The organism is Thermophilibacter sp. ET337 (assembly GCF_024733715.1).
GTDB lineage: Bacteria > Actinomycetota > Coriobacteriia > Coriobacteriales > Atopobiaceae > Thermophilibacter.
Genome location: NZ_JANRHO010000001.1, coordinates 110,515 through 223,586 on the forward strand (window position 1 = coordinate 110,515; position 113,072 = coordinate 223,586).

Consider the following 113,072-nt stretch of genomic DNA (forward strand, 5'->3'; position numbering starts at 1 on the left):
GTGGGGCGCCAGCTCCAGCCGAGCGAGCTGCTCTGGTACCGCCGCTCCTTCGAGGCGCCGGCGCTCTCCGCCGACGAGCGGCTGCTGCTGCACTTCGAGGCCGTGGACTGGGCCTGCCAGGTCTTTGTCAACGGCGTGCCCGTCTGCGAGCACGTGGGCGGCTACCTGCCCTTCTGCGCCGACGTGACCAGCGCGCTGCGGGCGGGGGCCAACCAGCTCGCCCTCTGCGTCTTTGACCCGAGCGACGCCGGCGCGCAGCTGCGCGGCAAGCAGCGCCTGGAGCGCGGCGGCATCTGGTACACCGCCCAGAGCGGCATCTGGCAGGACGTGTGGTACGAGGTCGTCCCCGCGGCTCGCGTGAGCTCTCTGAGCCTGGACCCGCGCCCCGAGGAGGGCCGGCTCGTCCTGACCGTGGGCGTCGAGGGCGCGGGCGTGCTGGAGGCCCGGCTGCTCGACGAGGGTCGCATGGTTGCCCGCGCCACGGCGCGCGCCGTCCCGGGGCACGAGGCACGCCTTGTGCTCGCGGTGCCCGACCCGCACCTGTGGCGTCCCAGCGACCCGCACCTCTACGACGTCGAGCTCTCCTTTGGGGCGGACCGCGTGCGCAGCTACTGCGGCTTTCGCACCGTCGAGGTCGCCGCGGACGAGGCCGGCGTGCCGCGCGTGCGCCTCAACGGCAAGACGCTCTTCCTGCGCGGCGTGCTCGACCAGGGCTACTGGCCGGACGGCCTCATGACGGCGCCCTCCGAGGCCGCCTTCGCCCACGACATCCTCGCCGTCCGCGAGATGGGCTTCAACATGCTGCGCGCGCACGTCAAGGTGGAGTCGCGTCGCTTCTACGCGCTCTGCGACCGCCTGGGCATGCTCGTGTGGCAGGACATGGTCTCGGGCGGGGGCGCGTACGGCGCCTGGCAGACGAGCTACAAGCCCACGCTGCTGCGTGCGAGCTGGGGGCTCACGACCGACGAGGGCACCCGCGCCGCGCGCCGGCTCTCCGCCGACGACCCGGGCTATCGCCGCGAGTGGCGCGAGGCCTGCGCGGGGACGGTCGCGCTGCTGGGCGGCCATCCCTGCGTGGTGGGCTGGACGCTCTTCAACGAGGGCTGGGGCCAGTTCGACTCGCGCGCGGCCTGCGACGACGTGCGCGCGATGGACCCCACGCGGCTGGTCTGCGCGGCGAGCGGCTGGTACGACCGCTGCTGCGGCGACGTCCGCGGCGTGCACAACTACTTCCGGCCCCTCGAGGTCTGGCGCGACGTCGCGGCTCGGCCGCGTGCCTTCGTGATCTCCGAGTTTGGCGGCGTGAGCTGGTCGGTCCCGGACCACGTGAGCCTGCGGACCGCGTACGGCTACGACACGGCAAAGGACGGCGAGGCGTTCTCGCGCGAGGTGACGCGTCTTCTCGACCAGGCGCTCGCGCTGCGCGGGGCGGGCCTTGCCGGCTACGTCTACACGCAGCTCAGCGACGTCGAGGAGGAGACCAACGGGCTTCTCACCTACGACCGGCGCGTGAACAAGCTCGAGGCGGGCGGCCCCGAGCCCGCTTAGGGGCCCGTCACCATGGCCTGCGAGGCGGCGTGGCGTTCTCGTGGCGCGCCGCGGGAGGCGCTACCATGGAAGAGCTGGCGAACAATGAGAGGGGGCGCATGGGCGCGCGCGGGGTCTTCATCACGCTCGAGGGGGCGGACGGCTGCGGCAAGTCGACGCAGGCGGCGCTGCTCGAGGCGGCGCTTGCCGCAGGCGGCCGCGAGGTCGTGCGCCTGCGCGAGCCCGGCGGCACCCCCATCTCCGAGAAGATTCGCGCGCTGCTTCTGGACCCGTCCAACGCCGAGATGTCGGCGGAGTGCGAGCTTTTGCTCTACGAGGCCAGCCGCGCCCAGCTCGTGCGCCAGGTGATCGAGCCGGCGCTCGCGCGCGGGGCCGTGGTGCTGTGCGACCGCTACTTCGACTCCACCTACGCCTACCAGGCCGGCGGCCGCGCCCTGCCCGAGGGCCTCGTCCGCGCCGCCAACGAGCTCGGCAGCTGTGGGCTCGTCCCGGACCGCACGCTCGTGCTCGACCTCGATCCCGCCGTCGGCCACGCGCGCGCCACGGCCGGCGGGGCGGATCGGCTGGAGGCCGAGGGCCTGTCGTTCCAGGAGCGCGTGCGCGCGGCCTACCTGCGCCTTGCCGGCCAAGAGCCGCAGCGCGTGCGCGTGATCGACGCCTCGGGACAAAAGGACGAGGTCACCGCGCGGCTGCTCGCCGCGTGCGCGGACCTCTGGGACCCTCGGGGGTGAGCGCCGTGACCCGTCCCGACCGACCGGCCGGCGCCGTGACCCGCCCCGCCGCCCTCGACGCCCTGTCCGACCAGCCGCGCGTGCGCGACTTTCTCGCCCGCGCCCTGGCCGACGGCTGCCTCAGCCACGCCTACCTCTTCGTGGGGGCGCCCGGCTCGGGCAAGCACGAGGCCGCCGAGGCGCTGGCGAAGTGCGTCGTCTGCCCCCACGGTGGCGACGCCGTCTGCGACGAGTGCCGCCGCGTGGCGCACCGCACCCACCCGGACGTCCGCTGGCTCGAGCCGGGGAGCGCCACGGGCTACCTCGTGGCCCAGGTCCGCGAGCTCATCGACGACGCGAGCCTCGCGCCCACGCGCGCCAAGACCAAGGTCTACGTGCTCGAGCGCGCGGAGCTGCTCCGCGGCGCCGCGGCAAACGCCCTGCTCAAGACCCTTGAGGAGCCGCCCGCGGGCGTGATGTTTGTCCTGTGCGCCCGCACGACCGCCGCGATGCTGCCCACCATCGTCTCCCGCTGCCAGCAGGTGCCCTTCCGGGCCGTCTCGACCACGGGCGGCGTGGACGCCGTCCGCCGTGCGGTCCCGGCGAGTGAGACCGAGGCCCGCGTCGCCCTGGCGGTCGCGGGCACGCCGGCGCGCGCGGCTGAGTTTCTCCAGTCCACGAGCCGCCGTCAGGTCCGTCGCCTCGTGGTGGGCGCACTCGACGCGCTCGCGCGCGACGACTCCTGGGACGTTCTTCTCGCCGCGCGCGAGATCGTGGCCGCCGTGGCGGTGCCGCTGGCCGACGTCAAGCAGGCCCAGGAGGACGCGCTCAAGGAGACGCAGGACTTTCTCACCTCGGCAGCGCTCAAGCAGGTGGCCGACGCCAACAAGCGCGAGCTCACCGCTCGGGAGCGTTCGGGTATGATGGAAGCCCTGTCCGCCGCCGAGTCTCTCCTGCGCGACGCGCTCGTTCGCTGCGAGGGCGTGGGCGAGGACATCGTCAACGACGACGCGGCAGCCACCGTGGACCGCATCGCCGCCGCGAGCGACACCCCGGCCGTCCTGCGCGCGCTCGACGCCGTGTCGCGCGCGGCGGACGACCTTACGCACAACGTATCACCCCAGCTGACCGTCGAGGTCATGCTGCTTCGCATCAAGGAGGCACTCGCATGCCCGCCATCATCCCGGTGAGGTTTACCTACGCCGCCCGCGACCTGTGGTTCGACCCTGCGGGCACCGGCGCCCAGGAGGGCGACCACGTCATCTGCGTCACCGAGCGCGGCCAGGAGTTTGGCCTGGCCACCGGCGATGCCCGCGAGGTGAGCGACGAGGAGCTTGCCGAGACCATCGGCCACGCGCAGCTGCGCGACGTGCTGCGCATCGCCACCGACGACGACCTCGCCCGCGCCGAGGAGCTCGAGCGCCGCGGCGAGGAGGCCCTGCCGGCGTTCCGTCGCCACGTGGCGGAGTCCGGCCTGGACATGAAGCCGGTGGGCGTGGAGTACCTCTTCGACGGCGACAAGGCCGTGTGCTACTTCGCCGCGGAGGAGCGCGTCGACTTTCGCCAGCTCGTGCGCGACCTCGCGCGCGAGTTCCACGTGCGCATCGACATGCGCCAGATCGGCGTGCGCGAGGAGGCGGCCATCGTGGGCGGCTACGGCCACTGCGGCCAGGAGCTCTGCTGCCGCCGCTTTGCCATGGGCTTTGACCCGGTCTCCATCCGCATGGCCAAGGAGCAGGACCTGCCGCTCAACTCCACCAAGATCTCCGGCGCGTGCGGACGGCTCATGTGCTGCCTGCGCTACGAGTTCGAGGCCTACCGCGACTTCAAGGGTCGCGCGCCCAAGCGCAACGCCGTGATCGACACGCCGCTCGGCAAGGGCAAGATCATCGAGTACGACACGCCCAAGGAGCAGATCGTCCTGCGCCTGGAGAGCGGCAAGCAGATCCGCGTGGCGCTCGCCGACATGACGGCCTCCGAGGCCGCGCACAAGAAGTCCGAGGAGCTGGGCTGCCCGTGCCGCCCGGACACCGTGACGCGCGAGGTGCTCGACCGCTTGGAGTCCCCGGACGTGCAGATGGCCCTGGCCGAGCTCGACCGCAAGATGGGCGTGACCGCCGAGCCCGAGGTGGACGCCTCGGACCTCTTCGTGGACACGCGTCGCAAGCGTCGCCGCGCCTCTGGCGGGGCGGAAGCGCAGGGCGAGAAGGGCCGTGGAGCCGCGGAGCTATCTGCCGCGGGTGCGGACGAGGCTCCCACGCGTCGTCGTCGCAAGCGCCGTCCGGGCGACGGCGGGGCCGGCAACGCTGCCGCCCCGGCCGCGTCCGCCAAGGCCGACGCCGGCTCGCAGCCCGGGACGCGCCGTCGCCGTCACCACCAGGCCGGCGAGGGCGCCGCGGACGCGGGCGCGCAGGGCTCCGGTGCGGGTTCCGGCTCCGGCTCCGGCGCGCAGCCGGTCAAGCGGACGCGCCGCCCGGGCGACCGGGGCGGGCAGGCCGCTGCCGAGAAGGGCACCCAGCCGCGCGGGATGCAGCCGTCGCGCCGCAAGCGCGGGGCGCAGGCGTCCGGCTCCGGCGCGGGCCAGCAGGGCGGCGAGCAGGGCGGCCAGCGTCCGGCGCCCAAGCACATGCAGGGCGACGAGACCGCTCCCAAGGCGCGCCGCCGTCGTCGTCGCGGCGGCCGCGGCAAGGGCGGCGCCGGCTCCGAGGGCGGTGCCGGCGGCGGCGAGTAGGGACGTAAGGTTCTTTTCGGCCAGGTATTGACGAGTTTGCAGACCGTCCGGAATCCGCACCTCCTCTGGATGCGTGCGAGTTCCGGACGGTTTTGTCCGTCAGAACGTCCGGAATCCGCACGTACCCAGATCACGTGCGAGTTTCGGACGCCTTACGCTAGGGCGGCGAGGCGCAGCGCGAGCTCGACGGTCCCCACGGCGTACCCGCCGCGCGCGAACAGGCCCAGCGGCGCGCCGTCGCCGCGGCAGTCGAGCAGCACGGCGAGCGGCAGCAGCTCAGGGTTGGCAAACATACGGCGCGCGAGGCGCTCCGGCTGCTCGGAGAAGTCGTCGCGGGCGAGCGTCACGGAGGCGCCGGCGCCGCGCAGGGCCGTGAGGCAGCGCGCGAGCGTGGGGTCGGCCTCGGCCGCCGCAGCGTCCTCGCGCGTCACCAGCGTGAGCGCGATCTTCTCGGCGGCGAGTCTGTCCGCGGCGTCCGCGAGCTCGTTTTCCAGGTGCTCCGTGGGCTCCTCGGCGAGCTCCAGGAAGGCGAGAAGCGCCAGACCGTCCGTGGGCGCGAGCTTGCCGGCGGCGGGCAGGGGGATGCGCTGCAGCATCTCGCTTGCCTGCGGGCTGCGAAGGCGCAGGTCCAGCTGCGCCGGGGCTTCCGGTGCGACCTCGATCACGCGCTCGCACGCCTGCTGGTTGCCGTTGGGAAGGCGCACGGTTGTGGTGACGCGATACCGGCCCGCCGGCACCTCGAGGCGCTCGGGGTCCTGCCCCCAGAGGTCGAGCTCGTGAAAGCCGTACAGGAGCTGGCCGCTCACCTGCATCGAGGAGCCCAGCCTCGCGACGGTGAGGTCGGTGCCGTACGAGAGGGCGCGCCCGCTTGGGGGAGTGAGACGCAGCTCAAACGTCCGCTGCTCCTCGGGCGCCCCCTCCACGCAGACCCACGTGCCGAACCGCAGCACCTCAGCGCGCAGGTCGGCCGGGTTGAGACGCGCGGGGACGCCAAGGCTGCGGCAGGCGGCCACAAAGAGCGTCCGCCGCGTGATCTCGGAGGCCTCGCCCGAGGTCAGCGCGCCCACGGGGGTCCCCACGAGCTTGGCCATGTGCTCTTTGGGCGAGAAGGACAGGCGCCGCGCCAGCAGCTGCCACGCGGCCGCCGGGTCGCTCGCGATCAGCGCGCGGAGCTCGTCGTCGAGCATTCCGGGGAGCTGCGGGCGCCAGAAGCTCAGGTGCTCGAGGTGCACGCGCGGGCACAGGACGAAGCGCTCCCAGACCTCGCGGTCGAGCTCGGGGTCGCGCGCCGCCAGGGCCGCGCGGAGGTGTCCCTCCAGCACGCTGGCGGAGAGGTCGAGATAGTCCTTCTCCGACAGGGTCTCAAGAAGGGCCAGGCGCTCGGGCTCGGGCCCGGCGGTCAGAAACGAGAAGACCTCGTCGGCGTTGCCGAGCGCCCCGTCCAGGACGCGCGCGACCGCCGCCCCGTCATCGTCCGGGCGCAGCTCAGCCGCCCGCGCGGCGAGCTCTGCCGCGTGCGCACGCAGGGCGGCAACGCGCTCATGGCGCAGCTTGTCGGCCGCCGCCTTGCATTCGCGCCCACGCGCCTCGGCCTCGGGGGAGAGCGCCTGCGTGCGCGCGGGGTGATCCTCGGGCGCCCGGACGTCGAGCTCGCGCCAGTCGCCGGGCTCGGGCGCCGGCGCGAGCTCGAGCGCGACCTCGCAGGACCGCGCGAGGTCCACGTCCTTCTCGGCAAGGAGCTCTCCGGCAGAGGCGTGCACGCGCACCGTGCCTTTCCCGAGCGTCACCGCGCAGCTGCCGGTGACGTTTGTCGAAAGCGTCACGAGCGGACGCCAGCCCGCCATGTTGAGCACCTCGAGCGAGACCGCCGCTCCCTCGACGGGCGTGCCGGCAGCGTCCGTGACGCGCACCGTCAGCTGCGCGCAATCCGCGTAGGAGCTCGTGACGTTGACCACGTACGCGCAGCCGCTTCGCATGAGGACGTCCTCGGACGCGCAGCCAAAGTCTGAGAAGAGCCGCGTGCTCACCATGGGGGCGCGGCCCGAGGCGGCGGTGAACCAGCCGCGGTCGAGCGCCTCCTCCGGCTCGCAGGCGCCCAGGTAGTGCCAGGCGCCGTCCGCGTAGGCCTCGACCCAGGCGTGATTGTCGTCGCAGTGCGCCCACCAGGGCGTGTAGAGCTGGCGGGCCGGGATGCCCACGGCGCGCAGCGCGGTCACGAGCAGCGTGGACTCCTCGCCGCAGCGCCCGGCCGCCGCAGCGATCACGCCGCGCGCGCCGAGGGTGCGGCCGTCGGTGGTCTGATACGTCGCCATCTCGGCGCACCAGTAGTTGACCTCGATGACGGCGCGCTCGGCGGGAAGGCCCGCCACGCGCGGCGCGAGCTCCGCCCAGAGCGCGGGGCGCACGTCCTCGAGCGGCTCGTTGTTGATGCGCGGGCAGGCGACGTAGTGGATAAAGACGTCCTCGGGAAGCTCCGCGGCGGCCCCGGCGCGCAGCATGAGCGCGTGGCGCGCGAAGCCGAGCAGCGTCTCGAGCGGCGTGTCAAAGACGTCCGTCAGCGGCAGGGTTGCCACGAAGGAGCGGGTGAGCAGCGCCTCGTCGGCAGGCAGCGGGGCGAGAAGCTCCTCGACCTCGCGGTCCTTCTCGCCCAGCAGGGGACGGCGCTCGGCGTAGCGACGTGCGACGTGGCGGGCAAAGCTGCGGGAAAGCATGGCGTCTCCTTCGTGTCATGTCGTGCCCGCACATGGTACCCCAACGGCCGACCGTCGGCCCGCCTTTGACGTCTTTTAGGGTATGTACACCCGCCTTTGAGGGTATGTACGCCCCGTCAGGAGGCCCTTCTCGCATCTCCGCAGCTCAAAGGCTTAGCGAGAAGAACGCGCCGCCCGCACGACCGTACATACCCTCAGGGGCGGGCCCGCGGTCGGAACGTCGATTCGTCGTCCCGTTGTCGCCAATTTGTTCTTACGCCACGGGTACGCTCAGTTCGTACAGCTCGTGAGGAGCGACGTCTTGACCATGGGGCCACTCGATTCCCGTGCCGCCCTCCAGCATGCGGACGGCTCTGAAGTAGGAGGGGTTGAGCAGCTCTTCATACCAAGGTCCGCTCGTGTAGGGCGAGACGTCGAACTCCCTCTTCTCACCGGTTTCGTACTCAAGGAACAGCCGGCAGTTGTCGAGCGGCTCCACAAGCACCAGTCTAGGCTGCAGCATCCCTGACCTCCTTTGCTTTGCTTCAGTCTACCCATAGGGTGACGGATGGAATCCAGGAAGGTATGGGATGGGCGGCGCGTCCATCCCACACGCGCGCTTGCCCGTCTCGCGCTACGATAGTGTCTCGCCAAAGACCCGAAAGGACGCGCATGTACGGACTCAAGACCGAGGCCAGCTTCGACTCCGCCCACTTCCTCGCCGACTACCACGGCAAGTGCGAGAACCTCCACGGCCACCGCTGGCGCGTCGTGGCATACCTGCGCACGCCCGAGCTGGGGGCCGCCGGCACGGAGCGCGACATGGTCTGCGACTTCGGCGTCTTCAAGCGCGCCGTCCGGGAGCTCGCGGAGGAGTTCGACCACACCTTCCTGGTGGAGGAGGGGACGCTGCGCCCGGCCACGATCGAGGCCCTGGAGGGCGAGGGCTTCTCGCTCACGGTCCTGCCCTTCCGCACCACGGCCGAGAACCTCGCCCGCCACTTCTGCGAGCGCCTGCGCGAGCGCGGCCTGCCCTGCGCGCAGGTCGACGTCTACGAGACCCCGCTCAACTGCGCGACCTATCTCGCGGACTGAGCCTCGTCAAACGCGCCGCAGGTCGGCGCCCCCGCCGCCCACAGACGGCAGCGGGCCGTCGGCCATCTTGTCACGACCTTGAATGATTATTGAGGGGCCCCGGTGGCTATACTTGCCTCAGGGTGAGTTCGGGAGAGCGGAGGTGCGTCATGGGAAGCCATCCCCTGCATGGGGTCAACCTGACGGGTTGGCTGACGCTTGAGTCGTGGGTGACGCCCGAGCTCTTTGCCGAGGCCGGCGCGCTCGACGAGCAGTCCCTCGCAAACGCCCTCGGTCCCCGTCGCTACGCCGACCTCGTGCGCTCGCACCGCGCGGAGTTCGTCACGCGCGAGGACTTTGCCCGGATCGCCGCGCGTGGCTTCAACGCGGTGCGCCTTCCCGTGCCATGGTACGTCTACGGCGAGCAGGGCCCCGAGCCCGGGCCCTACGTGGGCTGCATCGAGTTGGTCGACCAGGCGCTCGAGTGGGCGGAGGAGATCGACCTCAAGGTCATCTTCGCGCTTGCGATAAACCCCGGCGCGCCCTGCCCCGACGAGGGCGTGGCGCCGGACAACGCCGACTGCCACGTGCCGCGCGAGCGCATACTCGACGTGGTCTACGCCCTCGCCAAGCGCTACGCCCTGCGCGCGGGCTTCTTTGGCATCGAGCTCGCCGACGACGCCGTCCCGCAGGTGCGCCGCGGCCTGGCGCTCACCGACGGCGTGCCCATCCATCGCCTGCGCAACTACTACCGCGAGGCCTACGAGCTCGTCCGCAGCGCTGCGGGCGAGGATCCCGTCGTCATCATCCCGGACGGCGGCATCCCGGGCGGCTGGGGCCGCTTCATGGCGCAGCGCCACTACGTCAACGTCTGGCTCGACAGCCATCTCGACCGTCCCGCCACGCGCGTGGACGTCTCCGGGCCCTCGGGCGTGCGCCGCCTCGTCGCCGCTCACGACCGCCACCTGCGCGAGGCGCGCCGCTGCGGCATGCCCGTCATGGTGGGCAAGTGGTCCTCGTCGCTTCCCGTCGCGGACGCCCAGATGACGCCGGAGGGCCGCATCGCCCTCGAGCGCGTCTACACCTCCGAGCAGCTGGGCACCTACGAGAAGTGCCCCGCGTGGTTCTTCAACACCTGGAAGACGAGCGGGCTTCTGGCGGGCTGGGACGCGCGCGTCGCCCTGGCGACCTTCGAGCGCGGGATGATCGTCTGATGGCGGTCGCCGCGCCCGCCGGCGTGCTCAGCGTCGTCGGCACCCCCATAGGAAACCTCGAGGACGCCTCGCCCCGCGTGATTCGCACGCTCGGCGAGGCGGACCTCGTGCTGTGCGAGGACACGCGCGTCACCGGACGCCTCATGTCCGCCTTTGGCCTGCACGTGCGCCTCGAGCGCTGCGACGAGAACGTCATGGCCGAGAAGGTCGCGGGCGTGCTCGACCGCCTGGCCGCCGGCGCGCGCGTGGCCTTCGTCTCCGACGCGGGTATGCCGGGCGTCTCCGACCCCGGGCAGCGCCTCGTCGACGCCGTGCTCGACGCGGGCCTGCGCGTGGAGGTGGTCCCGGGCCCGAGCGCGGTGACCTGCGCGCTGGTGGCGTCGGGGCTTGCGAGCGAGCACTTCTTCTTCGAGGGCTTCCTGCCGCGCCGCGCGGGCGCCCAGCGCTCGCGTCTCGAGGAGCTGGCAGTGGTCCCGGGCACGCTCGTGGTCTACGAGAGCCCGCGGCGCGCCGCCGAGACGCTTGCGCGCGTCGCCGAGGTCATGCCGGGGCGCCGCGTTGCCTTGGTGCGCGAGCTCACCAAGCTCCACGAGGAAGTCGTCCGCGGCGAGGCCGCCGAGCTCGCCGAGCTCGTGGCCGCCCGTGGGGAGCTGCGCGGCGAGTGCGTGATCGTGATCGCCGCGCCCGACGCGGGCGAGCTCGAGCGGCGCCGGGCGGCCGCGGGCGGCCCCGGAGGCACCCTCGAGGAGGAGATCGCCGCGGGCCTGGCCGCCGGCGAGCTCAAGAGCGCGCTGGCCAAGCGGCTGGCCAAGTCCTTCTCGCTTCCCCGCGCCGAGGTTTACGACAAGGTGCTCGCCGCCGCGCGGTAGCGCCCGTCCCGGCGGCAATGTGCGCACCCTCCGGCGATGTGCGCACTCCCCGGCAATGTGTACACGGCCTCAGAGGTCCTTCTCGGCAGATGCGCAGGTAGACGCGCTGCCGAGAAGTGCGCACAACGCCGTCCGGTGTACACAACGCGAACAAGTGCGCACAACGCCGAGAAGTGCGCACATCCCGGCGGGCGCGCCGCCCACCCCGCCCCGTCCGCGCCCCGCGCAAAGCCGCTCGCCGCCGCTTCGCTGCCGCTCGCGAAAGAGTACAATCGACTCCACATGCCAAAGTCCGTCATGAGGAGCACCTATGGCAGAGAAGCCGTCCTACTTCGTCACCACCCCCATCTACTACGTCAACGCCGCGCCGCACCTGGGCACCGCCTACTGCACCCTGCTCGCCGACGTCCAGGCGCGCTTCCGTCGCGCCGCCGGCTACGACGTCAAGTTCCTGACCGGCATGGACGAGCACGGCGAGAAGGTCGCCGAGGCCGCCGCCGAGCACGGCATGACCCCGCAGGAGTGGTGCGACTCCCAGGCCCCGCTCTTCAAGGACCTCTGGAGCGAAATCGAGGTCTCCAACGACGACTTCATCCGCACGACCGAGCCGCGCCAGCACCACGCGGTCCAGTACCTCTGGGACCGCATGCTCGAGTCCGGCTACCTCTACAAGGGCTCCTACGACGGCTGGTACTGCGTGCCCGAGGAGACCTACTTCACCGAGACCCAGGTCGAGAAGGCCGACGAGGAGCGCGGCACCAAGGGCCAGCACCTCTGCCCGGACTGCGGCCGCCCGCTCGAGCGCGTCCAGGAGGAGTCCTACTTCTTCAAGCTCTCCGCCTTCCAGGACCGTCTGCTCAAGCTCTACGACGAGCACCCCGACTTCGTCCAGCCGGACTTCCGCATGAACGAGGTCCGCAGCTTCGTCGAGGGCGGCCTGCAGGACACCTCGGTCTCCCGCACCACCTTCGACTGGGGCATCAAGGTGCCCTTTGACGACAAGCACGTCACCTACGTGTGGTTTGACGCCCTGCTCAACTACATGACCGCCGTGGGCTACAGCCTGGACGACCCGGCCTCCGCGGCCGAGTTCGCGCGCCGCTGGCCGGCCCAGTGCCACCTCATCGGCAAGGACATCATCCGCTTCCACTGCATCCTGTGGCCCGCCATGCTCATGGCCATCGGCGAGGCCCTGCCGGAGCACGTCTTTGTCCACGGCTTCCTCACGGTGCGCAACCCCGAGACCGGCCAGGCCGAGAAGATGTCCAAGTCCCGCGGTAACGCGATCGCCCCGCGCGACGTCATCGACCTTCTGGGCGTCGAGGGCTACCGCTACTACTTCATGACCGACGTCGTGCACGGCGACGACTCGGCCATCTCCTTCGAGCGCATGGAGCAGGTCTACAACGCCGACCTCGCCAACAGCTGGGGCAACCTCGTCTCCCGCGCGCTCAACATGAGCGCCAAGTACTTCGAGGGCGCCACGCCGGCGTGCCCGGAGGGCTGGGCCGAGAGAGACGGCGTGCTCAAGGGCGTCGCCGAGGGTATCTACGACGCTTATGCCGCGCGCATGGAGGTCTTTGACTACGCGGGCGCCAAGGACGTGGTCATGGAGCTCGTCCACGCCGCCAACCACTACATCGAGGACTCCGCGCCCTGGGCCGTGGCCAAGGACCCGGAGCGCGCCGGCGAGCTCGCGGACATCATCCGCGACCTGCTGGAGTCCATCCGCATCTGCGCGCACCTCTTCGCGCCGTTCATGCCCACGACCTCGGCCGAGGTCCTGCGCCGCATGTCGCTCGAGGCCGAGGCCGCGACGGACGACCTGCGCGCGGCCTGCGCCTGGGGCGGCCTTGCCGGCGGCGTGCCCGTGACCAAGGGAGACGCGCTCTTCCCGCGCCTCGACACGGCCAAGAAGTAGGCGGGCGTGGGCGGATCTCCTCTCGCAAGCCCCGGCGCCACGCGCGCCCTGCTCGAGGCGTACGGCCTCGCGACCAAGCACAGCCTGGGCCAGAACTTCCTGGTCAACAACCACGTGATCGAGAAGATCATGGACCTGGCGGAGCTTGGGCGAGAAGACCGCGTGCTCGAGGTGGGGCCTGGCATCGGCACGCTCACGCTGGCGCTTCTCGCCAAGGCGGGACGCGTGGTCTCGGTGGAGATGGACCGTGAGCTCGAGCCCGTGCTCTCGGCCCACGCCGCCGCGCACCCGAGCTTTGCCTACCTCATGGGGGACGCCCTGCGCGTCCCGGCGGAGAAGATCGTGGAGGCCGCGGGCGGCGAGCCCACGGCGCTGGTGTCCAACCTGCCCTACAACGTGGCGGCCACGATCATCCTGGCCTACCTGCAGGGCATGCCGAGCCTGCGCCGGCTCGTGGTGATGGTGCAGGCCGAGGTCGCCGACCGCATCTGCGCCGCCCCCGGCAGCCGCACCTACGGCGCCTACACGGCCAAACTCGCGCTACTCGGACAGGTGACCGGGCGCTTTGAGGTGGGTCCGGGCAACTTCATGCCACCGCCGCACGTGGACTCCGCCGTGGTGCGCATCGACCGCGCGCCGCTGGTGGCGCCCGAGCTCGTGGCGGGCGTGTCCGCCGTGATCGACGCCGCGTTCGCGCAGCGCCGCAAGACCATCCGCAACTCCATGTCCTCATCGGGATACGAGAAGGGCGCGCTCGACGCGGCGTTTGCCGCCTGCGGGATTGCGCCCACGTGCCGGGCCGAGACGCTCGCGCCCGAGGACTTTGTCCGCCTTCATCAGGAACTCTCGCAGACTCAGGGCCAGGTCCGGCCGATTGGCGGGACCCAGGACCAGGGATAGACCAAAAGGAGCTAGGAGCACACCATGTCCAACGTCATTGCGCTCGACGATCTCACGCTCGCGGACGGCGAGCTGTTCCACGACCACAAGGGGACGGCGGCCCCGATGCCCGTGCCGCTCGCGCCGCTGGCAGACACCCACGGTCACCTCACGAGCTTCCGCGAGCACGACCCGGCGATGGCGCTCGTGCGCGCCGCGCTCGCCGGCGTGCGCCTGCTCGTGGTCCCCATCGACCCCATCGACGACATCCCCCGCAGGTGGGAGAGCGTGCCCGCGCTGCTGAGCTGGCTTGACGAGCAGATCGAGACCGCGCGCGAGGCGCTCGCCGAGTGCGCCGAGCGCGGCTTTGTCCCGCCCGCCTTCGAGGGCTACGACGCGCCCGAGCTTCTCGACAACGTGCGCATCGTCGCCGGCGCGCACCCCTACGGCGCGGGCACCTTCGACGACGACGTCATGGCGCGCCTGCGCGAGCTGCTGGCGAGTCCCCGCTGCGTGGGCGTGGGCGAGTTCGGCCTCGACTACGGCCCCTCGAGCACGGTTCCCTATCCGGTGCAGGAGGAGGTCTTCCGCGCCCACCTGCGCCTCGCCAAGGAGCTGGGGATGCCCGTGCAGCTGCACATCCGCGACGCCGCCAACGACGTCCGCTGCGGCGCCCACCGCGACGCCGCGCGCATCCTCGAGGAGGAGGGCGTGCCCGAGGCCGGCTGCGACCTGCACTGCTTCACGAGTGGCGTCCGCGTGCTCGAGAGCTTCACGCGCCTGGACTGCCGCATCGCCTTTGGCGGCGCGCTGACGTTCATGCGCTCCGACGACATCCGCGAGGCTGCGACCATCTGCGCCGAGCGGTACCTGCTCACGGAGACGGACAGCCCGTACATGGCGCCGGTGCCGCTGCGCGGCGAGGAGTGCGAGCCCGCGATGGTCGCCTTCACCGCGGCGATGATCGCGGACGTCCGCGAGAAGGGCGGGCGCGGCTCGCGTCAGGAGACCTACGACGCGCTGTGGCACAACGCCTGCGCGCTCTTTGGGCGATAGGGGCCGTTCCCGAGGTTCTTCTCGTCTGGACCGTTCGGGCGGCGCACGTTCCCCGGGGAGGTGCGGCGCCCGGACGGTTTTGCGTCCCGGACCGTCCGGATCCCGCACGTGGCTGAAGCAGGTGCGGCGCCCGGACGGTTTTGCGTCCCGGACCGTCCGGATCCCGCACGTGGCTGAAGGAGGTGCGGCGCCCGGACGGTTTTTGGGCCCGGACCGTCCGGATCCCGCACGTTCCCAAGGAGGTGCGGCGTCAGGTCGCGTCGGCGGGGCGGGCGTCGAGGTCGGCGCCGTGCTCGCGCGCGAGGCGTCTCCACCGCGTCTCGGCGGCGAGCCGGTACGCCCAGCGCGGGACCCCCGGACGCGCCAGGCCCTCGCCCGCGTCCGATCCGGCGAGGACCGCCATGATGAGCCGGTCGATCGCCTCGGAGACGCCGCGACGCAGCATCCCCATGCGCGGGGATTTGGCGATGGCCCCCAGCATGCCGCCCGCGCCCACCGCGACGCCGCCCATCCACCGCGCGCCCGATCCCGCGCAGAAGTTCTCGATGACCGAGAAGGACGGAACGATCTGCTCGGCCTCGTAAAACCCCATGTTGGCCAGGGCGTAGACGCGAGTCCCCGGGGAGATGACGCCCCGGGAGCGCTCGAGGAGCTCCACGAGTCCTCCCGGCAGCGCGTCCACGTAGAGCGGATAGCCAATGAGCACCACGTCGCAGCCTTCGAGCAGCTCCGCGCGCGTCGCGCGCACGAGCTCGGGACGCCCCACGCCGGCCATCCGTGCGTAGACCGGCAGCGCCTCCGCAAAGTCCCCGAGCAGCTGCGCGGTCGCCGACCGGGCCCCGCGCGGGCTGCCGTTCACCAGCGCCACGCGGCGGGGGAGGGCGGGCGCGTGCGGCTGGGTGGCCGCCGCGGGCACGGCGGGCGCGTTCTTCTCGGCGCCTGCGCCCAGCTCGTCTGCGGGAAACCAGATGCCCGCGAGGCGCGCTCCCAGGTTGAGGGCGTTTGCGGAGGCGATGCGGCCAAAGCACGCGCGCTCCGCCTCCGTGGAGGGGCCGTAGAGCCAGCAGCTGATCGTCAGCTCGTGGTCGGGGTAGCGCAGGCGATGGTGCATCTGGGCGTTTGCCATGCGGAAGTTGGGGTGCAGGTAGCCGATGGAGCGGTCGAGCGCGCGCTTGACGAGCGGGGAGAACCCGCCAAAGGCGTTTTGGGAGAAGATCCAGAGCTCTTTGGTCCGGGCGATAAGAACGCCGAGGTCGCCCAGGGAGTCGCGGATGACGCAGACGCCCGGCGTGCGCACCCAGCACCCGAAGCAGCCCGCGCAGTCGTGCGCGGCGGCGAGGTCCTCCCGCGTGACGGCCGCGTCGAAGCGCGCGCCCGTGGCCTCGAGCTGCGCGCGCGTGAGGTCGCAGATGATGGTGCGCATGACGGCTCCTCCGGTCGACGTTGATGCCAGCGTACGCCAGGCGCGCCGCCGCGTGAAGGGGTCATCGACCCTTGACCGGAGGCGGAAGGATTACCTACTTCAAAACCAGTGGGTAACTGGCCCAAAAACGGAAAAGAGCCCCTCTTGAGGGCGGTTACCCACTGGTTTTGAAGTAGGTAACGGCTCGGCCCAAAGCGACCGGGACGAGAAGGACGTGGCGGGCGCGACAAAAACGGGGACGGAGCCCAGGCCGAGAAGTGCGACGGGCCGCAAACCTTAAGCACAGGACCTGCGCACGCCCCGCGTCCCTCGCGTGCTACACTACCGCCACCGAGGCGACCCCCATCCGCAGACGGAAGGGGGTCGCATGCGCATCGGGCGTCTTGCCACAAGGATGGGGGAGGGACTCGCGGAGGCCCTGTGGCCCACGCGCTGTGTGGGCTGCGACCAGCCCGGCGAGCTCATCTGCGACCGATGTCGCGCCGCGCTGCCGTGGATCGAGCAGCGCCTGGCGTGCCCCTCGTGCGGTGCGCCGTACGGGAAACTCACCTGCACGGAGTGCGACGGCACCTGGCCCGTGCGCGCCACGGTCGCCGCGTTTGGCTTCCACGGCACGCCGGCGCGCATGGTCACCTGCCTCAAGGACGGACATGAGCTGCGGCTCGCGCCGGTGATGGCGGCTGCCCTGCTCACGGCGCTCGAGGAGGCGTCCGCCTGGCCCGCGCCGGACGGGCGCCCGCGCTTCTCGCCCGACGAGGTGGACGGCGTCTGCTTCGTGCCCGCCACGTCCGCCGCCTTCGCGCGCCGCGGCTTCGACCACATGGCGCTGGTCGCCCGCGAGCTCTGCGGCTTCTCCGGCCTGGGGCTCGCCGACGTGCTCGTGCGACCGCAAGCCCGTGACCAGCGCATCCTTGGCCGAGAAGAACGCGCGGAAAACCTCGAGGGCACCATGTACGTCCGCGGGGACGTCTCGGGCGCGCGGCTGCTTCTGCTCGACGACGTCGCCACCACCGGCGCGTCGATTGCCGAGGCCTCGCGCGCCCTTCTCGCCCGGGGCGCGGCGTCGGTCACCGCCTGCGTCCTCGCCCGCGTGTGGTGAGCCCGGTGCCTGAGGGCCGCCCGCGCCCGCGCCTCGCCCGCTCCCCGCGCCCGCCCGCGACCCGCGCCCGGCAACATGATGAAACTTGCTTTAACACACCCGCCCCCTCCCCGAAGCGCCTCGCGGACGGGGTATACTGAGCAGACGTCTCGACCAGGTCTGTGGTTGCGGGCCCCGGCGCGTCCGGAGCCCAAGTCCATGTCAGACGAGGACAAAGGGATCCACGTAAGTCAGGGCGTGCGCGTCCTGACGATCATGGCTCGTCCTAGAGGTAAGTCGCACCGCCCGTCATACCTAAGAGGCATACGGCCTCGCGGGCGAGAGGGGCAAGAGTGGAGGCGCCGCGGCGCCGGAAGCGACGTCCCCGGTGCGCGGGTGTGGGGGCAAAGACCAGGTCAGCTGGGAGAGGCGTACGACCGCAATCGTAGACGGGAGTTGCCATGCCGCGCTCGCGCTTTCATAGCATCCTCGGGGTCGCCGCCGCGGCCCTCAGCGTCTCGCTCCTCGCCGGCTGCTCGGGGATCTCGGAGATCCCCTCGGGCGTCGGGAGCGTCGTCCAGAGCATCATCAAGGACGTGACCGACCCGGTCACCGTCGAGCAGGCCCGCGCCGCCCGCCGCGCCGAGCTGGTGCCCGCCGTGAGCGACGAGGACCTCGTCACCCCCGGCACCCTGACCGTCGGCGTACGGTCCACGGGCACAGCGCCGCTCGTCATGACCGGCTCGGACGGCTCCACGATGGGCATTGACGTCGACACCGCGTACGCCCTCGCGGACGAGCTGGGGCTCGCCCACGTCGAGTTCGTCTCCGTCACCAACGTGGCGGCGGGCCTCGCCTCCTGCGACGTCGTCATGAGCGTCGACGCCACCCAGGGCGACTGCACCGTCGTGGGCTCCTACGCCCAGAGCGCGCTCGGCGTCTTCGCCGCCGGCGACACGGTCGCGACCCCGATCGCCGCCACGGAGTTCTCCGGCAAGACGGTGGGCGTCCAGGAGAGCTCCGTCTCGCAGGCCTCCCTCGCCAAGCTGGGGCTCGGCAACTTCGAGGAGACCTTCTCCAACCTCAACGAGGCCTTCGACGCGCTCGCGGCCGGCTCGGTCGACTACGTGGTGTGCGACGCCTACGCCGGCGCCTACCTCGCCTGCACGCATGAGGGCATCTCCTTCGCCGGCACCATCGACACGCCCGTTCCCGTGGGCGTGGCCGTCTCGACCGACGCCACGTCCCTGCAGGCCAACGTCCAGGCCGCGCTCGACGCGATCCAGACCAACGGCGTCGCCGACATCGCCAAGTCCCGCTGGGTGGGGGAGTTCCCGGCCCTCACCGAGGCCACGGTGGTGACCGGCCTGCCGGAGCCGCAGGAGGAGCCGGTGGACGAGGGCGACGAGAACAGCGGCAACGCCGACGCCCAAAACGGTGACGAGGGCGAAGACGGCGTCTCCGGCAACGGCTACTCCGCCGACGACGCCGGCGCGGACGGCACCGACGCCGGGACCGATGACTCTGACGGCACCTACATCGGCTCCGCCTACGCGTTCGACTGACGCCGAGCCCGGCGCCCGGCGTCCGGCCCCGCGCTCCCGGCGCGGCAGCGAGCGCGCGTTCTTCTCGCCCGCCTTTGCGAACGCACGCCGAACAGACCATGCCGCTCAGGCAGTTGGTGGCCGCGAGAGGGGGGAATGGGCCGCTCGCATTTGGGTATCTATTGTCGTAGGAGCGGTCGCGCCCGTGTCGCGCCCGCCCATGGCAATCGTTAGGAGGTTCGCATGGTTGACATCAAGATCTCGGGCCGCAAGGTGGGAGTCTCCGACTCTCTTCGCGCACACGTCGAGGAGAAGGTCGGCAACGCGCTCAAGGTGTTCGATATCAAGCCCATGACCTGCGATGTCGTTCTGCGCGTCGACAAGAACCCCTCCAACCCCGAGCGCAAGACCTGCGAGGTCACGGTCTTTGTCCGTGACAACGTCGTCCGCGTGGTCGCGAGCTCCGACGACATGTTCGCCGCCATCGACGACGCCGCCGACAAGGTCACCCGTCAGCTCCGCAAGTACAAGACGCGCGTCATCGACCGCCGCCAGCGCGTCGCCGCCGCCAAGGCCGGCACCGTCACCCAGGAGGACCTCGCCACCCTCATCGAGCCCGGCCCGGACGAGACCGAGGACGACCAGCTCGTGCGCGAGAAGTACATCGACCTGTTCCCCATGACGGAGGAGGAGGCGCTCGTCCAGACCGACCTCATCGGCCACGACTTCTACGTCTTCACCAACGCCACCACCGGCCTGGTCAACGTCATCTACCACCGCAAGAACGGCGGGTACGGCATCATCAAGCCCAAGATCGAGGAAGAGAATGAGCAGTAGCGATACCAGCACCACCAGCACCACCGCAATCCAGGACGCGGCCTCCGAGCAGGGGCTCGCGTCAGAGACCAACGCCCAGGCGTCGCAGGAGGCTGCGCGCCTGGGCCGCGCGTATCACCGCGCGTCCAACGTGAGGATCATCGTCGACTCCTGCGCCGACTTCGCCCCCGGCGTCGCCGAGGCGCTCGGCGTCGAGGTCGTGCACTTCACCTACGTCATGGGCGGGGAGGAGCACGTCGACGACCTCTGGAAGTCCATGACCCCCAAGCAGTTCTACGACCGCATGCGCGCCGGCGAGACGGCCACCACCTCGGCCGTCACGCCGGGGCGCTACCTCGAGTTCTTCGAGCGCGCGGCGGAGGAGGGCACCCCGACGGTCTACCTGGCCTTCACCCGCGGCCTCTCCTCGAGCCTGGACGCCGCGCGCCAGGCTGCCGAGATGGTGCGCGAGAGCCATCCGGGCTTCGAGATCTACGTCGTGGACAACGTCTGCCCGTCCGCCGCGGCCGAGCTCCTGGCCCTCGAGGCCGTGAACCAGGCGACCAAGGGGCTCACCGCCAAGGAGCTCGTGGCCTGGGCCGAGGAGGCGCGCTACTACATCCACGGCTACTTCACGCTGGACTCCTTCGACGCCCTCGCGCGCGGCGGGCGCATCCCGCCTGCCGCGGCCACCGTGGGCGGCAAGCTCGACATCAAGCCCGAGCTCTCCTACGACACCAACGGCGCCCTCACGCTGCGCGGCATGTGCCGCGGCCGCAAGAAGGCCCTGCGCGCGATCCTGGCGGACTTCAAGGCCAACTACCTCGGCGCCGAGGGCGGGGACGAGAAGCTCCCCATGGCCATCGTCTCCGCGGACGCCGAGAAGGACGCCATGTGGCTTGCCGAGCAGGTCCGCAAGGAGCCGGGCTGCGCCGACGTCCCCATCATCTACAGCTCCGTGGGCCCGGTCATCGGCGCGCACGTGGGCCCGGGCATGGTGGCCCTGCTCTTCTGGGGCAAGGACCGTCGCGAGAGCCTCTCGTTCACCGACCGCATCGCCCGCCGCGTCAAGGGCGAGAAGTAGCAACTGTCTGACAACGGGGTGATGAGGAGGGACCGTCCCTTCTCATCACCCTGCCTGTGGAAAGGAACCACCTTGCAGATCAAGAAGATCGCCTTCATCGGGACCGGCATCATGGGCGCGCGCATCGCGGGCCACATCATGGACGCCGGCTACGAGCTCACCGTCCACAACCGCACGCGCGAGAAGGCCGAGGGGCTTCTCGCCCGCGGGGCGACGTGGGCGGAGAGCCCCGCCGAGGCCGCCGCGGACGCGGACGTGGTCTTCACCATGGTGGGCTACCCGAGCGACGTCGAGGACGTCTACCTCACGACCGACGGCCTCATCCGCGCGGCCAAGAAGGGCGCCTGGCTCATCGACCTCACCACGAGCTCCCCGCAGCTCGCGCGCGACATCCACGACGCCGCCGAGGTCGAGGACAAGCACGCCTTCGACTGCCCGGTGACGGGCGGCGAGCAGGGCGCGATCGACGGCACCCTCACCCTCATCGCCGGCATCACCGAGGCCGCGGCGGCGCCCGTGCTCCCGGTGCTCGAGTCCTTCTCGTCCAAGATCTTCTACTTCGACCAGCCCGGCGGCGGCCAGACCGCCAAGCTCTGCAACCAGGTCTCGCTGGCCTCCTGTATGGTGGGCTACGCCGACGCGCTGGCCCTCGCCGAGCAGTCCGGCATCGACGCCGAGCGCGTGCTCGAGGTCATGGCGAGCGGCACGGGCGGCTCCGGTGCGTCGCGCACCCTGGCGCCCAAGTCCCTCGCGGGCGACTACAAGCCGGGATTTCTCGCCGAGCACCTGCGCAAGGATATTGGCCTGGCGCTGCAGCGCTCCGAGGACCTCGACATCACGCTGCCGGGCGCCGAGACGGCGTTCACCCTCTTTGACATGCTCTGCCAGATCGGCGGCTCGCGCATGGGCACGCAGGCCCTCACGCTGCTCTACCAGGAGGAGGCCGCGTGCGTGGCGGCCGGCCTCGACTGGTCCCTGCTCGACCAGGGCGAGGACGACGAGCACGACCACGAGTGCTGCTGCGGTCACGACCACGGCGAGGACCACGAGTGCTGCGGCGGCCATGGGCACGGCCACGGCGACGGCCACGAGTGCCACTGCCACGACCACGATCACGAGCACTAGCCACGGGGCACGAGGGCTAGACGCGCCTCGCTAACATGTACAGCTCCGGTTTTGCCAAAAAAATACCTGCGGATATAGAATACGCAACGGAACTGTGTATGTTACGGTAGCCGGCCGGCGTCGACATCCTCGGCGCCGGCCGATCAGCGCCGCGCAAGACAAGGAGAACCACCCGCTTCATGAACGGAACCGACATCCCCCAGAGCCCGCAGAGCTCCATCGCGGTGCTCATCGACTTTGAGAACCTCGCCCTCGGCACGGGCAAGCGCAACCGCCGCGGGCACCAGGAGCCCGGCCCGCTCCCCGACGTCAAGCTCATCCTCGAGCGACTCGTCGACAAGGGCCGCATCACCGCCAAGCGCGCCTACTGCGACTGGCAGCGCTTCTCCGACGCCGTCACGCCCCTGCACGAGCTGGGCATCGAGCTCATCGAGATCCCGGACCGCGCCTACACCGGCAAGAACTCCGCCGACATCCGCCTTGCCGTGGACGCGATGGAGATTTGCCTCACGAAGGACCACATCGACACCTTTGCCATCCTCTCCGGCGACTCGGACTTCTCGCCGCTCGTCTCCAAGCTCAAGGAGTTTGGCAAGACGGTCATCGGCGTGGGCATGAAGGAGGCCACGAGCAGCCTGCTCGCGGAGGTCTGCGACGAGTTCATCTTCTACGAGGACATCACCCGCGGCGCGGGCATCCCGGACTTCTCCGGCAAGGTGCCGCGCGAGAAGCAGGACTGCTACCAGCTGCTCTTCGAGACCATCGACGCGCTGCAGCGCGAGAGCGACAGCTTCATCCTCGCCTCGCGCCTCAAGGACACGATGAAGCGCAAGCGCCCGCAGTTCTCGGAGGCCTCGTACGGCTACCGTTCTTTCACGGCGCTTCTGCGCGAGGCGTCCAAGCTCGGATTCATTGAGATTCACCAGGACCCCAAGAGCGGCACGGCCGTGGTCGACGGGTTCTGCGAGTAGGGAGGACAAGAACATGGCGGATATCGAAACCCCGGACATCTCGGGCCTGGTCGAGGAGCTCTCCGGCTCGAGCCGTCGCCGCCGCCAGGAGGTTGCCCACGCGATCGCCCAGGCCGCGCGCAGCAACCCCGACGTGGTGGCGCCCTTTGCCGACGACCTCATCGACGCGCTCTTCCGCCCGGAGGCGCAGACGCGCTGGGAGGTCCTCGACGCCCTCGGGGCCGTCGCGCAGACCGACGCCGAGCGCGTGGCGGGCGCCTTCGAGGGCGCCGAGGCGTCGCTGTTCGACGACGGCTCGGCCACGGTGCGCCTGGCGGCCTTCGAGTTTCTGTGTCGCCTCGGCGCGAGCTCGCCCGAGCGCTCCGACGAGGTCTGGCCGCTGCTCGACGAGGCGATCCAGTGCTATCACGGCGACGCCGAGTACCGTGACATGCTCACGGCGCTGCTGGGCCTCGCGCAGGGCGCTGCCTCCGAGCAGACGCGCGGCTCCCTGGCGGCTCGCGTGAAGTTTGACGCCGAGAACGGCACGGGCTACATCAAGTCCTTCTCGGCAGAGATCCTTCAAGCTCTCTCATAGGTTTGTGCAGGGGCGGGGGAGGTTGCTCCCCGTCGCCGTGCCGCGCCGTAGAATCAAGGCCTGAAAGCAAGATGGGCGCGCCCGTCGCGGCGCGCCGTGCGTGAGGGGAGACCCATGGCAGACGAGGACAAGATCGAGGACGTGGCCGAGAAGGACGCGGACTCGGTGAAGGAGAAGGACGTGGAGGCCAAGGCTGAGAAGGACGTCGAGCCCGAGGCTGCCGAGACCGAGAAGGGCGCCGGCGCGCCGCCCGCCCCGGGCGCCGCTGCCGCGGAGCCCGCCGACGCCCCCGCCGAGGCCGACGCCGCCGACGCCGATGCCCACGCGCACCGCGGCCCCTCCACGCCCGTGTGGGTCGCCATCTGCGTCTGCGCGCTCGTCGTGGGCGTGCTCGCCGGCTTCTTCCTGCTCGGCGGCGCGGGCGGCGGCTCCGTCGCGCTCGACGGCCGCACGACGCTCTCTGCCGACGAGCTCGACAGCACCATCGCCACCTACACCTTCGACGGCGTGCGCACCAACGTGACGGCGCGCGACGTGCTGACCTTCGGCGGCTCCTCGGTGGACACCGCCGTCAACGAGGACGGCACCTACAACGTGCCCGCCGCCACCAACGTGCTCGTGTACGCGCAGAACCGGATCATCCTGGACGACGCCGAGGCCCGCGGCCTCACGGCGAGCGACGAGGAGATCTCCGACTACAGCGAGAAGACGATGGGCACCTCCGACCTCGCCAGCATCGCCAGCTACTACGGCATGGACGAGCAGGCCGTGCGCGACACCTTCGCCCAGTCCGTCGTCATCGAGAAGCTGCGCGCTTCCGTGTGCGAGACGACCCTGCCCGAGCAGCCCACCGAGCCCACGGCCCCCGCCGACGGCGCCGAGGACACGCCCACGGCCGACTACGCGAGCTACATCATCGCCCTTCTCGGCGACGAGTGGGACTCCGAGGCCGGCACCTGGGCCCGCACCGACGGCGACTTCTACGCCACGCTCTCGACCTACGAGATCACCAACGACTCCGCGACCTACGCCGCCGCCGAGGCCGCCTACAACGTGGCCTACAGCGCCTACCAGGACGCCTACACCCAGATGAGCAACGAGTGGAGCGACTACACGAGGAACCTCCTCGCGGGCGCGACCATCCAGCTCGGCTCCCTGGCGACCTCCTGATGCGCGTCGCGATAAGCGCCTGCCTGCTTGGGGTTCCCGTCCGCTACGACGGGGGCTCCAAGCCCGTTTCCGAGGTGATGGAGCTGGCGGGCAAGGTCGACGTCACGCGCGTGTGCCCCGAGACCGCGAGCGGGCTTCCCGTGCCGCGGCCGCCGGCGGAGCAGCTCGGGGGGCGCGTCCTTCTCGCCGACGGGCGGGACGTGACCGCGGAGTTTGACCTCGGGGCGCGGCGGTGCCTCGACGCGGTGAGACGCTCGCCGGTCCGTTTGGCCGTCCTCAAGGCAAAGAGCCCCTCGTGCGGGGTGGGTCTGATCTACGATGGAACCTACTCTGGAAGGCTCGTTCCGGGCCAGGGCGTCTTTGCCCGCAGGCTCGAGGAGGAGGGGATCTGCGTGGTCACCGAGGATACCGTGAAGTCGTGCAAGCCGAGCGTGGAGCATCCCGTCGCCATCGTGCTGGGAAGCGGCCTGGGGCACCTGGGCTCGCTCGTGAGGCCGGTCCGCCGCATCGACTACCGTGACATCGAGGGATTTCCGCAGGACGCGCGCCCGGTGGCGGGTCACAGCTTCGAGGCCACCGTGGGCTCGATCGACGGCGTGCCGGTGGTGGTCTATCCCGGGCGCATCCATCTCTACCAGGGCTACTCCGCCGCCGAGGTCACGGCGCTCGTGCGCCACGCGCACCACCTGGGCTGCCGCGACGTCGTCTTTGCGTGCGCCACGGGCGCGGTGCCGGGCCAGGCGCACACGGGCCTGGGCATCCTCACGGACCAGATCAACCTCACGGGGCGCAACCCCCTTGCCGAGTGGGAGGGTCTGCGAGACGTGGAGAGCCCCTTCGTGGACATGAACGACGCCTACTCGCCCTACCTGCGCACGATCGCGCGCGGCGTGGCCGACGACCTGGGCATCGCCGTGGAGGAGGGCGTCTACGCGGGCGTGCTGGGCCCGTGCTTCGAGACGCCGGCCGAGGTGGCGGCGCTCTCGACGCTCGGGGTGTCCTACGTGGGCATGTCCACGGTGTGCGAGGTCGTCATGGCGCGGGCGCTGGGCATGAACGTGCTGGGGCTCACGCTGGCGGCCAACGAGTCCGGCGCGCCGGCGGTCAGCCACGAGACGGTGCTCGCCGAGGCCGAGAAGCACGCGGAGGACTTCGAGGCGCTCGTGCGCGGCGTGCTGCGGCTGCTGTAGCGGGCGCGGGCGGGTGCCTAACCATTCCGCCCCGGCGCACTTCTCAGCCGTCGCGCGCTTACTCTTTGCCGTGCATCGCACTGACCCCACGCCCCATCCGGGAAGCCCTCTCGGATGGGGCGTATTTTCTAAGCACGGCAACCTCTTGGCCCGCGATGCGCCCGGTTCCGTAAGCAGCCAGCCCGCCCAAAGCCGAGAAAAGCAAAGATCCGCGGCCGAGAAGAACTCCGCGCCTGCGACAACCCCGGTTTAGTAAGTGCTCAAATGCCCGTCCGTGCGATGCGTGGCAATCGGTAAGCACCTCCCGCGACCCGCGGAGCCACGCGCCGCAGCGGCAGAGAAAAACGTGCTTGCGCAGCGGCAGCGGTTCTCGTATAGTTGTTATTCGCTGACACGCCAGCTTAGCTCAGTTGGTAGAGCACCGCTCTCGTAAAGCGGGGGTCACCAGTTCGAGTCTGGTAGCTGGCTCCAGCCAAACGCACAGGTCAGAGGCTCATGGGTCTCTGACCTTTTTTCATATTTGATGCGTGTCCGCCCCTGGGGAAGGGGCGTGGAGATAGGGGGGTTATGTTGCAGAAAGTGTGTCCGCTGGGGTTTACCTCCTGAACCGTGTTGGCATGTGAAACTCACTCCAGTCGATGCCTGCTCCATATTCCTCTGGGGCTCCGTCCCCTCGTTTCGATTTCCTTTGAGCATTGGCAAAGGGGCCGTCCACCTCGGCATCCGTAGGCATGACGCGCAGCGCCTCTGAAGCGGGCATCGGCGCCTCTGTATGGAGATGGCACCACCAGAAAACAGCTTTGATGCGATGGAGCAAGGGCATCCCGCGATGGTTTCTCAGCATCTCGCGCAGGCGTGCGTTCACGCTTTCCAGGGCATTGTTGGTGGAGGGCCATGCCCCTCCGTAAAGCTCTTGCATCTCGACAAAGGTGAAGAGCGTCCCTTCCCGGACGAGCTTGTTGAGGGACTTCCTGGCACGTCGGAGCCTCTCGTGGGTGTAGATGCGCCTGCCCTCCCTGAGCGTGAACTCCTTCAGGAACGCCTCCCACCTCACGCACCAGGCGCTGTAGTCCGCAAGCCACCGGGCTGCCGACGCCGGATCACGGATGTGGGCGAGCCTGTTTGCGATCCCGAGCAGCTCAGCCCCTGCCTCCAGCTTCGGCCTGAGGGTCGTGTAGCGCCTGATCTGGCTGGCCACGTGGAAGACGCAGCGCTGTATGCGGGTGCCCTTCCATACTAGGGATGCCGCCTTGGCCAGGCCCGTGGAACCGTCGGAGACGGCCATCTTGGGCGCCGGGGTGCGCGCCATGAGGGCGGCCCACGCCAACGTGCACTCACTCTGGGCGAGATGCCAGGCCAGGACGTGTCCGTCCGCCCAGGCGATGAGCACCACGGCGTCTCGTCGCATCCAGATGCCGTCGAGGTGCACGACGTCATGGACCTCGCCGGTCGCGTGGGCTATGGGCCAGATTCCCCAGACCCAGGAGGTCCTTCTCCAGAAGCTGGTGCGGCTCCCCGGGAGCTCGGAGGTCGTGCGCTTCGAGAGCAGCCACCGCAGGAACGCTCCGAGCTCCTTGGCCCTGGTGTCGATCCTGCGCACGGAGGAGGCCCCGCACGCGGGGCAGCGCCAGCGCTGCGTGCCCGCCTTCGTCTTGCCGTTCCTCTTCATCGTGCCGCCGCACACGGCGCATTTCGGATTCGCCACAGGCCCATCCCGTCTCGAGGCAACTTCTCTCGCGGAAAAGGTTGCCTGAGCTGGGGTGTCAAGGGATGCCCGGACACACTTTCTGAAACACCGGGAAGTCGGGGCGAGCCAACTCGGGAGGGTGGTTTTCTGCGCCCTGACTGTGGGGACGGCGCCGTGGCAGACACACTTTCTGCAACATAACCCTTGTGGCGCTGTTTGCGGCGGTCGCATGCCTGCCCGTCACGGCGCTCGCCGACGAGGCGATTGAAGTCGTGTGCTACACGATCTTTGGCGGTGACGGCGTCGGCATCTGCACGTACCAGACCAAGGAGGAGGCAGAGCGCTACGGGGACATCGCGAACGAATACCCGGAGCTCACGATGCCTGAGGGAGGGCGCAGCCGCTATCTGAGGTATGAGTGCGGCGTTCCGATCGAGTTCGTCGGCGGCGAGGACGTCTTCAAGTACGGTCTGGCGAAGAACTGGAACTGGAACGCCCCCGACGTCACCGACGTCGACGGGTTCTACGTCTTTTCCGGAGACTCCTTCGGGCAGACCTCCGCAGGCCTGTTCCTTAACGGCGCCATGATCAGGATGGTCCCCGACTCTCAGCAGCCGGTCGAGAAGGCCGTCATCACCGTCACCGGGACAAACGCCGCAGGCCAGGTCACGGACTTCACGGTCGACCTCGTCTATGCCTCGGAGCAGAGCGGCCGTGACGTTGCCGTCTCCGGGGGCTCGGGCGTGGGCATGCGGCTGATGCCGAACGCCTGACTGAAGGAGGGCCTCGACTCTGGCACCGGGAACTTCAGCGCCACGGCCACGAGCCTCTCCGCCTCTGACCCCGCGGCCTCCGGGCTCGTCTCCGCCGTAAATGACGGCGAGGTCGTCGGCGTCTTTGACTTTGACCTGGTCGTCGGGTCGGTCGAGTGGTCGGATGACTTCGGCGTCGCGTGGGTCACCTTCCCGGTTGACGCCCGCCACAATGGCTCCTTCGTCGACGTCTGGACGTGGCGGGCGGACGTCATCGGCCTCAACCCCACGGAGCGCCATGCCGAGCTCAGGGGCACCCATCCCGTCAGCGGAGGCAAGGTGACCGTCCCGCTCTGCGACCTCACCCAGGTCGTCCTCTCCGTCCAGGACGAGGGCTCGACGATGTCGATGGCGCGTCTGTACAACCCCAACTCGGGAGAGCACTTCTACACGCTGTCCACGGCCGAGCGCGACATGCTCACCTCCGTGGGCTGGGTCTTTGAGGGCGTGGGCTGGACTGCCCCGGCGACCTCCGACAGGCCCGTCTACCGTCTCTACAACCCCGACGCCGGAGACCACCACTACACGCTGGACGCCTCCGAGCGCGACATGCTCGACTCCGTGGGCTGGGTCTTTGAGGGGATAGGCTGGTACTCTGCGGGGTCGGACGGCACCCCGCTCTACCGTCAGTACAACCCAAACGCGACGACCGGCACCCACAACTACACCATCGACGCCGCCGAGCGCGACATGCTCGTCGGACTCGGCTGGGTCGACGAGGGGATTGGCTAGTGGGGCGTATAGCCTCATTGAGGCCGATCGCGTCCGTGCTCCGCAGGCGCGGCTGGCGATAGGCGGATGCCACTTCCATCGGGACGCTCTCTCCCGGCCGGGGGAGGGCGTCCCGCTTTGACAGGTGCCCCGGACGCTCCTGCCCCGCAGTTCTTCTCGCCCGGTGTTTTGCTTTTGCCGGCCGGGGCACGGATTTGCTTTGGGGCGTTGCGCATTCCGGGACCATGGCACGGCGCCTAGGGCCACGCGCCGGCGTTGGGCGAGAAGAACGCGTCCGCGTCGCGCCCTGGCCCGCGATTCTGCAACATTCCCCCTGCGATAGAGGCCGCCTTGGCGCCCGTGGCCCGTTCAGCGCTGTACCTGCCTGCCACGTCCGTCATAATCGCAACGCCGAATCGCGCCGCCGTGCCATGGCCCCCAAACCCGCAACGCCCGCGCCGCTGGCCCGCCCCGGCCCTCTCCCCGCCGCCCCCTTTGCCCGCGGCGCTTAGCCGTCCTTGTGGATCGTACGGTCGTGCTTCTTGGCGCTTACTATTCGCTGGCCGTCGCATCCACGTTCTTCTCGGCGCTTAACCATTGCTGCCCATCGCAGCGGCCCGCTGCCGGAAGAGACCCGCCACGAGCGATGGGCGGCGTTCCGTAAGCAACCGCGCCTTGCTCCTTGCGACGCGCGGCAAAGTCTAAGCACCGAGAAGGGCGCCCCTGCGATGCGCGAGGATTGTTAAGCACGACGGCGCCGCCGCGCGCGATGGGCGGCGTTTTGTAAGCACCGGAGCCGCCGCACGTCGCCGTCGCGCGCTGCCGGGGAGCTTTCGCGCCGCTCCCCGGAACCTCCCGTCAATCTTCCGTTGAGCTGCTAGCATTTACCCAGCTAGAGGGGTGATGCGACATGGCGGCCAAGGCAAGGCGACGCGGCAGTTTCAAGGTTCTTCTCGCCATATTCCTGATCGCTGCCGCGCTGGGCTGCATCCCCTCGCGCTCCGAGGACGAGGCTCCCGCGGAGCCGACCCCCATCGAGCAGGAAGCTTCACGGGAGGCTGACGAGGAGCAGCCCGTCACCCTCTCGGCGGCGGAAGACGCGGACTCCGGGCCCGAGTCTGCGCCCGCGCCTGAACCCGAACCTGAACCTGCGCCGGCGCCCGAGCCCGAACCCGAGCCTGCCCAGGACCCGGTCCCCGCCGCTGCCCCGGAGCGCTCGACCTTCGACCTCTCCCAGGTCCCCGAGTACTCCGGCAGCCCCGTCGTCGCGGTCAACGGCAACGCCCCAACGCTCACCGTCGCCGACGCCGAGGGCCTCACGGAGCGCTACAGCCCGCTCGACTCCCTCGGCCGCTGCGGAGTGGTCATGGCGCTCGTGGGCCTCGAGACCATGCCCACCGAGGAGCGCGGCTCCATCGGCATGGTCAGGCCCTCCGGCTGGCACACCGTGCGCTACGACGACCTCGTGGACGGGAAGTACCTCTACAACCGCTGCCACCTCATCGCCTACCAGCTCACGGGCGAGAACGCCAACACGAGAGACCTTGTCACGGGCACGCGCTACATGAACATGGAGGGCATGCTCTCCTACGAGAACGACGTCGCCGACTACGTGGAGCGCACGGGCAGCCACGTGATCTTCCGCGCGGAGCCCGTGTTTTCGGGCGACGAGCTCGTGTGCCGCGGCGTGCACCTCGAGGCGATCTCCTACGAGGACGGGGGCGCCGGCCTCTCCTACAACGTCTTCTGCTACAACGTGCAGCCGGGCGTGGGGATCGACTACGCCACGGGCGACAGCTGGCGCACCGCCCCGGAGCCCGCACCGGAGCCGGAGTCCGAGCCCGTCGAGGACCCGGCGGCCTCCGCCGAGGTGACCTACATCCTGAACGTCAACACCGACAAGTTTCACCTGCCAGGGTGCTCCTCGGTGAAGCAGATGAGCGAGAAGAACAAGCGGGAGTTCACGGGCGCGCGCAAGGAGGCCATCGCCCAGGGCTTCGACCCCTGCAAGCGCTGCAATCCGTGACGCTGCCGGGGAGCTCCACGCCACCCACTCGGTAGCCACCGGTCAGCCCCGCAGCTGCCCCGCAGCCACCCGGCAGCCCGGCAGCCCCACGCCCGCTCCGCAGCCCCGCGCCAGCCATCCGGCAGCCCAATGTAAGGGCTTTGTAAGCAGCGGCGAGCGGCAGGACCGACCGTCCTTCTCGCCCTTGACGCGCCACGCTTTACGCTATCCTTATCAAGCATTTACAAAGATGTGACAATTGGCCGCGCGCGGCCGGTAAGGGAAGCGAGCGCACTTGATTAGCTTCGAACAGTTCCTGGGCGTCCTCTCCACCAACCCGTTCCTTGTGATCGTGATGCTCCTGGTCATGGGCACCATCTTCGTCAACGGGGCCACGGACGCCGCCAACGCCATCGCCGAGCCCGTCGGCACCCGCTCGATCGACGTGGACTCGGCGATTCTCATGTCCGTCATCTGCAACTTCGTGGGTCTCGTGGCGATGTCGTTCATCTCCACGGCCGTCGCCGACACCATCTCCGGCATGGTGGACTTTGGCGGAGACACCCACGCCGCGCTCATCGCGCTCGCGGCCGCCACGGTGGGCATCGTGGCCTGGGGCCTGGGCGCCTGGGCCTTTGGCATCCCCACCTCGGAGAGCCACGCCCTCATCGCCGGCCTCACCGGCGGCGCGCTCGCCGTGTCCGGCGGCCTCGACGGCGTCAACATGGGCGAGTGGGTCAAGGTCGTCTACGGCCTCGCGCTCTCCACGGTCCTGGGATTTCTCGCCGGCTGGATCATCTCCAAGGTCATCCCCATCGCCTGCAAGAACGCCGACCGCCGTACGGCCAACAACTTCTTTGGTCGCATGCAGGTCCTCGGCGCCGCCGGCGTGGCCCTCATGCACGGCGCGCAGGACGGTCAGAAGTTCATGTCCACCGCAATGCTCGCCATCGCGCTCTCGCTCAACCTGACGGTGGGCGAGATGGGCGGCTTCCCGCTCTGGATCATGGTGCTGTGCGCCGCGGTCATGGCCATCGGCACGGCCGTGGGCGGCAAGAAGATCATCAAGAAGGTGGGCATGGAGATGGTGCGCCTGGACAAGTACCAGGGCTTCGCCGCCTCCGTCAGCGCCACCGCGAGCCTGCTCATCGCCACGCTCACCGGCCTTCCCGTCTCCACCACCCACACCAAGACCGCCGCGATCATGGGCGCCGGCGCCGCCAAGGACCCCAAGTCCGTCAACTGGGGCGTCGCCAAGGAGATGGTCCTCACCTGGGTCTGCACGTTCCCGGGCTGCGGCATCATCGGCTACGTGCTCGCCAAGCTCTTCCTCGTGCTGTTCTAGTCCCGGGCACGCGCCCGGCCGCACGTTCTTCTCGACCGCCCTTATCGCCTCTTATCGCTCCCGTCCCCACGCAACCGAAGGAGTCCACATGCCCCGCATCAAGAAGGAAGACGAGTTCTACACCATGCTCAAGGAGTTCGCGGCCCTCATCGTCGAGGCGGCGGACGAGTACAACACCATCATCTGCAACTTCCCCGACTCGATGAGCTCCATCCCGCAGATGAAGGTCTACGAGTCCAAGGCCGACGAGCGCGTGAAGGCCATCATGGCCAAGCTCTACACCTCCTTCATCACGCCGATCGACCGCGAGGACATCTCCAGCCTCGCCCTCGCCCTGGACGACGTGGTTGACTCCATGTACGGCGTGGCGGTGCGCCTTGACCTCTTCAACATCGGCGACCTGCGCATCGAGGCCAAGCAGATCTCCGAGCTCACGGTCCACGCGGTCCACGAGATGCAGGAGATGATCAACCACCTGCCCGACTACAAGAAGGACCGCGTGGTCCTGGAGAAGGCCATCAGCGTGGGCACCGTCGAGGACGAGGGCGACACCGTCTACCAGCAGGCGCTGCGCCGTCTCTTCTCCGACGAGGAGGACGCCTCCGGCAAGTACGCGGTCACGTGGCTGCGCATCTTCGACCGCATGGAGCTCTGCCTCGACGCGTGCGACCGCGTCTCCGGCATCGTGCGCGACATCATCATGAAGGACGCGTAGGGCGAGAAGAACGTCCATCGCGCGCTTGCCGCCCCGCCGGCCCCTCTGACTTTCACGCGGAACTGCGCTTCGCGGAAGATTCCGCTTAGAAAGCCAGAGGGGCCGGCGGGGCGGTCGTCTCTGGGCGGGTTCTCTTACCGCTGTGGGGGGCGTGGCGTGATATAGTTGTTGTACGGTACAACGCTTCGAGGAGGTGGACCGTGGACGCGATGGTTACGGGGCGGATGTCTCAGGCAAAGAAGGAGCTGGGCAACCAGGTGCTCAGGGAGCTGGGGACCAATGCTTCTCAGGTGATCAATGAGCTGTATGACTATGTGATTTCCCGGCGCGCGCTGCCCTTCTCGGCTCCCGAGGAGGAGCGGGGAGAGCGGCTGCGTGCCGCAGTCGCGGCGGTGGACGCCGTGCCCAAGGTCGAGCTTGACGCGCGGTTTGCGGCAATGGACGTGAGACAGGCTCGGATGGAGCGGCTTTCCGACGACGGCCTGATGGGGGACGGTCGATGATTCGCGTGCTCGTGGACAGCAACGTGCTCGTTGACTTTCTCGCCCGACGCGGCGACTTCTATGGCCTTGCGCGGAAGCTCATGGTCTTTGCCGAGATGGGGGACTATGAGCTCTGGATGAGCTCATCGCAGGTGACCGACGTGTTCTACGTGCTGAGCAACGGCGGGCGCCCGTCGTGCGTGTCTGCGGCGCGAGATGCGCTGCGGGCACTGAGGCGCTTTGTGCGCGTGTGCGCCCCGGGAGAGCGCGAGGTCGACCGCGCGCTGGACTCCGACTGGCCCGACTTCGAGGACGCGCTGGTGTACCAGGTTGCCACGAGCATCGACGCGTCCGTCATCGTGACGAGGAACGCGCGCGACTTTGGGCGCTCGGCCATACCCGCGCGCACGCCCGAGGAGTTCTTCTCGTGGATGGAGCAGCGCAATCACCTCGCGTACGACGAGGTTGCGTTCTGAGCCGAGGCCTCAGCGCTGCGGTGGGAGCGGAGGGTTGACGGGGCGTGTCAAAATGCTTTGACATGCAGGTCAGCGGTGGTCTGCTACACTACTGCCACCAATCGTCCGTCTGCCCGACCGCCGACCTAAGGAGGCCGCGATGGCGCGTCCGGAGCGCATCGACGCCGTGCTCTTTGACTTTGACGGGACGCTCTGCGACACGGAGCGCCACAACCTCGTGCTCGTGCGGGAGGTGCTCGAGCAGCTGGACGTGCCCATCTCCGAGGAGGAGCTCCACGCGCTCTCCGGCGGGGACGACCGCGTGGTGGTGCCGCCGATCCTGGAGCGCCACGGCTCGCCGTACACGATCGACGACTACGAGCGCCTGCGCGACTACTGCTACCGCACCTACTCCGAGGCCGACCTCGAGCTGGAGCCGGGTGCGCGCGAGCTCATCGAGGGGCTGCGGGCGCGCGGGGTGGCCGTGGGCCTGGTCTCGACGACGATCGCCCGCTGCGTCCTCACGGCGCTCAACCGCCTGCGCGCGACCGACCTCTTTGACGTGATGGTCTTTGGGGACATGGTCGCGCGCTGCAAGCCGGACCCGGAGCCCTACCGGCGTGCGCTCGAGTTTCTGGGCGTGGACGCCGCGCATACGGTGGTCTTCGAGGACTCGTCGACGGGCGTCGCGGCGGGACAGGCGGCGGGCTGCCACACGTTTGGCTGCACGCGCTGCGCGATCGGGCAGGACCTGAGCGCCGCCGACGAGCTCATCGACACCTTCGTGGGCCTGCACCTGTAAGTTGGGGACAGCCCCCAATTCACAGAGTCGCGCGGCGGACCGCAAAAGTCGTCTTCGATCCATATTCGGCGCTTCGCCGGAACAAAACCCGCCTTCGATCCATGGAAAAATGGGCCTCTTGCCCGTTTCAAAGAGCGAGCGCGCGACGGTTTCCTGCGGAAACGTCGTCGCACGCCCTGTGGACGGGGGCTCAAGGCCCAAAAACTCATGGATCGAAGGCGGGTTTTGTTCCGCGCCGGCCTCAGATATGGATCGAAGGCCGGTTTTGCAGCCGCGTCGGCCGCGCCGGCCTCGTGACGCTAGGCCAGCGTCGCGGCGAGCGCCAGGAGCTCGTCCACGTCCGCGTCGCCCGTGGCCCAGGAGCAGACGAAGCGCGCGACCACCTGGCCGTCCGGCAACTCGTAGAAGGTCTCGCAGCCGCACGCCGCCTCGAAGGCGTCGCGCTGCGCCGGCGCCATCACGAAGAACTGCTGGTTGGACGCGGAGTCGCCGTACGGCTCGAAGCCCAGGGCAGTCATGCCGTCGCGCAGGTGCAGCGCGCACGCGTTGGCGTGGCGCGCGAGCCGCCAGTAGAGCGCCTCGCCGCCGTCCGCACTCGGCGCGAACGCCGCCTCGAACTGCACGCCGAGCAGGCGGCCCTTGGCGAGCAGGCCGCCGCGCTCCTTCTGCAAATACGGAAAGGCCTCGCGCAGGCGCGGGTCGGATATGACCATGGCCTCGCCCATGAGCATGCCGTTCTTGGTGCCGCCGAGGTAAAAGGCCCCGCAGCGCTCGGCGATGTGCTCCAGCGTGAGGCCGCCGGCGGCAGGCGAGGTGAGGCCGGAGCCCAAGCGCGCCCCGTCGAGGAAGACCGGCAGCCCGTGGCCGTCCGCCCAGTCGCAGATGGCGTCGAAGCGCGCGAGGTCCCACACGCCGCCGAGTTCGGTGGTGTTGGAGATGTAGACGCAGCCCGGGCGCGTCATGTGGCGGCCCGTCGAGGTCTGGAAGCGCCATACGCGCTCGGCGGCCTCGGGCGTGAGGAAGCCGTCGCGGTCGTCCGTGGGCAGCACGGTGCGCCCGCACGCGGCCACGGCGCCGGTCTCGTGCACGTTGATGTGGGCGTCCGGCGTGCAGACGGCGCCCTCCCAGTCGCGCAGCAGCCCCGTCACGCCGATGACGTTGGCCGAGGTGCCGCCGATGCAAAACTCCACGTCAACGTCGTCGCGGCCGCACGCCGAGCGGATGAGCTCGCGGGCCCGCTCGCAGTGGGCGTCGCCCTCGGTGTAGCCGACGGTCTGCTCGTCGTTGGTCGCCACGAGCGCGGCCATGATCTCGGGCGCCGCGCCCTCGGAGTAGTCGTTGCGGAACATGCGCATGGTGTGCCTCGGTTCCTCTCGGATCGTGCCTACGCCGCAATGTTACAACCTCCGCAACCGGGCGCGCCCCGCGCCCGGAAAGGGTTTATCGTCTTCGCAGCACATATCGCACGCGATCCCGGCAGGGAGGCAATCATGGCAGTGGAGAAGAAGGACATCGACTGGGGCAGCCTCGGCTTTGCCTACCAGCCCACGGACTACAGCTACGTCTGCAACTATCGCGACGGCGCCTGGGAGGAGGGCGGCCTCACCACCGACCACACCCTCACGCTCTCCGAGTGCGCGGGCATCTTCCACTATTGCCAGGAGGTCTTCGAGGGCCTCAAGGCCTACACCACCAAGACCGGCGACATCGTCTGCTTCCGCCCGGACCTCAACGCCTCCCGCATGGCCGACTCCGCGCGCCGCATCGTGATGCCGCCCTTCCCGGAGGACAAGTTCGTCGAGGCCGTCAAGATGGTCGTGCGCGCCAACGAGGCCTGGGTCCCGCCCTTTGGCTCCGGCGCCACGCTCTACGTGCGCCCGTTCATGGTGGCCACCGGCGAGGTCATCGGCGTCAAGCCCGCCGACGAGTACCAGTTCCGCATCCTCGTGACGCCCGTGGGCCCGTACTACTCGGGCGGCGTCAAGCCCGTTGCCGTGAAGGTCCCCGAGTACGACCGCGCCGCGCCCCACGGCACCGGCGCCATCAAGGCCGGTCTCAACTACGCCATGTCGCTCTACCCGAGCGTCCAGGCGCACGCCGAGGGCTTCGCGGACAACATGTTCCTCGACCCGCAGACCCACACCTTCGTGGAGGAGTCCGGTGGCGCCAACTTCCTGTTCGTCGACCGCGAGGGCACGCTCGTGGTGCCCCAGTCGGCCACGGACTCCATCCTGCCGTCCATCACGCGCCGCAGCCTCGTGCAGGTGGCGAGCGAGATGCTCGGCATGACCGTGGTGGAGCGCCCGGTCAAGTTCGAGGAGGTCGCCGCGGGCGAGTTCGTCGAGTGCGGCATGTGCGGCACCGCGGCCGTGATCTCTCCGGTGGGCAAGGTCGTGAACGGCGACACCGAGGTCATCTTCGGCGAGGGCGGCATGGAGCACGTGGGCCCCGTCATGTCCAAGCTGCGCGAGACCCTCACCGGCATCCAGGACGGCGAGATCGCCGGTCCCGAGGGCTGGGTCGTCAAGATCTGCTAGGCGAGAAGAACCTCTGATTCGGGGATGCCGCCCCGCCGGCCTCCGACCTTCACGCAGGACTGCGCTTCGCGAAAGCTCCTGCTCGGAAGGCCGGAGGCCGGCGGGGCGGTCGTCTCAGAGGGGATTCTCTTACCGGCTGGCTTGTGGTGCTCGGGCATCCTCCTCTTTGTGGCTTGAGTGGGCAAGTATAGGTACCCACTCAAGCGAGGGGGGAGAGAAGTACCTGCGAAAACGTTGCCCACGCAGGACGCGGCAGGGAAGATGGCCCGGGCATTTTGCCCACTCAAGACGGGGGCGCCTACGCAGGCCGGCAAGCGAGCCACGCGGGCCGGCGGGAGCGCCCATGCGGGCCGGCAAGCGGGCAGCACCGTGCCCGCGCCGCGCGACGGCTGGCGCGCGGCCGCTACTGGGCGGAGTACGACTGCACGGCGAGGTCGCGGAGCTGGGCGGTGGTCAGCTCGGGCGTCAGGATGAAGGTGGCGTCGGTCGCGAGCGCGCCCGGCTCGAGGAGCTCGAGCGCCTCGAAGTAGTCCAGCGTGGCGAGCAGGTCGCCTGCCTCGTTGCTCACGAGCAGAAGCCGCCAGTCAAAGACGTCCTCGTCGCTCACCTGGTACATCGTCTGCGGATGGCGGGGGAGCATCGTCTTTCGGTCCTCGTGCAGGAGGCACATCCCGATGACGTGGCCGTCGTCCTGGTCGCGATAGAAGCGCGGGGGCAGCTTGGCCGCGCCCTCCCAGACGTCCGGCTCCTTCTTGCCGCGCAGCCTGTCCAGCAGTCCCATCGTGCCTCCCTACCTCGGCGGACGCGAACAGCGTAGCACGCCGGGGCGCGTGCCTCAGCCGGAGAGCCGCAGTCGGGCGCACTTCTCGGCGTCGTGCGCGCCAAAGCGGGGTGCGCACGACGCGGGGAGGTGCGCGCAGCGGCGAGGCGTGGCGGCGCGCGTCGGCCGCGCGGTACCGGCGTGGCGGCAGCGCGGCCGCCCGCGCTATACTGGGAGGCTGGAAACCATGCGAGAAGGGACCCGCAGATGGGACAGAAGGTTCAGGGCACCGAGGACCTCTTCGGCAGCTACATGCGCGCCTGGCAGAGGATGCAGGACGTGGCGCGCGACCTGTTTGGCTCCTACGGCTTCGACATGATCGAGACGCCGGCGATCGAGCAGGTGGACACCTTCGTCCACGGCATCGGCGAGTCCACGGACGTGGTGCGCAAGGAGATGTTCCGCGTGGTCTCGGGCGCGCTCTTTGGCGATTTGCTCGAGAAGGGCACGGAGGCGGGCCTCAAGCCTCGCCAGCGCATGGCCATGCGCCCCGAGGGCACGGCGGGCGTAGTGCGCGCCGCGGTGGAGAACAACTTCGTGCCGCAGGGCGCGGCCCCGGCAAAGCTCTGGTACGCCGAGGCGATGTTCCGCGGCGAGCGCCCGCAGAAGGGGCGCCTGCGCCAGTTCCACCAGGTGGGCGTCGAGTGGCTGGGCGCCGCCGACCCCGCGGCCGACGCCGAGTGCATCATCATGCTCATGACCTACTTCGAGCGCCTGGGCTTTGCGCGCGAGGGCCTGCGCCTGGTCATCAACTCGATGGGCGACGCCGCGTGCCGCCCCGCCTACCGCGACAAGGTCCGCGCCTTCATCCTCGACCACGCGGACGAGATGTGCGAGGACTGCCTCGAGCGTGCGCAGATCAACCCCCTGCGCGCCTTCGACTGCAAGAACGACCACTGCCGCGAGGTCATGCAGGGCGCGCCGCTCGCACCGGACAACCTCTGCGAGGAGTGCGCCGCCCACTACGCCGCGGTCAAGCGCTACCTCGACGCCGCGGGCGTGACCTACGTGGAGGACCCCACGCTCGTGCGCGGGCTCGACTACTACACCCGCACGGTCTTTGAGGTGGAGGCCGTGGGCTCGGGCGTGGGCGCCATCGGCGGCGGCGGTCGCTACGACGGTCTCGTGGAGCTCGAGGGCGGCAAGCCCACGCCGGGCCTTGGCTTTGCGGTGGGCTTCGAGCGCATCGCGCTCGCGCTGGCGGCCGCCGGCGTGGAGATGGGCGGCGAGGAGCCGAGCTGCGTCTACGTGGCGTCGACCGGCGGGGCCGACGAGCGCGCCGCGGCCTTCGACGCATGCCTGGCGCTGCGCGGGGCCGGGGTGCGCACCGAGGCTGACTACCAGGGCCGCTCGCTCAAGAGCCAGTTCAAGCAGGCCGACAAGCTGCGTGCGCGCGTCTGCGTGGTGCTCGGGGCCGACGAGGTCGCCGCGGGCGCTGCCACGCTGCGCGACATGGAGAGCCACGAGCAGGTCCAGGTCCCGATGGCGGAGCTCGTGGATGCCGTGAGGGCGCGCCTGGACTAAGGCGGACGTCCTTCTCGCCCGGTCTTCTCGCCTGCCGTCGGCACGGCCGGCCCGCTTTTGAGGGTATGTACACCGCCCCGCGTGACGCCTTCCGCATCGCCGCAGGTCAGAGCCTTGCCGAGAAGAACGTGCCGCCTCGGCAGTGTACATACCCTCAGAGCGGACATGGCCCACCGCGCCTGCCTTCCTCCCCGCATTGTGTGGTTGCTGTGGGCGTTTGCCCCTTCGGCCTCGGTGAGCCCTCCATCAGGCATTTTTTGCACGGCCTTCCTGAGCAGGTACGCTTGCCGCCCCAGAAAGCCGGTCGTCAGCCCGTCGAAAGCGTGCCGTCAGCCAGGCGTCAGGGCCCTGCAAGTCCGCCCCGCTACCATGGGGCGCATGATTACGATCTGCGACATATCGGCACTTGCGCGCTGGGCGGAGCTCGGCCTTGCCGAGCGCCTGGGCGAGCCCTGCGACCCTCCGGCAAACGGGGCGTGGTCGCTTCCCGCCGCCGCGTGCCTCCCCGACATCGACCTCGCAGGAGCTCGCATCGAGGCTACCGCGGATCGTCCCCTCCACATCCTCGTTGCCTCTCCGACGGGACGCATACGCTCGCGGCGGCTGCGCTGCCACGTGTGGTCGACCGAGCTCCCGGAGGGCTCGCTCTACCAGCTCACCGATGAGATTCTCATTGCGTCGCCGCGCTTTTGCCTGCAGCAGATGGCAGCCGGGTCCAGCCCCGCGCGAGGCGCCGCCGTCGGCATGGAGATCTGCGGCGGGTACGCGCGCTCCCCGCGCGCGAAGAGCGGGTTTCACAACAGGCCTCCGCTCGCAAAGCTGGACGATCTCGTTGCCCACTTCGCGGATAACCACGGCTACGGGGCGCGTCGCGCGAGGGAGGCGCTTGCGTACGTGATCGAGGGCTCGCGCTCGCCGATGGAGACCGTCGTGGTCCTTCTCTTCACGCTTCCCGTCGAGCTTGGCGGATGCGGGCTGCCAATGCCTAGCCTCAACTGCCGTATCGACATTCCCCCATCCCTGCAGATTGCGCTCGGTAAGCCCTATCTCACAGTTGACCTGTGCTGGCCGGAGTGGGGGATTATCCTCGAGTACGACAGCTACCTCTGGCACCGCACCAAGGCAAAGATCGATGAGGACAACACGCGCAACGAGGGGCCGCGCGACCTGGGGTGGATGGTGCGCTCCGTCGCTGCGGGCATGCTTGCGAACGACCTGATGCTCGACGAGCTGGTGCGCAAGGTCATGGCAAAGGCGGGGCGGCAGGTGCCCGACGGCGAGGAGTATCGGCTGCGGCAGCGCGCCCTGGTCCGCGAGCTTCTCGCCCTTTAGCGTCCGAGGCTTCGTGCTTGGAGGGTATGTACGCCCCGCCGCTTGGTGCGGGCTGTAAACCCGCAGGTCAGAGCGCTGCTGAGAAGAACGTACGGCTGCGGCAGTGTACATACCCTCAACGGCGGGACGTGCGCCATCCATCCTGCGAGCTCAAGTAAATCTGATACCATATACGCTATCATATGAGTTGAGGAGATGCCATCAGTAGAGACCATCCTCGCGCTCATGAGGACAAACCCTCGCGGCGTGAGCTTCAGAGATGCCCTCCGCGTTGCAACGCATTTCTTTGGTCCGCCGCGAATCCGGGGGTCTCACCACTTCTTCTCGATGCCGTGGCAGGGTGACCCGCTTGTAAACCTCCAGGAGAGCGGTAAGCTCGCCAAGGCATACCAGGTCCGACAGCTGCTGTCTGCGATCGAGCGATTGGAGCGTGAGCGCCATGCATGACCCGCGCGCATACACGTACCGCGTCTTCCGGTCCGAAGCCGACGGATGCTTCGTTGCGTCGACGCTGGAGTTTCCAAGCCTCTCATGCCTGGGTGACACGCAGGACGAGGCGCTCCATGGCATGGTCGACGTCGTGCGGGAGGCGCTGGAGATCCTTGAGGGGGAGGGGAGGGAGGCGCCGCTTCCCATGGGATCCCGTCGCTACTCCGGGCACCTCTCTCTACGCATTCCGCCGGAGGAGCATCGACGCGTCGCAATGGAGGCGGCGGAGGCAGGCGTCTCCATCAACCAGCTGGTCGCAGCGCGCATCTAGCCTGCGCCGATCGAGAGTCTTGAGGGTGTGTACACCGCCCCGTGAGGGTATGTACACCCCGCCGCTTGGCGATGACTGCAAAACCGCAGGTCAGGGCGTTGCCGAGAAGAACGTGCGGCCGGGGCGGTGTACATACCCTCAGGGTGGGGCGTACATACCCTCGAAGGGGGCGGCCGGCGGGCGAGAAGGGCCCCACCGTCACTGATAGCGCAGCGACTCCACCGGGTCCATCTTGGCCGCGCGGCGCGCCGGGTACCAGCCAAAGACAACGCCGATCCCCACGCAGATGCCCGTCGCCATGGCAACCGTCGCCGGCGAGATCACGGGCACGATGGCCTCGCCCGCGCCCATCATCGACCCCAGCGCCGAGCCCGCCACGCTCGCGAGCAGCCACGCGCCCCCGTAGCCCACGCCAATCCCGAGCGCCCCGCCCACGATGCAGATGGTGACGCTCTCCAGCAGGAACTGCCCCGTGATGTCGCCGCGCCGCGCGCCCAGCGCCTTGCGCAGGCCGATCTCGCGGATGCGCTCGGTCACGTTGGTGAGCATCATGTTCATGATGCCGATGCCGCCCACCAGAAGCGAGATCCCGGCCACAGCCAGCGCCAGCATCCGGAAGGTCGCCGTGGTGGCGTCGAGCTGGTCGATGAGCTCCTGCGCGGTCTGCACGTAGACGTAGCCCTCGTCGCTCGAGAAGCTCGTCTGGTCCGGCTCGGGGTAGGGGATGTTGTAGCGGGTGTAGAGGTAGCTCTCGGTCTCCGCGGCCACGGCGTACATGTCCGAGCCCTCGCGCGCAAAGCCGATGATCTGCCAGCTCCCGTAGCCGCCCTGGCCGATGAGGCGCGTCACGGCGGTCTCGGATGGCATGTAGGCGGTGTCGTTGTCGTAGGTGAAGCCCTCGTCGACCACGCCCACCACGGTGTACTGCGACGAGCCGATGCGCACGGTCTGCCCCACGCAGTCGGCGTCGGGCGAGCCAAAGAGGTTCTTGACCGAGCTGCCGCCCAGCACCACGACCATCGCGCCGTCCTCGCAGTCCTCGGCGTCGAAGAGGCTGCCGCGCGCGGCCTCGTAGCCCATGGCCTGGAAGTACTCCGGCCGACACGCGTTGATGTTGAGGTAGTCGACCGAGGCGGTGCTCGAGGACGCCTGCGCGCTCGTGTACGTGAAGCCGGTCACGAACTCGTAGCTCCCGGCAAGCGCCTGACCGATCTCCTCGATGTCGTCCTGGTCGAGCGACTGGTTGCCCGGCGGCCAGCACGTGATGTTGACGGTGCGGGACATGTTGAGGCCGAGCTGCCCCACGAGCTGCGCCTTCACGCCGTCGATCAGCGCGGTCATGGCGATGACGGCACCAATGCCGATGACGATGCCCAGCACCGTGAGCAGCGTCCGCGCGCGGTTGGCGAGAAGGGCGGTGGAGGTCTCGTAGGCGAGGTCGCGTGCTCTCATAGGGCGGGCACCCCCAAAAGCAGCGCGCGACGGGCTGACGCGCCGGCGACAGCGGGCGTGCCGGGAGCTGCGTGTCCGCCGCTTGCCGCGGGCGTGCCGGGAGCTGCGTGTCCGCCGCCGGCAGCGGGCGAGAAGGACGCGGTCACCTCGGCGTCAGTTGCGCCGGCGCCCCCGGCCGCGCCGTCCTTCTCGGCCGCCGCATCCCGGGCGGCGAGCCCCGCCAGGTAGCGACGCTCCTCCTCGTCCGAGAAGAGCTTGCCGTCGCGGATGTGTACGGTGCGGTCCGCCCAGGCGGCGACCTCTGAGTCGTGCGTGATGAGCACGATGGTCTTGCCGCGGGCCTGCATGCGGCGGAAGGTGCGCATGACCATCTCGCCCGTGGCGGTGTCGAGGTTGCCGGTGGGCTCGTCGGCGAAGATGATCGCCGGGTCGTTGACCAGGGCGCGCGCGATGGCCACGCGCTGCATCTGCCCGCCGGAGAGCTCGTTGGAGCGGTGGAGGTAGTGCTCCTCGGGCAGACCCACGGAGCGCAGGGCCCGCCAGGCGGCGAGCTCGCGGTCGCGCGGGGGCAGGTCGGAGTAGACGAGCGGCAGCATCACGTTGCGCAGCACCGTGGCGCGCGGCAGCAGGTTGAACGACTGGAAGACAAAGCCCAGGCGGCTCGCGCGCACATGGGCGAGGTCGTCCTCGGAGAGCTCGGTGACGTCGATGCCCTCGAGCAGGTAGGTGCCCGCGGTGGGGCGGTCCAGGCAGCCGAGGATGTTCATGAGCGTGGACTTGCCGGAGCCGGACGGACCCATGATGGCGAGAAACTCGCCGCGGTCCACGGTCAGCGAGACGCCGCGCAGCGCCGGGGTGTAGCCGGCCGCGGTCTCGTAGATGCGCCAGGCGCCGCGGATGTCGATGGCGGGCGTCATGGCTAGGCCACCGGCTCTGCCGCGACGGCGTCGGCGGTCGCGGCGTCCGTCTCGCCCTCGATCACGGCGAGGTCGTCGGCCACGGCGCCGCCCGAGACGGTGGCGTCGGCGTCGTCGGCCGCGAGCGCGCCGTCCTGCTCGCCCGCCGCGTCGCCGGCGTCGCTCGCCGCGTCGAGTCCGCCGCCCGCCGCGCCGCCCTCGCCGCCGGATACGTTGGTCACCGAGTACGGGTCCAGCACCACGAGGTCGCCGTCCGCGAGGTCGCCCTCGACGGCCGCGGTGGTGGAGCTCTGCGCGGTCACGGTGACGTCGCGCCGCTCGCAGGCCTGGGCCTCGGCGTCGGTCATGACGTAGACGTAGTAGCTCAGGCCGTCGTCGGTCGCCAGGGCCGAGACGGGCACGGTCATGGCGTCGGGCACGTGCTGGAGCAAGATCTCGACGCTTGCCGTCATGCCGGGCTTGAGCTCGAGCACGGGGTCGGGGATGAGCAGCTCGACGTCGTAGGTCACCACGCCGTAGTTGTAGCCGTAGGGGTCCGCGGCCGAGACGGTCGAGATGCGGGTCACCTGCGCGTCGAGCAGGGCGTCGGGCAGGGCCGAGAAGGTCACGCGCGCGCCCTGGCCCACGGCGATCCGCGAGATGTCGACCTCGTTGACCTGCACCTTCACCGTCATCTGAGAGAGGTCCGCGATCTGGATGAGCGTGCCGGAGGAGCTTCCGTCCCCGCCGCTGACCGCGCCGCCCGCGCCGAGGGCCGCGCCCTGCACGGCGTTCATCACCACGACCGAGCCCGAGGCAGGCGCCTTGACGGTGCGCTTGGCGGCCGTGGACACGGCCTGGTCGTAGGTCTGCTGCGCGCCCTCGAGCGTGAGCTTGGCGGAGTCGATCTGCGTGGCCGCCTGCTGGACGTCGGCCCAGGTGGCCGACGCCGGGACCTCCGTTGTGGTGCCGTCGCCGTTGTCCACGTAGGTGGGGCCCTTGCAGTACTCCTTGTACGTCTGGTTGTAGGCCTCCTGCGCGGAGGAGACGCCGGCCTTGGCGCTGCGCACGCCGATCTCGGCCTCGCGCACGGCGCGGTCGAGCTCGTCGTTGCGGACGGTGAGCAGGACGTCGCCCTCCTGGACCACGGAGCCCTCCGCCACGTTGACGGTCTCGATGATGCCGTCGACCTCGGGCGTCACCACCACCGAGGAGAGCGGCTGGGCAGAGCCCGTGGCCTGCACGGACTCCGAGAACTCGCCGCGAAAGACGGGCATGGTCTGGAGCTGGGGAGCCTCCGCGGCCTGGTTGGCCTGGCTTGTGAGCACGCCCCAGGCGATGGCGGCAATCAGCGCGACGCCGCCGACCACGCTCGCGGCGATGACCTTCTTGCGGCGGCGGGCCTTGCGATGGCGCATGAGCGACTCGTAGGCCAGGCGGGCCTCGACGTCCTCGTCGGTCTCGTCGGGGTTGGGCGCGGCGCCGGGCGCGGGCGCGGCGCCGGCGGGCGCGGCGCCGGGCGCGGAGATGACGCCGGTGGGCTCCGGGGTTGCCTGGGTCTTCTCGTCCTTCTCGGTCTTCTCGGCCATGATGCCTCCGGCTCTGGGTTGTCTGCACGTCCGAGCGTAGCCCATCGCGCGGGGCGGCGCTCCCGGCGTTGCGTCCCGACGGTCGTAAAACCGCAGGTGAGCGGCAGGGGCTTACGATACTGTCACGTTGCCGCCGGGCCGCTTCAGGCCGCCTTTTGAGGGTATGTACACCGTCCCCTCAGGGTATGTACACCGCCCCGTCCGGCGCCCTCCGTATCGCCGCAGGTCAGAGCCTTGCCGAGAAGAACGGGCCCTCCGGCGACTGTACACACCCTCAGGGCCGGGTGCACATACCCGCGCCGGGCGCCGCGCCCGCCTCGCCCGGCGCCCGCCGCGCAGCCTGCCGGGCGCCCGCCGCCCCGCCGGACTCCTCCTCAGCGCCGCTGCGCCCGCTGCGGAACGTGACGAGCGACCTTCTCGCTTGCCGTGTCTCCGCCGGGAACGGCGAGCGCGCGCTCGTATGACGTGAACGCGTCGAGCACATCGCGCGCAGCGAAGATGTTGCTCTTCCGGTTCTTCGCGCTCTGATGGAGGATGCCCACGTTGACCAGCGAGGAGATTGCGTTGCGCGCAGCCTCGCGGCTTCTCCCTATAAGTTGGGCGGCAGACTCCACGCTCACCACGGGCGTGCTCGGCAACGCATCGATGAGCAGATCCGCCGCGGAGTTGGCCCGCGGCCGCAGGGCATCTCTCCAGTTGCGTCGGATGTCATCGATGCGCTCCTCAAATGCGCGCGCACGCTCGCACGAGATGGTGCAGGCGTCAGAGAAGTACGTCACCCAGGAAACGATCGCCTCGTTTGATTCCGGGCTTCCCAACTCGGTTGTGGTCCGGTATGAGGCAAGGCGCTCGATGTAGCGCTCTCGGTCTGTAGCGAGTACGAGCGAAATGGGCGGGACGACGCGCGGTGCGACGCCTCTTCTTCGTAGGATAACGTGAACGAGCGCTCTGCCCGTGCGGCCGTTTCCGTCGGCAAACGGGTGGATGGTCTCCATCTGGGCGTGCGCGATCGCTGCCGCCGCGATTGCAGGAAGGTCCGTGTTGTTGCAAAAGTCCATAAGGTCTTCCATCAGCTCGGGCACGAGCTCGGGACGCGGTGGGACATACGCGGCCCCAAGGGGACTCACCCTGCTTCCGCCAATCCAGTTCTGCTCTCCTCGGAGCCTTCCCGCGTACGGGGCTGCGACCGTTCCCTCGAGAAGGCGGGCGTTGATAGCACAGAGCGCGTCGACCGTGAGAAGCGGAAGCTCGGCGGCGCGGTCGACTCCGTCCCGCATCGCGATGATGTTGCCCATGACGGCGGCCTCTGTCCCGTCGACGCGATGGGGAATGCCAAGCTCGTCGAGCGCCTCATACTCGAGCAAACGTCCTGCGGGCATCTCAAGCCCCTCGATACGGGAGGAGGCGAGCGCCTCGGCCCTAAGAATGAGGCGCGCGAGGGGCTCGGTGTCCGTGAGGGGCCCGGGGGACGAGTTCAGCTCGCGCATCGCCGACTCCGCGCAGGCGACGGCGCTGACGGCGTGAGACGGCAGCGAAAGCTCAAGGTGTGAGATGCAATCTGGCCGGTAAGGGTGATATGCTCCGCTGCGCGACTCGCGGCGCGTCATCCCCCAGGTGTCTGTGAGCCAGTACGCCGTTTCGTACGTCCCCATGCGCGTCCCCATAACCTTGGTTTGGTCGGTTCAAAAACCAAGGTTATTATAACAACCTTGGTTTGTGGTCGGGAGAGTGTGGCGCGCGGGGCCCGTCTTGCCCTCCCTTGAGGGTATGTGCACCGACCCCGTAGGGTATGTACACCGCCCCGCGTGACGCCTTCCGCATCGCCGCAGGTCAGGGCCTTGCCGAGAAGAACGGGCGGGCCGGCGACTGTACATACCCTCAGGGGCGCGTGTACATACCCTCGCCGTGCGGGATGCCGGGCGCCTGCCGCGCGCCCGTGGGCGCCTGCCGCGCGCAGCCCGCCGGACGGGGGCGGCGGTGTGGTAACGTGGCGGCAGAGAGGGGGCGGGACGTGGACGAGGGTCGCGCGATATACGAGGACGAGGTGCTTCTCGCCTGGGACAAGCCGGCGGGGATCCTCGTGCACGGGGACGGCTCGGGCGCGCGCACGCTCACGGACGTCGTCGCCGAGCACCTCGTCGACGCCGGTCGCGCGGACGTCCGGCCCCAGCCGGTGCAGCGCCTTGACGTGGAGACCACGGGCCTCGTGCTCTTCTCGCTCGATCGCGCCACGCAGCCGGCGCTCGACGCACAGGTGGCGGGCCATGACATGCGCAAGCAGTATCTCGCCGTGGTCTCGGGCCGCTTTCCCTGGGGCGAGAAGAACCTCCGCCAGCCCATCGGCCGAGACCGGCACGACGCCCGGCGCATGCGCGCGTGCCGCCCGGGCCAGGGCAAGCCGGCGGAGACGCGCGTGCGCAGGCTCGCCGAGAAGGACGGCCGCACGCTGCTGCTCGTGGAGCTGCGGACGGGGCGGAGGCATCAGATTCGCGTGCACCTGGCGTCGCTGGGCTTTCCCATCGTGGGCGACGCGCTCTATGGCGGAGCGCGCTCGAAGCGGGGCCTCTTGCTCCATGCGTGGCGCGAAGAGCTCGACCACCCCGTGACGGGGGAGCGGCTGCGGCTGGAGACCGCGTGGCCCGCGCGCCTGTGGCCGGAGCCGGTTGCGCTGCCGTAGCGCCCCGCGCTTCCCGCGCCCGCCGAGACATGCGCCCCGCATCCGTCCCACTGTGCGATACTAACGAGGAGGTGCGCCTTCTGAGGGGGGAGGCGCCGGCACGGACGTGACCGCAGCCAGGAGAGGGGCAGAGATGGCCGATACCATGCGTGGCGTGTACACCAACCTGACCGAGATTCGCCGCAACGTGTTCTCCAACGTGGCCAAGATCGCCTATGACATGAAGGAAGACGACGAGAAAACCACTCGTCGCAAGATCCGCGACCTGCCCTACGAGATCATCCCCGGCGACGTGGCCACCTACCGCGAGTCGGTCTTCCTGGAGCGCGCCATCGTCGAGCAGCGCATCCGCTTGGCCATGGGCCTGCCGCTGCAGGGCGTGGACAAGCGCGAGAGCCTCACCGACGGCCTCGCCGACGCCGCGGTGCCCGAGACCTACTACGAGCCGCCGCTGATCAACGTCATCAAGTTCGCCTGCAACGCGTGCGACGACAACGTCTATCGCGTGACCAACGCCTGCCAGAGCTGCCTGGCCCACCCCTGCCGCGAGATCTGCCCCAAGGGCGCCATCTCGTTCCGCCACAAGAAGGCCTACATCGACCAGGAGAAGTGCGTGCACTGCGGCATGTGCTTCAACGCCTGCCCCTACCACGCGATCCAGCACCACGTGCGCCCCTGCGCCGACGCCTGCGGCATGCACGCCATCGGCTCGGACGAGTACGGCCGCGCCCAGATCGACTATGAGAAGTGCGTCTCCTGCGGCCAGTGCCTGATCAACTGCCCCTTTGGCGCCATCGCCGACAAGAGCCAGATCTTCCAGGTCATCCAGGCCATCAACCGCGGTGACGAGGTGATCGCCGAGGTCGCGCCCGCATTCGTGGGCCAGTTCGGCGGCAAGGGCAACGTCGACAAGCTGCGCCAGGCGTTCTCGATGCTGGGCTTCTCCGGCATGGAGGAGGTCGCCATCGGCGCCGACCTCTGCACCGTCCAGGAGGCCGAGGACTTCCTCGAGGAGGTTCCCGAGAAGATCCCGTTCATGGGCACCTCGTGCTGCCCGGCGTGGTCGGTCATGGCCAAGACCGAGTTCCCCGAGCACGCCGAGTGCATCTCGATGGCCCTCACGCCCATGACGCTCACGGCGCGCATGCTGCGCCAGCAGCACCCCAACGCCAAGATCGTCTTCGTGGGGCCGTGCTCGGCCAAGAAGCTCGAGGCCATGCGCAAGTCCGTGCGCTCGGAGGTCGACTTTGTCCTCACCTTCGAGGAGATGGCGGGCATGATGAAGGGCGCCGGCATCGACGAGTACACCAAGCTCGAGGGCGAGGGCGCCTCCGACTTTGGCGTGGCCTCCGCCGACGGCCGCGGCTTCGCGGTGGCGGGCGGCGTCGCCAATGCGGTGGTCAACGTCATCAAGAACCTGCACCCGGAGCGCGAGGTCAACGTCGTAAACGCCGAGGGTCTCGAGAACTGCCGCAAGATGATGAAGGACGCCATCAAGGGCAAGTACCCGGGCTACCTGCTTGAGGGCATGGCGTGCCCGGGCGGCTGCGTGGCCGGCGCCGGCACGCTGCAGTCGATCAACAAGACCGCGGCGGCCGTCAAGCGCTACGCGAAGAAGTCCCCGCACAAGAACGCGGACGAGAACGAGTACCGCGACCTCATCCCCTCGCTCGAGCGCGAGGAGGACGGCAAGTAGGCCTCGGGGGACGGCCCCTCGAGTCACCTTTGACCCATCGGTGGGGCAGGCGCCTGCGGGAGCCTGTCCCACTTCCATCAGGCGAGCCCCATCACGCGAGAAGGGAACACATGCTCAACGTAGACCGCGCGATCCTGCACGTCTTTGACTTTGACTCCGGCTCCACGTACTTCTCGGAGCGTCCGCTCGACCTGGACGTGCGGTCCACGAAGTCCTTCGTCCAGCGCCACCTGCGCAAGATCTCGTCCAACGCGGAGAGCCGCCACGGCGAGTTTGCCCCGGACTCCGGCTTTGCCGTCGAGCTCCAGCGCTACCTGGCGGGGGAGCGCGAGTTCGTGGAGTTTAGCGTGGAGATCGCCCAGTGGTTCTGGGAGGAGCTGCGTCGCGCGGAGGACCTCGAGCAGTGCGACCTTCTCGTCGCGGACTTCACCGACACCGACGCCGCGTCCGGCGAGGACGTGGAGTTCGAGGGCGACGCCGGCAAGCGCTACTTTGCGATCGAGCTGCTGCCGCGCCGCCAGGCCTTTGTCCACGAGGTCGAGGGCGACGCCAACGCCATCTCGCGCGTGGACGCCACGCTGCCCAACCCCTCGCAGAAGGTGGCGAGCTACGTGCTGGTGGACGCGGCAACGGGCGCGATCGACTTCCACGACAAGGAGCGCAGCGTGGGCGGCACCTCGGTCATGGTGATCCCGGAGCGCTTCTTGCAGTGCACGAGCGAGGCCTCGAGCCACGAGGTGATCGACGAGGTCAGCGTCATCGTGCGCGACGTGGCGGAGGAGTTTGGCCTGGAGCCCGCGGTGGAAGTGGGCCGCGCCAAGGCGGTCGTGGCGCGCACGGCCGATGTCGAGGAGTCCTTCAGTCCCGCGGAGGTGGGCCGGGCCGTGTTTGCCGAGCGCCCGGACGTGGCCGAGCGCTTCGAGGCGCGCGTGGCCGAGGCGCGGCTGCCCGAGGAGGCGCCGGTGCGTCGCGGGGTGGCCAACCGCCTGACGAAGAGCCACAAGATCCGCACGGACACGGGGGTCGAGATCACCTTCCCCTCCGAGCTGGCGGACCGCCCGGGCTACCTGGACTTCTCGACCGATGCCGAGGGTCGGATCACCATCACGGTGGGCAATGTCGCGCGGATCGAGAACCGGTAGGGGGTGCCGCGCATCGCGCCGCGAGCGTCTCGCTCCGCGCCGGGGCCCGCGAAAAAACCCACCCCGCCCGCAATTTTGGCCCCATGTTCATATCGTGGCCGCGGGCGTTTGCCGCTAGAATGTTGTGACGCGTCTTCTGCACCCCATACGTACCCAAGGAGACCACATGCCACGAGACCATGCCTCCGCTCGCGACGCCGGCATCTCGCCGCGCTCCGTGACGCGCCGCGACGCCCTGAGGCTCCTCATAGGCGCGGGCGCCTGCTCCGCGCTCTTCCCCGCGCTCGCGAGCGCCGCCCCCTCCACCCAGGAGAGGCTCGACGCAGCCCAGATGAGCTACGAGCAGGCCCAGGCCGAGCTCGAGGCCCTGGGCGAGGAGGTCGCCGAGGCGGCCGGCCAGCTCTCCCAGACCCAGGCCCAGGTGGGCGACCTCACCCAGCAGGTCAACCAGAAGCAGTCCGAGATCGAGGACAAGCAGGACCAGATCGAGGACAAGCAGGACCAGATCGACCAGAAGCAGTCTGAGATCGAGGACAAGCAGGACCAGATCGAGCAGCGCCAGGAGCAGCTGGGCGAGCGGATGAGCTCATCGTACAAGGCCGGTCCCACCTCCACGCTCGACCTTTTGCTCTCCTCGGCCACCTTCGAGGAGCTCACCAGCAACATCTACTACCTCGACAAGGTCAGCGAGGCCGACCGTGAGATGATCGACACGGTCAAGACCCTCAAGGCCGAGCTCGAGCAGGACAAGGCCGAGCTCGAGCAGGACAAGGCCGAGCTCGAGCAGCAGAAGTCCGAGCTCGAGACCGAGAAGGCCGCGCTCGAGGACCAGAGGGCCGAGCTCGAGGAGCTCGAGGCCCAGCAGGCCGCCGAGCTCGAGGCCGTCCGCGCCAAGCAGGCCGAGTCCGAGCAGCTCGTCGCCAACCTCTCCGACGAGGTCAAGGAGCTCATGGCCCAGCGCGACGCCGAGCTCCTCGCCGCCCAGCAGGCCGCCGAGGAGGCACGCCGCGAGCAGGAGCAGAGCGGCGGCTCCGGGGGCGGCGGCAGCACCGTCATCACGGGCTCCGGCCCCGCGGCCGCCGTGGTCAACGCCACCTACTCCACGCCCTCGCCGGGCTCGGGCCTGTGCGCGGCGTGGGTCTCCAACGTCTTCCGCAACGCCGGCATCGGCTCGTTCTACGGCAACGCCGACGACATGTACTACAGCTGGTGCGGCTACTCCACGTCGCAGATCCAGCCGGGCATGATCATCGCCGTCAACACCGCGCCGTACAGCGCCGCCGCCGTCATCTACGGTCACGTGGGCATCTACGTGGGCAACGGCACGGTCCGCCACAACAGGAGCGGCGTGGTCCGAAGCGACTCGCTCTCCAGCTGGATCAGCATGTACAGCGTGACTGCCACGGTGCGCTGCGGCTGGCTCGGGGGCATCGCGCTCTCGTAGCGGCGGGGCGGCTCATTGCACTGACAGGACGGCGGTCGAGGTTCTTCTCGGCCGCCGTGCTTTTCTTGCCCGGACCGCGCCGTCCCGCCTCTCAACATTGGATTTAGGGCGCTCACCAGCACATTTGCGGGCAGACCCCTACCCTAAAATGAGCAGTTGCGACTTGGAAACAAAACGGAAATGTGAGGGACGCGATGGCTCGCGGCAGCAACGGGAGAAGGCCGAGCGCTAAAGACCAGCAGAGGGCGGCGAGGGGGCTGCTCGTCGTCGCGGGGCTGTTGTGCCTCGCGCTGGTGGGAGGCGTCGGGGCGCTCTATGCGCTGATCTCCTCCGCCGCGTCCGCGCCGGCGCTGACGCCCGCCGAGGACGGCGTCGTCGAGATCCTCCAGGACGAGGAGGCCCCCGAAGAGCCCGCCGAGCCCGAGAAGCCCGCGGACGACCGCGCCGCCGACCTGGCCCTCGACCCCGAGAAGAAGACTGACTGGGCCTTTGACGGCACGGGCGAGAAGACCGTCTACCTCACCTTTGACGACGGCCCCTCCGACAACACGCCGCGCGTGCTCGAGGTGCTGGGGCGCTACGGCATCAACGCCACCTTCTTCGTGACCGGCCACGAGCCCGACAAGGCCCACTACATCAAGGACGCCTACGAGGCGGGCAACTCCATCGGCCTGCACTCGATGACGCACAACTACGATGAGATCTATGTCTCCGAGGAGGCGTTCTTCTCGGACCTCGAGGCCGTGGGCAACATGGTCAAGGAGCAGATCGGCTTCGTGCCGTTCCTCACGCGCTTCCCGGGCGGGGCGTCCAACACGATCTCGGCCAACTACTGCCCGGGCATCATGACGGCGCTCGCCCAGGACGTGCCGGCGCGCGGCTACCAGTACTACGACTGGAACGTGAGCTCCGGCGATGCCTCGGGCACCAACGTGGCGGTGGACACCCTCGTGGCGGACTCGTGCGTGGAGGGCTACACCAACGTCATGCTGCTCTTCCACGACTCCAACACCAAGGACACCACGCCCGACGCGCTGCCGCAGATCATCGAGTACTACCTCGAGCGCGGCTACAAGTTCGAGCCCATCACGCGCGAGGCCTTCGTCTGCCACCACGGCGTCAACAACTAGCGCGTCCCCTCGTCCTTCTCGGCCGTCCCTGCGCCGCCGAGAGTATGTACACCGCCCCCTGAGGGTATGTACACCTCTCCGAGCCGCGGGTTCTTCTCGGCAGCTTATCTACCTGCGCGTTTGCAACCAACCCAAACCTGGCGGGTGTACATACCCTCAGGGGTCGGTGTACATACCCTCAGGGCACGCCTACAGGGCGGCTTCGAGCCTGCGTTCTTCTCGTCACTGTCTTGTCAGCTGTAAAGGTTGCTGTCATACTGTCGCTTTGCCAAAGAGGGGAGCGGACATGCTGACAGATGAGCTGCGCGCCGAGGTGGCGCGCCTCAAGACGGAGCGCGACGCCGTGGTCCTGGCCCACTACTACGTGCCGCCCGAGGTCCAGGAGCTGGCGGACCACGTGGGGGACTCGTTTGCCTTGGCTCGGCTGGCGACGACGCTGCCCAACCGCACGCTGGTCTTTGCCGGCGTGCGCTTCATGGCCGAGAGCGCCAAGCTCCTCTCGCCGGACAAGACGGTCCGCATGCCTGACCCCGCGGCCGACTGCCCGATGGCGCACATGGTGCTCCGCGAGACCGTCGCGGCAGCCCGCGAGCGCTACGGCGATGACCTGGCCGTCGCGTGCTACGTCAACTCCACGGCCGAGGTGAAGTCGTGGTCGGACGTCTGCGTGACCTCCTCCAACGCCGTCAAGATCGTCCGCGCGCTGGGCGAGAAGAACGTGCTCTTTGTGCCTGACCGCCACCTCGGACGCTTTGTGGCGAGCCAGGTGCCCGAGAAAAACGTCATCCTGAACGAGGGCTTCTGCCCCATCCACCAGGACATCTCCGCTGCCGAGGTCGCCGCGCTCAAGGCGGCCCATCCTGACGCCCCGGTCCTCGCGCACCCCGAGTGCGGGCCACAGGCGCTCGCGCTCGCGGACTTTGCGGGCTCCACCTCGCAGATCATCGACGCGGCCGTGGCCGGCGAGGCGCGCGACTACATCATCCTCACCGTCGACGGCGTCCGCGGCGAGCTGGAGCGCCGCTGCGCCGGCACCGGCAAGCGCTTCCACTTCCCGGCGACGCGCCCGGTCTGCCCGGACATGGCGCGCATTTCCGTGGAGCGCCTCGTCGCGTGCCTGCGCGAGGGCACCGGAGAGGTGGGCCTGCCGCCCGCCGAGGTCGCCGACGCCGCCCGCCGCGCACTCTCCCGCATGCTCGAGCTGGGGGCGCGCTGATGGCCCCCGACCTGCACGTTGGGGACTGTCCCCAATTTACAGAAAAGTTTGATGCAACGACGGAGTGCGACGTCGTGATCGTGGGCTGCGGCGTGGCGGGGCTCTACTGCGCGCTCAACCTGCCGCGGGCGCTCTCGGTGGTCCTTCTCTCCAAGGAGGCCGTTGGCAACTGCGATTCCATGCTCGCCCAGGGCGGCATCTGCGTCCTGCACGACGAGGACGACTACGAGGCGTTCTTCGAGGACACGCTGCGCGCGGGCCACTACGAGAACCGCCTGGAGAGCGTGGACCTCATGATCCGCACGAGCCGCCCGATCATCGACGACCTCATCAAGCGCGGCGTGCGCTTTGCCCGCCGCCCGGACGGCAGCCTCGACTACACGCGCGAGGGCGCCCACTCCCGGCCGCGCATCGTCTACCACGAGGACGTCACCGGCGAGGAGATCACCACGCACCTTCTGGCCTGCGTGCGCGCGCTGCCCAACGTGCGCATCCTCGAGAACACCTGCATGACCGACCTCATCGAGGACACGGACCGCGAGGGCCGGCGCGTCTGCCGCGGCGTGGTTGCGGTGGGCGAGAAGAACGAGCGCCTCGAGATCCGCGCCGACGCCACGGTTTTTGCCACCGGCGGCGTGGGCGGGCTCTACGAGCGCTCCACCAACTTCTCCTGCCTCACCGGTGACGGCTGCCGCGTGGCCGCCGAGCACGGGGTTCTTCTCGAGCACATGGACTACGTGCAGATTCACCCCACGACGCTCTGGACCGAGCGCCCCGGCCGTGCGTTTCTGATCTCCGAGTCCGCCCGCGGCGAGGGCGCGGTCCTGCTCAACGACGCTGGTGAGCGCTTCGTGGACGAGCTGCAGCCGCGCGACGTGGTCTCGGCGGCGATCCGCGCCGAGATGGAGCGAACGGGCGCCCGTCACGTGTGGCTCTCCTTTGCGCGCGTGCCGCGGGAGGAGATCGAGCGGCACTTCACGCACATCCTGGAGCACTGTCTCGAGGAGGGCTACGATATCCGTGAGGAGCCGATTCCGGTGGTGCCCGCCCAGCACTACTTCATGGGCGGGATCCACGTGAACTCGGACTCCGAGACCACGATGCCGCATCTGTTTGCCTGCGGGGAGACCTGCTGCAACGGGGTGCACGGGCGCAACCGGCTGGCGTCCAACAGCCTGCTGGAGTCGCTCGTCTTCGCGCGGCGGGCGGCCGACAAGATCATGCGCGACCGCTTTGCCGACGACACGGCGGCCCAGCTCGCCGCCGCCATGCGCGCGGGTTGACAATGACGTCAGGTTGTATTGTCAACCCGCGGCGGGTTGACAATATAACCTGACGTCATTGTCAACCTTGTCAACCAGAGAGGAGACACGATGACCGACCCGATGGTTCAGCTGCAGATGGACGAGCACATCCGCGCGGCGCTCAAGGAGGACATGCCCTTCGGTGACGTCTCCACCGCCGCCGTCATGCCCGACGCGCGTCCCGGCCGGGTGCACCTGATCGCCAAGGCGCGCGGCGTGATCGCGGGCCTCTCGGTCTTCTCGCGCGTCTTCGAGCTGCTGGACCCCGCGGCCCGCGTGATCGCGAGCGTGGTCGACGGCGAGCGCGTGGAGCCCGGCGAGCATCTCGCCACCGTCGAGGCCGACGTGCGCGCGCTGCTCGAGGGCGAGCGCACCGCCCTCAACTACCTGCAGCGCATGAGCGGCATCGCCACCTACACCGCGAGCGTCGCGGCGGGCCTCGCCGGCACGTCCACGCGTCTGGTGTGCACGCGCAAGACCACGCCGGGCATGCGCCTGTTCGAGCGCGAGGCCGTGCGCCTGGGCGGCGGCTCGATGCACCGCTTTGGCCTCTCCGACGGCGTGCTGCTCAAGGACAACCACATCGACGCCGCGGGCGGCGTGGCGCGTGCCATCGAGCGCGCCCGCGAGACGGCGCCCTTCGTCGACAAGGTCGAGGTCGAGTGCGAGACGCTCGACATGGTCCGCGAGGCCGTGGAGGCCGGGGCGGACATCATCATGCTCGACAACATGGACCACGACGCCATGGCGGCCGCCATTGCGCTGATCGACGGCCGCGCGCAGACCGAGGCCTCGGGCAACGTGGACGCCGCCAACGTCTCCGCCTACGCCGACCTGGGCGTGGACTTCGTCTCCTGCGGCGCCCTCACGCACTCCGCGCCGATCCTCGACCTCTCCCTCAAGCACCTGGAGGTGCTGGCGTGAGCGTAGGGTCCGGCGAGGCCCGGCGCGAGAGGATCCTCGCGGCGCTCGCCGGCGCCTCGGGGCCGCTTTCGGGCGGCGTCCTGGCCGAGAAGTGCGGCGTGAGCCGCCAGGTGGTCGTCCAGGACATGGCACTGCTGCGCGAGCGGGGTGAGAAGATCGCGTCGACCAACCGGGGCTACGTTCTTCTCGCCGGCGGGCCCGTGCGGCCGACGCGCCTGTTCAAGTGCCGGCACGCCGCCGACCAGACCGCAGACGAGCTCACGTGCATCGTCGACCTGGGCGGGTGCGTGGAGGACGTCTTCGTGAACCATCGCGTCTACGGGGTGGTCTCGTCCCGGCTGGGGATCTCGAGCCGTCGCGACGTGGAGCGCTTCATGTCCGAGCTCACCTCCGGGGTATCCGCGCCGCTGCTCGAGGTCACGAGCGGCTATCACTTCCACCACGTGAGCGCCGCGAGCGAGGAGGTCCTCGACGAGGTCGGGCGCGCGCTCGCCGAGCGCGGGTACCTCGCCGAGCTCACCGACTACGAGGCCGCGACCTTCGCGTAAGGCGTTCGGCGTCCCCGCGGTGCGCTTTTGGGTATACTCCCAACGTTATGAGAAGGGAGGCCCGCCGCATGGACGTAGAGAGCGTCATCAGCGACCTCGAGCCCTCGATTCCGCGCACGCCCGCCCAGGCGGTGCTTCGGATGGTTTCCATCTTGATGGGACTGCTCGGCGGCATCGTTCTTCTCGGCGGCGTGGCCGTGCTTGTGGGCAACGTCATGGGGCTCCTTCCCGGCGGCGACCTCTGGACCACGGTCACCTTTGGCGTGATGATCCTCGTGGCCGCGGGGCTTCTGCTGCTCACGGCGGCGCTCGGCATCGCGGCGTCCAACAACTCGGCGCGCGTGGAGCCCTACCGGTTCCTGTGCTACCTCGTGGGGCTGGCGGTGCTCGTGGCCATCGTGTGGGGCTGGGGCGTGGGTTCGTTCATCCTGTTCAACCCCATCGTGCTCGCCACCACGATCGTCTACGTGCTCATCTGCTCGCGCTTGGCCGACAAGGTCAAGGAGGAGCACGACGAGGGCGTGCGCGGGGAGACCTTCCTGCGCTCGCGCCACCAGCGCATGCTGCACCTGCTCTCAGAGATCATCATCCTCAAGGGCGTGGTCACCATCGTGGCCGTGCTCGTGCTCGGCGCCGCGCTCGTGGTCTACGGCGAAGGGGAGCGCGCCGTCATCTCGGGCGTGCCCATCACGGTGAGCGGCATGCTCTACGCGATTCTGGTCGTGGGAGGGCTGTCGTCCGGCGTCAACGCGCTCGCGGGCGCCCTCGGCATCCGCGGCTCCAACCGGCCGCAGAAGATCGTGCCGTTTTTGGTGGTGGCGGCGCTGTCGTGCGCCTTCGACCTCGTGCAGGTCGTGGGGATGTTCCTGGAGCGCGGTCTTCTCGGCGTCACCTTCGACGTGGTCTTTGATCTGCTGTTCATGGGCGTGTGCCTCTACCTGGCGGTGCGGATCATGCGCCAGCCCACGCCCGAGGAGCTTGCGGCAGCCGCGGGCGTCGCGCTCGTGTCCGGCCCGGACGAGTGATGTGCTCAAAGGGGACGTGTTTTTTCGTGCACATAACCTGTCCCAAAACGTCTGCACGAAATAACACGTCCCCTTTTGACATCCCTTTTGACAAAAAGGAAACGATATGACCAACGGAACCATGCTCCAGGGCTTCTCCTGGTACCTGCCCGCGGACGGCTCGCACTGGCGCCGCATCGCCGAACAGGCCGCCGACTTTGCCTACCAGGGCATCACCGCCGTGTGGCTCCCGCCCGCCTACAAGGCCGAGAAGGGCCGCGAGGACGTGGGCTACGGCGTCTACGACACCTACGACCTCGGCGAGTTCGACCAGAAGGGCACCGTGGGCACCAAGTACGGCACCCGCGCCGAGTACGAGGCCGCCATCGCCGCGCTGCGGGGAAGCGGCATCCAGGCCCTCGCGGACATCGTGCTCAACCAGCGCCTCGGCGCGGACGGCTGCGAGGACGTCGTCGCGCGCGAGGTCAACGCCTCCAACCGCGACCAGGTCACGGGCGCCCCGCAGACCATCTCTGCCTGGACGCACTTCACCTTCCCCGGCCGCAAGGGCGCCTACTCGGACTTCACCTGGGACTGGACATGCTTCCACGGCGTGGACTGGGACGACAAGGCCAAGCGCAAGGCCATCTTCCTGTTTGACGGCAAGCACTGGGACGGCGCCGTGGACCGCTCCGAGAACGCCAACTACGACTACCTCATGGGCGCCGATGTGGACGTCAACGACCCGCGCGTCTTTGACGAGCTCGTGCGCTGGGGGTGCTGGTACGTGGACGCGTGCAAGCTGGACGGCTTTCGCCTGGACGCGCTCAAGCACATCGATCGCGGCTTCTACCTGCGCTGGCTCGACGCCGTGCGCAAGCACGCCGGCCGCGAGCTCTTTTGCGTGGGCGAGTACTGGGGCCGCACCGTGGGCGAGCTCCAGGCCTACCTGGGCGCCGAGAAGGCCCTTTCGCTCTTTGACGTGCCCCTGCACTACAACCTCTACCGCGCGAGCTGTTCCAACGGCAACGAGGACCTCTCCAAGCTCTTCTCGGGCACGCTCGTGGAGGCCGATCCGGTGCACGCCGTGACCTTTGCCGAGAACCACGACACGCAGCCGGGCCAGGCGCTGCAGTCCTTTGTCCAGACTTGGTTCAAGCCCTCCGCCTACGCGCTCATCCTGCTGCGCGAGGCCGGCTACCCCTGCGTCTTCTATGGCGACCTCTACGGCATGCCCAACGACGGCAACATCCCCGCCGTCCGCGAGCTGCCGCTGCTGATGGAGATCCGCCGCCGCTTTGCCTACGGCCCGCAGCACGACTTCCTGGACGCGCCGGACGTGATCGGCTGGACGCGCGAGGGCGACGACGAGCACGAGGGCTCCGGCGTGGCCGTGGTCCTCACCGACCGCGACGGCGGCGAGAAGCGCATGTTCGTGGGCGAGCGGCATGCGGGCGAGCGCTGGTCGTGCGTCGTGGGCGAGCAGGACGACGTCGAGGTGGGCGCCGACGGCTGGGCCACCTTCCGTACGCTCGGCGGGCGCCTCGCGGTCTACCTGCCGGAGAAGACCGCCGACGCGCTGGAGAACGACCGTCAGCTGCACCGCATCGCCCGCGACATCGCGGAGGACACCGAGGAGATGCGCGCGTAGCGCGCCCGGCGCTTCTCGTTGAACCGTCCGGAACCCGCGCCCTCTCGAGGGACGTGCGGCATCCGGACGGTTTTGGTGCCCGGACTGACCGGACGCCGCATCTTTCTGAGAAACGTGCGGCTTCCGGACGCTCTGAGATTCAGAACCGTCCGGGAGCCGCACTATGTGATTTGGGGACTGTCCCCAACTTACAGGTCGAGCTCCATCAGGCGTGCGATGGCCACGATGTAGATCTTGAGCGCCTGGCGCAGGCTCTTCTCGGAGATGGCCTCGTCGGGGCCGTGCTCGGTGCCGGCCCAGGCGGGGCGCTCCTCGTCGGGGTCGTTGGGACCAAAGGCGCAGGCGCGCGCGAAGTGGCGTGCGTAGGTGCCGCCGCCGATGGTGAAGGCCTCCGCCCTCTTGCCGGTGTACTCGCCGTAGGTGGCGAGAAGCGCCTGGATCTCCGGGCTGTCAGGGCTCACGTAGAACGGCGCGTCGCCGGAGGTCTGCTCGTAGGAGCAGCCGTGCTCGGCGGCGAGCTCGGAGAGGCGCGCGGTGATGGCCTCGCCGGTCGTGGTGGTGGGGTAGCGCGAGTCCACGGTCTGGACGAAGCGGCCGTCGACGGTGCGGACGGTGCCGGCGACGCAGGTGAGCTCGCCGAACTTGTCGTCCGCGGCGGCGATGCCGGAGGCGCGGCCGTAGGCGTCCTCGGTGAGGGTGACGAGCAGCTCGAGGAAGCCGCGCTCTCCCTCGCCCGCGAGGCCCTGCGCCAGCAGGTAGCGCGCGAGCACGCCGATGGCGTTGACGGTGCCGGCGGGCATCGAGGCGTGGCCGCCGATGCCGGTGGCGATCACGCGCGCGAGGCCCTCTCCGGCCGGCTCCACCTCGACGCGCTCGGCCGCGGGCAGCGTCGCCGCGTCGGCGCGGACGACGGCCGTGGCCTGGCCGCAGATGGCGTTGGGCACGGTGCCGCCGTCGAGCTCAACGATCTTCTCGCCCGCGACCTGGCCGGAGGTGAAGCGGCCCTGGTAGAGGCCCTTCTCGCCGCAGATCAGCGGGAAGTCGGCGTCGGGGGAGAAGCAGAAGAGCGGCTCGGGGTAGCGCTCGAGGTAGTACGGCACGTCGCCCATGCCGGTCTCCTCGTTGTTGCCGATGATGCAGCGCAGCGTGTAGGGGAGGGTCTCCCCGGCGGCGACGCGGCGCGCGAAGAAGTTGGCCGCGTAGAGCGAGAGCACGAAGGGGCCCTTGTCGTCCTGGACGCCGCGGCCGACGAGCCAGCCGTCCTTGCGCGTGACCTCGAGGGTGGGCATGGTCCAGCCCAGGCCCAGCGGCACGATGTCGGTGTGGGCGATGGTAGCGAGGTAGCGCTGCGCTCCGGAGGCGCCGGGGACGTCGGCAAAGCCGAGGTAGCCGTCGACGTCGGTGACCTCGAGGCCCAGGCGCTCGGCCATCTGCTCGGCCTCGACGAGGGCGGCGTTGGAGGCGGGGCCCCAGGGCTTGCCGGGCTCTGCCGCGGAGAGGTCCTCCACGGACTCGTGGCGCACCAGGCGCGCGATGTCGGCGACGACGTCCTCCCAGACCTCGTCGACGTAGGCGTCCACCTGCTGCTTGAACTGCTCGTCTACCATGTGCCCTCCCTGGGTCGGGCGCCGCTGGCGCCGGGTTTTCTCGCCGTCCATCTTAGCGCGCCGGCGCCCTTCGTGCGGGATTCGATCCGTCTTGGCGGACGGCGTTAAAAATAACGGGCACGGAGCCCGGGCGCAAAAAGCGTCAACTGCGGAAACGTGATGGGACGGGCGTCCCGGCGCCCATTCGTGCCCGTTATTTTTTAGCGCCTCCGGGAAGGCCCGGCGTGGAGGGCGAGAAGGACGCGCGGCCCGGCGCCGGGGCCGTCGCAGAAAAGGCGCCGCCCCGCGTGGGGACGGCGCCGGGATCGACGCGATGTCGCGACCTGCGCCTACGCGCTTGCGGCCGCAAGCGCGCGGCGGCCGAGCTCCACGCAGCCCAGCACGCCCTGGTTGTCGCTCAGGCTCGGGGCCGCGATGTAGGAGTCGATGTCCTCGAGCTCCGGCGCGGTGATGTAGCCGCCGAGGTAGCGGAGGGTCTTCTCGCGCACGAGCGGGTAGAGCTGCTCCTGGTGCATGACGCCGCCTCCGAGGATGATGCGGCGCGGCGAGTAGCAGAGCACCAGGTTGTAGCACATCTGCGCGAGGTAGCTCGCCTCGAGCTCCCAGACCTCGGGCCGGTCGGCCAGCTCGAAGCCCTTGGCGCCCCAGCGCCGCTCGATCGAGGGGCCGGCGGCCAGACCCTCGAGACAGGAGTCGTGGCTCGGGCAGACGCAGGGGCCCTCGTCGCCGGGCACGCGATTGAGCAGCATGTGGCCCGCCTCGGGGTGGAGCATGCCGTGGAGCAGCTGCCCGCCGCACATGACGCCGGCGCCCACGCCGGTGCCGATGGTCACGTAGACCAGGTCCGCGATGCCGCGCGAGTCGCCGAACGTGGCCTCGCCGAGGCACGCCACGTTGACGTCGGTGTCGTAGCCCACGGGCACGTCGAGCGCGTCGACGAAGGCGGCGCGCAGGGCGTAGCCGCGCCAGGGGAGCTTGGGAGTCTCGAGGATGGTGCCAAAGTCGGGGCTTTTGGGGTCCACGCAGGTGGGGCCAAAGGCGCCGATGCCCAGGGCGTCCACGTTGCGCTCGGCGAACCAGCTCGTGAGGGAGGGGATGGACTCCTCCGGCGTGGTGGTGGGGAAGGACTCCCGCTCGAGAATCTCGCCCTGCTCGGTGGCGACGGCGCAGACCATCTTGGTGCCGCCCGCCTCAAGTGCTCCGATGCGCATGCTCTCTCCTATCTCCGGATGTCGATGCAGACAATATACTCCCGTTGATGGGATGTGGCATCGGTCTCACATCGAGCGGGGCCGGCGGCTCGGCGACCGCGTCGCGGCCCGCAGGCTCGGCGACCGCGTCGCGGGGCGCCGGCGCTACACCACGAACAGAAGCGCGGCGAGCGTGATGCACACGCTGCCGGCCAGCGTGAAGAGATGGAACACAAAGTGCAGGTACGGCACCTTCTTGATGGCGTAGAAGACCGCGCCCACGGTGTAGCTCAGGCCCCCGGCGAGAAGCAGCCAGAACGCAGGCGGCGCCAGCAGCTCCCAGAGGTCGCCGATGTGAAAGACCACGAGCCAGCCCATGAGCACGTAGACCGCGGCGGTGAGCCAGGCGGGCTGGCGCTCGCGCAGCAGGCACTCGGCGACGATGCCGACCACGGCCACGCCCCACACCGCGCAGCACAGCACAAGCCCGCCGCGGTCGGCCAACGTGACCAGCGAGAAGGGCGCGTAGCTCCCGGCGATGAGCAGGTAGATGCCGCAGTGGTCGAGCACGCGGAAGACCGCCTTGGCCTTCTCGGGCGCGAGCGCGTGGTAGAGCGTGGAGAAGAGGTACTCGACGATCAGCGAGATGCCCATGAGCAGCGCCGCCGCGAGGCGCACGCCGCCGCCGTGGCTCACGGCCATCACGATCAGCAGCACGAGCGCCGCGATCGAGAGCAGCACGCCCACCCCGTGGCTCACGGAGTTGGCGATCTCCTCGCCGAGCGAGTAGAGCTTCTTGCGGATGGGTCCCTTGGGTTTGCGGGTATTCTGAGGCGCCGGCGCGGCGTCGGCGAGCTGTCCTGCCATGAGCGCTCCCTAGGATCGGGCGGGCCGTCTCGGGGGGTATAATGACCCACGCTGTGACGTGAAGGCACCAAACAGCATACCCCTACCGTCTGTCAGGGAGGCATCCTTGAGAAAATCGACGTTCTTCGGAAACTTTGTCGCGTGGGTCGCGGCCGCCGCCGTCTGCATCTCGTTTCTCGCCTGGTACCACATGAGCGACGCGACCGCCGTCGCCTCCGCGATCGAGAGCTCCGCCCTCGTCCAGCTGGGCGTGGTGCTGGCCTCGCCGGTGCTGCTCTTTGCCATGGGCGTCGTCATCGGGCTCCTGCTGCTCTGGTTCAAGAAGATCCTCATGGGCCGCACGGCCAAGCGCGCCTGCCGGGCCGCGGGCATCGCGGGGCTGGCGCTGCTCGCCCTCGTGGCGGTGCCCGTCCTTGCGCCGAGCACGGAGGGCGCGTTTCTCGGCGTCAGCGTCGTGGTGGTGTACGTGACCATGGCGGCGCCGATCTTGATCATGATGCTCGGATTTCTCTACGCGCTGGGCTGCGCCGGGGTGGACGCGAGCAAGCGGGGCCCCTTCGCCAAGTACCTGCCCGATGACGAGCGCGTCGGCCGCGCCGAGCGCGCCGATGCCGAGAAGGACGGGCGCGACGCGTAGCGCGTCGCCCGCGAGAGGAGAGACAGATGCTGCAGATGCCGTTCTCGAGGAAGGGCGTCCCCTACGCCATGAGCGCGAGGGCGTACTACCCCAACCTCGTCGTCGTGTCCGTGCTGCTCCTGGGCAGCGTCATCCTCAACTCCGTGGCGCAGGGCGCTGACGTCTCGGTCCAGCTGCAGGCTGCGGGCTCCTATGCGCTGCCGGTCACGCTCTACCTCTTCGCCGCCCTCATCGGGCTCATCTTCGTGCGCCGCTCCGGGCTGACGCTGCCCGCCGCCGCCCAGGCGATCTGCCGTGCGGCGAGCGCGCTCGTCCTCGTGACCCTGCTCGTGGCACTGGTGCCCTATCTGCTGCCGAGCCCGCCCGAGGGCATGACGCTGCCGGCGACGCTGTTCTGGGCCGTGCTGGGGCTTCCCGTCGTCGACCTTGCGCTCGGCTTCGTCTACGCGCTCGCCTGGGCGCCGATCACGGGCAGCGCCGAGGACGTCAACGCGCGCGAGGCCGCCGAGCGCCTCCGCGAGCGAGAGGCGCAGGAGCAGGAGGCCTCGCTCAAGGCGAGCTCCGAGGCGCGCGCCCGCCGCCGTGCCGAGCGCGCCCGCCGCGCGGAGGAGAAGCGCGCCGCCAAGGCCGAGAAGGACCGGGGCGGAAAGGCCGAGAAGGGCCAGGGCAAGCAGGGCAAGAAGGGCTCAAGCAAGCATTAACCTCGCCCCGGGGCCTCGTGCGGCTATCATTGAAGGGTTGACCCTCATATCGCACACGAAAGGCCCCCATGGAACTCGTCATCGTCTATCTGCTCGTGAACGTCCTCGCGGGCGCCGCCGCCTGCTTCTTCGGCAAGAAGCTCTTCTTCTGGATGCTCGGCGCGCTCGTCTTTCTCGGCGTCTTCAACGTCGCGCTCGGCGCCACGGAGGCCTCCCCGGTCTCGCTCGTGATCGCCGCGGTGCTCGGCGTCGTGGCCGCGCTGCTCTCCAAGTATGCCTACAAGGCCGCGGTCTTTCTCATGGGATTTGTCGCCGGCGCGGCGCTCGGCTTTGTCGTGACGATGCTGCTGCCCCAGGAGGCAGCGGACTTCCTCGCGCTGATCATGGTGGTCTCCGGCGTGCTGCTGGGCCTTGCCGGCGTGCGCTGGTCCGACGCGATCGTGCGCTGGGGCACGGCCTGGACCGGCGCGACCTTCGTGGTGCCCAACGTGCTCGCCGCCGCGTTGGCCTTTGGGCCGCTCGCCGAGCTCGCCGTCCCGGGCGACGCCATGGCGACCTTCGACGCGCTCTCCGGCTTCATCGGCGGCGAGTTCGCCGCCGCCTACGGCACGCCGATCCTGGTGGGCACGATCGTGCTCGCCGTGGCGGGCGCCATCGTCCAGACCCGCGTCAGCGACTAGCCTGCCACGGGTCGCGGCGGGGGAGCGGCGCCTGGCGCTTGCGGATTCCCACCCGTCGCACAGCCCGCTCCCGAGACGCTCACAGAACCGTCCCCGTCGCACGGCTCGTTCCCGAGACGCTCACAAAACCCCGCCCATCCCACGGCGCCGGACGGCGTCGCCTCGGATGGGCGGGGTTTCTCAAACTCGGGGCGTTCTTCTCGCCAGACGCTACACGACGTTGACCTCGCGGATCTCGCCGCGGGTGCCCTCGTAGCGCGAGATGGAGTACTCGAACGGCGTGCCGTCGTCGAGAAAGCCCACCTGCGCGATCTCGAGCATGGGGACGCCGGGCTTGGTGTCCAGCCGCTCGGCCTCCTCCTCGGTCGCGGGCACGGCGCGCAGGATGCGGTGGAAGCTCGAGATCTTGAGCCCCAGGGTGTTCTGGATGTAGTCGTAGACCGAGAGGTAGAGCTGCGAGCGCTTGAGGCCCGGGATGAGGTCGAGCGGCATGTAGGTGTACTCGATGACCATGGGCTTGCCGTCGAGGCAGCGCGCGCGGCAGTGGTAGTAGGCGAAGTCGTCCGGCTGGATGTTGAGGTGGCGCGCGATGTTGGCCGGCGGGTTCACGATCGAGAAGTCGTAGACCACGGAGCTGACCTTCTTGCCCTCGCCCTCGTGCTCCTTGGTGAAGCCCGCGGCGCGGTCGGAGTGCGAGAATGCGAAGGAGTCGTCGTCGAAGTCCGCCGCGGTGCCGTCGATGCGCTCGATGCCGGTCTGCTCGAAGAGCTCGGTGGTGTTCTTGACGTAGGTGCCCGAGCCGCGCCTGCTGGAGATGAGGCCCTTGTCCGTGAGAAGGTCGATGGCGCGCTTGATGGTGATCTTGCTCACGCCGTAGGCCTCGCAGAGCTCCACCACGGTGGGGAGCTTCGAGTTTGGCCGCAGGGCGCCCGCCTCGATGCTGCGCTGGATGTCCGCTGCGATGGCCTGGTACTTCAGCATGGCGACCTCCCTCGGTGCTCGGGACGCCACTCCTGCCGCCCGCGAACGGTAGATAATGAGCCGTCAACGGTTCTTCTCGCCAAATCATCGAAAAAAACTGTCGAACGTTCACCGCAGTGCGCTCACGAAATAGCCAATAAACCGCTGGTAGAAACGATTTGCTAGCGCTGTTGTACCTATTATGGCCCAAGCATCGCGCTTCTATACCTAGAAAATCCCCCTCCTTAGAAATAATTAGAGCGCTATAATCATGCCAACGAAGCGTGATAGCCGAACAGGCATCACGCGCGACTGGAAGACCGATTGAATGGAGGGCGTATGTCAGAGCTTACCCTGCCCAAGGGCTTCTTCTTCGGTGCAGCCATGTCCGGTCCGCAGACGGAGGGCGGATGGAGCGTGGGCGGCAAACTGGAGAACCTCTGGGACACCTGGTCCATGGAGGACATCAGCTCGTTCTACAACCAGGTGGGCTCGTACGTGGGCAACGACTTCATGCACCACTACAAGGAGGACCTCGCCCTTCTCAAGAGCATGGGGATGGACAACTACCGCACCTCGATCCAGTGGAGCCGCCTGCTCGACCAGGACGGCAACATCAACCCCGAGGGCGCGGCGTGGTACCACGAGCTGTTCGCCGCCTCCAAGGAGGCCGGGCTCGAGGTCTTTGTGAACCTCTACCACTTTGACCTGCCCACCTACCTCTACCGCCGCGGCGGCTGGCTCAACCGCGAGGTCTGCGAGGCCTACGCCAACTACGCCTACAAGGCGTTCTGCGAGTTCGGCCAGGAGGTCCGCTGCTGGTTCACGTTCAACGAGCCCATCGTCGAGCCCGAGAACCGCTACTGGCACCCCATCTGGTACCCGCAGCACCACAGCTTCCAGGAGGCCTGCACCGCCCAGTACAACATCTCGGTTGCCCACGCGCTGGCAGTTGCCCGCTACCACCAGGCCGTCTCCGAGGGCCGCATGCTCCCGGACGCGCGCATCGGCATGATCTGCAACTTCAGCCCCTCCTACACCAAGGACGACCCCACGCCGGCCGACCTCGAGGCCCTGCGGATGAACGACGGCCTCACCAACCGCTGGTGGCTCGACCTCGTGACCAAGGGGGCGCTGCCCGAGGACGTCATCAAGACCCTGACCGAGGACCTCGGCATCGTGCTGCCCATCCGCCCCTATGACGACCAGGTCCTCGCCAGCGGCGTGGTGGACTGGATCGGCTGCAACTACTACCAGCCGAGCCGCGTCCAGGCACCCTCCAAGACCCACGACGAGTGGGGCAACCCGCTCTTTGCCGAGCCCTACATCTGGCCCGAGCGCGTGATGAACGAGTCCCGCGGCTGGGAGATCTACCCCAAGGGCATCTACGACTTCGGCATGAAGTGCAAGAACGAGTATCCCGAGCTCGAGTGGTACGTCTCCGAGAACGGCATCGGCATCGAGCGCGAGTACCTCAACAAGGACCCGAAGACCCAGCAGGTCATCGACGACTACCGCGTGGACTTCGTCCGCCAGCACCTCGAGTGGATCGCCCGTGCGATCAACGACGGTGCCAAGTGCGTGGGCTACCACTACTGGGGCATGATCGACAACTGGTCCTGGGCCAACGCCTACAAGAACCGCTACGGCTTCGTCGAGGTCGACCTCATGGAGAACTACGAGCGCAGGCCCAAGAAGTCGGCCGCCTGGCTCACCGAGGTCGCGACGTCGCACGTCGTCAAGTAAGTCCTCCTTCTTGCGCGGGCGAGAAGGACGGTGAAGCCAGCCTCCGTCCTTCTCGCCGGCGTATCCCTCGCGCCGCCCGGCGGCGCACGACCATTCTTGTTGCAAGGGACGCGCTCTTCAGGGAGAGGGAGCGTCTGAAGCAGGCACTATCCAAATGTAAGGAGTGAAAACAATGGCCAACGGTCAGAGCTTCCTTGACAAGTTCTCGGAGGTTTCCGCAAAGATCGGCAACCAGGTGCACCTCCGCTCGCTGCGCGACGGCTTTGCCACCATCATGCCGGTCTTCATCCTCGCCGGTCTTGCGGCACTGTTCAATAACGTCCTCTTCACGTTCCTGTGGAGCGTCAACCCCGCGAGCCCGGGCATCTTCCCCAACGCCGACATCCTGGCGACGGCCCAGTACTGGGGCGCCGCGCTCTCCCAGGGCGCGCTCTCGGTCTCCGCAATCCTGCTGTGCGGCATGGTCGCCTACAGCCTTGCGACCAACAAGCGCTTTGACAACCCCATCTCCTGCGTGGTTGTCGCCCTTTCCGTGTTCTTCATCATGATGCCGCAGACCGTGACGGCCACCCTCGCCGCCAGCTCGCCGCTGGTCACCGAGGAGGTCACCTCCGCCGCGGTCACCGGCGCCTTCATCACCAGCTACACCGGCACCAACGGCATGTTCACGGCCATCATCATCGGCCTGGTCGCGCCCACGCTCTTCATCAAGGTGTCCGGCGTCGACAAGCTGCGCATCAAGATGCCCGAGGGCGTGCCCCCCGCGGTCGAGAAGTCCTTCAACGTCCTGATCCCGATGCTGCTCACCCTGGGCGCCTTCGGCCTGCTCGCGATGATTCTCTTCGCCGGCTTCCAGACCGACATCACCGCCCTCATCAACACCTTCATCCAGACCCCGCTGCGCGCTCTCACCACCAACCCGATCGGCCTCGTCGTGATCTACTCGCTCGGCGTCTTCCTGTTCACCCTCGGCATCCACCAGTCCACGATCAACGGCGTGCTCGTCGAGCCCGTCCTCACGATCGTCCTCACCGAGGCCATGGAGCTCTACGCCACCGGCGGCATGGACGCCGTCCTCGCTCGCCCGGACGTGTGGCTGAACATGAATGTCATCAACGTCTACGCGCTGATGGGCGGCTCCGGCTGCACGCTGGCCCTGCTGATCGCCACCTTCATCTGGGGCAAGTGGAAGCCCTCCAGGGAGATCGCCAAGCTCGGCATCCTGCCCGCGATCTTCAACATCAACGAGCCGGTCATCTACGGCTACCCGATCGTGTTCAACATCCCGCTCATGGTTCCGTTCGTGCTCAACACCATCATCGGCATCCTCGTCGGCTACTTTGCCACGGTCATCGGCCTCGTGAACCCCACCTGCATCCAGGTGCCGTGGACCACGCCCATCATCGCCTCGGGCCTGCTCTCCACCGGCATGGACTGGCGCGCCGCCGTCCTGCAGGTCATCCTGCTCGCCATCTTCGTGGTCGTCTACCTGCCCTTCATGAAGGCCTCCGAGGCCGCGCAGCGCAAGCAGTTCGAGATGGCCTCCGAGTAGCCGGGACCGTTCGCGCACTCCCCGGGGCCGCAGGCGAACTCACATCTCCCTGCGCCTGCGGCCTAATCGAGGCTTGAACTAGACTGTTCGTTGGTACCTGCACGTCACGCCCGAAAGGGCCAGATGGGGCGAGAGCCCCGCATGGAAAGGAGCGTCCCATGAAGATCATGCTCTGCTGCAACGCCGGTATGTCGACGAGCCTGCTCGTGCAGAAGATGCAGAAGGAGGCGGCGTCGCGCGGTCAGGACGTGACCATCGAGGCCCGTCCCATGAATGAGGCGATGGACCACATCGACGAGGCCGACGTCATCCTCCTCGGCCCCCAGATCGGTTACGCCAAGGGTGACTTCGAGAAGGCCGTCAACGGCCGCTGCCCCGTCACCGTCATCCCGATGGTCGACTACGGCCGCATGAACGCCGCCAAGATCCTTGACGACGTCGCCGCCCTTCTCGGCTAGTTCCGACCAAGATCACGACTGAGAGAAGGGGAGGGACACCCATGGACGAAGAGATGGAGATGATCTGCTTCCAGATCATCAGCTGCGTGGGCACCGCCAAGTCCTGCTACATCAACTCGATTGCCAAGGCCCAGGAGGGCGACTTCGAGGCGGCGGCCGAGCTCGTCAAGCAGGGCGACGAGGCCTACGCCGGTGGCCACGACGTTCACATGCAGCTGCTCACGGCCGAGGCCAACGGCGAGCGCAAGAGCACCCCGCTTCTGCTCCTGCACGCCGAGGACCAGATGGCCGGCGCCGAGACCTGCAAGCTCATGGCGCAGAACTTCGCGAACGTCTATCGCGAGCTCATCGAGCTGCGCGCCAAGGTGGCCGAGTAGCCCACTGGAGGGACCCGCGCGTCGGGCCACCCATCGCACAACCGCATGCACATCGTACTTTGAAGGGCGCTGCCGGAGACGGTAGCGCCCTTTTGAGAACTCAACGAGGTTTTCCGACAGAAGGGAGCCAGGACATGGCCGAGAAGAACGCGGGCGCCGTCGAGCGCCGTCCCATCAAGATCGTCACCATCGGCGGTGGCTCGAGCTACACCCCGGAGCTCGTGGAGGGCTTCATCAAGCGCTACGACTCCTGCTCGGTGCGCGAGCTCTGGCTCGTTGACGTCCCCGAGGGCGAGGAGAAGCTCAAGATTGTGGGCGGCCTCGCGCAGCGCATGGTCAAGGCCGCTGGCCTGCCGATGGAGGTGCACCTCACGCTCGACCGCCGCGAGGCGCTCGCCGGCGCGGACTTCGTGACCACGCAGTTTCGCGTGGGGCAGCTCGACGCCCGCATCAAGGACGAGCGCATCGCCCTCAAGCATGGCCTCATCGGCCAGGAGACCAACGGCGCGGCCGGCATGTTCAAGGCCCTGCGCACCATCCCGGTGATCTTTGACATCATCCGCGACATGGAGGAGCTCTGCCCGGACGCCTGGCTCGTCAACTTCACCAACCCGGTGGGCATCGTGACCGAGGCCGTGCTGCGCTACACCAGCTGGAAGAAGATCATCGGCCTCTGCAACTGCCCGATCTCGATGCGATTTGGCATCGCAAAGTGGATGGACGTGGATCCCGACCGGGTGCGCATGGAGCTCTCCGGCCTCAACCACCACTTCTTCGTGACCGACGTCTTCATCGACGGCAAGAGCCGCTTCGACGAGGTGCTCGAGCGTTACTGCACGCTGCCCGTCGACGAGCTGGGCACCATGAAGAACATCATGGCGATCCCCTGGTCCAACCGCCTCGTGCGCGGCCTGCACGCCATCCCGGTGTCCTACCTCAACTACTACTTCTCCACGCGCGAGGAGCTCGAGCAGCTCGAGCGTGACTACGAGGCGCACGGCGTGCGCGCCGAGGTGGTCAAGCAGGTGGAGGCCGAGCTCTTCGAGCTCTATAAGGACGCCGAGCTGCACGTCAAGCCCAAGCAGCTCGAGGAGCGCGGCGGTGCCCACTACTCCGACGCGGCCTGCTCCGTGATCGACTCCATCGTGAACGACCGCGGAGACGTCCAGTACGTGGACGTGCAGAACCGCGGCACCGTCACGAGCCTGCCCTACGAGAGCGCCGTGGAGTGCGCCTGTGTGATCACCGGCGACGGGCCCAAGCCCATCGTGGTGGGGGAGCTCTCGCCCGCGATCAACGGCACCATCCAGATGATCAAGAGCTTTGAGCGCATGGTGGCCGAGGCCGCCGTGACCGGCAACAAGGACGTGGCCGTGGCGGCGCTGGTGGCCAACAAGCTCTGCGACTCTGACGCCGTGGCCAACGCGGTCTTCGACGAGCTCTGCGAGGCCCACAAGGACTACCTCCCCGAGTTCGCGTAGGCACGACGCCCGGAGGCCGCCAGGTCCCTGCTCTGCCTGCGCCCCGCGCGACAAGGCCGCGCGGGGCGCCGCTATGCGCGAGGGGGCTCGGGCTGGCGGCGTGGGCGCCCTGCGCGGGGATGTGCGGCGAGACGCGCGCGGACGCTCGCCACGGTGACGAAGGTTGCGTGCCCCTTCGTGAAGCCCTCGAGTCTGCCTGACTTGATCATCTGCGAAATGCGCGGTCGCGAGACCCCGAGCGCCTGTGCCGCCTCGCTTGCCGTCATCGTGTCAATGGCCTCAAGCGAGGAGCTCACGCCGATGAGACAGACGCTCCCGCCGCGGAGGGGCTCGTTTCCCAGTGTGGGAGAGGGGGGGCACGCGCCCGCCATGAGCCAGTGCTCCACCTCCCCCCTCAGCCAATCGGCTGCCATGGCAGCGGCTTCTTCGAAGGTGGGCGCCTCGGTCCCGCCCTCAAGGCCAAAGGGAAGGGCGAGGATCGTCCCCTCGCTCTCAAAGAGCTCGAACTCAGCCATGAAGAACATGCTCGTCATCCCTCGTCTCGTCGGTGATGCCCGCCTGCCGCTTGATTCTCGCGAAGAGCTGGTTGCTGATCTCGCGGTGCCGGGGAACCTGCGTGAAGTGGGTTCCGTCGGTCCAGTGCTCATGATTGGTGCCGCCCGTGGGGTGAAGGCCTGCCCTCCTGAGACAGTCAATGACCTCGCGCCTCTTGACCACGTCTTCCATCCTAACAGATAAATATTAAGTTAGATAAGAGTTATCGGGTTGCGAAGAGAGCGCTGCGGCATCACGCCACAAAGACGGCGACGGTGCGGGTCTGCGGATAGAAGGCGCGGCCGTTGCAGGTCACGAGGACGAGGGCGCGCTCGGCCGCGGCGACGAGCTCGTCCGCGCCCGTGTGCGCGGCGCTCGCCTCGCCGCAGGCCCAGGCGAGCCACGAGCGAAGCTCCTCGGCATCAGGGAACGAGAAGCGCTGCCAGCGTGCGTCCGCCATGTCGACGCTCGCGGCGCAGAGCGGCTCGAAGGCCGTCGCTCCTGCGGGCGTCTCCCAGGTTGCCATCCCCACGGCATCGAGCGCCTCCTGCTCGAAGAGCGGGGACACGTCATGGAAGAGGTAGCTCTCATAGGCAGTGCGGTGACCGTAGACCACCATCGCCTCGCCCTCCGCCTCGCAGCGATGGTCGAGGTAGGGCGTGCCGGTCTCCGAGGGCTGCCCCCAGAGGTCGGTGTAGAGCCAGGCGTCCGGGTCGCGTGATCGGGCCGCGACCACCGGCACGTCGACGGTGGTCCCGTCAACGCGCAGCCAGGCACAGGCCTCGGGGTTCTGGGCGAGAAGGACGTCCCATGCCACGGCCTGCGCGTCCCCGGGCGTCTCGGCGGCACCGGTCTCGTCCTCGACCGGCGCCACCTGGCGCGCGAGCTCGCGGTAGCTGGCGGCGACGGCGCCGTCACGGGCTATGGCTGCCGTTCCGAGGGCGGCGGTCGAGACGCCCACGGTGATGAGGAAGGTGCACGCGGCTCGCGCGAGCCTCATGGGCTGCCTCCTTTCTCGGGTCCCGGCCCGGCGGGCGATCGCTCGGGCCGGGACCCACGTCATGAGGGGTGTTCTCCGTGTCGTGCGCCGTCAGCGTCTCGGGCAGCGCCGCGGGCCCTGCCGGACCCGAACGACGGTCGCGGCTATCGCCACGCCCACGCCAAAGACGATGAGTAGCGTTCCCGCGCCGCTCTGGCCGGTGTTGGGGAAGGACTCCCCGCCGCCCGACGCGGGGCCGGCGTCATCCGTCTCGTCATCTGCCGGCGCGTCGTTGCCGGGAGCCTCGACCTCGCCTGCGACCTCGACGGTTGCGGTGGCCTCGAGCGGCTCCTCCAGCCCCTCTCCCTCGAGAAGGGCCGTGTTGACGAGCGTCTCGCCTGCGAGCGCCTCGTCCTCGACGAGTGCCTCGTAGGCAAGCTCGACCACGTCGCCGACGGCGAGCTTGTCGAGCTCGAGCACAAGGTCCGTGCCCTCCAGGGTGGGGATGACGCCCTCGCACGGCTCGCCGTTGAGGCGCACCTCGAAGCTCTGCTCGTCGATGACGACGCCCTCGGGCAGCCCGGAGTCGGAGAGCCTCGCCTCGGCGAGGTCCGCCCGGGCGGTGGCGGTCACGAGGTAGGACACGGTCTCGCCCACCTGTGCCACGCCCTTGTCGGCCCTCTTCTCGAGGGTCGCGGGAGCCTCGGGGGCATCGGTCGCCTCGGGAGGCTCCTCGTCGCCGGCGGGGGAGGCGGGCTCGCCCACGATCTCTACCGTCGCCTCGTCCTCGAGCGGCTCGGGCAGGTCAGGGGAGGAGAGGCGGGCGACGTTGGTCGCCGCGGCCCCTTCCGCGCCCTCCCGCGCCACGGCCTCGTAGGCGACCTCGATCACGTTGCCGGAGCGCAGCCCTCCCAGGGCGAGCGAGAAGCCCGTGCCCTCGACGGAGGGCGTGGTGTCCAGGGCGTTGCCGTCGATCGAGACGCGGATCGTTGCGGGGTCGATCTGCACGCCCTCGGGCAGGCCCTCGTCGACGAGAGTCGCGCCGGAGAGGTCCGTGCCACAGACGGCCCTCACGGCGTAGGAGATCACCTCGCCGACCTTGACGCTCGCGGCGGAGGCCGTCTTGTCGAGGATGGTCTGCGACGCGTCGACGACGCTCACGGTCGCCGTGGCCTCGAGCGGCTCGTCGATCGACTCGGAGGTGAGGGTCGCAACGTTGGTCACGTCGGTCCCCGTGAGCTCCTCGGCCTCTGCCGTGGCGTCATAGGAGACGCGCACGGTCTCGCCGGGGCGCAGGTCCCCGAAGGGGATCGAGAACGCGTTGCCCTCGATCTGCGCGTTCACGGGCGTGACCTCGCGGTCGTTCAGCCAGGCGCGGATGCTCGCCATGTCGACGGGCATGCCCTCGGGCAGGCTCGCGTCCGAGACGACGACCGCCTGAGCGCCGTCGGAGTCCTCGGGGACCGTCGCCTCGACGACGTAGGAGACGGTCTCCCCGACGTGGATCCTCTCGCGGTTCGCGCACTTCTCGAGCGTGACGGCCGGCTCGTCCAGGGGAACGGTGACGCTCGCGTCGTCGCGCAGCGGCTCCTCGAGCGTGGACGAGGTGAGCGTGGCGGTGTTCACGACGGAGGTGCCGAGAAGCGCCTCGTCGCGCACCTGAGCCCGGTAGGTGACGCGCGCGACGTCCCCGGGCCCGAGGTCGCCGAGGTGCGCGGCGAAGCCGTTGCCCTCGACGTCAAGCTGGAAGTCGTCGACGTCAACGCCGTTGACCTCGAGCGTGACGCCGCGCAGGTCAACGGGCATGCCCTCGGGGAGGCTCTTGTCGGTGATGACCACGTCTTTTGCGGGATGGTCTGCGACGGTGGCGCTGAGCGTGTAGGTGGCCCACTCGCCCACGCGCACGGTGTCGCGGTCGACGGACTTCTCGAGGGTCACGACGGCGTAGGGGTCGACGACCTTGACGAGCTCGTCGTCCGTGCCGCCGACGGTGTTGGTGGCGTTTGCCTGCGCGACGTTGTGGAGCGTCGTGCCGGCCTTCTCGAAGGTGACGTCGTAGGTGACGGTGATCGACTCCTCGTCGGCGAGGTCGACGCCGGTCTCGAGCGTGAAGCCCACGATCTTGCCGGAGTCGTCGCTGACGTACTCGGGCTCGGCGTCGATGGCCTGGCCGTCGGGGCTGGTGGCGCGCACGGACCCGTGGACGATGGAGGCGACGTCGCGCTCGTCCATGAGGTCGGAGACGATGACGCCCTTGGCGACGCAGTCCTCGCGGGTCTGGGTGGCCACGAGCGTGTAGTGCCCGGTCTCGCCGACCTGGTAGGTGTCCTTGTCGGACGACTTCTCGATCACGAGCCTCGGGCCCTTGACGTCGACGACCTCGTCGTCGGTGGTGGCGGTGTTGGGCTCGTCGGAGACGACGAGCGCCGTGTTGTCGACCGTCTGGCCGGCGAGCTCGGCGTCCTCGATCTTGACGCGGTAGCAGACCACGATCTCAGTCTCGCAGGAGAGCGAGCCGGGGCGCGGGCTCTGCTGGTCGATGTCGAGCGGGTTGGAGCCGTCGAGCCAGACGATGCCGCCGTCGCGCCAGACCGGCCGTCCCGGGATGGCGACGGTGACCTCATCGTGGTTGGCGCCCTTGCCGTCGGCGATCGCCTGCTTGATCTGGGCGAGCACCTCGTTGAAGTCGGCCTCGGTGGTGGTCGCCTGGAGCTGCTCGTAGAGGTCGCGCATCTCGTCGGTCATGCCCGCGATGAGGTCGCGGTTGGTCTCGACGATGAACGTCTCGCCGTCGTAGGGGTTGTGCTTGTAGGAGATGGTGCAGGAATCGGTGATGTCCTTGCCCTCGCTGTCGTACACCTTGATGGTGTCGTGCAGCAGCTCAACGCCCTGGGTGTGCGCGAGGTCGGAGATCACGACGTTGCGGGCGAGCGTGCCGGGCGTGGAGTTGGTGACCTTGACCTCGTAGAGCACGTCGTCGTTGACCGTGAAGGCGTCGTTGGACGCCTGCTTGTCGATCGCGAAGTGGGGCTGGTTCACCCATACGACCGCGGTGTCGTCGTCGGGCTGGCTGTTGTCGGCGGTGATCTCCGCCTTGTTCTCGATCTCCCAGCCGGAGACGGAGTCCTCGGGGTAGGCGCGGTAGACGAGCGTGACGTCGGTGCCGTAGGCGAGGTGGTCGAGGTGCATCTCCCAGCCGGTGCCCTTGGGTGAGATCTCCCAGGCCGGCGTCACGGTGACCGTCTGGTCGTGCTCGAAGTCGCCGTCGAAGGGGTCCTGCCCCTCGGCCTCGCCGACGCGGTACTGGATGTCGGCGAGCGTGCCGGAGTACTTGTCCTGGTCGCGGCTCATCGTGACCTCGGCCCCGTCCTGCCTGACGGACACGATCATGAGCGAGCCGTCGTTGTTCCGTCCCAGCCTCATCCCCTCGGGGAGGCTGTCGTCGGTGATCACGACGTCGTTGGCGACGGTGCCTGCCTGTGCGTTGCGGAAGGTGACCGTGTACTCGAAGAAGCCGGGGTCCTGGTCGGAGGCGCCGACGTAGCCCTCGTAGCGGTCCACGCCCTTCTCGACCTCGACGTTGGCCGTGTTGGCCCAGATCTCCTCGGGGTCGTCCTCGTCGGGCGCGTTGGCGGCGTGGATGGAGGCCTGGTTCACGACCTCGTGCCCGTTGCCGGACTGGCGCACGCGGGCCTGGTAGGTCACCACGAGCTCGTCGCCGTAGTTGAACTTGTCGAAGCCGATGGACCACTCGTTGCCGTTGGTCTCGACCGCCGGGAGGTCCTTGACGCCGGTGGCCTGGACGCTCTCGGGGATGAGCTCGAGATACTCCGGCAGGTTGTCGGAGACGACGGTGTGGCGGCTCTGCGCGTTGGGGACGGTCTGCTGGTAGCGCACCGTGTAGGTGACGACGTCGCCGACCTCCCACTCGTAGTCGTCGGCGGACTTGTCGACGGAGAACTGGGGCTCGAGGAGCTCGACGGTGATCTCGTCGCCGGGGTTCTTGTCGCCGTTCACCTCGACGTAGCAGTTGTTGTGGACCTTGAGCGGGTCGGTGCTCGGTGCCATCTCGTCGGGGTCGGGGTACTCGGTGAGCTCGGCGTCGAAGACGAAGTGGTAGTGCTGGCCGAGCAGGTCGAGGTCCTTCAGCGCCTCTCGGTCGAACTCGAAGCGCACGGTGTTCTCGTTGGGCTCCGAGTCGTCCCCGTCGTAGATGACCTTGCCGAGATGGGTGACGTCGTTGCTCTCCTCGTCGAGCAGCCGGCCCGTGCCCTCGACGTAGCGCATCTGCGGCGGCAGCACGTCGACGATCTGGCAGGTGGTGTAGTGCCAGCCCCAGCGGCAGTTTCTCGCCTCCTCGTGCATGGTCACGTCCACGTCGAAGGTGACGTGGTCGCCCACGGAGACTCCGGACGCGGGGTCGGCCGTCTTGACGGGCGGGTCGACCGGGTGGTCTGGATTGGTCGGCGGTGCCGTCAGGAAGTCGGTCGAGAGGAAGAAGATCGACTCCGCCGTCTGCCCGGCGCCGTACGAGGTACCAAAGTAGAAGCGCAGAGGCTCTCCGTAGTGGCCGCCGTCCCTGGTCGTGTCGAAATAGCCCTCGACCATGCCCTTGTGCCAGTGCTCAGGGTCGCTGTCGTCGAGGCCGAAGAGCTTCTCGGTGTAGACGAGGTTGCCCTCCTCGTTGATCTTCAGGTCCTCGTTGCCCTTCGCGATGTTTGCCTGGACCACTGAGCCGGAGAACGAGAAGCTCTGGCCGAAGTCGAGGTCGGTCGTCGTGAGGTGCCCCTTGATCTGGACGGGCGTGTCCGATCCGGTGAGAACAAATTGCACGTCGACCACGAACTCGGCGAGACACATCGAATAGAAGTTGAACGTCTGGAAGTACTTGCCCTCGGGGTCGTCAGAGACGGACTTGTAGCCCTTCAGGACCGAGATGCCGGTGTTGAGGCCCGCGAGGTGCGCGGGGAGGTCCTTCCAGGTCCAGTCGACGATGCTCACGACGGCGTCGATGTCCTGCCCGTTGTATCTGCCGCCGGTGAAGCGCAGCCAGATGGGGGTTCCCTTGGGCGTGTCCTCGGTGATTTCGACGCGCCACCCTCCGTCGCGCTTGCCGATGTTCTGGTGGCTGTTGGGGTTCTCCTCCGCAGCCGACGAGTAGGCGAGAAACGGCCTGAGGTCGTCGTACCACTGGAAGCCCTCGTAGTCGACGACCTCGTCGAACCCGATGGACCAGGAGTAGTCGGGGTCCTCGAGCTCGTCCTCGGCCATGTAGTTGATGGGGATCGGGTCGAAGTCCATGTCCAGGCCATACCCGAAGGCCCAGGCCACAGCCGGGCTCAGCGCTCCCAACAGGGTGCTCAGCAGCAGCGCGAACGTCATCAGCGCGGCGCGGGCGCGCTCGCGCAGAGGACGCCGGGCCCCCGCGGGCCCTCGCGGCCTTCCCTTCGCTCTTGCAGTCCTCATGTGCCCTCTTTCTCTTGATGTGCGCGATGCGAGCCGCGCGCCTGCGTGGCGGACGCGTTCCCTCCCTTCTCCTGCGCCGCCCGCCGCCCCGTGTGGGGCACGTCAGGTCGTGGACGTCCGCCTGGGGACGTTTGTGCTTCGTTTGCGGCGTCTGCCCTCTCGCGGCAGGTGGAAGGGGAGGATAGCGCGGTGTCGCTGACGCGCGTCTGCCTCCGAGCTCCCGGGGAGCTTTCAGCGGCAGGCAGCGGGGTCGCGGGCTCTCGTGGGGAGGTGCGAGCGGTCGGCGGACGGTCTCGTTTTCGCCGCCGGCGCGCGCCATCGTCCGCGGGCGCGCCCACGACGGGTACGATGTGGCTCGAGAGGCCACGTTTTGAGCGGAGGGCGACCATGCCGTTTTCCATCGTTCGCAACGACATCTCGCGCATGGGCGCGGACGTGCTGGTCAACGCCGCCAACGAGCGCCTGGCTCCCGGCGGGGGCGTGTGCGGGGCGCTCTATGCAGCCGCGGGCTTTGACCGCATGCTCGAGGCGTGCCGCGCGATCGGCGGCTGCCCGACGGGCGGAGCCGTGACGACGCCCGGCTTTGACCTGCCGTGCCGCTGGGTCGTCCATGCGGTCGGTCCCGTCTGGGGCGGCGGGGGCCATGGCGAGGAGGCGCTGCTGCGTCGCTGCTATCAGAGCGTCTTTGCCGAGGTGGAGCGGCTCGGGGCGGAGTCTGTCGCCTTCCCGCTCATATCCGCTGGCATCTACGGGTACCCCGTCGCGGAGGCGCTCGAGGTCGCGCGCGAGGAGGCCGCGGCGTTTCTCGACCGCCGCCCGGACGTTGACGTGACGCTCGTCGTGTTCTCGCGCGACGTCGTGGCCGCGGGCGTGGCGCTCATGGGCGAGCTGCGCGAGTTCATCGGAGACGCGTACGTGGAGGAGAGCCCCTTCATGTGCGACCGCCGCGCCGAGCTCGACATGGCGACGCCGATGACCGGGCGCTCGGCCCCCGCTCCCCGCGCTGTCGCCCGATGCGCCGCGGCGCCCGAGTCAAAAGACGAGCTCGTCGAGCGCCTGGCGCACCTCGACGCGTCCTTCTCTCAGGCCCTTCTCGCCCTGATCGACGAGCGTGGCCTCACGGACGCGGAGGTCTACAAGCGCGCCAACCTGAGCCGGCAGCTCTTCTCCAAGATTCGCTCCCGCGCGGACTATCGCCCGAGCAAGCCCACGGCCGTGGCGCTGGCGATGGCGCTCGGGCTCTCGCTGGGCGAGACGCGCGCGCTTCTTGCCCGGGCGGGGCTCGCGCTCTCGCGAAGCAGCAGGTTCGACGTGATCGTGGAGTTCTACCTCGCGCGCGGCGTGCATGACGTCATGACCGTCAACGAGGCGCTCTTCTCCTTTGACCAGCCGCTGATCGGCTCCTCGTAACCTTCACGTTGGGAACCTGCACGTTGGGGACTGTCCCCAACGTGCGGGTGGTGCCCTGCCGGCAGATGTCCCCCGGCGGTTTACCTCTGGCGCGCGTCGGCCGCGTAACCTCCCAGTCGAAGGCAGTTGCGACGAAGGAGGCAGAGATGGGAAAAGACACGGGGCGCACCGAGATCGTCTTCATCCTCGACGCGAGTGGCTCGATGGCGGGTCTGGAGGACGACACGATCGGCGGTTTCAACAGCCTGGTCGAGAGGAGCCGCGAGGAGCCGGGGGAGGCCACGGTCTCCACGATCCTCTTCTCGAACGAGTCGCGCGTGGTGCACGACCGCCTGGACATCCGACGGGTGCCGCGCCTGACCCGGCGCGACTACCGCTGCTGCGGCTGCACGGCGCTTCTCGACGCGGTGGGCGGGGCGATCAAGCACGTCGACCTGGTGCAGGACGTGCTCCCGGAGGGCTACCGAGCCGACAAGGTGCTCTTTGTCGTCACCACCGACGGCATGGAGAACGCGAGCCGGCGCTTCACCTACCCGCGCGTCAGGCGCATGATCGAGCGTCGGCGCGAGCGGGGCTGGGAGTTTCTCTTCATCGGCGCCAACATCGACGCCGCCGCCGAGGCGGGACAGCTGGGAATCGCCCCGGAGCACGCGGCGGACTATCTCGCGGACGCACGCGGTACGGAGGTGCTCTACGAGGCCATGGCGACTGCCGTCGCGCAGGTGCGCGCGAGCGCCCCGGGGACGGGGATCTCGGACGCGTGGCGCACGGGCGTCGACGCCGACGTGCGGGCACGACGCCGGTAGCGGGACGTCACGGACCGCGGGTCGTGGCACGAGCGAGCCTGGTGCCGCGGCGCAATGGAGACGCTATCCCGTTGCGCTGTGACGCCGGGCTCGTCGGTCATCTTCCTCGTTGAGCCGCTCTGCGAGCCAAATCTTCACCAGAGACTGTCGCGTCACGCCGTACTCCTCGGCGTATCTGTCCAGGCGGGAGACCATGTGGGCGGTCATGTCCACGCTCATGCGGCGTTGGGCCTGACGAGGGCGCTCGAAGGTCGCCTCGTCGGCGTAGGGGAGGACCTCCTTGCCGCTGTCAAAGAGCTCGTCGATGCGGTCTGAGGTTGCCTTCTCAGCCATGGTATCGCCCCACTTCCGCCTTGCTTGACGCTCGCGCCGAGATGATTCGGACTCGTTCCTCCTGGCCGCCGCGATAGGTGATGATCGCCGAAAGGTATCGGGAACGGGCTACTCGGCCAACGACCAGCCATCGGTTCTCAGGATCATCTGCCACCTTGACGCGATAGTGCAGGGGATCGTTCCAGATTTCGCGCGCCTCCCAAAAGGTAACTCCGTGCTTCTTGAAGTTCGACTCGTTTTTCCTGCGGTTCCGCTCAAACTCCGGTCCGTCTTCCATTATGACCCGTTTCTAAGCTGTATGAACATAAAAACACTGCAAAAATCGTGCTATACCGTTATGCTTCGAGTGTATCGAGCCAATGAGTCGCCCGTCTGCCTTGCGGCTGACGTGGAGCTTCGCCCCGCAGGTGGGGCTGGCCAAGGAGGACGCCTCACGCACGCATCTATCGGCGAGCGGTCTTGCACTCGTCGTGGGCGGCGTTGGTGCCCGACGAACCAACGAGGCGCACGTACGGAACGCCGTCGGACGACCTCTCGAGCCAACGTCGCCATGAAGGTAGGCGCGAGGGACGAGCGGGCTCTCCGCCCGCTCCGCTACACTGAGGTGCGAAATGACCCGCATCCTCGGATCCTCGCATCAAGCGGGAACGGAGCCGCCATGACCGCGCTCGAACTCATGCGCTCGGACGAGCCCTATGCCGTGAGCTACCTCGACGTGCCCAACCACCTGCAGGCTCGCGCGCAGAAGCTCTGCTGGCGCTTCAACCAGTTGGACCCGACGGACGTCGATGGCCGCGCCGCCATCCTGGGCGAGCTCTTCGGCACCTGGCACCCGCGCGCCACGGTCAAGCCCGTCTTTCGCTGCGACTACGGCTTCAACGTCCACTTCCGCGGGTTTGCGCTCGTGAACTACAACTGCGTCCTTCTCGACACCTCGCCCATCCGCATCGGCGAGGGAACATTCATCGCGCCAGGCTGCGTGCTCGCCTGTGCGGGCCATGCCGTGGACCCCGAGCAGCGCATGGAGGGCATCCAGACCTCGGCGCCCATCACCATTGGCGACAACGTGTGGCTCGGCGCCAACGTCACCGTCTGCGGCGGCGTGACCATCGGGGACGGGGCCGTCATCGGGGCGGGCAGCGTGGTCACGCGCGACGTACCCGCGGGCATGCTCGCGGCGGGCGTCCCGTGCCGCGTTATCCGTGCGGTGGGGCCGGACGACCGTCTCGCGCTCACGCCGCTCGACAGAGGCTAGTTGTCGCTGCGCGAGAAGCCGTTTCGCATCCGCATGCTCGCCTCGTAGAGCACCTTGTCGAGAAGGCCCTCGGTCTGACGGCGGCACTCGTTGGCGATGGCGGCGTTGCAGGCCACGAGGTCGCCGCCCTGCTCGTCGCAGGCGCGCACCATCGCGGCGCAGCGAGCCGTGAGGGCCTCCTGGTAGCGCTCGACGTGCGGCAGGCACGCCCCGTAGGCGGCGTCGGCGAGCGCGCCGACGAGGCGGTTGGCCCAATAGAAGTTCTCGCTGGTCACACGCGTGGTCGTGTCCTCGAAGTAGGCAGGCGTCTCGGTGACGCCCGCGTAGAGCGGCACGAGCGCGTTGAAGGCGTTGGAGCCGTACGCGACCCACTGCAGCGCCGCGCGCTCCGCCGGCACGTAGGGGCGCAGCTGGAGCACCGCGAGCTGGCTGTTGCGGTTGATGCCGATCGGGCGGTAGCGGCCGCGCGTGGCCTCGGTGCCCGCGGAGCCGTAGGGGTCGTACGGCGTGCCCTGGTAGTGGAGCGACAGCACGTACTTGACGTCCTCGATCGTGATCTTGCGCTCGGGCTCTCGGCACCAGGGCAGGCAGTCGCTCTCGGGGCCAAAGTCCTCGGCGGGCGCGGCCGTGTCCCAGTTGCCGGCGTGCGGGTTGAGAAAGCGCTGCATGGCCCAGGCGCGCGGCGTGTTGTAGACGTGGTCGGAGTCCGAGTGGCTGCCGAAGGTGTCGCGCGGGTTGAAGTGCGCGCCGCGCATGCCGATGGTGAGGTCGAGATGGTTTGTTGCCATCCACTCGCGCAGGTCCGCCGAGCAGAGGCTCTCCTCCTGGGCGCCGAAGGCGTCGTCGAGGTCGAAGTCGTCGATGCCCAGCTGGTTGGGCATCGTGACGTAGGAGTCGTCGGGCACGCGCCGCGCGATCCAGTGGTGGCCGCCCACGGTCTCGAGCCACCAGATCTCGTCGGCGTCGGAGAAGGCGACGCCGTTCATCTCGTAGGTGCCGTAGCGCTCGAGCAGCGCGCCCAGGCGCTCCACGCCGTCGCGGGCGCTCGTGGCGTAGGGAAGCACGAGCGTGACCATGTCCTCCTCGCCGATGCCGCCGAGCGCGCCCGCCTCGGCGTCGTAGCGCACGAGCGGGTCGGCCGCGAGCACGCGCTCGTTGGAGGTGATGGTCTCCGTGGCGCTCATCCCGACGTTGCGCTCGTTGAAGCCGGCCTCCTCCCAGAGGCCCTCCTTGAGGTCGGCGTTGGGAAGCGCCGTGTAGCGCATGCCGGGCTCGGGGAGCTCGATCTCGAGGTGCGAGAGGACGCTTCTGTAGACGGTGCCGGCGGCAGGGGCCTCGCGTGCGACGAGGCGCTTGGGACAGAACTCGCCGTTGGACGAGTCCTCGTTGCGGGCGACAATCGTGGATCCGTCGTAGCTGGCCTTCTTGCCAACGAGAATGGTGGTGCAGGGCATGGTTCCTCCTTCGAGTGCGCCTCGGCGCCGCTCGCCGACGCGCCGTCATCTGCGTCGCCACCATCTTAGCGATATGCCAGACTGGGGTCGTCCCCGTTTGCCGAGGAGGGGAGGACCCGTGATCAGCATGAGCGCCAAGATCGGCGTCTCCGCTGCGACGAGCATGGCGTCGCAGGCCATCGGGCGTCTGGGCACGACCGTGGAGCAGGCGGGCGAGATGGGTCGCACGTGGGATGACTGCTCCGTGCGCGTGATCGTGGCGGAGAAGTATTTCATGCGAATCGGGAGCTTTGCGAGCCTCACGGTCATGGTCTCGGGCGACGCCGAGTCCTCGCGCGTGGATGCGGTGGCGTCGGGTGCCGGAGACGGCCTGCTCAACTTCAACTGGGGTGCGCGGCAGGACTTCGAGGAGGACTTCCGCCGACAGATGCGCGACCTGGGGTACGCGTAGCGCGACGGCCCTTTCCCGCGGCAGGCACGTCTGCAAAACAGGTCTCCGATCCATATTTGCCGGCTCCGGAAAACAAAAGCGGGCTTCGATCCATGAGTTTTTCGGCAATATGGCCGGCATGAGAACGCTGCCGGTGAGCGAATCCTGCGCAAACGCCCTCGAAGGCGTTTGCGGCAAGGCGCCGAGGCCGATTTTTCCATGGATCGAAGGCGGCTTTTGCTTTCACGGGCAGCGGAATATGGATCGTAGAGCGCTTTTGCAGTCTCCTTCCGCAGCGTGCCGATCGCGCCTCGTCTGTGGCCATGATATTGCCCGCGCGTGACGCTCCGTTGCGGCGCGCCCCTGGGCGCGCGATACTATACGGGCACGTTTCACACGCCCGGAGGTACCCATGTCCATGAAGTTCAAGCGTCTCCTGCCCATCCCCAAGGACATTCGAGCCGAGATGCCGCTCTCTGCCGAGATGACCGCCCGCAAGGCCGACTTCGACAGGAGCGTCGCCGACGTTCTCTCCGGACGTGACGAGCGCCTGCTGCTCATCATCGGCCCGTGCTCGGCCGACCGCGAGGACTCGGTGCTGGACTACGCCACCCGCCTGGCCGCCCTCGCCGAGACCGTCAAGGACCGCCTCGTCGTCATCCCGCGCGTCTACACCAACAAGCCGCGCACCAAGGGCACGGGCTACAAAGGCCTGCTGCACAACCCCAACCCGGAGGCGGCGGACGACCTGCTCGAGGGCGTCAAGGCAATCCGTCGCATGCACCTGCGCGTGGTGGAGGAGACGGGCCTCTTCACCGCGGACGAGATGCTCTATCCCACCAACTACCAGTACCTCATCGACCTTCTGGCATACATCGCGGTGGGCGCGCGCTCCGTCGAGAACCAGGAGCACCGCCTGGTGGCCTCCGGCGTCCCCATGCCCGTGGGCATGAAGAATCCCACGGGTGGCTCCACCGACGTCATGCTCAACTCCATCTATGCCGCCCAGCAGCCGCAGACCTTCATCTTCCGAAACTGGGAGGTCTCGACCACGGGCAACCCGCTCGCCCACGCCGTGCTGCGTGGCTACGTGGGCCTCGACGGCATCAACTACCCCAACTATCACTACGAGTACCTCGAGCGCCTGGCGGAGAAGTATACGGCGGCGAGCTTTGAGAACCCCGCCGCGGTCATCGACTGCAACCACGACAACTCGGGCAAGCGGCCGTTCCAGCAGATTCGCATCTGCCACGAGGTCCTCGACTCGATGAGCCGTTCGGACACGATCCGTCGTCTCGTGCGCGGCTTCATGGTCGAGTCCTACCTCGTGGACGGCAACCAGCCGGTCACCGGGTCCACCTACGGCCAGTCCATCACGGACGCGTGCCTGGGCTGGGAGAAGACCGAGCGCCTCGTGAAGGAGATCGCCGAGCGCGCGTAGCGACGCCCGGGCGTCCGGCCTACCTGCCGCGCTCGGCGCGACGGGCGGCGCGGGCGTCGAGTGCGATCTGGCGCAGCTCCTTGGCGCGCGCCGGCTTCATCGCGGGCACGCCCTTGAGCGGGTACTCCAGCCCGAGCTTCTCGTACTTGGGCTTGCCCATCGTGTGGTAGGGGAGCAGGTCGAGCCCCACGACGTTGTCCCAGTTCCCGATGATGCGGCCCACTGCGGCGACCTCCTCCTCGGAGTCGGTGATGCCGGGGACGACCACGTGGCGGATCAGCGTGGGGATGCGCCGGCGCGCGAGCTCGTCTCCGAGCTCGAGGGCATGGCTTGCGGGCAGGCCGCAGAGCTCCTCGTGGCGAGCCGCGTCGGAGGTCTTGATGTCCAGGAGCACCATGTCGGTGGCGTCGAGCAGCTCGGAGAAGCGCGCGGCGCCCGCGGCGGAGTAGGTTGCCCCGGAGGTGTCCAGGCAGGTGTGGATGCGCCCGGCCGGCGCCGCGTGGGCGGCGCGGAACAGCGCCGCGACGAAGTCGGGCTGGGCCATCGGCTCGCCGCCGGTGACGGTGATGCCGCCGCGCTTGTAGAACGGGCGGTTGCGCTCGTAGCGCTCGAGCAGCTCGCCCACGGTCACGCTGGTGCCGGGACCGGTGCCGTCGGCGCGGGCGAACTCCCAGGTGTCGGGGTTGTGGCAGTACTGACAGCGCATCGGGCAGCCCTGGCAGAACACCACGAACCGCGTGCCGGGCCCGTCCACCGTGCCAAAGCTCTCGGTTGAGTGCACCCTTCCGCCCACGTCAACGTCGCGAGCACGATCCTCGGTTCCCACAGTCACATCCGCACCTTCCACCCAGATTCGTCATACAACCATGATAGACAGAGGCGGGCGGGGAGGTTGCGGAGCAAAGTATCTGAGCGCCAGAGGCGCGAAGCACTTTGCGAAGCAACCTCCCCGCCCGCCTTACGGACAGGTCAGGTTGACCTTACATCGCCTCGTGGAAGGTACGGGAGATGACGTCGTCCTGCTGCTTCTTGGTGAGGGAGTTGAACTTCACCGCGTAGCCGGAGACGCGAATGGTGAGCTGCGGGTACTTCTCGGGGTGGGCCTGGGCGTCAAGCAGGGTCTCCTTGGTGAAGACGTTGACGTTGAGGTGGTGGCCGCCCTCCTCGACATAGCCGTCGATCATGCTGACGAGGTTATCGACCTGCTCGGCAGAAGCGCTCATGTGAGTTCCTTTCTCGTATGGGTCGCCCGCGAGGGGCGACCCCCTTTTTCTCACAGTGTACTCGATAATTGCCACTCAGACGGTGACAATTACCGAATCTGCAAATTGGGGGCTGCGCCCAACTTACAGGTCTAGCAGCAGCCGCAGTCCGGGGCCGGGTTCTCGATCTGGATGTCAACGCCGAGAGCGTCGAGGTCGAGCTCGCCGAACATGACCTCGCCATCCTTGCCGAGGGCGTTGGGAACGATGGAGAACGTGTTGGAGATGCCGTCCTGGGCGTCCTTGAACGGGAGCTTGGCGACGGAGGCCAGCGAGGCGACGGCGCCGTGGGTGTCACGACGGTGCATCGGGTTGGCGCCCGGGGCGAACGGCTCGCCGGCGCGACGGCCGTCGGGCGTGTTGCCGGTGGCGTTGCCGTAGACCACGTTCGAGGTGATCGTGAGGATCGAGGTCGTGGGAACGGAGTTGCGGTAGGTGTCGGTCTCGCGGACGTACTTCATGAAGACCTCGACCACGTCGTGGGCGATCTGGTCCACGCGGTCGTCGTCGTTGCCGTACTTGGGGAAGTCGCCCTCGACCTGGTAGTCGGTCACGAGGCCGGTCTCGTCGCGGATGACCTTGACCTTCGCGTACTTGATCGCGGAGAGGGAGTCGGCCACGACGGAGAGGCCGGCGATGCCCGTGGCGAACCAGCGGTGGACGTGCTCGTCGTGCAGGGCCATCTGCAGGCGCTCGTAGCAGTACTTGTCGTGCATGTAGTGGATGATGTTGAGGGAGTTGACGTAGACCTCGGCCAGCCACTGCATCATGTCGCGGTACTTGATGATGACGTCGTCGTAGTCGAGGTAGTCGCCCTCAACCGGACGGAACCTCGGGCCGACCTGCTCGCCGGTCTTCTCGTCGCGGCCGCCGTTGATGGCGTACAGGAGGCACTTGGCGAGGTTGGCGCGGGCGCCGAAGAACTGCATCTCCTTGCCGATGCGCATGGAGGACACGCAGCACGCGATTGCGTAGTCGTCGCCGTGGTAGACGCGCATGAGGTCGTCGTTCTCGTACTGGATGGAGCTGGTGGTGATGGAGATCTTGGCGCAGTAGCGCTTGAAGGCCTCGGGCAGGCGCGTGGACCAGAGCACCGTGAGGTTGGGCTCGGGGCTGGTGCCCATGTTCTCGAGGGTGTGGAGGTAACGGAAGGCGGTCTTGGTGACCATGGAGCGGCCGTCGACGCCCATGCCGCCGATGGACTCCGTGACCCACTGCGGGTCGCCGGAGAACAGCTCGTTGTACTCGGGGGTGCGCGCGAACTTGACCATGCGGAGCTTCATGACCAGGTGGTCGATGATCTCCTGCGCCTCGGCCTCGGTGAGCGTGCCGTTCTTGAGGTCGCGCTCGGCGTAGATGTCCAGGAACGTGGAGTTGCGGCCGATGGACATGGCGGCGCCGTTCTGCTCCTTGACCGCGGCGAGGTAGCCGAAGTACAGCCACTGCACGGCCTCCTGGAAGTTCTTGGCCGGCTTGGAGATGTCGAAGCCGTAGATCTTGCCGAGCTGGTTGAGCTCCTGGAGGGCACGGATCTGCTCCGCGAGCTCCTCGCGGTGACGGATGGTGGCCTCGTTCATGGTCTTCTGGGTGCCGGCGTGCTCGGCCTTCTTCTCCTCGATGAGGCGGTCGACGCCGTAGAGGGCGACGCGGCGGTAGTCGCCGATGATGCGGCCGCGGCCGTAGGCGTCGGGCAGGCCGGTGATGATGTGGCTGTGACGGCACGCGCGCATCTCGGGCGTGTAGCAGTCAAAGACGCCGGCGTTGTGGGTCTTGCGGTAGTTCGTGTAGATGTTCACGATCTCCGGGTCGACCTCGTAGCCGTTCTGCTTGCACGCGGCAACGGCCATGCGGATGCCGCCGTTGACCATGAGGGCGCGCTTGAGCGGCTTCTCGGTCTGAAGGCCCACGATCTTCTCGAGGCCCTGGTCGATGTAGCCCGCGGGGTGGGAGATGATCGTGGAGACGAGGTCGGTGTCCATGTCGAGGACGCCGCCGGCCTCGCGCTCCTGCTGGAAGAGGTCCATGACCTCATCCCAGAGCTTGGTCGTGTTCTCCGTGGGGCCGGCGAGGAAGGACTCGTCGCCGTCGTAGGGGGTGTAGTTCTTCTGGATGAAGTCACGAACGTCGATCTCGTGCTCCCAGTTGCCACCCACAAAGCCCTGCCATGCTTCCTGACTCACTGCTCACGCTCCTTTGACGTGGTCGTTGTGTCGCCGTTTGGGTAACGGCACACTTCAAACTACCAGATGTGTCAAGGATTTGTGATGAGAATAAGTTAGCCTAGGCTGTCACCTTGCAAACTACACAGTAAAACACAGCATCTTGTGCCGAGAAGAACCTCTGGCATCAACCTGTAGTGGTATGCGGCTATACCGGGCTCGTGCCCAAACCCGGCTGCGGGCGGCGGCCGGCGCCTACTTGCCCGGCGCGATCCAGAACTTGAGGACCGGGAAGCTCACCACCACGGCGAGCAGGGTGTTCACGACCGAGGCGATGGTGCCGGCGAGCGTGGCGTCGATGCCGAGGCTCTGCTGACAGAAGCTCATGACGTAGTTGGGCAGCAGCAGGTTCACGACCACGATCAGCACGGCGAGCACCGCGTACTTCCAGGCGGTGTCGCGGAAGGAGGCGTCGGACCTGAAGACCCACTTCATCTGCACGAAGAAGTTCACGACCTGCGCCATGACCTCGGCGATGAGAAACGTCACGAAGGCGCCGACGCCCGTGTCGCGATAGTCGAAGAACAGGAGCTGGAACGGCTGCGTGAGGCCGAGCGCGTCGACGAAGATCGCGGTGCCCGCGGCGGTCAGCGCGATGCGCACGATGGTCGAGATGTTGGAGAGGACGTTGAACTTGATGAACTCCCAGATGCCCTGGTGATTCTCGGTCCAGCTCTTGAAGCTCATGATGCGATCCTTCCTTCGTAGTGTGACGAAGGGACTGCCCCTTTGCCACGTCTAGAGCTTGCGGGCAAGGGCGGCGTTGCGGACGAGGTTGAGGAGAACCGCCCCCACGAGGGGCACGACGATCCACGCGAGCCACAGCAGGCACCCGACCAGCGGGCCCCAGCCCAGCGCGAGAGCCAGGACGAGAAGGACGGCGCCGCCCCAGCCGAAGCCGCGGACCTCGCGCAGCAGCGCGTCGACCACGCCCTTGTCGGTGATGCCGCCCGTCATGATGCCCATGGCGCGCAGGGGCATGTTCCAGATGAAGAGGGTGTTGATGTCGGAGACCCCGCTGCGCTCCATGGCGCGCACGCGCGACCTCAGGACCAGCCACACTGCCCAGAGGATGGCGGAGCGTCCGTGGTTGAGGTCGCGGAAGCACATGTTGGGCTCTATGCGCGGAGCGTCGTCGGGCACGGGGCGGCCGAGAAGCGCGGCGAAGCTCGCGTCGCTCACGTGCTTCACGCGGGCCGTCTCGTATGGCGTCACGTCGACGTCCGCATAGGGGTCGGGCGCACCCGTTCCGGCAAGCGTCACGCGGCCAACGAGGCGGACGTCCTCGCTCGACGCGCCGACGCGCAGTTCGTAGGTGCCCCCCTCGACCTCCCAGCGCCCGGTCGCAACGTTGAAGTAGGAGAAGGCCCGCTCGTTGAGGGCGATCTCCACGGTCCGGGACTCTCCCGGGGCGAGCTCCACCTTGGCAAAGCCCCTGAGCTCCTGCTCCGGGCGGAAGACCTCGTGCTCGGGCTTGGCCACGTAGAGCTGGGCCACCTCGGCACCAGCACACGAGCCCGTGTTGGTGACCGTGAAGGTCGCGCCGTGATCGGTGGCCTTGAGGTCGGAGTAGGCAAAGTTGGTGTAGGAGAGGCCGAAGCCAAACGGGAAGGCCACGGGTACGTGCGCCGTCTGGAAGTAGCGGTACCCCACGTAGAGGCCTTCGCGATACTCCGCGCGCAGGCCCTCGGCGGGGTAGCTCGCGGAGGAGGGGACGTCCGCCAGGCGCCGCGGCCAGGTCTCCGTGAGCTTGCCCGAGGGGCAGACGGCGCCCGTCACGACGTCGAGCGCCCCGCCTGCCCCTGCCTGGCCGCCGAGCGCGCAGTAGAGGATCGCGGGGGCGTCGGAGACCCAGTCCGTCTCGACGCAGGAGCCTGCGGAGAGCAGGACCACGATGCGCGGGTTCACCTGCGCGACGGCGTGAAGCAGCTCGACCTGGTTGGCGTTGAGCGCCATGGTGCGGCGCTCCGCCCCCTCGGTCTCGGCGACTTCGTCGAGGCCGAGGGCCAGAAGCACCACCTCGGCGCGGCGTGCCAGGTCGACCGCGGCGTCGAGCTTGGCTCGGCTCTCGCCGCCGTGGCGCTCGAAGCCGGGCTCGTAGCCCACGAGCTCGAGGTCCGTCTCGCCCATCGCCTCGAGCAGGCTGACCACCTTCGTGCTGTTGACGGCGGAGGAGCCGGCGCCCTGATAGCGCGGCGTCTTGGCAAAGTCGCCGATCAGGGCCACGCGGGTTCGCGGCGCGAGCGGCAGGAGGCCTCCCTCGTTCTTGAGCAGGACGCAGCCCTCCGCGGCGGCCTCGCGGGCGAGGGCGTGGTGGGCCTCGGCGTCAAAGGCCGCCGGCGCCGCTTCCAGGCCGGCGCGCGTGGCGAGCACGAGCTCGATGGCCTCGTCGACGCGCTCGTCCACGTCCTTCTCGGCCAACCTGCCGGAGCGGACGGCCTCGATGAGCTGGCGCGCCTCGCCGAGGCCCGGCGCCGGCATCTCAAAGGTGGAGCCCGCCGCCACGCCCGCCGCGTGGTCGTTGGAGCCGCCCCAGTCCGTGACGACGGCGCCGTCGAAGCCCCACTCGTCGCGCAGGATGTCCTTGAGCAGGTGCTTGTTCTCGTTGGCATAGGTGCCGTTCACGAGGTTGTAGGAGGTCATGATGGTCTGGGGCGCGCTCTCGCGCACCACGGTCTCAAAGCCCGCGAGGTAGATCTCACGCAGCGTGCGCTCGTCCAGCACGGAGTCGGACGCCTGACGGCGCGTCTCCTGGCTGTTCACGGCAAAGTGCTTGGGGCAGGCGGCGATGCCGTTTGACTGGACGCCGCGAACGAAGGCGGCGGCCATCTTGCCGGAGACCAGCGGGTCCTCTGAGAAGTACTCGAAGTTGCGGCCGCAGAGCGGGTTGCGCTTGATGCACAGTCCCGGCGCGAGCAGCGTGCCCACCTTCTGGACGGCGGCCTCCTGGCCCATTGCCGCGCCGACGCGCTCCTCGAGCTCCTCGTCCCAGGTGTTTGCCATGGTCACGGCAGTGGGGAAGCAGGTGGCGGGCTCCGATCCGGAGAGCCCCAGGTGGTCGGCGTGCTCGCCGGCCTGGTGGCGCACGCCGGACGGGCCGTCCGAGAACTCCATCTGCGGGACTCCCGCGCGATCGAGCGGCCAGGTGCCGAAGGGCTTGGCGCCCTGCAGCAAGACGCACTTCTGCTCGAGCGTGAGCTTGGCGATGATGTCTGCGTGCCTCATGCGTCCTCCTCCGGGCGGTCCCTACCGTCGATGATAGGGGGTCGGGGAGGGGGAGGCGGCGCCGTGACACAATCAGCGCGCTACGCGACACGTTTGGCGGGTGGCGCGACGTTTGGCAGTGAGACGCTCGCCGCCGGCTCTCGCTCGGCGCATGTCTGGCACCGGGGTCTCTTGGGTGCGGCGGGTCTGGCGATCTACGCGTCCTTCTCGCCTGTGCCCTCGCGCAGGGCAGGGATGATGCGCTTGACCACCCAGAAGATGACCACCACGACGACGATGGCGATGATCACGTACTTGACCACGTCGGAGACCCACTCGGCCTGTTCGGTGACCGTCTCCCACGCGCTGCCGGCGGCGGCGCCGAGCGAGCAGAGCACGGTGTTCCACACCGCGGAGCCCAGGAGTGTGTAGAGCGAGAACTTGAGGACGTTCATCTTGGCGGTGCCGGCGGGGATGGAGATGAGGCTGCGCACCACGGGGATGCAGCGGCAGATGAGGACCGTGACCTGGCCCTTGCGGTCGAACCAGTCCACGGCGCTCGAGATGTCCTCGGGCTTGAAGCCCAAAAGGCGCATCGGGCGCGTGCCAAAGAAGGTCATGAGGCGCTCGCGCGAGAGGATGCGGCCCACGCCGTAGAGGATGTAGGCGCCGGTGATCGAGCCCACGGTCGCGGCGATGATCATGCCGGGGAGCGTGAGGTCGGTCGTGGTGGTGAAGAAGCCCGAGAGCGGCAGGATGAGCTCGCTCGGGATGGGCGGGAAGACGTTCTCGAAGAAGATGAGGAACCATACGCCGATGTAGCCGAACTGGCTGATGAGGTTGGTGAACAGGTCCTCCATGGGACTCCCTTGTCGAGGCGGCACAACGTTTCCATTATCGCCGGGCGGGGGCGTGGAGGGGGAAAATCAAGGTATGAACAGAAGTGCGGGCCGGCCGCGGACGCTTTGGGACGTCGGCTGCCGGCCCACTCAACGCCGGGCGAGAAGGGCGCGCCGCCCGCTACAGGCAGGACTCGTAGATCGCGCGGGCGTCGTCCATCGTGAGGGGCTGGAGGTCGCCGAACCTGGCGCCCTTGTTCTGCTCGAGGGTCTCGAGCAGGGCGGGGATGTCGTCTGCCGTGACGCCGAGCTCGCCGAGGGTGCGCGGCATGCCCATCGAGACGAAGAAGGCCTGCAGCTCGTCGATCGTGGCGGTCACGGCGTCCGCGACGGCCTCCTCGGGCGTGACGTCCACGCCGTCTGCCTCCGCGTCCACCGGTTCGATGCCAAAGACGGAGCGGCCGAAGGACAGGAAGCGCTCCGGGGCGCTGCGCCACACGTAGCGCATCCACGCGGGGAAGACCACGGCGAGGCCGGCGCCGTGGGTGATGCCGGTGTGGTGAGCGGAGAGCTCGTGCTCGAGACCGTGGCACTCCCAGCCGCCCGCGCGCCCGCCGGCAACGGCGTTGCGCCCCACGCCGGCGATGTCGTTGTGCGCAAGGGTGCTCGCCCACATGATGTTGGCCTGCGCGTCGTAGTCGCGCGGGTCTGCGAGGGCGCGCGGCGCCTCCTCGACGAGCGCGTGGATGATGCCGCAGGCGATGTTGTCGGTCACCGGGACCGGGCCCACGCTCGAGAAGTAGCGCTCCATGATGTGGGCGATCATGTCCGTGACGCCGGCAGCGATCTGGTACGCGGGCAGGGTGAAGGCGAGCTCGGGGTCCATGAAGGCCACGACCGGGCGGTGCAGCTCGCTCGAGAGCCCGCGCTTGAGCTTGAGCTCGTCGTTGGAGATGACGCAGCTCGCCGAGGACTCGGAGCCCGCGGCGGGGATGGTGAGCACGCACGCCACGGGCAGCTTGCCCTCGGCGACGATCTTCGCGCGCTTGGCAAAGAGGTCCCACACGTCGCCCTCGTAGGGGACTCCCACGGCGACGGCCTTGGCGGTGTCGATGACCGAGCCGCCGCCCACGGCGAGGACGAGGTCCGCCCCGCATGCTCGCGCGAGCTCCACGCCCTCCCTCACGAGGCCGACCTCGGGGTTGGGCCGGACGCCGCCGAGCTCGGTGTGCTCTATGCCCTCGGCGTCGAGCGTGGCGAGCACGCGGTCGAGGGTGCCGGTGCGGATGACCGAGCCCTGCCCGTAGATCACGAGCGCGTGACGGTAGCCCGCGGCGGCGAGCTCTGCGCCCACGCGGTCGGTGACGCCGCGACCAAAGACGAACTTGGTGGGGAGGAGGAACGTGAAGTCGTTCATGCGGGTCCTTTCGACGGATGCCGAGAAGAGCTTACCGCGTCGGGGCCCTACCGGGGGAGATCGTCGTAGGCGTCGTCGTCAAGCTCGACGGGATCCTCGCAGGTCTCGTAGCCGGCAAAGCGGCTGAGGTCATCATCGTCGTCGAGCTGCGGGGGTGCGCCCTTCTCGGCAAGATCGTCGAGAAGCGTCTGCCAGCGGGCACGGTCCTGCTCGAAGCCGGCGAGCCGTTCCCGCGCGACCCCGAGGGCAAATGGCGCGAAGTTCTTCTCGGACGCCTCGGAGAGCGCCCGGATGACGTTGCGGCTGCTGCGGTAGAGCTCGTCCTCGAACGCGGCAAACCCGTCCGCGCCCACGACCCACTCGGGAGGCGCGTCCCCCACGCCGTCGATGAGCTGCGGCCCCAGGCCCGTGAGGCCGTCGTGCGTCTCGAGGACGCGTATGGCCACCTCCCAGGGCGCCCCCTCCCCGTAGGCGTAGGTCGCCTCGTGGGTCCGCGGGAAGACGTCGCCCAGGCGCATCGTCGAGGCCCTCACCTCCATGAACTTCTTCTTGCGCGTCTGGGGCCGCGCGATGGCGCCGCGCACGTCGGGCTCGCCGATCAGCAGGTTGCCCCGACTGGTGGAGAGCAGAAAGCCAAACGGTCGCTCGTCCGTCCAGCTGAGGCAGCGCTGGATGATGAGGTGCAGGTCCAGGAAGGTGAGCCCGGCAGGCACCACGACCTTTCTCCAGCACGGGGCGAGGCCGCGGCTCCCGTACGCCTCGCCGTAGAAGCCGCCAAAGTACCCGCAGTAGGAGCCTCGCTCGTTGAGGGCGAGCTGCAGGTGGAGCAGAAGCGACTGTTCGCTTGCCTGGTCGCGATGGTAGGAGGCGGGCGGGTCGGCGAGCACGGTGGGCGAGAAGGGCGTGCCCGCCGGACTCGGGAGCCTGCCGCCGGGCGCGACCGCCGCCACGAACTCGGACATCGTGAGCGGGCCCGCGCCCGCGGAGGACTGGTCGGCGAACAGACGCGGCCAGGAGCCCCTGATCTCGTCGTGCGTGGCGCCGAGGGCGGGTCCGAGTGCGAGCTGGAGGTACTTGATCACCCCGAGCGCCTCGCGCTTGCCCTCCTCGGTCACGAAGACGCCATCGCTGCCGTCCGCGTAGTTGACGAGGCCGTAGTCGCGCAGGGTGACGAGCGTGGCCTCCCTCATCTGCCGGGAGTAGGCGGGCGAGCTGTCGCGCCAGGCGTCCTCCTCCCGGTTGAGGACGAGAAGAGCGAGCGTGAAGAGGCAGTTGAGCGTCTGGTTGAGGTCCCTGTTCATGGCGGCTCCTTCGCATCAAGCAAACGGTTGCGGGAAGCCTACGCCCCGGAGCTGGCCCCGCGTCTGCCAGGGGTCCCCCGGGGAGCTGACACGCGCAGGTCATGGGAGGCCGCCGCAGTGCGAGACCCGCGTTATTCTCGGCAGGCGGTCGGACCCTGCGCCTGGGCGGCGGAGCGCGACGAGCGGGAGGGCGGGCGGCGTCAGACGGGGCGATTTGAGCCATTGGTGGGGCATCGCTCAGGGCGTCGCCGTTGGGATGGCCACGCGACCGCCCGGTCATGCGACGCTGCGCGAAGACCGCCCAACTTCCGTGCACGAACCTGCCACGGCGCTTACCGGGCGCTTACGCTTGCCGGCTATCTTGGACCCAAAGTTCGCCCACGATAAGCCGGAGGTGTGCCATGTTCGAGAGCCTGCTGGGACGAGATGCCTCCTACCTGCGCAGACTTGGGCTGCTGTGCGCCTTGCTCTGCGGCACGTGCGTTCTTCTCGGCATCGTGCTCATGATGTTGCAGCCGTGTGCCTCCAGCGTGGTCGCCACCGCCGGGGCGCTCGTGATGACCCTCGCCGGCATGGGGCTCGCTCGCCGCTCGTAGTCTCCGCGGGCGCCGTCAGGGGCTGTGCGACTCGTCGGGTCAGGCGCGCCGAGCCTCCCATGCCTCCCGCGTGAGGCGCGTGACGTGCACGCGGGTGCACCCGTCGATTGGGCGCGGCGCCGAGGCCGTGTGGACGTGGCTCGGCGCAAGGCCGAGCTTCTCCTGCACGCGACGGCTCTGCTCGTTGCCCTCGTAGTAGCCCGCCCACACCATGTCAAGGTGCAGGTCGGAGAAGGCATGCTCGATGAGGGCGCCCGCCGCCTCCGGCATGTAGCCCCGGCCCCAGTGGTCGCGCGCCAGCCAGTAGCCGATCTCCGCCTCGCGACTGCCGCTCGCCAGGGTCGACGCCTCGCCGATCATGAGGCCGACCGACCCCACCGGGTCCTCCGTATCGCGCCCCCTGAGCACGATGGCGTAAGTCTCCGGGGCGCCAAGGATGGTCCGGATGATCTGGAGGCTCTCCTCGACGCTCTCGTGCGCGGTCCAGCCGGCGCGCGGGCCGACCTCGGGGTCGCTGGCCACGCGGAACAGGGCGGGCGCGTCCGACTCCTGCCAAGGTCGCAGGATGAGGCGGGGCGTCTCAAGTTGCATGGCGACCTCCTTGTTTGGGACCTTTTCCGACCGCGATGTGCGCACTTCTCGGCGGTGTGTACGCAATTGCAAGTTTGATCCGAGGTTCTTCTCAGCAAAACCGCTGGTAGACGTGGTGGCGAGAAGAACCGCGGTTCAGCAGCAGTGTACACAACGCCCGTGACTGTACACAACGACTGCAGCTGCGTACAACGCCCGGGTCCTCCGTTTGACAGGTACCCCTATGGGGTATACACTTCTCAGCAAGTGATACCCCCACAGGGTATAGAAGGGAGCCGCATGGACGAGAAGGACGCCTGCCCGCACTGCGGGGCGCTCAAGCACACGCCGCGCGCGCCGGAGCTCAAGCGCGACGTCACGCGGCGGATCAACCGCGCCATCGGCCAGCTCAACGGCATTCGGGCCATGGTGGAGGAGGACCGCTACTGCGGCGAGGTCCTCACGCAGCTCGCGGCCGTAGAGTCAGCCGTGAAGGCCATCTCGCGCGAGGTCATGCGCGACCACCTGGAGACCTGCGTGGTCGAGCGCATCCAGGCGGGAGACACCGAGGTCACCGACGAGGTCATGGACCTCTTCCGCAAGTTCATGTGACCTGCAAGTTGGGGACAGTCCCCAATTCACATAAAAGTTTTCTGTAATTTGGGGACTGTCCCCAACTCGCAGACGGAGGCGGCGATGAGGGAGACCTTTGACATAACGGGCATGACCTGCGCGGCGTGCTCGGCGCGCGTGCAGAAGGCGGCGGGTGAGGTGCCCGGCGTGGCCTGCGCCAACGTGAACCTGCTCAAGAACTCGATGGAGCTCGACTACGACGGCTCGCCCGAGACGGCCGCCGCCGTGGTGGAGGCCATCGAGCGCTCCGGCTACGGCGCCGAGCGCCGGTCCCGCGCGGGCGAGAAGGGCGCCGCGGCAAAGGAGGAGCGACCGGGCGCGGCCGCCGAGCGCGCCATCCGCGAGAAGCGCGACCAGCTCGTGGTCTCGGCGGTCTTCTCGGTGCCGCTCTTCTACGTCGCCATGGGCCCGATGTTTGGCTGGCCGCAGCCGCCCTTCCTGGCGGGGGAGGCCAACCTCATGGCCCAGGGCCTCACGCAGCTTCTGCTCTGCGCGCCGATCCTGTTTGTCAACCGGCACTACTTCATCACCGGCTTCAAGACGCTGGCGCACCGCGCGCCCAACATGGACTCGCTCATCGCGCTGGGCTCGGCGGCCTCGGCGGCATGGTCGGTGGCTCAGCTCTATCGCATGGCGTGGGCCGTTGGCTCCGGAGACGCGGTGACGCTGCACGCCGCCGCGCACAACCTCTACTTTGACTCCGCGGGCATGATCCTCACCCTCATCACGCTGGGCAAGTTCTTCGAGGCGCGCGCCAAGGGCCGCACGACCGACGCCATCGCCGCCCTCATGGACCTCGCGCCCAAGACGGCCGTCGTCGTGCGCGACGGCGCGGAGGTGGAGGTCCCCACCGAGGACGTCCGCGTGGGGGAGCGCGTGATCGTGCGGGCCGGCGCCTCCATCCCGGTGGACGGCGTCGTGCTCGAGGGGGCGGCCGCCGTCGACGAGTCGGCCATCACGGGCGAGTCCGTGCCTCGGGAGTTGGGCCCGGGCGACCATGTGACCGGTGCCACGGTCTCGACGCGCGGATGGATCGCCGTGGAGGCGCGCGCCGTCGGCGACGACACAACGCTCGCCGGGATCATCCGCCTCGTGGACGAGGCCACGAGCTCCAAGGCGCCCATCGAGCGCATGGCGGACAAGATCGCGGGTGTCTTCGTTCCGGTGGTCATCGTCATCGCGGCTGTGACGTTCGTGGCGTGGCTCGCGCTCGCGGGTGACGTGGCCACGGCGCTCACGCACGCCATCTCGATCCTCGTGATCTCCTGCCCGTGCGCGCTCGGCCTGGCCACGCCCACGGCCATCATGGTGGGAACCGGTCGCGGCGCGGCCAACGGCATCCTCATCAAGTCCGCCGAGTCGCTCGAGACCGCCTGCAGGGTGGATGCCATTGTGCTGGACAAGACCGGCACCGTCACCGCCGGCGAGCCCCGCGTGACCGACGTTCGCCTCGTCGAGGGCGTCTCCGAGAGGGACCTCGTGCGCGCGGCCGCCGCACTCGAGCGCAAGAGCGAGCACCCGCTAGCCGGCGCGATCTGCGCGTATGCGGACGAGCGGTGCCCGGGCGCCGATGGGGGAGCGCGCGTGGAGCGCTTCGAGCAGGTCCCGGGCGGCGGGCTCTCCGCGCTCGTGGACGGCACCCCGGTGCTGGCGGGCAACGCGAGGCTCATGGCCGCCCGTGGCGTGGCGCTCGGCGAGCTCGCCTCCGCGGCAGAGGCGCTCGCCGACGACGGCAAGACGCCGCTCTTCTTCTCTGCGAACGGACGCGCCCTGGGCATGATCGCGGTGGCGGACCCCGTGAAGCCCACGAGCGCCGCGGCGATCGCGAGGCTGCGCGCGATGGGGGCCCGCACGGTGCTGCTCACCGGCGACCAGGAGCGCACCGCCGCGGCGGTCGCGCGCCAGGTGGGCGTGGACGAGGTCATCGCCGGCGTGCTGCCCGCGCAGAAGGAGGCCAAGGTCCGCGAGCTGCAGGAGGCCGGGCACGTCGTGGCCATGGTCGGCGACGGCATCAACGACGCGCCGGCGCTCGCCCGCTCGGACGTGGGCGTGGCCATCGGCGCCGGCACGGACGTCGCGATCTCCTCGGCCGACGTGGTGCTCATGCGATCGGACCCCGCCGACGTGGCCACCGCCATGGAGCTCTCCCGCGCCACGATGAGAAACATCAAGCAGAACCTCTTCTGGGCGCTCTTCTACAATGCCATCTGCATCCCCGTGGCAGCCGGGGCGCTCTCGCCGTGGGGAGTCACGCTCAACCCGATGATCGGCGCTGCGGCCATGGGCTTTTCGTCCGTCTTCGTGGTGAGCAACGCGCTGCGGCTTCGCACCTGGAAGCCCGGCGAGCGGGTAACGCCGGCGGCGCCTGCCGTCGTCGAGATAGAGAGCGTGTCCGTTGACGTCGTCGAATCAGCCGAGAGAAAGGAACCCACCATGACCAAGACCCTGAACGTGACCGGCATGATGTGCCAGCACTGCGTCGCGCACGTGAAGAAGGCGCTCGAGGGCGTCGAAGGCGTGAGCTCCGTGGACGTGAGCCTCGAGGCGGGCACCGCGACGGTCGAGGCCGCCGACTCCGTGGCCGACGAGGCCCTCGTGGCGGCCGTCGTCGACGCCGGGTACGAGGCCGCTGTGGCGTAATCGTCTGCAAAACCGGTCTTCGATCCATATCCGGCGGAACTGCGGAACAAAACCGCGCTTCGATCCATACGATTTTGGGACTTTTTCGCCGTTTCGACGGCCCCGCGCAACGGCCAACTGGGACGATGCGCGGGGCCGTCCGCATGTGGCGCTGAAAACTCATGGATCGAAGGCGGGTTTTGTTCCGCGAGCCCGCCGGATATGGATCGAAGGCAAGAATTGCAGGGGCGGGGCCGCCAGGACCCTCGATCTGAAGCCGGCCCGACGCAAGACCGGCGCTGCCCAGCGCCGACGAAGTCATACAATGGTCCGGCCGCTGACCGGGCGTCACGAAGGACTGACGATGAATCTCACTTCCGAGCAGAAGCGTGTGGTCTACACGTTGGGCTTCTGCGGGCTCGTCTCTGCCGCAGACAACTGGTTCGTCTCGCCGGCGCTGCCCGCCATCGCAAACGCGCTGGGCGTGGCCGCGTCTGCCGCCGCCATCGTGCTCACGGCCTACCTCGTGCCCTACGGGCTGCTCCAGCCCGTGTGCGGGACGCTGGGCGACCGCTTTGGCCGTCTGCGCGTGCTCCACGTGATCGTGGCCGGACTCGCCGCGGGGACGTTTCTCTGCGCCGTGGCGCCCACGCTGCCGCTGTTGGTGGCGGCGCGCGTGCTCACGGGCTGCTTTGCGGCGGGCATCATTGCCGTCTCCCAGGCGCTCGTCGGCGACGTGGTGGGCCCGGAGCGTCGAGGCGCCGCGGTGGGCGTGCTCATGGGCATCACCTTCACCGGGCAGGGACTCTCCTCGGGTCTGGGAGGCATCATCTGCGACCTCATGAGCTGGCGCGCCGCCTTCGCGTGCTTCGGCGTGCTGGCGCTCGTGGCGCTTGCCCTCCTGTGGCGGCTTCCCGCGACGTGCGGAGGCACCGCGGACGCCTCGCCACGCGCGCGGGCAGAGGCCGTCGACCCCTCCGCCCCGACCGGCCCCTTCCTCGCGCGCGCCGCGCGCATCTTCTTTGGCTCCCATCGCACCGTGTACCTCGTGGCCTGCACCACGGGTCTCGTCTTCCTGGGCGTCTACGGCTTCATGGGGACGTTCCTGGCCGAGCGCTGCGGCCTCGGCTCCACGCAGGCGGGGCTCATCATGATGCTCTACGGCGTGATGTGCCTCGTGGGCGGCACCGTCTCCGGGCGCATCGGCGCGGCCCATGGCCCGCGCGGCGTCGTCTACGTGGGCGAGGCCTCCGGCCTTGTGGCCATCGCGGCGCTGCTCGCGGTGAGCGTCACGGGCTCGTGGGCGCCGGCGCTGCTCGCGGCGGGCGCCCTGGGCTTTGGCTACATCCTCACGCAGCCCACCTTGGTCTCGCTCTCCATGGACGCGGACCCCGCGCAGACGGGGCTCTGCACGGGCCTCATCGGCCTCGGCGTCTTTGCGGGCGGCGGCGTGGGCAGCGCCCTCGGCGGCCAGCTCGTGGCGGCGGGAGGCTACCCGCTGCTGTGGGCCGTCGCGGCCGTCGTGCTCGCGGGCCAGCTCGTCCTCGGCGGCCGAGCGCTGGCCGCACTGGATCGTCGCGCGCGATAGCGAGCCTTTTCCGGCGAACTCGCGGCTCACTTGCGTCACACTAGGCATAGAGGCCCGCACGGGCGGGCAACCGGACAGAGAGGAGCTACTCATGGGCTTTCCCGAGGGCTTTCTGTGGGGCGGCGCGACGGCCGCAAACCAGTGCGAGGGCGGCTTCGACGAGGGCGGGCGCGGCCTGGCGAACGTCGACGTGGCGCCGGTGGGCCCGGACCGCGCGGCCGTGGTGACCGGCGAGCGCAAGATGTTCGCCTTTGACGACGAGCACTTCTACCCGGCCAAGGGCGCCATCGACATGTACCACCGCTATCGCGAGGACATCGCGCTTTTCGCTGAGATGGGCTTCACGTGCTACCGCCTGTCCATCGCCTGGACGCGGATCTTCCCCAACGGCGACGAGCTCGAGCCCAACGAGGAGGGCCTGGCCTACTACGAGGACCTCTTCCGCTGCTGCCGCGAGCACAACATCGAGCCGCTCGTCACGATCACGCACTTCGACTGCCCGATGCACCTCATCGAGGAGTACGGCGGCTGGCGCAACCGCAAGATGATCGAGTTCTACGAGCGCCTCTGCCGCGTGCTCTTCACGCGCTACAAGGGGCTCGTCCGCTACTGGCTCACGTTCAACGAGATCAACATGATCCTTCACGCGCCGTTCATGGGCGCGGGCATCTGCTTCGAGCCGGGCGAGGACCACGACGCCATCAAGTACCAGGCGGCCCACCACGAGCTTGTGGCGAGCGCCCTGGCCACCAAGATCGCCCACGAGGTCGACCCCGAGAACAAGGTCGGCTGCATGCTGGCCTCCGGCTCGGTCTACCCGCGCACCTGCAGCCCCGACGACGTCTGGGCGGCCATGGAGTACGCGCGCGAGAACTACTTCTTCATCGACGTCCAGGCTCGCGGCGCCTACCCGCCCTACGCGCTCAAGCGCCTCGAGCGCAAGGGCGTCATGCCCAAGATGGAGCGCGGTGACGAGGAGATCCTCGCCGCTCACACGGTGGACTTCGTGTCCTTCTCGTACTACAACACGCGCTGCGTCTCCACCGACCCGGCCGAGCAGGTCGAGGGCAACCTCTTCATGGGCGCGCGCAACCCCTACCTCGAGGAGACCCAGTGGGGCTGGCCCATCGACCCCAAGGGCTTCCGCACCACGATCAACGAGATCTACGATCGCTACCAGAAGCCGCTCTTCGTGGTGGAGAACGGCCTGGGCGCCGTGGACGAGCCGGACGAGAACGGCTACGTCGAGGACGACTACCGCATCGACTACCTGCGCGACCACATCGAGCAGATGCGGCTCGCGGTCGAGGAGGACGGCGTGCCGCTGATGGGCTACACCATGTGGGGCCCGATCGACCTCGTCTCCGCCGGCACCGGCGAGATGAAGAAGCGCTACGGCTTCATCTACGTGGACCGCGACAACCTGGGCAACGGCACGCTCGCGCGCTCGCGCAAGAAGAGCTTTGCCTGGTACAAGAAGGTCATCGCCTCCAACGGGGAGGACCTGGCGTAGGAACGGCATCCGCCGCGCGCCTTCGGGCCCGGGCCCCTCGCGGCAACGGGGCCCGGAGGCGCCGCGTCGCGTGGTCGGCGGCCACGCGTCCATGCGCTACCATGATGGGCCGAGAAGAACCGCGAGGCTGGCAAGGAGCTCCCATGGCAGACGAGAAGAACGTGCAGGTCCAGGCGTCACTGTTTGGCGATGACGCCCCGGTGGAGCCCGTGGCCGCCCCGCAGCCGCCGCGCGCCCGGCACGCCGAGCTCAACCGCATCCTCAGCCACGCGGCCTACGCCTACTACGCGCTCGACCGCCCGGAGATGAGCGACGCGGAGTTTGACCGCACGCTCCAGGAGCTGCTCGCCCTGGAGGCAGCCCACCCCGAGCTCGTCACGACCGAGAGCTACACCCAGCGCGTGGGCGGCTACGTGTCCGAGCAGTTCGAGCCCGTCACGCACGCGGCGCGCATGTACTCGATGGACGACGCGATGGACCTCGCCGAGCTCGACGAGTGGCTCGCCCGCACCGACGAGGCCCTCGGCGCCACGCCGGATCACCCGGCCGCCTACACCTGCGAGCTCAAGATCGACGGCCTGGGCGTGGCGCTCACCTACGCGGACGCGCAGTTCGTTCGGGCCGCCACGCGCGGCGACGGCACGACCGGAGAGAACGTGACCGCCAACGTGCTCACGATCGCCGACGTGCCCCGCGCGCTCGCCCCGGCCGGCCTCGCGCGCCTGACCGAGGGGGGCCTGGGCCGCTCGGTGGAGGTCCGCGGCGAGGTCTACATGCCGCGCCACTCCTTCGCGCGCCTGAACGAGGCCGCCGACGCCGCCGGCACCGCGCCCTTCGCCAACCCGAGAAACGCCGCCGCGGGGAGCCTGCGCCAGAAGGACCCCAAGGTGACGGCACATCGTGACCTCGAGACCTTCATCTACGCCGTGGCCGACGAGGCTCCGATCGACGTCCACACCCAGTGGGACTTCCTCCAGTGGCTGCGCGACTGCGGATTTGCCGTGAACGACCGCGCCGCGCGCTGCATGAGCGCCGCGGAGGTCCACGCCTACTGCGAGAACGCCCTCGCGCATCGCGACGAGCTGGACTACGACATCGACGGCGTGGTCGTGAAGGTGGACTCCTTCGCGAGCCAGGCGGCGCTCGGCTTCACGGCGCGCGCGCCGCGCTGGGCCATCGCGTTCAAGTTCCCGCCGGAGGAGAAGCGCACCGTCCTGCGCGAGATTCGCGTGCAGGTGGGACGCACCGGCGTGCTCACGCCCGTGGCCGAGTTCGACCCCGTGACGGTGGCCGGCTCCACGATCGCGCGTGCCACCCTGCACAACGTGGACGAGATCGAGCGCAAGAACGTCCGCGTGGGGGACACGATCGTGGTCCACAAGGCCGGCGACGTCATCCCCGAGGTCGTGGGCCCGGTGCTGGAGCTGCGCCCGGTCGGCGCGCCCGAGTTCCGCATGCCAAAGACCTGCCCCTCCTGCGGCAGCCCCGTGGTGCGCGAGGAGGGAGAGGTGGCCTACCGCTGCGTCTCCATCGACTGCCCCGCGCAGGCCGTGGAGCGCCTCATCCACTGGGGCAGCCGCAACGCGATGGACATCGACGGCCTGGGCGACGAGATCGTGGCACGCATGGTCGAACAGGGGCTGCTCGCGGACGTGGCGGACTTCTATGACAGGCTCACCGAGAAGGACCTCGCGGAGGTCTGGACCGGACGGCAGGCCATGGACGGCTCCGACATCGTGATCGGCCCGGTCATCGCGGCCAAGATCATGGCACAGGTGGCCGAGTCCAAGCGCCGCGGCCTGGCGCGCGTCCTGTTTGGCCTGGGCATCCGCCACGTGGGCGCCACGGTCGCGCGTCAGCTCGCGACGCACTTTGGGTCCATGCAGTCGCTCGCGACGGCCACCGAGGAGGACATCGCCGCGGTGGACGGCATCGGCCCCAAGATTGCCGCCAGCGTGCGCGGGTTCTTCTCGGTCGAGAAGAACGTGGCCGTCGTGGAGCGCCTGCGTGCCTCCGGCGTGGTGCTCGAGGATGAGCGCGCGGAGCCCGAGCGCCCGCAGACGCTCTCGGGGCTCACCTTCGTGCTCACGGGTACGCTCGAGCGTCTCAAGCGAAACGAGGCCAAGGCCGCCCTCGAGGCCCTCGGCGCCAAGGTCACGGGCTCGGTCTCCAAGAAGACGAGCTACGTGGTGGCGGGCGCGGCGGCCGGCTCCAAGCTCACGAAGGCGGAGAGCCTCGGCGTGCCGGTGCTCGACGAGGCGGCCCTCGAGCAGATCCTCGAGACCGGCGAGCCTCCGGCGACTCTGTAAATTGGGGACAGTCCCCAATTCACACAAAAGTTTTATGTAAATTGGGGACTGTCCCCAATTCACAGACGACGAAAGGTTCTCATGCAATTCACGGACGCCCGGCCCAACTTTGGCCGCATCGACTTCGAGGGCCTGCCCAACACGCGCGACCTGGGCGGGCTGCCCGCGGCCGACGGTCGGCGCGTGCGCCCGGGCCTGCTTCTGCGCTCGGGCACGCTCTACTTTGCCACCACGGCGGACCGCCGCCGGCTCATCGAGGACTACCACCTGCGCGCGGTCGTGGACCTGCGCGGCGAGGACGAGCTCGCGGAGTACCCGGACGGCGTGGAAAGCCTGCCCGGCGTCCGCTACGTGCACGCCGACGCGCTCAGAGGCACGGTCGCCGGCATCTCGCAGAACGCCGAGGCCCGCGCCCAGCTGGAAGCCGCGCGCGCAGACGACGGAGACCCTGCGCGCTTCATGGAGATGGTCTACCCGCACATCCTGCTGGGGGAGTCCGGCATCGAGGCCTATCGCGCGCTGCTGCGCTGCGTGCTGGAGACCACGGACGGCTCGGTCCTGTGGCACTGCCACTTCGGGCGCGACCGCTGCGGCATGGGCAGCATGCTCGTGGAGGCGGCCCTCGGCGTGCCCTGGGAGGCGGTCGAGGGGGACTATCTCGCCACCAACCGCTTCAACCCCGACCCGGCCGACGAGCGCACCGACGCCAACCTGCGCTTCATTCGCGCGGCGGTGGCCGCGGTGACGCGCGAGTTCGGCGGCGTGATGGGCTACGTGCATGACGCGCTGGGCGTGAGCGACGCCGACGTCGCCGAGCTGCGCGGCCGCTGCCTCGAGGGGGCGCCGCGATGAACGTCCTCACTCGCCTGCGGATGGGGGAGGGGTTCTCGGACGGCGAGCGCGCCCTGGCCGACGTCATCCTCGCCGACCCCGAGGCGTTTCTCGCCGAAGGCTCCAAGCAGCTCGTTTCGAGGGCGCACGTCTCATAGTCGACGGTGTACCGGCTCTGCGAGAAGCTCGGCTGCCCGGGCCTGGCGGACCTCCGCGTGCGCGTGGCGAGCGCGCTCGCGGACTTCAGGCGCGAGAGCGCCGGCGTGGACGTCAACTTCCCGGTGCGTGCCGGCCAAGACGGGGCCCAGGTCATCGAGGCGATCGAGAAGGACCTGGCGCAGACGCTCGCCTCCACGGCAAACGTGCTGGGCCCCTCCGCGCTCGACCGCGCGGCGGCGCTCGTGTGGGGTGCGGAGCATGTGACGGTGCTCGCCACGGCCGGAAACGTCGCCTTCGCCCAGAACTTCCGCTTTCAGATGGCCGAGGTGGGGCGTGCGGTGAGCGTGCCGGTGGACGAGTACGAGCAGCGTCTCGCGGCGGCCTCTGCGGGCGAGAAGGACGTGGTGGTCCTGGTCTCCTTTGGCGGCCGCGGGTTCGTGTCGCGCCCGGCGGCGCGGGAGCTCGCGGGGCGCGGGGTGCCCGTCGTGCTGGTGGCGTCGGCCGCGCCCACGCCCCTCGACGAGTTCGCGACGGTCAAGCTCGCGCTCTCCCCGGACGAGGATCACGCGCGCAAGGTCTCGCCCTTCGGCACGGGGCTCTCGCTGCTCTTCGTGCTGGACGCACTCTTCGCGCGCTGCTTCGTGGAGGACTTCGACGCCAGCCTCGCCCGCCGTCTGGGCTATTACGACCGCATCGTCGCGATGGGCGGCTGCTCCGGCGGCTTGACAATATAACCTGACGCCATTGTCAACTTGACAATATAACCTGACGTCATTGTCAAGTGCCGTCAGAGGCGCACGAGGCGCGGCTCGCCCTTCTCGTACGTGCACACGCCCTCAAAGCCGAGCTCGGCGAGCTCGCGGTACGCGAGGCGCAGGTAGGAGCCTAGGTGCTCGGGCGTGTGAGAGTCAGAGCCCACGGTCACGATGCGCCCGCCGAGGTCGCGGTAGAGCTCGAGGATCTCGCGGCTGGGCTGGAAGTCCCCCAGGCCGTAGCGGATGCCGGACGTGTTGACCTCGATGCCCTTGCCGTCCGCGATCACGTGGCGCATAATCTCGGCCACGACGTCGCGCACCTGCTCGAAGGGGTAGTCGCCGAAGGGGTCGTAGCGGCGGATGAGGTCGAGGTGCCCGAGCACGGAGTAGCCGTCGAAGGCCTCCGCCACGGCGAGCATCTCCTCGTAGTAGGCGGTGTGGATCTGCTCTTGCGTGCGCCCGCGCTGGTAGTCGCCGTTCCAGAACTCGAGGTCGCGCACCTGGTGGATGGAGAGAATCACGAAGTCGAGCCGTCCCGTCAGCCGCTCGAGCAGCGCGCGGTTCTCGCCCAGCGTGTGTCGCTGCACGCCCAGCTCCAGGCCCGCCCGCAGGCAGATGCGGTCCCCCAGCTCGTCGCGCACGCGGTCGAGCTCGGCCAGGTAGGCGTCGTAGGCGCAGTTGGTGACCGGGTGCCCGTCCTCGAAGCGCGCGCCGGTCGGCTGGTCCCACTCGGGCTTGACGCCGTAGTCCACGTGCTCGGTGAAGCAGACCTCGTCGAGGTTCAGGCGCAGCGCGTCGCGCGCGACCTGCTCGAGCGGGTAGACGGAGTCGTCGGAGAAGCCTGTGTGAACGTGGTAGTCGGCGAGCATGGGAGTCCTTTCTCTCGCCGCCAGTATATCGGCCGCCCGCCCGTAGCGGCAGCAATCGGACGTTTTTCTCGGCACGGGCCCCGCGCAGGCCCGCGCGCCGGGACGTTCGGCTCGGACCTGAACGTTGGGGACAGTCCCCAATTAGCAGCACGTTGGGGACTGTCCCCAACGTGCAGGTGGCCGGCTCACAGGGTCAGGGCGTTGCGGCGGCGCCACTCGCGCGGCGACACGCCGTACGCTCCCTTGAACGCGCGCGAGAAGTGCAGCTGGTTGGGGTAGCCCACGGCGCGCCCCACCTCGGCCACCGGCAGCGACGTGAGCTTGAGCAGCTCGGAGGCCTTGGACATGCGGTACCCGATGAGGTACTGCTGCGGCGACTTGCCCGTGGCCGCCTTGAAGACCTTGCCAAAGTAGCTGCGGTTGAGGCCGGTGCGCCTGGCGATGTCCTCGACGGTGATGTCGTCTTGGTAGTGCTCCTTGACAAAGTCCACTGCCTCGCGGATGTAGAAGCCCTGAAGCTTGCCCGTCACCTGCTCCGCTGGGTGGTCGGCGGAGCGCAGCAGATAGTCAAGGAAGAGGTAGGTGTGGCCGATCAGGTGCAGCGGCGAGGCGTCCCGGTTGCTCACGAGGTGGCGCATCTCGTCGACCATGAGGTCGCGCAGCTCGCTGGAGCGCGAGCGGTAGACGGGGGAGGAGGGCGTGAGCCCGACGGCCTCGAGGTCGTCTCTCACGTGGATGCCGTCGAACTCCACCCAGACGTACTCCCAGGGGTCGTCGAGATCCGCCACGTAGGTGTTGACCTGGTCGGGGAAGATGAGAAACCCCTCGCCCTCGCCGAGGCGGTGGTCGGCCTTGGCGCCCTTGTCGTCCGTGGACATGAGTAGGCCGCGCCCGGAGATGATGTAGTGGAAGAGAAAGTGGCTGCGCCGTGCGGGCCCGAAGGCGTGGCCGGGCGTGCAGGTCTCCCGGCCGTACTGGTACGGCATCAGGTCGACGTAGTGACCGCTGGGAAACGTCGAGAACTCAAGCTCGTGCGCGGGCATCTCCCGCCCCTTCCTCGCGTCGGCCGTGCCGAGCGGCCGAGGGTGCGCTCAGACGTATGACGCATTTTGCACAGTATAACGCATTCCAGCTATACATGTTTTGATAAGAAGACGCATAAAGGCAAATTAATCTGAGCAAATATGGAATCGATTTCTGTTTCACGGGAGACCTGGATAACTCGTTGACCTGCGGAAACAAAAACCATCAAAACCGCTTGCCCGGGAATCGATTCCGCTGGGCGAAATGGTGAACTTCTCGCGTAAGAAAAAGACAAGACGATTACCAGCGCAAACACGTAGATAGATAGAAAACATACCAAAATACATATAAAAGCGCGCAAAAGTGTCAGCCTAGAATTAAGCCAACGTAAGGTGGGGCCCGGAAGTGCCGCGCCGCGGCGTCGGGCAGGGAGAAAGGTTTCGCAATGGCGAGTCTCTCACTGGAACACGTAGGGAAGAAGTACCCCAACGGCTATGAGGGGGTGAAGGACTTCAACCTCGAGATCGCCGACAAGGAGTTCATCATCTTCGTCGGCCCGTCCGGCTGCGGCAAGTCCACGACGCTGCGCATGATCGCCGGCCTCGAGGACATCACCTCCGGCACCCTCAAGATCGACGGTCGCGTGGTCAACGACGTCGAGCCCAAGGACCGCGACATCGCCATGGTCTTCCAGACCTACGCGCTGTACCCGCACATGACCGTGTACGAGAACATGGCCTTCCCGCTCAAGCTCCGCAAGGTCGACGCCGACACGATCGACAAGGCCGTCCGCGAGGCCGCCCGCATCCTCGACCTCGAGAAGCTCCTCGACCGCAAGCCGTCCGCCCTCTCCGGCGGTCAGCGCCAGCGCGTCGCCATGGGCCGCGCCATCGTCCGCGCGCCCAAGGTCTACCTGATGGACGAGCCCCTCTCCAACCTCGACGCCAAGCTCCGCGTCCAGATGCGCGCCGAGATCTCCAAGCTCCACGATCGCCTCGGAGCCACGATCATCTACGTCACGCACGACCAGACCGAGGCCATGACGCTCGGCACCCGCATCGTCGTCATGAAGGACGGCGTCATGCAGCAGGTGGACACCCCCACCAAGCTCTACAACGAGCCCTGCAACCTCTTCGTCGCCGGCTTCATCGGCTCCCCGCAGATGAACTTCATCGACGTCCAGGTGAGCGAGAAGGGCGCGGGCGTGGCGCTTACCTTCGGCGCCAACACCATCACCCTCACCGGCCCCAAGGCCCAGGCCCTCAAGGACGGCGGCTACGTGGGCAAGGTCGTCGTCATGGGCATCCGCCCGGAGGACGTCGTCGAGGAGCACGAGTACGCCGAAGGCCGCACCCTCTCCGAGACCTTCCCCGCCAGCGTCACGGTCTATGAGCTGCTGGGCTCCGAGGCCATGATCTACGCCGACGTCGACGGCGGCCAGATCTCCGCGCACCTCTCCGCCGCCAGCACCGTGCGCACCGGCTCCCAGATCAAGTGCGCCGTCGACGTGGACAAGATCCACCTCTTCGACAAGCAGTCCGAGCTCGCCATCGCCCACTAGGGAAGGAGGAGCAGAGCAAATGAGAAGAACACTGACACGCCGCTCCTTCCTGGGCGCCGCGGGCGCCGTTGCCGCGGGGCTCGCGCTCGCGGGCTGCGAGGGCGAGCGCTCCGACGGAAGGACCGAGGTCGAGTTCGTCTCGTACAAGCGCGAGGCGGTGAGCATCTTCGAGGCGCTCATGGCCGAGTTCAACGAGACCAACGACCACATCTACCTCAACTTCACGAGCCCCAACGATGCCGTCACCATCATGAAGACGCGCTTCGTCCGCGAGGACTACCCTGACGTCGTGGCCATCGGCGGCGACGCCTCCTACGCCGACTTCGTCGACTCCGACATCCTCGCCGACGTCTCCGGCTATCCCGGCATGGAGAAGGTCCAGCCGGCCTACCAGGAGATCATGAAGAGCGTCACCTACGTCCCGATGGACGGCATCTACGGCGTCCCCTACATCGCCAACGCCGCGGGCATGCTCTACAACAAGGACATGTTCGCCGAGAAGGGCTGGGACCTCCCGGAGACCTGGGACGAGTTCATCGACCTCTGCGAAAAGATCAAGGCCGAGGGAGAGGTCCTACCGCTTTACCTGGGCTTCCTCGACACCTGGACGATCCTCTCGCCGTGGAACTCCATGCTCGTGGAGCTCGTGCCCTCCGACCACATCCGCAAGGTCAACGCCGGCGAGGCCAAGTTCGCCGACTACTACCGCGAGCCGGCCGAGAAGCTCCTCAAGCTCCTCGACTACGCCGAGGACGGCCCGATGGCCTACAGCTACGAGGACGCCTGCACCGCCTTTGCGCGCGGCCAGTCCGCGATGTTCCCCTGCGGCTCGTTCGCCGTCCCGCAGATCCTCTCCGCCAACCCGGAGATGAACATCGGCCTGTTTGCGATGCCCGCCTGCGACAACCCCGACGACCGCATCATCGTCTCCGGCGTCGACCTCTGCTGGAACATGACCGTGGCCAACGAGGACCATCGCGAGCAGATCTACGAGGTCATCGACTTCCTCAACGAGCCCGAGAACCTCCAGACCTACTGCGACGACCAGAAGGCCATCCCCTGCATCGAGGGCGACTTCACGCTCGACCCGCTGTTCGACGACATCCAGGA

98 protein-coding genes and 1 tRNA gene (2 of these 99 only partly in view) are annotated in these 113,072 nt (G+C 68.7%); 67 read left to right on the top strand and 32 right to left on the bottom strand.

Translation table 11 applies throughout. From position 1 onward, the window contains the following. From NW198_RS00555 to NW198_RS00570, 4 genes are all read left to right on the top strand, one after another. On the top strand, positions 1-1,548 hold the 3' portion of the coding sequence (locus NW198_RS00555) for a glycoside hydrolase family 2 protein (protein WP_258339585.1). 297 nt of this gene lie to the left of the window's left edge; 1,548 of the gene's 1,845 nt are visible here — the last part of the coding sequence; its start codon lies off the left edge, out of view; the stop codon is at positions 1,546-1,548. A 65-nt stretch (positions 1,549-1,613) separates the two neighbouring features. After that, complete coding sequence (gene tmk / locus NW198_RS00560; protein WP_258339586.1) at positions 1,614-2,279, top strand: dTMP kinase; 666 nt, start codon at positions 1,614-1,616, stop codon at positions 2,277-2,279. A 5-nt stretch (positions 2,280-2,284) separates the two neighbouring features. Then, entirely contained in the window at positions 2,285-3,448 is a 1,164-nt protein-coding gene (locus tag NW198_RS00565; protein ID WP_258339587.1) for an ATP-binding protein, read from the top strand. Further along, a complete protein-coding gene (locus NW198_RS00570; protein WP_258339588.1) occupies positions 3,427-4,989 on the top strand; it encodes a regulatory iron-sulfur-containing complex subunit RicT in 1,563 nt (520 codons plus the stop codon). The genes NW198_RS00565 and NW198_RS00570 overlap by 22 nt, the downstream gene beginning before the upstream one ends. Before the next feature lie 152 nt (positions 4,990-5,141). On the opposite strand, the gene NW198_RS00575 is transcribed toward NW198_RS00570, so the two are convergent. Together NW198_RS00575 and NW198_RS00580 are read right to left on the bottom strand one after the other, a co-directional pair. Beyond that, a complete protein-coding gene (locus tag NW198_RS00575; protein ID WP_258339589.1) occupies positions 5,142-7,700 on the bottom strand; it encodes a transglutaminase domain-containing protein in 2,559 nt (852 codons plus the stop codon). Between the two features lie 253 nt (positions 7,701-7,953). Next, the gene (locus tag NW198_RS00580) at positions 7,954-8,202 is read right to left on the bottom strand and encodes a DUF2442 domain-containing protein (protein WP_258339590.1); all 249 of its coding nucleotides are present in this window, start codon (positions 8,200-8,202) and stop codon (positions 7,954-7,956) included. Between the two features lie 149 nt (positions 8,203-8,351). On the opposite strand from NW198_RS00580, the gene NW198_RS00585 reads away from it, so the two are divergent. The 6 genes from NW198_RS00585 to NW198_RS00610 all read left to right on the top strand — a co-directional run bounded on the left by NW198_RS00585 (position 8,352) and on the right by NW198_RS00610 (position 14,692). Next, complete coding sequence (locus NW198_RS00585) at positions 8,352-8,774, top strand: 6-carboxytetrahydropterin synthase (protein ID WP_087315304.1); 423 nt, start codon at positions 8,352-8,354, stop codon at positions 8,772-8,774. A gap of 149 nt (positions 8,775-8,923) precedes the next feature. Then, positions 8,924-9,967: a glycoside hydrolase family 5 protein gene (locus NW198_RS00590; RefSeq protein WP_087315302.1), complete on the top strand. Its 1,044-nt coding sequence runs from the start codon at positions 8,924-8,926 to the stop codon at positions 9,965-9,967. Beyond that, positions 9,967-10,836 (top strand): 16S rRNA (cytidine(1402)-2'-O)-methyltransferase, encoded by an 870-nt coding sequence (gene rsmI / locus NW198_RS00595; RefSeq protein ID WP_258339591.1) that lies wholly within the window; start codon positions 9,967-9,969, stop codon positions 10,834-10,836. Before NW198_RS00590 ends, rsmI begins: the two co-directional genes overlap by 1 nt. A gap of 310 nt (positions 10,837-11,146) precedes the next feature. Next, positions 11,147-12,757 (top strand): methionine--tRNA ligase, encoded by a 1,611-nt coding sequence (gene metG / locus NW198_RS00600; protein WP_258339592.1) that lies wholly within the window; start codon positions 11,147-11,149, stop codon positions 12,755-12,757. Positions 12,758-12,763: 6 nt separating this feature from the next. Beyond that, positions 12,764-13,657 (top strand): 16S rRNA (adenine(1518)-N(6)/adenine(1519)-N(6))-dimethyltransferase RsmA, encoded by an 894-nt coding sequence (gene rsmA, locus NW198_RS00605; RefSeq protein WP_258339593.1) that lies wholly within the window; start codon positions 12,764-12,766, stop codon positions 13,655-13,657. 24 nt (positions 13,658-13,681) lie between these two features. Continuing rightward, a complete protein-coding gene (locus NW198_RS00610; RefSeq protein WP_258339594.1) occupies positions 13,682-14,692 on the top strand; it encodes a TatD family hydrolase in 1,011 nt (336 codons plus the stop codon). 250 nt (positions 14,693-14,942) lie between these two features. Here NW198_RS00610 and NW198_RS00615 read toward each other — a convergent pair whose 3' ends face one another. Beyond that, a complete protein-coding gene (locus tag NW198_RS00615) occupies positions 14,943-16,115 on the bottom strand; it encodes a hypothetical protein (RefSeq protein ID WP_258339595.1) in 1,173 nt (390 codons plus the stop codon). A gap of 367 nt (positions 16,116-16,482) precedes the next feature. On the opposite strand from NW198_RS00615, the gene NW198_RS00620 reads away from it, so the two are divergent. From NW198_RS00620 to NW198_RS00665, 10 genes are all read left to right on the top strand, one after another. Next, the gene (locus NW198_RS00620; protein WP_258339596.1) at positions 16,483-17,214 is read left to right on the top strand and encodes a ComF family protein; all 732 of its coding nucleotides are present in this window, start codon (positions 16,483-16,485) and stop codon (positions 17,212-17,214) included. A gap of 440 nt (positions 17,215-17,654) precedes the next feature. Then, the gene (locus tag NW198_RS00625; RefSeq protein WP_258339597.1) at positions 17,655-18,758 is read left to right on the top strand and encodes an ABC transporter substrate-binding protein; all 1,104 of its coding nucleotides are present in this window, start codon (positions 17,655-17,657) and stop codon (positions 18,756-18,758) included. A gap of 222 nt (positions 18,759-18,980) precedes the next feature. Then, positions 18,981-19,574, top strand: a complete 594-nt coding sequence (gene hpf, locus NW198_RS00630; RefSeq protein WP_087315287.1) for a ribosome hibernation-promoting factor, HPF/YfiA family — start codon at positions 18,981-18,983, stop codon at positions 19,572-19,574. Next, on the top strand, positions 19,564-20,637 hold the full coding sequence (locus tag NW198_RS00635; protein WP_258339598.1) for a DegV family protein: 1,074 nt from the start codon (positions 19,564-19,566) through the stop codon (positions 20,635-20,637). The genes hpf and NW198_RS00635 overlap by 11 nt, the downstream gene beginning before the upstream one ends. 21 nt (positions 20,638-20,658) lie before the next feature. Beyond that, positions 20,659-21,762, top strand: a complete 1,104-nt coding sequence (locus NW198_RS00640) for an NAD(P)-dependent oxidoreductase (protein ID WP_258339599.1) — start codon at positions 20,659-20,661, stop codon at positions 21,760-21,762. A gap of 179 nt (positions 21,763-21,941) precedes the next feature. Further along, the gene (locus NW198_RS00645; RefSeq protein WP_087315281.1) at positions 21,942-22,733 is read left to right on the top strand and encodes an NYN domain-containing protein; all 792 of its coding nucleotides are present in this window, start codon (positions 21,942-21,944) and stop codon (positions 22,731-22,733) included. 13 nt (positions 22,734-22,746) lie between these two features. After that, positions 22,747-23,310, top strand: coding sequence for a hypothetical protein (locus NW198_RS00650; RefSeq protein ID WP_258339600.1), 564 nt, complete (start codon positions 22,747-22,749; stop codon positions 23,308-23,310). Positions 23,311-23,424: 114 nt separating this feature from the next. Beyond that, positions 23,425-24,480: a hypothetical protein gene (locus NW198_RS00655; RefSeq protein ID WP_258339601.1), complete on the top strand. Its 1,056-nt coding sequence runs from the start codon at positions 23,425-23,427 to the stop codon at positions 24,478-24,480. Continuing rightward, positions 24,480-25,670: a purine-nucleoside phosphorylase gene (locus tag NW198_RS00660; protein WP_258339602.1), complete on the top strand. Its 1,191-nt coding sequence runs from the start codon at positions 24,480-24,482 to the stop codon at positions 25,668-25,670. Before NW198_RS00655 ends, NW198_RS00660 begins: the two co-directional genes overlap by 1 nt. A gap of 395 nt (positions 25,671-26,065) precedes the next feature. Then, positions 26,066-26,141, top strand: a tRNA-Thr gene (locus tag NW198_RS00665). Between the two features lie 124 nt (positions 26,142-26,265). Here NW198_RS00665 and NW198_RS00670 read toward each other — a convergent pair. Beyond that, positions 26,266-27,588: an IS1249 family transposase gene (locus NW198_RS00670; RefSeq protein ID WP_258339603.1), complete on the bottom strand. Its 1,323-nt coding sequence runs from the start codon at positions 27,586-27,588 to the stop codon at positions 26,266-26,268. On the opposite strand from NW198_RS00670, the gene NW198_RS00675 reads away from it, so the two are divergent. The 8 genes from NW198_RS00675 (at position 27,564) to NW198_RS00710 (ending at position 34,684) form a co-directional block, all read left to right on the top strand. Then, positions 27,564-28,130, top strand: a complete 567-nt coding sequence (locus tag NW198_RS00675; RefSeq protein ID WP_258339604.1) for a hypothetical protein — start codon at positions 27,564-27,566, stop codon at positions 28,128-28,130. The genes NW198_RS00670 and NW198_RS00675 overlap by 25 nt on opposite strands. Before the next feature lie 318 nt (positions 28,131-28,448). After that, the gene (locus NW198_RS00680; RefSeq protein ID WP_258339605.1) at positions 28,449-28,901 is read left to right on the top strand and encodes a hypothetical protein; all 453 of its coding nucleotides are present in this window, start codon (positions 28,449-28,451) and stop codon (positions 28,899-28,901) included. An 889-nt stretch (positions 28,902-29,790) separates the two neighbouring features. Continuing rightward, entirely contained in the window at positions 29,791-30,906 is a 1,116-nt protein-coding gene (locus NW198_RS00685; RefSeq protein WP_258339606.1) for a DNA/RNA non-specific endonuclease, read from the top strand. 274 nt (positions 30,907-31,180) lie between these two features. Then, positions 31,181-32,230: an inorganic phosphate transporter gene (locus NW198_RS00690; RefSeq protein WP_258339609.1), complete on the top strand. Its 1,050-nt coding sequence runs from the start codon at positions 31,181-31,183 to the stop codon at positions 32,228-32,230. A gap of 88 nt (positions 32,231-32,318) precedes the next feature. After that, entirely contained in the window at positions 32,319-32,945 is a 627-nt protein-coding gene (locus NW198_RS00695) for a DUF47 domain-containing protein (RefSeq protein WP_087313576.1), read from the top strand. Between the two features lie 200 nt (positions 32,946-33,145). After that, positions 33,146-33,448 carry a hypothetical protein gene (locus NW198_RS00700; RefSeq protein WP_258339611.1) on the top strand — a complete coding sequence of 101 codons (303 nt, stop codon included), beginning with the start codon at positions 33,146-33,148 and terminating at the stop codon, positions 33,446-33,448. Next, the gene (locus NW198_RS00705; protein WP_258339612.1) at positions 33,445-33,903 is read left to right on the top strand and encodes a PIN domain-containing protein; all 459 of its coding nucleotides are present in this window, start codon (positions 33,445-33,447) and stop codon (positions 33,901-33,903) included. Before NW198_RS00700 ends, NW198_RS00705 begins: the two co-directional genes overlap by 4 nt. A 139-nt stretch (positions 33,904-34,042) precedes the next feature. Further along, a complete protein-coding gene (locus tag NW198_RS00710) occupies positions 34,043-34,684 on the top strand; it encodes an HAD family phosphatase (protein WP_258339613.1) in 642 nt (213 codons plus the stop codon). 299 nt (positions 34,685-34,983) lie between these two features. On the opposite strand, the gene NW198_RS00715 is transcribed toward NW198_RS00710, so the two are convergent. Further along, on the bottom strand, positions 34,984-36,039 hold the full coding sequence (locus NW198_RS00715) for a low specificity L-threonine aldolase (protein ID WP_258339614.1): 1,056 nt from the start codon (positions 36,037-36,039) through the stop codon (positions 34,984-34,986). Positions 36,040-36,174: 135 nt separating this feature from the next. On the opposite strand from NW198_RS00715, the gene NW198_RS00720 reads away from it, so the two are divergent. After that, positions 36,175-37,221, top strand: a complete 1,047-nt coding sequence (locus NW198_RS00720) for a branched-chain amino acid aminotransferase (protein WP_258339617.1) — start codon at positions 36,175-36,177, stop codon at positions 37,219-37,221. A gap of 403 nt (positions 37,222-37,624) precedes the next feature. On the opposite strand, the gene NW198_RS00725 is transcribed toward NW198_RS00720, so the two are convergent. Next, a complete protein-coding gene (locus NW198_RS00725; RefSeq protein ID WP_258339618.1) occupies positions 37,625-38,002 on the bottom strand; it encodes a DUF4299 domain-containing protein in 378 nt (125 codons plus the stop codon). Between the two features lie 246 nt (positions 38,003-38,248). Between NW198_RS00725 and hisS the strand changes: the two genes are divergently transcribed. The 3 genes from hisS to NW198_RS00740 all read left to right on the top strand — a co-directional run bounded on the left by hisS (position 38,249) and on the right by NW198_RS00740 (position 41,657). Beyond that, positions 38,249-39,565: a histidine--tRNA ligase gene (gene hisS, locus NW198_RS00730; RefSeq protein ID WP_258339619.1), complete on the top strand. Its 1,317-nt coding sequence runs from the start codon at positions 38,249-38,251 to the stop codon at positions 39,563-39,565. A 378-nt stretch (positions 39,566-39,943) separates the two neighbouring features. Then, on the top strand, positions 39,944-40,897 hold the full coding sequence (locus NW198_RS00735; RefSeq protein ID WP_258339620.1) for a hypothetical protein: 954 nt from the start codon (positions 39,944-39,946) through the stop codon (positions 40,895-40,897). Between the two features lie 439 nt (positions 40,898-41,336). Further along, positions 41,337-41,657, top strand: coding sequence for a type II toxin-antitoxin system HicB family antitoxin (locus tag NW198_RS00740; RefSeq protein ID WP_258339832.1), 321 nt, complete (start codon positions 41,337-41,339; stop codon positions 41,655-41,657). 198 nt (positions 41,658-41,855) lie between these two features. Here the strand turns inward: NW198_RS00740 and NW198_RS00745 are convergent, their stop codons facing one another. The 4 genes from NW198_RS00745 to NW198_RS00760 all read right to left on the bottom strand — a co-directional run bounded on the left by NW198_RS00745 (position 41,856) and on the right by NW198_RS00760 (position 47,258). After that, positions 41,856-43,109, bottom strand: coding sequence for an ABC transporter permease (locus NW198_RS00745; protein ID WP_258339621.1), 1,254 nt, complete (start codon positions 43,107-43,109; stop codon positions 41,856-41,858). Then, positions 43,106-44,026, bottom strand: a complete 921-nt coding sequence (locus tag NW198_RS00750; protein ID WP_143786105.1) for an ABC transporter ATP-binding protein — start codon at positions 44,024-44,026, stop codon at positions 43,106-43,108. Before NW198_RS00750 ends, NW198_RS00745 begins: the two co-directional genes overlap by 4 nt. Positions 44,027-44,028: 2 nt before the next feature. Then, positions 44,029-45,594 carry an efflux RND transporter periplasmic adaptor subunit gene (locus NW198_RS00755; protein WP_258339622.1) on the bottom strand — a complete coding sequence of 522 codons (1,566 nt, stop codon included), beginning with the start codon at positions 45,592-45,594 and terminating at the stop codon, positions 44,029-44,031. 374 nt (positions 45,595-45,968) lie between these two features. Then, positions 45,969-47,258 carry a Fic family protein gene (locus tag NW198_RS00760; RefSeq protein WP_309147695.1) on the bottom strand — a complete coding sequence of 430 codons (1,290 nt, stop codon included), beginning with the start codon at positions 47,256-47,258 and terminating at the stop codon, positions 45,969-45,971. Between the two features lie 347 nt (positions 47,259-47,605). Here NW198_RS00760 and NW198_RS00765 point away from each other — a divergent pair, with 347 nt between their 5' ends. The 11 genes from NW198_RS00765 to NW198_RS00815 all read left to right on the top strand — a co-directional run bounded on the left by NW198_RS00765 (position 47,606) and on the right by NW198_RS00815 (position 60,330). After that, positions 47,606-48,271: an RluA family pseudouridine synthase gene (locus tag NW198_RS00765; RefSeq protein WP_258339623.1), complete on the top strand. Its 666-nt coding sequence runs from the start codon at positions 47,606-47,608 to the stop codon at positions 48,269-48,271. A 133-nt stretch (positions 48,272-48,404) separates the two neighbouring features. Further along, positions 48,405-49,967: a 4Fe-4S dicluster domain-containing protein gene (locus NW198_RS00770; RefSeq protein WP_258339624.1), complete on the top strand. Its 1,563-nt coding sequence runs from the start codon at positions 48,405-48,407 to the stop codon at positions 49,965-49,967. 110 nt (positions 49,968-50,077) lie between these two features. Next, complete coding sequence (locus tag NW198_RS00775; protein WP_258339625.1) at positions 50,078-51,109, top strand: nucleoid-associated protein; 1,032 nt, start codon at positions 50,078-50,080, stop codon at positions 51,107-51,109. Between the two features lie 166 nt (positions 51,110-51,275). Then, positions 51,276-52,553: a CHAP domain-containing protein gene (locus NW198_RS00780; protein ID WP_258339626.1), complete on the top strand. Its 1,278-nt coding sequence runs from the start codon at positions 51,276-51,278 to the stop codon at positions 52,551-52,553. Positions 52,554-52,747: 194 nt separating this feature from the next. Beyond that, entirely contained in the window at positions 52,748-53,683 is a 936-nt protein-coding gene (locus NW198_RS00785) for a polysaccharide deacetylase family protein (RefSeq protein ID WP_258339627.1), read from the top strand. A gap of 286 nt (positions 53,684-53,969) precedes the next feature. Next, on the top strand, positions 53,970-54,899 hold the full coding sequence (gene nadA, locus NW198_RS00790; RefSeq protein ID WP_258339628.1) for a quinolinate synthase NadA: 930 nt from the start codon (positions 53,970-53,972) through the stop codon (positions 54,897-54,899). Next, positions 54,899-56,182, top strand: a complete 1,284-nt coding sequence (locus NW198_RS00795; RefSeq protein WP_258339629.1) for an L-aspartate oxidase — start codon at positions 54,899-54,901, stop codon at positions 56,180-56,182. The genes nadA and NW198_RS00795 overlap by 1 nt, the downstream gene beginning before the upstream one ends. A 90-nt stretch (positions 56,183-56,272) precedes the next feature. Next, entirely contained in the window at positions 56,273-57,127 is an 855-nt protein-coding gene (gene nadC, locus NW198_RS00800) for a carboxylating nicotinate-nucleotide diphosphorylase (RefSeq protein WP_087313536.1), read from the top strand. Continuing rightward, positions 57,124-57,675 carry a transcription repressor NadR gene (locus NW198_RS00805; RefSeq protein WP_258339630.1) on the top strand — a complete coding sequence of 184 codons (552 nt, stop codon included), beginning with the start codon at positions 57,124-57,126 and terminating at the stop codon, positions 57,673-57,675. The genes nadC and NW198_RS00805 overlap by 4 nt, the downstream gene beginning before the upstream one ends. A 68-nt stretch (positions 57,676-57,743) precedes the next feature. Next, positions 57,744-58,700, top strand: a complete 957-nt coding sequence (locus tag NW198_RS00810; RefSeq protein ID WP_258339631.1) for a hypothetical protein — start codon at positions 57,744-57,746, stop codon at positions 58,698-58,700. Between the two features lie 106 nt (positions 58,701-58,806). After that, positions 58,807-60,330: an alpha-amylase gene (locus NW198_RS00815; protein WP_258339632.1), complete on the top strand. Its 1,524-nt coding sequence runs from the start codon at positions 58,807-58,809 to the stop codon at positions 60,328-60,330. Positions 60,331-60,518: 188 nt separating this feature from the next. Here the strand turns inward: NW198_RS00815 and NW198_RS00820 are convergent, their stop codons facing one another. The 3 genes from NW198_RS00820 to NW198_RS00830 form a co-directional block, all read right to left on the bottom strand. Then, positions 60,519-61,937, bottom strand: a complete 1,419-nt coding sequence (locus NW198_RS00820) for a Sapep family Mn(2+)-dependent dipeptidase (RefSeq protein ID WP_258339633.1) — start codon at positions 61,935-61,937, stop codon at positions 60,519-60,521. A 329-nt stretch (positions 61,938-62,266) separates the two neighbouring features. Continuing rightward, positions 62,267-63,148: an ROK family protein gene (locus NW198_RS00825; protein ID WP_258339634.1), complete on the bottom strand. Its 882-nt coding sequence runs from the start codon at positions 63,146-63,148 to the stop codon at positions 62,267-62,269. A 144-nt stretch (positions 63,149-63,292) separates the two neighbouring features. Then, positions 63,293-63,994 carry a hemolysin III family protein gene (locus NW198_RS00830; RefSeq protein ID WP_087313524.1) on the bottom strand — a complete coding sequence of 234 codons (702 nt, stop codon included), beginning with the start codon at positions 63,992-63,994 and terminating at the stop codon, positions 63,293-63,295. A gap of 106 nt (positions 63,995-64,100) precedes the next feature. Between NW198_RS00830 and NW198_RS00835 the strand changes: the two genes are divergently transcribed. The 3 genes from NW198_RS00835 (at position 64,101) to NW198_RS00845 (ending at position 66,012) form a co-directional block, all read left to right on the top strand. Further along, complete coding sequence (locus NW198_RS00835; protein WP_258339636.1) at positions 64,101-64,631, top strand: hypothetical protein; 531 nt, start codon at positions 64,101-64,103, stop codon at positions 64,629-64,631. A 26-nt stretch (positions 64,632-64,657) separates the two neighbouring features. After that, positions 64,658-65,332, top strand: a complete 675-nt coding sequence (locus NW198_RS00840; RefSeq protein WP_258339637.1) for a hypothetical protein — start codon at positions 64,658-64,660, stop codon at positions 65,330-65,332. A 68-nt stretch (positions 65,333-65,400) separates the two neighbouring features. After that, positions 65,401-66,012, top strand: coding sequence for a hypothetical protein (locus NW198_RS00845; RefSeq protein ID WP_258339638.1), 612 nt, complete (start codon positions 65,401-65,403; stop codon positions 66,010-66,012). Between the two features lie 210 nt (positions 66,013-66,222). On the opposite strand, the gene NW198_RS00850 is transcribed toward NW198_RS00845, so the two are convergent. Next, entirely contained in the window at positions 66,223-66,993 is a 771-nt protein-coding gene (locus NW198_RS00850; RefSeq protein WP_087313516.1) for a GntR family transcriptional regulator, read from the bottom strand. A 318-nt stretch (positions 66,994-67,311) separates the two neighbouring features. On the opposite strand from NW198_RS00850, the gene NW198_RS00855 reads away from it, so the two are divergent. The 5 genes from NW198_RS00855 (at position 67,312) to NW198_RS00875 (ending at position 72,586) form a co-directional block, all read left to right on the top strand. Further along, positions 67,312-68,718, top strand: a complete 1,407-nt coding sequence (locus tag NW198_RS00855) for a glycoside hydrolase family 1 protein (protein WP_258339639.1) — start codon at positions 67,312-67,314, stop codon at positions 68,716-68,718. A gap of 172 nt (positions 68,719-68,890) precedes the next feature. Further along, on the top strand, positions 68,891-70,270 hold the full coding sequence (locus NW198_RS00860; RefSeq protein WP_258339640.1) for a PTS sugar transporter subunit IIC: 1,380 nt from the start codon (positions 68,891-68,893) through the stop codon (positions 70,268-70,270). A gap of 158 nt (positions 70,271-70,428) precedes the next feature. Further along, complete coding sequence (locus NW198_RS00865; RefSeq protein WP_258339641.1) at positions 70,429-70,728, top strand: PTS sugar transporter subunit IIB; 300 nt, start codon at positions 70,429-70,431, stop codon at positions 70,726-70,728. A gap of 41 nt (positions 70,729-70,769) precedes the next feature. After that, entirely contained in the window at positions 70,770-71,105 is a 336-nt protein-coding gene (locus NW198_RS00870) for a PTS lactose/cellobiose transporter subunit IIA (RefSeq protein ID WP_087217736.1), read from the top strand. 134 nt (positions 71,106-71,239) lie between these two features. Further along, complete coding sequence (locus NW198_RS00875; protein WP_258339642.1) at positions 71,240-72,586, top strand: 6-phospho-beta-glucosidase; 1,347 nt, start codon at positions 71,240-71,242, stop codon at positions 72,584-72,586. Between the two features lie 71 nt (positions 72,587-72,657). Here NW198_RS00875 and NW198_RS00880 read toward each other — a convergent pair whose 3' ends face one another. The 4 genes from NW198_RS00880 to NW198_RS00895 form a co-directional block, all read right to left on the bottom strand. Continuing rightward, positions 72,658-73,119, bottom strand: coding sequence for a helix-turn-helix domain-containing protein (locus NW198_RS00880; RefSeq protein WP_258339643.1), 462 nt, complete (start codon positions 73,117-73,119; stop codon positions 72,658-72,660). Continuing rightward, positions 73,094-73,303: a hypothetical protein gene (locus NW198_RS00885; protein WP_087313503.1), complete on the bottom strand. Its 210-nt coding sequence runs from the start codon at positions 73,301-73,303 to the stop codon at positions 73,094-73,096. Before NW198_RS00885 ends, NW198_RS00880 begins: the two co-directional genes overlap by 26 nt. A gap of 70 nt (positions 73,304-73,373) precedes the next feature. Then, entirely contained in the window at positions 73,374-74,120 is a 747-nt protein-coding gene (locus NW198_RS00890; RefSeq protein WP_258339644.1) for a class B sortase, read from the bottom strand. A 90-nt stretch (positions 74,121-74,210) separates the two neighbouring features. Continuing rightward, a complete protein-coding gene (locus tag NW198_RS00895; protein ID WP_258339645.1) occupies positions 74,211-79,565 on the bottom strand; it encodes an isopeptide-forming domain-containing fimbrial protein in 5,355 nt (1,784 codons plus the stop codon). Positions 79,566-79,952: 387 nt separating this feature from the next. Here NW198_RS00895 and NW198_RS00900 point away from each other — a divergent pair, with 387 nt between their 5' ends. Further along, positions 79,953-80,975, top strand: coding sequence for a macro domain-containing protein (locus tag NW198_RS00900; RefSeq protein WP_258339646.1), 1,023 nt, complete (start codon positions 79,953-79,955; stop codon positions 80,973-80,975). Between the two features lie 146 nt (positions 80,976-81,121). Then, on the top strand, positions 81,122-81,781 hold the full coding sequence (locus NW198_RS00905) for a vWA domain-containing protein (RefSeq protein ID WP_258339647.1): 660 nt from the start codon (positions 81,122-81,124) through the stop codon (positions 81,779-81,781). Positions 81,782-81,844: 63 nt separating this feature from the next. Here NW198_RS00905 and brnA read toward each other — a convergent pair whose 3' ends face one another. Together brnA and NW198_RS00915 are read right to left on the bottom strand one after the other, a co-directional pair. Next, a complete protein-coding gene (gene brnA / locus NW198_RS00910) occupies positions 81,845-82,114 on the bottom strand; it encodes a type II toxin-antitoxin system BrnA family antitoxin (RefSeq protein ID WP_087313493.1) in 270 nt (89 codons plus the stop codon). After that, the gene (locus tag NW198_RS00915) at positions 82,107-82,391 is read right to left on the bottom strand and encodes a BrnT family toxin (RefSeq protein WP_087313491.1); all 285 of its coding nucleotides are present in this window, start codon (positions 82,389-82,391) and stop codon (positions 82,107-82,109) included. The genes brnA and NW198_RS00915 overlap by 8 nt, the downstream gene beginning before the upstream one ends. Before the next feature lie 381 nt (positions 82,392-82,772). Between NW198_RS00915 and NW198_RS00920 the strand changes: the two genes are divergently transcribed. Beyond that, on the top strand, positions 82,773-83,369 hold the full coding sequence (locus tag NW198_RS00920) for a sugar O-acetyltransferase (RefSeq protein WP_258339648.1): 597 nt from the start codon (positions 82,773-82,775) through the stop codon (positions 83,367-83,369). Here the strand turns inward: NW198_RS00920 and NW198_RS00925 are convergent. Then, a complete protein-coding gene (locus NW198_RS00925) occupies positions 83,366-84,823 on the bottom strand; it encodes a C69 family dipeptidase (RefSeq protein WP_258339650.1) in 1,458 nt (485 codons plus the stop codon). The genes NW198_RS00920 and NW198_RS00925 overlap by 4 nt on opposite strands. 127 nt (positions 84,824-84,950) lie before the next feature. Between NW198_RS00925 and NW198_RS00930 the strand changes: the two genes are divergently transcribed. Both NW198_RS00930 and NW198_RS00935 read left to right on the top strand, forming a co-directional pair. Beyond that, entirely contained in the window at positions 84,951-85,274 is a 324-nt protein-coding gene (locus tag NW198_RS00930; RefSeq protein WP_239386561.1) for a DUF6054 family protein, read from the top strand. 391 nt (positions 85,275-85,665) lie between these two features. Continuing rightward, positions 85,666-86,694, top strand: coding sequence for a 3-deoxy-7-phosphoheptulonate synthase (locus tag NW198_RS00935; protein ID WP_087313483.1), 1,029 nt, complete (start codon positions 85,666-85,668; stop codon positions 86,692-86,694). 19 nt (positions 86,695-86,713) lie between these two features. On the opposite strand, the gene pflA is transcribed toward NW198_RS00935, so the two are convergent. The 8 genes from pflA to NW198_RS00975 all read right to left on the bottom strand — a co-directional run bounded on the left by pflA (position 86,714) and on the right by NW198_RS00975 (position 96,936). After that, the gene (gene pflA, locus NW198_RS00940) at positions 86,714-87,526 is read right to left on the bottom strand and encodes a pyruvate formate-lyase-activating protein (protein ID WP_204204588.1); all 813 of its coding nucleotides are present in this window, start codon (positions 87,524-87,526) and stop codon (positions 86,714-86,716) included. Positions 87,527-87,674: 148 nt separating this feature from the next. After that, a complete protein-coding gene (grcA3, locus tag NW198_RS00945; protein WP_258339651.1) occupies positions 87,675-87,971 on the bottom strand; it encodes an autonomous glycyl radical cofactor GrcA3 in 297 nt (98 codons plus the stop codon). A gap of 77 nt (positions 87,972-88,048) precedes the next feature. Next, positions 88,049-90,136 (bottom strand): formate C-acetyltransferase, encoded by a 2,088-nt coding sequence (gene pflB / locus NW198_RS00950; protein WP_258339652.1) that lies wholly within the window; start codon positions 90,134-90,136, stop codon positions 88,049-88,051. Between the two features lie 234 nt (positions 90,137-90,370). Continuing rightward, positions 90,371-90,862, bottom strand: a complete 492-nt coding sequence (locus tag NW198_RS00955) for a GtrA family protein (RefSeq protein WP_258339653.1) — start codon at positions 90,860-90,862, stop codon at positions 90,371-90,373. A gap of 51 nt (positions 90,863-90,913) precedes the next feature. Then, positions 90,914-93,400 (bottom strand): glycoside hydrolase family 3 C-terminal domain-containing protein, encoded by a 2,487-nt coding sequence (locus tag NW198_RS00960; protein WP_258339654.1) that lies wholly within the window; start codon positions 93,398-93,400, stop codon positions 90,914-90,916. Between the two features lie 194 nt (positions 93,401-93,594). After that, the gene (locus NW198_RS00965) at positions 93,595-94,239 is read right to left on the bottom strand and encodes a DedA family protein (protein WP_087313472.1); all 645 of its coding nucleotides are present in this window, start codon (positions 94,237-94,239) and stop codon (positions 93,595-93,597) included. Between the two features lie 160 nt (positions 94,240-94,399). Then, a complete protein-coding gene (locus NW198_RS00970) occupies positions 94,400-95,635 on the bottom strand; it encodes an iron-containing alcohol dehydrogenase (protein ID WP_258339655.1) in 1,236 nt (411 codons plus the stop codon). Positions 95,636-95,682: 47 nt separating this feature from the next. Beyond that, the gene (locus tag NW198_RS00975; RefSeq protein WP_087313468.1) at positions 95,683-96,936 is read right to left on the bottom strand and encodes a hypothetical protein; all 1,254 of its coding nucleotides are present in this window, start codon (positions 96,934-96,936) and stop codon (positions 95,683-95,685) included. 401 nt (positions 96,937-97,337) lie between these two features. On the opposite strand from NW198_RS00975, the gene NW198_RS00980 reads away from it, so the two are divergent. Then, positions 97,338-97,532: a hypothetical protein gene (locus NW198_RS00980; RefSeq protein WP_087313466.1), complete on the top strand. Its 195-nt coding sequence runs from the start codon at positions 97,338-97,340 to the stop codon at positions 97,530-97,532. A 39-nt stretch (positions 97,533-97,571) separates the two neighbouring features. Here NW198_RS00980 and NW198_RS00985 read toward each other — a convergent pair whose 3' ends face one another. After that, positions 97,572-98,123: a GNAT family N-acetyltransferase gene (locus tag NW198_RS00985; RefSeq protein WP_087313464.1), complete on the bottom strand. Its 552-nt coding sequence runs from the start codon at positions 98,121-98,123 to the stop codon at positions 97,572-97,574. A 279-nt stretch (positions 98,124-98,402) separates the two neighbouring features. Between NW198_RS00985 and NW198_RS00990 the strand changes: the two genes are divergently transcribed. The 8 genes from NW198_RS00990 (at position 98,403) to NW198_RS01025 (ending at position 108,488) form a co-directional block, all read left to right on the top strand. Next, the gene (locus tag NW198_RS00990) at positions 98,403-98,714 is read left to right on the top strand and encodes a metal-sensing transcriptional repressor (protein WP_087313462.1); all 312 of its coding nucleotides are present in this window, start codon (positions 98,403-98,405) and stop codon (positions 98,712-98,714) included. 84 nt (positions 98,715-98,798) lie between these two features. Further along, the gene (locus NW198_RS00995) at positions 98,799-101,375 is read left to right on the top strand and encodes a heavy metal translocating P-type ATPase (protein WP_258339656.1); all 2,577 of its coding nucleotides are present in this window, start codon (positions 98,799-98,801) and stop codon (positions 101,373-101,375) included. Positions 101,376-101,718: 343 nt separating this feature from the next. Then, complete coding sequence (locus NW198_RS01000) at positions 101,719-102,942, top strand: MFS transporter (RefSeq protein WP_258339657.1); 1,224 nt, start codon at positions 101,719-101,721, stop codon at positions 102,940-102,942. A 91-nt stretch (positions 102,943-103,033) separates the two neighbouring features. Next, a complete protein-coding gene (locus tag NW198_RS01005; RefSeq protein ID WP_258339658.1) occupies positions 103,034-104,455 on the top strand; it encodes a 6-phospho-beta-glucosidase in 1,422 nt (473 codons plus the stop codon). A gap of 143 nt (positions 104,456-104,598) precedes the next feature. Then, entirely contained in the window at positions 104,599-106,764 is a 2,166-nt protein-coding gene (gene ligA, locus NW198_RS01010) for an NAD-dependent DNA ligase LigA (RefSeq protein WP_258339659.1), read from the top strand. 81 nt (positions 106,765-106,845) lie between these two features. After that, positions 106,846-107,616: a tyrosine-protein phosphatase gene (locus tag NW198_RS01015; protein WP_258339660.1), complete on the top strand. Its 771-nt coding sequence runs from the start codon at positions 106,846-106,848 to the stop codon at positions 107,614-107,616. Further along, complete coding sequence (locus tag NW198_RS01020; RefSeq protein ID WP_258339661.1) at positions 107,613-107,753, top strand: hypothetical protein; 141 nt, start codon at positions 107,613-107,615, stop codon at positions 107,751-107,753. The genes NW198_RS01015 and NW198_RS01020 overlap by 4 nt, the downstream gene beginning before the upstream one ends. Before the next feature lie 6 nt (positions 107,754-107,759). Further along, a complete protein-coding gene (locus NW198_RS01025) occupies positions 107,760-108,488 on the top strand; it encodes a MurR/RpiR family transcriptional regulator (RefSeq protein WP_258339662.1) in 729 nt (242 codons plus the stop codon). Between the two features lie 53 nt (positions 108,489-108,541). On the opposite strand, the gene NW198_RS01030 is transcribed toward NW198_RS01025, so the two are convergent. Further along, complete coding sequence (locus NW198_RS01030; RefSeq protein WP_258339663.1) at positions 108,542-109,378, bottom strand: histidinol-phosphatase HisJ family protein; 837 nt, start codon at positions 109,376-109,378, stop codon at positions 108,542-108,544. 185 nt (positions 109,379-109,563) lie between these two features. After that, positions 109,564-110,421, bottom strand: a complete 858-nt coding sequence (locus tag NW198_RS01035; RefSeq protein WP_087313447.1) for an AraC family transcriptional regulator — start codon at positions 110,419-110,421, stop codon at positions 109,564-109,566. A gap of 425 nt (positions 110,422-110,846) precedes the next feature. On the opposite strand from NW198_RS01035, the gene NW198_RS01040 reads away from it, so the two are divergent. Continuing rightward, positions 110,847-111,962 carry an ABC transporter ATP-binding protein gene (locus NW198_RS01040; RefSeq protein WP_087313445.1) on the top strand — a complete coding sequence of 372 codons (1,116 nt, stop codon included), beginning with the start codon at positions 110,847-110,849 and terminating at the stop codon, positions 111,960-111,962. Positions 111,963-111,981: 19 nt separating this feature from the next. After that, positions 111,982-113,072: the 5' portion of an ABC transporter substrate-binding protein gene (locus tag NW198_RS01045; RefSeq protein WP_258339664.1), read on the top strand. 196 nt of this gene lie beyond the right edge of the window; the window shows 1,091 of its 1,287 coding nt (coding positions 1-1,091); the start codon lies at positions 111,982-111,984; the stop codon falls past the right edge of the window.

What these genes read in the sequence shown, in the direction of transcription:
- hpf (WP_087315287.1), top strand. Translation starts at nt 18,981, where the DNA reads ATGGTTGACATCAAGATCTCGGGCCGCAAGGTGGGAGTCTCCGACTCT.
- NW198_RS00615 (WP_258339595.1), bottom strand. Translation starts at nt 16,115, where the DNA reads ATGCGCACCATCATCTGCGACCTCACGCGCGCGCAGCTCGAGGCCACG.
- NW198_RS00990 (WP_087313462.1), top strand. Translation starts at nt 98,403, where the DNA reads ATGGACGAGAAGGACGCCTGCCCGCACTGCGGGGCGCTCAAGCACACG.
- NW198_RS00655 (WP_258339601.1), top strand. Translation starts at nt 23,425, where the DNA reads ATGGCAGACGAGGACAAGATCGAGGACGTGGCCGAGAAGGACGCGGAC.
- NW198_RS00645 (WP_087315281.1), top strand. Translation starts at nt 21,942, where the DNA reads ATGAACGGAACCGACATCCCCCAGAGCCCGCAGAGCTCCATCGCGGTG.
- NW198_RS00820 (WP_258339633.1), bottom strand. Translation starts at nt 61,937, where the DNA reads ATGGTAGACGAGCAGTTCAAGCAGCAGGTGGACGCCTACGTCGACGAG.
- NW198_RS00695 (WP_087313576.1), top strand. Translation starts at nt 32,319, where the DNA reads ATGCCCCGCATCAAGAAGGAAGACGAGTTCTACACCATGCTCAAGGAG.
- tmk (WP_258339586.1), top strand. Translation starts at nt 1,614, where the DNA reads ATGGAAGAGCTGGCGAACAATGAGAGGGGGCGCATGGGCGCGCGCGGG.
- NW198_RS00955 (WP_258339653.1), bottom strand. Translation starts at nt 90,862, where the DNA reads ATGAGCTTCAAGAGCTGGACCGAGAATCACCAGGGCATCTGGGAGTTC.
- NW198_RS00620 (WP_258339596.1), top strand. Translation starts at nt 16,483, where the DNA reads ATGCGCATCGGGCGTCTTGCCACAAGGATGGGGGAGGGACTCGCGGAG.
- hisS (WP_258339619.1), top strand. Translation starts at nt 38,249, where the DNA reads ATGGGACAGAAGGTTCAGGGCACCGAGGACCTCTTCGGCAGCTACATG.
- NW198_RS00810 (WP_258339631.1), top strand. Translation starts at nt 57,744, where the DNA reads ATGGACGTAGAGAGCGTCATCAGCGACCTCGAGCCCTCGATTCCGCGC.
- NW198_RS00685 (WP_258339606.1), top strand. Translation starts at nt 29,791, where the DNA reads ATGGCGGCCAAGGCAAGGCGACGCGGCAGTTTCAAGGTTCTTCTCGCC.
- NW198_RS00960 (WP_258339654.1), bottom strand. Translation starts at nt 93,400, where the DNA reads ATGAGGCACGCAGACATCATCGCCAAGCTCACGCTCGAGCAGAAGTGC.
- NW198_RS00720 (WP_258339617.1), top strand. Translation starts at nt 36,175, where the DNA reads ATGGCAGTGGAGAAGAAGGACATCGACTGGGGCAGCCTCGGCTTTGCC.
- NW198_RS00610 (WP_258339594.1), top strand. Translation starts at nt 13,682, where the DNA reads ATGTCCAACGTCATTGCGCTCGACGATCTCACGCTCGCGGACGGCGAG.
- NW198_RS01015 (WP_258339660.1), top strand. Translation starts at nt 106,846, where the DNA reads ATGCAATTCACGGACGCCCGGCCCAACTTTGGCCGCATCGACTTCGAG.
- NW198_RS00980 (WP_087313466.1), top strand. Translation starts at nt 97,338, where the DNA reads ATGTTCGAGAGCCTGCTGGGACGAGATGCCTCCTACCTGCGCAGACTT.
- NW198_RS00740 (WP_258339832.1), top strand. Translation starts at nt 41,337, where the DNA reads ATGCATGACCCGCGCGCATACACGTACCGCGTCTTCCGGTCCGAAGCC.
- NW198_RS01030 (WP_258339663.1), bottom strand. Translation starts at nt 109,378, where the DNA reads ATGCTCGCCGACTACCACGTTCACACAGGCTTCTCCGACGACTCCGTC.
- NW198_RS00920 (WP_258339648.1), top strand. Translation starts at nt 82,773, where the DNA reads ATGACCGCGCTCGAACTCATGCGCTCGGACGAGCCCTATGCCGTGAGC.
- NW198_RS00775 (WP_258339625.1), top strand. Translation starts at nt 50,078, where the DNA reads ATGCTCAACGTAGACCGCGCGATCCTGCACGTCTTTGACTTTGACTCC.
- NW198_RS00785 (WP_258339627.1), top strand. Translation starts at nt 52,748, where the DNA reads ATGGCTCGCGGCAGCAACGGGAGAAGGCCGAGCGCTAAAGACCAGCAG.
- NW198_RS00895 (WP_258339645.1), bottom strand. Translation starts at nt 79,565, where the DNA reads ATGAGGACTGCAAGAGCGAAGGGAAGGCCGCGAGGGCCCGCGGGGGCC.
- NW198_RS00870 (WP_087217736.1), top strand. Translation starts at nt 70,770, where the DNA reads ATGGACGAAGAGATGGAGATGATCTGCTTCCAGATCATCAGCTGCGTG.
- NW198_RS00635 (WP_258339598.1), top strand. Translation starts at nt 19,564, where the DNA reads ATGAGCAGTAGCGATACCAGCACCACCAGCACCACCGCAATCCAGGAC.
- NW198_RS00925 (WP_258339650.1), bottom strand. Translation starts at nt 84,823, where the DNA reads ATGCCCTGCACCACCATTCTCGTTGGCAAGAAGGCCAGCTACGACGGA.
- NW198_RS00815 (WP_258339632.1), top strand. Translation starts at nt 58,807, where the DNA reads ATGACCAACGGAACCATGCTCCAGGGCTTCTCCTGGTACCTGCCCGCG.
- NW198_RS00760 (WP_309147695.1), bottom strand. Translation starts at nt 47,258, where the DNA reads ATGGGGACGCGCATGGGGACGTACGAAACGGCGTACTGGCTCACAGAC.
- NW198_RS00710 (WP_258339613.1), top strand. Translation starts at nt 34,043, where the DNA reads ATGGCGCGTCCGGAGCGCATCGACGCCGTGCTCTTTGACTTTGACGGG.
- NW198_RS00745 (WP_258339621.1), bottom strand. Translation starts at nt 43,109, where the DNA reads ATGAGAGCACGCGACCTCGCCTACGAGACCTCCACCGCCCTTCTCGCC.
- NW198_RS00845 (WP_258339638.1), top strand. Translation starts at nt 65,401, where the DNA reads ATGGAACTCGTCATCGTCTATCTGCTCGTGAACGTCCTCGCGGGCGCC.
- NW198_RS01035 (WP_087313447.1), bottom strand. Translation starts at nt 110,421, where the DNA reads ATGCCCGCGCACGAGCTTGAGTTCTCGACGTTTCCCAGCGGTCACTAC.
- ligA (WP_258339659.1), top strand. Translation starts at nt 104,599, where the DNA reads ATGGCAGACGAGAAGAACGTGCAGGTCCAGGCGTCACTGTTTGGCGAT.
- NW198_RS00670 (WP_258339603.1), bottom strand. Translation starts at nt 27,588, where the DNA reads ATGCGACCGCCGCAAACAGCGCCACAAGGGTTATGTTGCAGAAAGTGT.
- NW198_RS01000 (WP_258339657.1), top strand. Translation starts at nt 101,719, where the DNA reads ATGAATCTCACTTCCGAGCAGAAGCGTGTGGTCTACACGTTGGGCTTC.
- brnA (WP_087313493.1), bottom strand. Translation starts at nt 82,114, where the DNA reads ATGGCTGAGAAGGCAACCTCAGACCGCATCGACGAGCTCTTTGACAGC.
- NW198_RS00890 (WP_258339644.1), bottom strand. Translation starts at nt 74,120, where the DNA reads ATGAGGCTCGCGCGAGCCGCGTGCACCTTCCTCATCACCGTGGGCGTC.
- NW198_RS00570 (WP_258339588.1), top strand. Translation starts at nt 3,427, where the DNA reads ATGCCCGCCATCATCCCGGTGAGGTTTACCTACGCCGCCCGCGACCTG.
- NW198_RS00830 (WP_087313524.1), bottom strand. Translation starts at nt 63,994, where the DNA reads ATGGCAGGACAGCTCGCCGACGCCGCGCCGGCGCCTCAGAATACCCGC.
- NW198_RS00965 (WP_087313472.1), bottom strand. Translation starts at nt 94,239, where the DNA reads ATGGAGGACCTGTTCACCAACCTCATCAGCCAGTTCGGCTACATCGGC.
- NW198_RS00755 (WP_258339622.1), bottom strand. Translation starts at nt 45,594, where the DNA reads ATGGCCGAGAAGACCGAGAAGGACGAGAAGACCCAGGCAACCCCGGAG.
- NW198_RS00905 (WP_258339647.1), top strand. Translation starts at nt 81,122, where the DNA reads ATGGGAAAAGACACGGGGCGCACCGAGATCGTCTTCATCCTCGACGCG.
- NW198_RS00795 (WP_258339629.1), top strand. Translation starts at nt 54,899, where the DNA reads ATGGCCCCCGACCTGCACGTTGGGGACTGTCCCCAATTTACAGAAAAG.
- NW198_RS00995 (WP_258339656.1), top strand. Translation starts at nt 98,799, where the DNA reads ATGAGGGAGACCTTTGACATAACGGGCATGACCTGCGCGGCGTGCTCG.
- NW198_RS00660 (WP_258339602.1), top strand. Translation starts at nt 24,480, where the DNA reads ATGCGCGTCGCGATAAGCGCCTGCCTGCTTGGGGTTCCCGTCCGCTAC.
- NW198_RS01005 (WP_258339658.1), top strand. Translation starts at nt 103,034, where the DNA reads ATGGGCTTTCCCGAGGGCTTTCTGTGGGGCGGCGCGACGGCCGCAAAC.
- nadA (WP_258339628.1), top strand. Translation starts at nt 53,970, where the DNA reads ATGCTGACAGATGAGCTGCGCGCCGAGGTGGCGCGCCTCAAGACGGAG.
- NW198_RS00825 (WP_258339634.1), bottom strand. Translation starts at nt 63,148, where the DNA reads ATGCGCATCGGAGCACTTGAGGCGGGCGGCACCAAGATGGTCTGCGCC.
- NW198_RS00705 (WP_258339612.1), top strand. Translation starts at nt 33,445, where the DNA reads ATGATTCGCGTGCTCGTGGACAGCAACGTGCTCGTTGACTTTCTCGCC.
- NW198_RS00855 (WP_258339639.1), top strand. Translation starts at nt 67,312, where the DNA reads ATGTCAGAGCTTACCCTGCCCAAGGGCTTCTTCTTCGGTGCAGCCATG.
- NW198_RS00865 (WP_258339641.1), top strand. Translation starts at nt 70,429, where the DNA reads ATGAAGATCATGCTCTGCTGCAACGCCGGTATGTCGACGAGCCTGCTC.
- NW198_RS00770 (WP_258339624.1), top strand. Translation starts at nt 48,405, where the DNA reads ATGGCCGATACCATGCGTGGCGTGTACACCAACCTGACCGAGATTCGC.
- NW198_RS00575 (WP_258339589.1), bottom strand. Translation starts at nt 7,700, where the DNA reads ATGCTTTCCCGCAGCTTTGCCCGCCACGTCGCACGTCGCTACGCCGAG.
- NW198_RS00935 (WP_087313483.1), top strand. Translation starts at nt 85,666, where the DNA reads ATGTCCATGAAGTTCAAGCGTCTCCTGCCCATCCCCAAGGACATTCGA.
- metG (WP_258339592.1), top strand. Translation starts at nt 11,147, where the DNA reads ATGGCAGAGAAGCCGTCCTACTTCGTCACCACCCCCATCTACTACGTC.
- NW198_RS00750 (WP_143786105.1), bottom strand. Translation starts at nt 44,026, where the DNA reads ATGACGCCCGCCATCGACATCCGCGGCGCCTGGCGCATCTACGAGACC.
- NW198_RS00840 (WP_258339637.1), top strand. Translation starts at nt 64,658, where the DNA reads ATGCTGCAGATGCCGTTCTCGAGGAAGGGCGTCCCCTACGCCATGAGC.
- rsmI (WP_258339591.1), top strand. Translation starts at nt 9,967, where the DNA reads ATGGCGGTCGCCGCGCCCGCCGGCGTGCTCAGCGTCGTCGGCACCCCC.
- NW198_RS00900 (WP_258339646.1), top strand. Translation starts at nt 79,953, where the DNA reads ATGCCGTTTTCCATCGTTCGCAACGACATCTCGCGCATGGGCGCGGAC.
- NW198_RS00880 (WP_258339643.1), bottom strand. Translation starts at nt 73,119, where the DNA reads ATGACGAGCATGTTCTTCATGGCTGAGTTCGAGCTCTTTGAGAGCGAG.
- NW198_RS00970 (WP_258339655.1), bottom strand. Translation starts at nt 95,635, where the DNA reads ATGAACGACTTCACGTTCCTCCTCCCCACCAAGTTCGTCTTTGGTCGC.
- NW198_RS00875 (WP_258339642.1), top strand. Translation starts at nt 71,240, where the DNA reads ATGGCCGAGAAGAACGCGGGCGCCGTCGAGCGCCGTCCCATCAAGATC.
- NW198_RS00625 (WP_258339597.1), top strand. Translation starts at nt 17,655, where the DNA reads ATGCCGCGCTCGCGCTTTCATAGCATCCTCGGGGTCGCCGCCGCGGCC.
- NW198_RS00915 (WP_087313491.1), bottom strand. Translation starts at nt 82,391, where the DNA reads ATGGAAGACGGACCGGAGTTTGAGCGGAACCGCAGGAAAAACGAGTCG.
- NW198_RS01040 (WP_087313445.1), top strand. Translation starts at nt 110,847, where the DNA reads ATGGCGAGTCTCTCACTGGAACACGTAGGGAAGAAGTACCCCAACGGC.
- NW198_RS00985 (WP_087313464.1), bottom strand. Translation starts at nt 98,123, where the DNA reads ATGCAACTTGAGACGCCCCGCCTCATCCTGCGACCTTGGCAGGAGTCG.
- NW198_RS00585 (WP_087315304.1), top strand. Translation starts at nt 8,352, where the DNA reads ATGTACGGACTCAAGACCGAGGCCAGCTTCGACTCCGCCCACTTCCTC.
- NW198_RS00650 (WP_258339600.1), top strand. Translation starts at nt 22,747, where the DNA reads ATGGCGGATATCGAAACCCCGGACATCTCGGGCCTGGTCGAGGAGCTC.
- NW198_RS00735 (WP_258339620.1), top strand. Translation starts at nt 39,944, where the DNA reads ATGATTACGATCTGCGACATATCGGCACTTGCGCGCTGGGCGGAGCTC.
- NW198_RS00850 (WP_087313516.1), bottom strand. Translation starts at nt 66,993, where the DNA reads ATGCTGAAGTACCAGGCCATCGCAGCGGACATCCAGCGCAGCATCGAG.
- NW198_RS00580 (WP_258339590.1), bottom strand. Translation starts at nt 8,202, where the DNA reads ATGCTGCAGCCTAGACTGGTGCTTGTGGAGCCGCTCGACAACTGCCGG.
- NW198_RS00715 (WP_258339614.1), bottom strand. Translation starts at nt 36,039, where the DNA reads ATGCGCATGTTCCGCAACGACTACTCCGAGGGCGCGGCGCCCGAGATC.
- nadC (WP_087313536.1), top strand. Translation starts at nt 56,273, where the DNA reads ATGACCGACCCGATGGTTCAGCTGCAGATGGACGAGCACATCCGCGCG.
- NW198_RS00860 (WP_258339640.1), top strand. Translation starts at nt 68,891, where the DNA reads ATGGCCAACGGTCAGAGCTTCCTTGACAAGTTCTCGGAGGTTTCCGCA.
- NW198_RS00930 (WP_239386561.1), top strand. Translation starts at nt 84,951, where the DNA reads ATGAGCGCCAAGATCGGCGTCTCCGCTGCGACGAGCATGGCGTCGCAG.
- NW198_RS00780 (WP_258339626.1), top strand. Translation starts at nt 51,276, where the DNA reads ATGCCACGAGACCATGCCTCCGCTCGCGACGCCGGCATCTCGCCGCGC.
- NW198_RS00640 (WP_258339599.1), top strand. Translation starts at nt 20,659, where the DNA reads ATGAGGAGGGACCGTCCCTTCTCATCACCCTGCCTGTGGAAAGGAACC.
- NW198_RS01020 (WP_258339661.1), top strand. Translation starts at nt 107,613, where the DNA reads ATGAACGTCCTCACTCGCCTGCGGATGGGGGAGGGGTTCTCGGACGGC.
- NW198_RS00725 (WP_258339618.1), bottom strand. Translation starts at nt 38,002, where the DNA reads ATGGGACTGCTGGACAGGCTGCGCGGCAAGAAGGAGCCGGACGTCTGG.
- NW198_RS00975 (WP_087313468.1), bottom strand. Translation starts at nt 96,936, where the DNA reads ATGAACAGGGACCTCAACCAGACGCTCAACTGCCTCTTCACGCTCGCT.
- NW198_RS00590 (WP_087315302.1), top strand. Translation starts at nt 8,924, where the DNA reads ATGGGAAGCCATCCCCTGCATGGGGTCAACCTGACGGGTTGGCTGACG.